This window comes from Stenotrophomonas sp. YJH_SMC_40, assembly GCF_059368615.1.
This window is the reverse complement of record NZ_JCAFRX010000005.1, coordinates 57672-169927: the sequence shown is the minus strand read 5'-3', so window position 1 is coordinate 169927 and position 112256 is coordinate 57672. Positions and strand designations below refer to the sequence as shown.

The 112256-nt window shown below is 63.8% G+C and carries 105 protein-coding genes and 1 pseudogene (2 of these 106 cut by a window edge); 60 read left to right on the top strand and 46 right to left on the bottom strand.

Translation table 11 applies throughout. The features are described 5' to 3' along the window. The 4 genes in view from AC5P6X_RS11365 to AC5P6X_RS11350 are tightly spaced (at most 36 nt apart) and all read right to left on the bottom strand, a layout consistent with a single transcriptional unit that may run on beyond the window. On the bottom strand, positions 1 to 1790 hold the 5' portion of the coding sequence (locus AC5P6X_RS11365; protein WP_108269839.1) for a hybrid sensor histidine kinase/response regulator. The gene continues 1540 nt to the left of window position 1, outside the view; 1790 of the gene's 3330 nt are visible here — the first part of the coding sequence; the start codon lies at positions 1788 to 1790; its stop codon lies off the left edge, out of view. A gap of 36 nt (positions 1791 to 1826) precedes the next feature. Then, on the bottom strand, positions 1827 to 2303 hold the full coding sequence (locus tag AC5P6X_RS11360; protein ID WP_049450730.1) for a MaoC family dehydratase: 477 nt from the start codon (positions 2301 to 2303) through the stop codon (positions 1827 to 1829). Continuing rightward, positions 2300 to 3178 (bottom strand): alpha/beta fold hydrolase, encoded by an 879-nt coding sequence (locus AC5P6X_RS11355; RefSeq protein WP_005409746.1) that lies wholly within the window; start codon positions 3176 to 3178, stop codon positions 2300 to 2302. The genes AC5P6X_RS11360 and AC5P6X_RS11355 overlap by 4 nt, the downstream gene beginning before the upstream one ends. Before the next feature lie 32 nt (positions 3179 to 3210). Continuing rightward, positions 3211 to 5409, bottom strand: coding sequence for a TonB-dependent receptor (locus AC5P6X_RS11350; RefSeq protein ID WP_239667432.1), 2199 nt, complete (start codon positions 5407 to 5409; stop codon positions 3211 to 3213). Positions 5410 to 5605: 196 nt separating this feature from the next. Here AC5P6X_RS11350 and AC5P6X_RS11345 point away from each other — a divergent pair, with 196 nt between their 5' ends. The 4 genes from AC5P6X_RS11345 (at position 5606) to AC5P6X_RS11330 (ending at position 9599) form a co-directional block, all read left to right on the top strand. Beyond that, positions 5606 to 6610, top strand: coding sequence for an extracellular catalytic domain type 1 short-chain-length polyhydroxyalkanoate depolymerase (locus AC5P6X_RS11345; RefSeq protein ID WP_049450726.1), 1005 nt, complete (start codon positions 5606 to 5608; stop codon positions 6608 to 6610). A 128-nt stretch (positions 6611 to 6738) separates the two neighbouring features. Next, positions 6739 to 7887: a serine hydrolase domain-containing protein gene (locus tag AC5P6X_RS11340; RefSeq protein ID WP_329755723.1), complete on the top strand. Its 1149-nt coding sequence runs from the start codon at positions 6739 to 6741 to the stop codon at positions 7885 to 7887. A 245-nt stretch (positions 7888 to 8132) separates the two neighbouring features. After that, on the top strand, positions 8133 to 8945 hold the full coding sequence (locus AC5P6X_RS11335) for a S1 family peptidase (protein ID WP_495215451.1): 813 nt from the start codon (positions 8133 to 8135) through the stop codon (positions 8943 to 8945). Positions 8946 to 9017: 72 nt separating this feature from the next. Then, a complete protein-coding gene (locus AC5P6X_RS11330) occupies positions 9018 to 9599 on the top strand; it encodes a hypothetical protein (RefSeq protein WP_329755721.1) in 582 nt (193 codons plus the stop codon). On the opposite strand, the gene AC5P6X_RS11325 is transcribed toward AC5P6X_RS11330, so the two are convergent. Genes AC5P6X_RS11325 through msuE form a run of 3 tightly spaced genes read right to left on the bottom strand, consistent with a single transcriptional unit; the run spans position 9556 to position 12251 of the window. Next, positions 9556 to 10590, bottom strand: a complete 1035-nt coding sequence (locus tag AC5P6X_RS11325; RefSeq protein WP_495215450.1) for a methionine synthase — start codon at positions 10588 to 10590, stop codon at positions 9556 to 9558. The two genes, AC5P6X_RS11330 and AC5P6X_RS11325, sit on opposite strands and share 44 nt — an antisense overlap. A 39-nt stretch (positions 10591 to 10629) precedes the next feature. Continuing rightward, positions 10630 to 11607 carry a DUF1852 domain-containing protein gene (locus AC5P6X_RS11320; RefSeq protein WP_012480322.1) on the bottom strand — a complete coding sequence of 326 codons (978 nt, stop codon included), beginning with the start codon at positions 11605 to 11607 and terminating at the stop codon, positions 10630 to 10632. Between the two features lie 56 nt (positions 11608 to 11663). Then, a complete protein-coding gene (gene msuE, locus AC5P6X_RS11315) occupies positions 11664 to 12251 on the bottom strand; it encodes an FMN reductase (RefSeq protein ID WP_012480321.1) in 588 nt (195 codons plus the stop codon). A gap of 75 nt (positions 12252 to 12326) precedes the next feature. Here msuE and AC5P6X_RS11310 point away from each other — a divergent pair, with 75 nt between their 5' ends. Then, complete coding sequence (locus tag AC5P6X_RS11310; RefSeq protein ID WP_024956807.1) at positions 12327 to 13241, top strand: LysR family transcriptional regulator; 915 nt, start codon at positions 12327 to 12329, stop codon at positions 13239 to 13241. After that, positions 13241 to 14110, top strand: a complete 870-nt coding sequence (locus AC5P6X_RS11305; protein WP_049450716.1) for a methylenetetrahydrofolate reductase — start codon at positions 13241 to 13243, stop codon at positions 14108 to 14110. Before AC5P6X_RS11310 ends, AC5P6X_RS11305 begins: the two co-directional genes overlap by 1 nt. A gap of 392 nt (positions 14111 to 14502) precedes the next feature. Here AC5P6X_RS11305 and AC5P6X_RS11300 read toward each other — a convergent pair whose 3' ends face one another. Further along, positions 14503 to 14748, bottom strand: coding sequence for a hypothetical protein (locus tag AC5P6X_RS11300; RefSeq protein WP_005409734.1), 246 nt, complete (start codon positions 14746 to 14748; stop codon positions 14503 to 14505). 170 nt (positions 14749 to 14918) lie between these two features. Here AC5P6X_RS11300 and AC5P6X_RS11295 point away from each other — a divergent pair, with 170 nt between their 5' ends. From AC5P6X_RS11295 to AC5P6X_RS11285, 3 genes are all read left to right on the top strand, one after another. Beyond that, positions 14919 to 15350, top strand: a complete 432-nt coding sequence (locus AC5P6X_RS11295) for a BLUF domain-containing protein (RefSeq protein WP_005413499.1) — start codon at positions 14919 to 14921, stop codon at positions 15348 to 15350. A 129-nt stretch (positions 15351 to 15479) separates the two neighbouring features. Continuing rightward, the gene (locus AC5P6X_RS11290; protein ID WP_138464213.1) at positions 15480 to 15758 is read left to right on the top strand and encodes a hypothetical protein; all 279 of its coding nucleotides are present in this window, start codon (positions 15480 to 15482) and stop codon (positions 15756 to 15758) included. A gap of 93 nt (positions 15759 to 15851) precedes the next feature. Beyond that, positions 15852 to 18500: an excinuclease ABC subunit UvrA gene (locus tag AC5P6X_RS11285; RefSeq protein WP_329755719.1), complete on the top strand. Its 2649-nt coding sequence runs from the start codon at positions 15852 to 15854 to the stop codon at positions 18498 to 18500. 65 nt (positions 18501 to 18565) lie between these two features. Here AC5P6X_RS11285 and AC5P6X_RS11280 read toward each other — a convergent pair whose 3' ends face one another. Further along, positions 18566 to 19468 carry a LysR family transcriptional regulator gene (locus AC5P6X_RS11280; protein ID WP_049403731.1) on the bottom strand — a complete coding sequence of 301 codons (903 nt, stop codon included), beginning with the start codon at positions 19466 to 19468 and terminating at the stop codon, positions 18566 to 18568. A 109-nt stretch (positions 19469 to 19577) separates the two neighbouring features. On the opposite strand from AC5P6X_RS11280, the gene AC5P6X_RS11275 reads away from it, so the two are divergent. From AC5P6X_RS11275 to AC5P6X_RS11255, 5 genes are all read left to right on the top strand, one after another. After that, positions 19578 to 20699 (top strand): 4-oxalomesaconate tautomerase, encoded by a 1122-nt coding sequence (locus AC5P6X_RS11275; RefSeq protein WP_005409729.1) that lies wholly within the window; start codon positions 19578 to 19580, stop codon positions 20697 to 20699. 75 nt (positions 20700 to 20774) lie between these two features. Beyond that, a complete protein-coding gene (locus AC5P6X_RS11270; protein WP_088436500.1) occupies positions 20775 to 21833 on the top strand; it encodes an ABC transporter substrate-binding protein in 1059 nt (352 codons plus the stop codon). Between the two features lie 14 nt (positions 21834 to 21847). Further along, positions 21848 to 22681: an ABC transporter ATP-binding protein gene (locus AC5P6X_RS11265; protein ID WP_108269844.1), complete on the top strand. Its 834-nt coding sequence runs from the start codon at positions 21848 to 21850 to the stop codon at positions 22679 to 22681. Continuing rightward, positions 22665 to 23441, top strand: coding sequence for an ABC transporter permease (locus AC5P6X_RS11260; RefSeq protein WP_005409726.1), 777 nt, complete (start codon positions 22665 to 22667; stop codon positions 23439 to 23441). Before AC5P6X_RS11265 ends, AC5P6X_RS11260 begins: the two co-directional genes overlap by 17 nt. A gap of 136 nt (positions 23442 to 23577) precedes the next feature. Next, complete coding sequence (locus tag AC5P6X_RS11255; RefSeq protein ID WP_123958587.1) at positions 23578 to 25011, top strand: OprO/OprP family phosphate-selective porin; 1434 nt, start codon at positions 23578 to 23580, stop codon at positions 25009 to 25011. A gap of 25 nt (positions 25012 to 25036) precedes the next feature. Here AC5P6X_RS11255 and AC5P6X_RS11250 read toward each other — a convergent pair whose 3' ends face one another. Together AC5P6X_RS11250 and AC5P6X_RS11245 are read right to left on the bottom strand one after the other, a co-directional pair. After that, on the bottom strand, positions 25037 to 26314 hold the full coding sequence (locus AC5P6X_RS11250; protein ID WP_088436499.1) for an arsenic transporter: 1278 nt from the start codon (positions 26312 to 26314) through the stop codon (positions 25037 to 25039). Between the two features lie 162 nt (positions 26315 to 26476). Further along, on the bottom strand, positions 26477 to 29053 hold the full coding sequence (locus AC5P6X_RS11245) for a glycoside hydrolase family 3 protein (RefSeq protein ID WP_088436498.1): 2577 nt from the start codon (positions 29051 to 29053) through the stop codon (positions 26477 to 26479). Between the two features lie 216 nt (positions 29054 to 29269). On the opposite strand from AC5P6X_RS11245, the gene AC5P6X_RS11240 reads away from it, so the two are divergent. Further along, the gene (locus AC5P6X_RS11240; RefSeq protein ID WP_049404472.1) at positions 29270 to 30316 is read left to right on the top strand and encodes a LacI family DNA-binding transcriptional regulator; all 1047 of its coding nucleotides are present in this window, start codon (positions 29270 to 29272) and stop codon (positions 30314 to 30316) included. Positions 30317 to 30382: 66 nt separating this feature from the next. Here AC5P6X_RS11240 and AC5P6X_RS11235 read toward each other — a convergent pair whose 3' ends face one another. The 3 genes from AC5P6X_RS11235 to AC5P6X_RS11225 all read right to left on the bottom strand — a co-directional run bounded on the left by AC5P6X_RS11235 (position 30383) and on the right by AC5P6X_RS11225 (position 34896). Continuing rightward, a complete protein-coding gene (locus AC5P6X_RS11235; RefSeq protein WP_261382380.1) occupies positions 30383 to 31891 on the bottom strand; it encodes an MFS transporter in 1509 nt (502 codons plus the stop codon). A 66-nt stretch (positions 31892 to 31957) separates the two neighbouring features. After that, entirely contained in the window at positions 31958 to 34624 is a 2667-nt protein-coding gene (locus tag AC5P6X_RS11230) for a TonB-dependent receptor (RefSeq protein ID WP_108269845.1), read from the bottom strand. 89 nt (positions 34625 to 34713) lie between these two features. Then, a complete protein-coding gene (locus AC5P6X_RS11225; RefSeq protein ID WP_123958586.1) occupies positions 34714 to 34896 on the bottom strand; it encodes a hypothetical protein in 183 nt (60 codons plus the stop codon). A gap of 145 nt (positions 34897 to 35041) precedes the next feature. Here AC5P6X_RS11225 and AC5P6X_RS11220 point away from each other — a divergent pair, with 145 nt between their 5' ends. Continuing rightward, the gene (locus tag AC5P6X_RS11220; protein WP_169448560.1) at positions 35042 to 36241 is read left to right on the top strand and encodes a serine hydrolase domain-containing protein; all 1200 of its coding nucleotides are present in this window, start codon (positions 35042 to 35044) and stop codon (positions 36239 to 36241) included. A gap of 84 nt (positions 36242 to 36325) precedes the next feature. On the opposite strand, the gene AC5P6X_RS11215 is transcribed toward AC5P6X_RS11220, so the two are convergent. Both AC5P6X_RS11215 and AC5P6X_RS11210 read right to left on the bottom strand, forming a co-directional pair. Beyond that, complete coding sequence (locus AC5P6X_RS11215; protein WP_012480305.1) at positions 36326 to 36925, bottom strand: fasciclin domain-containing protein; 600 nt, start codon at positions 36923 to 36925, stop codon at positions 36326 to 36328. Positions 36926 to 36974: 49 nt separating this feature from the next. Then, positions 36975 to 37388: a winged helix-turn-helix transcriptional regulator gene (locus AC5P6X_RS11210; RefSeq protein WP_024956822.1), complete on the bottom strand. Its 414-nt coding sequence runs from the start codon at positions 37386 to 37388 to the stop codon at positions 36975 to 36977. 95 nt (positions 37389 to 37483) lie between these two features. Here AC5P6X_RS11210 and AC5P6X_RS11205 point away from each other — a divergent pair, with 95 nt between their 5' ends. Next, positions 37484 to 38413 (top strand): aromatic alcohol reductase, encoded by a 930-nt coding sequence (locus AC5P6X_RS11205; RefSeq protein WP_123958585.1) that lies wholly within the window; start codon positions 37484 to 37486, stop codon positions 38411 to 38413. 42 nt (positions 38414 to 38455) lie between these two features. Here the strand turns inward: AC5P6X_RS11205 and AC5P6X_RS11200 are convergent, their stop codons facing one another. From AC5P6X_RS11200 to ptsP, 4 genes are all read right to left on the bottom strand, one after another. Continuing rightward, positions 38456 to 39709 carry a carbohydrate porin gene (locus AC5P6X_RS11200; protein ID WP_329755718.1) on the bottom strand — a complete coding sequence of 418 codons (1254 nt, stop codon included), beginning with the start codon at positions 39707 to 39709 and terminating at the stop codon, positions 38456 to 38458. An 83-nt stretch (positions 39710 to 39792) separates the two neighbouring features. Further along, entirely contained in the window at positions 39793 to 41496 is a 1704-nt protein-coding gene (locus AC5P6X_RS11195) for a PTS fructose transporter subunit IIC (protein WP_123958583.1), read from the bottom strand. A gap of 85 nt (positions 41497 to 41581) precedes the next feature. Further along, positions 41582 to 42538, bottom strand: coding sequence for a 1-phosphofructokinase family hexose kinase (locus AC5P6X_RS11190; protein WP_108269849.1), 957 nt, complete (start codon positions 42536 to 42538; stop codon positions 41582 to 41584). Next, on the bottom strand, positions 42535 to 45045 hold the full coding sequence (ptsP, locus tag AC5P6X_RS11185; RefSeq protein WP_171039745.1) for a phosphoenolpyruvate--protein phosphotransferase: 2511 nt from the start codon (positions 45043 to 45045) through the stop codon (positions 42535 to 42537). The genes AC5P6X_RS11190 and ptsP overlap by 4 nt, the downstream gene beginning before the upstream one ends. Positions 45046 to 45199: 154 nt before the next feature. Between ptsP and AC5P6X_RS11180 the strand changes: the two genes are divergently transcribed. From AC5P6X_RS11180 to AC5P6X_RS11170, 3 genes are all read left to right on the top strand, one after another. Further along, complete coding sequence (locus AC5P6X_RS11180) at positions 45200 to 46183, top strand: LacI family DNA-binding transcriptional regulator (RefSeq protein ID WP_005413481.1); 984 nt, start codon at positions 45200 to 45202, stop codon at positions 46181 to 46183. Between the two features lie 150 nt (positions 46184 to 46333). Then, complete coding sequence (locus tag AC5P6X_RS11175) at positions 46334 to 46780, top strand: Rap1a/Tai family immunity protein (protein ID WP_080353112.1); 447 nt, start codon at positions 46334 to 46336, stop codon at positions 46778 to 46780. Between the two features lie 122 nt (positions 46781 to 46902). Beyond that, the gene (locus AC5P6X_RS11170; RefSeq protein ID WP_080353111.1) at positions 46903 to 47136 is read left to right on the top strand and encodes a metallothionein; all 234 of its coding nucleotides are present in this window, start codon (positions 46903 to 46905) and stop codon (positions 47134 to 47136) included. Here the strand turns inward: AC5P6X_RS11170 and AC5P6X_RS11165 are convergent. The 3 genes from AC5P6X_RS11165 to AC5P6X_RS11155 form a co-directional block, all read right to left on the bottom strand. Then, positions 47119 to 47712, bottom strand: a complete 594-nt coding sequence (locus tag AC5P6X_RS11165) for a cysteine hydrolase family protein (RefSeq protein ID WP_049450701.1) — start codon at positions 47710 to 47712, stop codon at positions 47119 to 47121. The two genes, AC5P6X_RS11170 and AC5P6X_RS11165, sit on opposite strands and share 18 nt — an antisense overlap. 3 nt (positions 47713 to 47715) lie before the next feature. Beyond that, positions 47716 to 48354: a DUF6766 family protein gene (locus tag AC5P6X_RS11160; protein WP_005413480.1), complete on the bottom strand. Its 639-nt coding sequence runs from the start codon at positions 48352 to 48354 to the stop codon at positions 47716 to 47718. A gap of 100 nt (positions 48355 to 48454) precedes the next feature. Continuing rightward, positions 48455 to 48643, bottom strand: a complete 189-nt coding sequence (locus AC5P6X_RS11155) for a hypothetical protein (RefSeq protein ID WP_005409707.1) — start codon at positions 48641 to 48643, stop codon at positions 48455 to 48457. Between the two features lie 148 nt (positions 48644 to 48791). Here AC5P6X_RS11155 and AC5P6X_RS11150 point away from each other — a divergent pair, with 148 nt between their 5' ends. The 7 genes from AC5P6X_RS11150 to AC5P6X_RS11120 all read left to right on the top strand — a co-directional run bounded on the left by AC5P6X_RS11150 (position 48792) and on the right by AC5P6X_RS11120 (position 54087). Then, entirely contained in the window at positions 48792 to 49955 is a 1164-nt protein-coding gene (locus tag AC5P6X_RS11150; protein ID WP_108269850.1) for a zinc-dependent alcohol dehydrogenase, read from the top strand. A 10-nt stretch (positions 49956 to 49965) separates the two neighbouring features. Beyond that, positions 49966 to 50472, top strand: a complete 507-nt coding sequence (locus tag AC5P6X_RS11145; protein ID WP_049450699.1) for a hypothetical protein — start codon at positions 49966 to 49968, stop codon at positions 50470 to 50472. A 105-nt stretch (positions 50473 to 50577) separates the two neighbouring features. Further along, on the top strand, positions 50578 to 51519 hold the full coding sequence (locus tag AC5P6X_RS11140) for an acyl-CoA dehydrogenase (protein WP_495215448.1): 942 nt from the start codon (positions 50578 to 50580) through the stop codon (positions 51517 to 51519). Then, positions 51507 to 52265 carry a PIG-L deacetylase family protein gene (locus tag AC5P6X_RS11135; RefSeq protein WP_049450696.1) on the top strand — a complete coding sequence of 253 codons (759 nt, stop codon included), beginning with the start codon at positions 51507 to 51509 and terminating at the stop codon, positions 52263 to 52265. The genes AC5P6X_RS11140 and AC5P6X_RS11135 overlap by 13 nt, the downstream gene beginning before the upstream one ends. Beyond that, positions 52262 to 52849 carry a class I SAM-dependent DNA methyltransferase gene (locus AC5P6X_RS11130; RefSeq protein ID WP_262091353.1) on the top strand — a complete coding sequence of 196 codons (588 nt, stop codon included), beginning with the start codon at positions 52262 to 52264 and terminating at the stop codon, positions 52847 to 52849. Before AC5P6X_RS11135 ends, AC5P6X_RS11130 begins: the two co-directional genes overlap by 4 nt. Continuing rightward, the gene (locus AC5P6X_RS11125; protein WP_049450692.1) at positions 52846 to 53532 is read left to right on the top strand and encodes a glycosyltransferase family 2 protein; all 687 of its coding nucleotides are present in this window, start codon (positions 52846 to 52848) and stop codon (positions 53530 to 53532) included. Before AC5P6X_RS11130 ends, AC5P6X_RS11125 begins: the two co-directional genes overlap by 4 nt. 156 nt (positions 53533 to 53688) lie before the next feature. Then, the gene (locus AC5P6X_RS11120; RefSeq protein ID WP_032965872.1) at positions 53689 to 54087 is read left to right on the top strand and encodes a BLUF domain-containing protein; all 399 of its coding nucleotides are present in this window, start codon (positions 53689 to 53691) and stop codon (positions 54085 to 54087) included. A 14-nt stretch (positions 54088 to 54101) separates the two neighbouring features. Here the strand turns inward: AC5P6X_RS11120 and AC5P6X_RS11115 are convergent, their stop codons facing one another. Then, positions 54102 to 54494, bottom strand: a complete 393-nt coding sequence (locus AC5P6X_RS11115) for a response regulator (RefSeq protein ID WP_049450691.1) — start codon at positions 54492 to 54494, stop codon at positions 54102 to 54104. Between the two features lie 206 nt (positions 54495 to 54700). On the opposite strand from AC5P6X_RS11115, the gene AC5P6X_RS11110 reads away from it, so the two are divergent. From AC5P6X_RS11110 to AC5P6X_RS11100, 3 genes are all read left to right on the top strand, one after another. Next, entirely contained in the window at positions 54701 to 55045 is a 345-nt protein-coding gene (locus tag AC5P6X_RS11110; protein ID WP_225792064.1) for a hypothetical protein, read from the top strand. A 159-nt stretch (positions 55046 to 55204) separates the two neighbouring features. After that, positions 55205 to 55726 (top strand): ferritin-like domain-containing protein, encoded by a 522-nt coding sequence (locus tag AC5P6X_RS11105; protein ID WP_005409697.1) that lies wholly within the window; start codon positions 55205 to 55207, stop codon positions 55724 to 55726. Between the two features lie 37 nt (positions 55727 to 55763). Further along, positions 55764 to 56672: a manganese catalase family protein gene (locus tag AC5P6X_RS11100; protein ID WP_049450689.1), complete on the top strand. Its 909-nt coding sequence runs from the start codon at positions 55764 to 55766 to the stop codon at positions 56670 to 56672. Positions 56673 to 56793: 121 nt separating this feature from the next. Here the strand turns inward: AC5P6X_RS11100 and AC5P6X_RS11095 are convergent, their stop codons facing one another. After that, positions 56794 to 57111 (bottom strand): KGG domain-containing protein, encoded by a 318-nt coding sequence (locus tag AC5P6X_RS11095; RefSeq protein ID WP_049450688.1) that lies wholly within the window; start codon positions 57109 to 57111, stop codon positions 56794 to 56796. Between the two features lie 301 nt (positions 57112 to 57412). On the opposite strand from AC5P6X_RS11095, the gene AC5P6X_RS11090 reads away from it, so the two are divergent. From AC5P6X_RS11090 to AC5P6X_RS11080, 3 genes are read left to right on the top strand one after another with little or no spacing between them, the layout of a single operon-like run. Beyond that, entirely contained in the window at positions 57413 to 57880 is a 468-nt protein-coding gene (locus tag AC5P6X_RS11090; RefSeq protein WP_049450686.1) for a BLUF domain-containing protein, read from the top strand. Next, the gene (locus tag AC5P6X_RS11085; RefSeq protein WP_049450685.1) at positions 57877 to 58644 is read left to right on the top strand and encodes a DUF72 domain-containing protein; all 768 of its coding nucleotides are present in this window, start codon (positions 57877 to 57879) and stop codon (positions 58642 to 58644) included. Before AC5P6X_RS11090 ends, AC5P6X_RS11085 begins: the two co-directional genes overlap by 4 nt. After that, complete coding sequence (locus AC5P6X_RS11080; protein ID WP_012480284.1) at positions 58637 to 59371, top strand: DNA-formamidopyrimidine glycosylase family protein; 735 nt, start codon at positions 58637 to 58639, stop codon at positions 59369 to 59371. Before AC5P6X_RS11085 ends, AC5P6X_RS11080 begins: the two co-directional genes overlap by 8 nt. A 38-nt stretch (positions 59372 to 59409) precedes the next feature. On the opposite strand, the gene AC5P6X_RS11075 is transcribed toward AC5P6X_RS11080, so the two are convergent. After that, entirely contained in the window at positions 59410 to 59907 is a 498-nt protein-coding gene (locus AC5P6X_RS11075) for a YciE/YciF ferroxidase family protein (protein WP_005409691.1), read from the bottom strand. A gap of 251 nt (positions 59908 to 60158) precedes the next feature. Here AC5P6X_RS11075 and AC5P6X_RS11070 point away from each other — a divergent pair, with 251 nt between their 5' ends. Together AC5P6X_RS11070 and ligD are read left to right on the top strand one after the other, a co-directional pair. Continuing rightward, positions 60159 to 60335, top strand: a complete 177-nt coding sequence (locus AC5P6X_RS11070; RefSeq protein ID WP_005409690.1) for a DUF3606 domain-containing protein — start codon at positions 60159 to 60161, stop codon at positions 60333 to 60335. A 12-nt stretch (positions 60336 to 60347) separates the two neighbouring features. Continuing rightward, positions 60348 to 62897 (top strand): DNA ligase D, encoded by a 2550-nt coding sequence (gene ligD / locus AC5P6X_RS11065; protein WP_049450683.1) that lies wholly within the window; start codon positions 60348 to 60350, stop codon positions 62895 to 62897. Between the two features lie 7 nt (positions 62898 to 62904). Here the strand turns inward: ligD and AC5P6X_RS11060 are convergent, their stop codons facing one another. Then, entirely contained in the window at positions 62905 to 63165 is a 261-nt protein-coding gene (locus AC5P6X_RS11060) for a hypothetical protein (protein ID WP_234411793.1), read from the bottom strand. A 189-nt stretch (positions 63166 to 63354) separates the two neighbouring features. Between AC5P6X_RS11060 and AC5P6X_RS11055 the strand changes: the two genes are divergently transcribed. Next, the gene (locus tag AC5P6X_RS11055; protein WP_005409687.1) at positions 63355 to 63804 is read left to right on the top strand and encodes a BLUF domain-containing protein; all 450 of its coding nucleotides are present in this window, start codon (positions 63355 to 63357) and stop codon (positions 63802 to 63804) included. Positions 63805 to 63813: 9 nt separating this feature from the next. Here the strand turns inward: AC5P6X_RS11055 and AC5P6X_RS11050 are convergent, their stop codons facing one another. Beyond that, positions 63814 to 64044, bottom strand: coding sequence for a hypothetical protein (locus AC5P6X_RS11050; protein ID WP_049450679.1), 231 nt, complete (start codon positions 64042 to 64044; stop codon positions 63814 to 63816). Positions 64045 to 64268: 224 nt separating this feature from the next. Here AC5P6X_RS11050 and AC5P6X_RS11045 point away from each other — a divergent pair, with 224 nt between their 5' ends. After that, on the top strand, positions 64269 to 65786 hold the full coding sequence (locus AC5P6X_RS11045; protein WP_495215445.1) for an FAD-dependent oxidoreductase: 1518 nt from the start codon (positions 64269 to 64271) through the stop codon (positions 65784 to 65786). Between the two features lie 3 nt (positions 65787 to 65789). Here AC5P6X_RS11045 and AC5P6X_RS11040 read toward each other — a convergent pair whose 3' ends face one another. The 3 genes from AC5P6X_RS11040 to AC5P6X_RS11030 form a co-directional block, all read right to left on the bottom strand. Then, positions 65790 to 66212, bottom strand: coding sequence for a low affinity iron permease family protein (locus tag AC5P6X_RS11040; RefSeq protein WP_033834197.1), 423 nt, complete (start codon positions 66210 to 66212; stop codon positions 65790 to 65792). Further along, the gene (locus tag AC5P6X_RS11035) at positions 66209 to 66463 is read right to left on the bottom strand and encodes a hypothetical protein (protein ID WP_005409683.1); all 255 of its coding nucleotides are present in this window, start codon (positions 66461 to 66463) and stop codon (positions 66209 to 66211) included. The genes AC5P6X_RS11040 and AC5P6X_RS11035 overlap by 4 nt, the downstream gene beginning before the upstream one ends. A 213-nt stretch (positions 66464 to 66676) precedes the next feature. Beyond that, on the bottom strand, positions 66677 to 67708 hold the full coding sequence (locus AC5P6X_RS11030; RefSeq protein ID WP_234411792.1) for an SDR family NAD(P)-dependent oxidoreductase: 1032 nt from the start codon (positions 67706 to 67708) through the stop codon (positions 66677 to 66679). Here AC5P6X_RS11030 and AC5P6X_RS11025 point away from each other — a divergent pair, their 5' ends adjacent. Then, entirely contained in the window at positions 67709 to 68536 is an 828-nt protein-coding gene (locus tag AC5P6X_RS11025) for a GlxA family transcriptional regulator (RefSeq protein ID WP_234411791.1), read from the top strand. A 131-nt stretch (positions 68537 to 68667) separates the two neighbouring features. Here the strand turns inward: AC5P6X_RS11025 and AC5P6X_RS11020 are convergent, their stop codons facing one another. Beyond that, the gene (locus AC5P6X_RS11020; protein ID WP_108269855.1) at positions 68668 to 69621 is read right to left on the bottom strand and encodes an alpha/beta fold hydrolase; all 954 of its coding nucleotides are present in this window, start codon (positions 69619 to 69621) and stop codon (positions 68668 to 68670) included. A 168-nt stretch (positions 69622 to 69789) separates the two neighbouring features. Here AC5P6X_RS11020 and AC5P6X_RS11015 point away from each other — a divergent pair, with 168 nt between their 5' ends. From AC5P6X_RS11015 to AC5P6X_RS11005, 3 genes are all read left to right on the top strand, one after another. After that, positions 69790 to 70359 (top strand): TetR/AcrR family transcriptional regulator, encoded by a 570-nt coding sequence (locus AC5P6X_RS11015; protein WP_108269856.1) that lies wholly within the window; start codon positions 69790 to 69792, stop codon positions 70357 to 70359. Between the two features lie 62 nt (positions 70360 to 70421). Beyond that, positions 70422 to 70898, top strand: a complete 477-nt coding sequence (locus AC5P6X_RS11010) for a nuclear transport factor 2 family protein (RefSeq protein WP_049450670.1) — start codon at positions 70422 to 70424, stop codon at positions 70896 to 70898. Positions 70899 to 70977: 79 nt separating this feature from the next. Beyond that, positions 70978 to 71709, top strand: coding sequence for a hypothetical protein (locus tag AC5P6X_RS11005; protein WP_049450668.1), 732 nt, complete (start codon positions 70978 to 70980; stop codon positions 71707 to 71709). Positions 71710 to 71726: 17 nt separating this feature from the next. Here AC5P6X_RS11005 and AC5P6X_RS11000 read toward each other — a convergent pair whose 3' ends face one another. The 3 genes from AC5P6X_RS11000 to AC5P6X_RS10990 all read right to left on the bottom strand — a co-directional run bounded on the left by AC5P6X_RS11000 (position 71727) and on the right by AC5P6X_RS10990 (position 73769). Then, positions 71727 to 72197 (bottom strand): hypothetical protein, encoded by a 471-nt coding sequence (locus AC5P6X_RS11000; RefSeq protein WP_329755714.1) that lies wholly within the window; start codon positions 72195 to 72197, stop codon positions 71727 to 71729. Next, on the bottom strand, positions 72198 to 72554 hold the full coding sequence (locus AC5P6X_RS10995) for a hypothetical protein (protein ID WP_049450664.1): 357 nt from the start codon (positions 72552 to 72554) through the stop codon (positions 72198 to 72200). It abuts the gene before it with no gap. A 459-nt stretch (positions 72555 to 73013) separates the two neighbouring features. Continuing rightward, positions 73014 to 73769 (bottom strand): tetratricopeptide repeat protein, encoded by a 756-nt coding sequence (locus AC5P6X_RS10990; RefSeq protein ID WP_262091361.1) that lies wholly within the window; start codon positions 73767 to 73769, stop codon positions 73014 to 73016. A gap of 357 nt (positions 73770 to 74126) precedes the next feature. Between AC5P6X_RS10990 and AC5P6X_RS10985 the strand changes: the two genes are divergently transcribed. The 5 genes and pseudogenes from AC5P6X_RS10985 to AC5P6X_RS10965 all read left to right on the top strand — a co-directional run bounded on the left by AC5P6X_RS10985 (position 74127) and on the right by AC5P6X_RS10965 (position 78493). Continuing rightward, positions 74127 to 75137, top strand: a complete 1011-nt coding sequence (locus AC5P6X_RS10985) for an AraC family transcriptional regulator (protein WP_049450660.1) — start codon at positions 74127 to 74129, stop codon at positions 75135 to 75137. Positions 75138 to 75500: 363 nt separating this feature from the next. Continuing rightward, positions 75501 to 77102: an aldehyde dehydrogenase family protein gene (locus AC5P6X_RS10980; RefSeq protein WP_049450658.1), complete on the top strand. Its 1602-nt coding sequence runs from the start codon at positions 75501 to 75503 to the stop codon at positions 77100 to 77102. Between the two features lie 24 nt (positions 77103 to 77126). Further along, a complete protein-coding gene (locus AC5P6X_RS10975) occupies positions 77127 to 77945 on the top strand; it encodes an SDR family oxidoreductase (RefSeq protein ID WP_123958559.1) in 819 nt (272 codons plus the stop codon). Positions 77946 to 78048: 103 nt separating this feature from the next. Beyond that, positions 78049 to 78228: pseudogene (locus tag AC5P6X_RS10970) on the top strand (hypothetical protein); the annotation flags it as partial. 133 nt (positions 78229 to 78361) lie between these two features. After that, entirely contained in the window at positions 78362 to 78493 is a 132-nt protein-coding gene (locus AC5P6X_RS10965) for a hypothetical protein (protein WP_329755712.1), read from the top strand. 29 nt (positions 78494 to 78522) lie between these two features. Here AC5P6X_RS10965 and AC5P6X_RS10960 read toward each other — a convergent pair whose 3' ends face one another. Next, on the bottom strand, positions 78523 to 78918 hold the full coding sequence (locus tag AC5P6X_RS10960) for a hypothetical protein (protein ID WP_262091362.1): 396 nt from the start codon (positions 78916 to 78918) through the stop codon (positions 78523 to 78525). A gap of 1291 nt (positions 78919 to 80209) precedes the next feature. Beyond that, complete coding sequence (locus AC5P6X_RS10955; protein ID WP_262091363.1) at positions 80210 to 80659, bottom strand: hypothetical protein; 450 nt, start codon at positions 80657 to 80659, stop codon at positions 80210 to 80212. A gap of 939 nt (positions 80660 to 81598) precedes the next feature. Between AC5P6X_RS10955 and AC5P6X_RS10950 the strand changes: the two genes are divergently transcribed. The 6 genes from AC5P6X_RS10950 (at position 81599) to AC5P6X_RS10925 (ending at position 88986) form a co-directional block, all read left to right on the top strand. Beyond that, positions 81599 to 81895, top strand: coding sequence for a transporter suffix domain-containing protein (locus tag AC5P6X_RS10950; RefSeq protein WP_495215444.1), 297 nt, complete (start codon positions 81599 to 81601; stop codon positions 81893 to 81895). Positions 81896 to 81995: 100 nt separating this feature from the next. Further along, positions 81996 to 82592, top strand: a complete 597-nt coding sequence (locus tag AC5P6X_RS10945) for a TetR/AcrR family transcriptional regulator (protein WP_057501805.1) — start codon at positions 81996 to 81998, stop codon at positions 82590 to 82592. Positions 82593 to 82699: 107 nt separating this feature from the next. Beyond that, positions 82700 to 83827: an efflux RND transporter periplasmic adaptor subunit gene (locus tag AC5P6X_RS10940; protein WP_149501048.1), complete on the top strand. Its 1128-nt coding sequence runs from the start codon at positions 82700 to 82702 to the stop codon at positions 83825 to 83827. After that, positions 83824 to 86874 (top strand): efflux RND transporter permease subunit, encoded by a 3051-nt coding sequence (locus AC5P6X_RS10935; RefSeq protein ID WP_495215442.1) that lies wholly within the window; start codon positions 83824 to 83826, stop codon positions 86872 to 86874. Before AC5P6X_RS10940 ends, AC5P6X_RS10935 begins: the two co-directional genes overlap by 4 nt. Positions 86875 to 86879: 5 nt before the next feature. Beyond that, positions 86880 to 88253 carry a TolC family protein gene (locus tag AC5P6X_RS10930; RefSeq protein WP_329755797.1) on the top strand — a complete coding sequence of 458 codons (1374 nt, stop codon included), beginning with the start codon at positions 86880 to 86882 and terminating at the stop codon, positions 88251 to 88253. After that, positions 88216 to 88986: a TetR family transcriptional regulator gene (locus AC5P6X_RS10925; RefSeq protein WP_329755709.1), complete on the top strand. Its 771-nt coding sequence runs from the start codon at positions 88216 to 88218 to the stop codon at positions 88984 to 88986. The genes AC5P6X_RS10930 and AC5P6X_RS10925 overlap by 38 nt, the downstream gene beginning before the upstream one ends. A 114-nt stretch (positions 88987 to 89100) precedes the next feature. Here the strand turns inward: AC5P6X_RS10925 and AC5P6X_RS10920 are convergent, their stop codons facing one another. Beyond that, positions 89101 to 89376: a hypothetical protein gene (locus tag AC5P6X_RS10920; protein ID WP_329755708.1), complete on the bottom strand. Its 276-nt coding sequence runs from the start codon at positions 89374 to 89376 to the stop codon at positions 89101 to 89103. A 1174-nt stretch (positions 89377 to 90550) separates the two neighbouring features. Here AC5P6X_RS10920 and AC5P6X_RS10915 point away from each other — a divergent pair. From AC5P6X_RS10915 to AC5P6X_RS10900, 4 genes are all read left to right on the top strand, one after another. After that, positions 90551 to 91546 (top strand): RHS repeat domain-containing protein, encoded by a 996-nt coding sequence (locus tag AC5P6X_RS10915; RefSeq protein ID WP_197578895.1) that lies wholly within the window; start codon positions 90551 to 90553, stop codon positions 91544 to 91546. A 100-nt stretch (positions 91547 to 91646) separates the two neighbouring features. Continuing rightward, on the top strand, positions 91647 to 95846 hold the full coding sequence (locus tag AC5P6X_RS10910; RefSeq protein WP_329755707.1) for an RHS repeat-associated core domain-containing protein: 4200 nt from the start codon (positions 91647 to 91649) through the stop codon (positions 95844 to 95846). After that, positions 95833 to 96081 carry a hypothetical protein gene (locus tag AC5P6X_RS10905; protein ID WP_495215441.1) on the top strand — a complete coding sequence of 83 codons (249 nt, stop codon included), beginning with the start codon at positions 95833 to 95835 and terminating at the stop codon, positions 96079 to 96081. Before AC5P6X_RS10910 ends, AC5P6X_RS10905 begins: the two co-directional genes overlap by 14 nt. Before the next feature lie 463 nt (positions 96082 to 96544). After that, the gene (locus tag AC5P6X_RS10900; RefSeq protein ID WP_495215440.1) at positions 96545 to 97141 is read left to right on the top strand and encodes a hypothetical protein; all 597 of its coding nucleotides are present in this window, start codon (positions 96545 to 96547) and stop codon (positions 97139 to 97141) included. A gap of 208 nt (positions 97142 to 97349) precedes the next feature. On the opposite strand, the gene AC5P6X_RS10895 is transcribed toward AC5P6X_RS10900, so the two are convergent. The 6 genes from AC5P6X_RS10895 to AC5P6X_RS10870 form a co-directional block, all read right to left on the bottom strand. Then, the gene (locus AC5P6X_RS10895; protein WP_495215439.1) at positions 97350 to 101339 is read right to left on the bottom strand and encodes an nSTAND3 domain-containing NTPase; all 3990 of its coding nucleotides are present in this window, start codon (positions 101337 to 101339) and stop codon (positions 97350 to 97352) included. Positions 101340 to 101385: 46 nt separating this feature from the next. Beyond that, positions 101386 to 103704, bottom strand: a complete 2319-nt coding sequence (locus tag AC5P6X_RS10890) for an nSTAND3 domain-containing NTPase (RefSeq protein WP_329755704.1) — start codon at positions 103702 to 103704, stop codon at positions 101386 to 101388. After that, positions 103701 to 105749 carry an ATP-binding protein gene (locus tag AC5P6X_RS10885; RefSeq protein ID WP_495215438.1) on the bottom strand — a complete coding sequence of 683 codons (2049 nt, stop codon included), beginning with the start codon at positions 105747 to 105749 and terminating at the stop codon, positions 103701 to 103703. Before AC5P6X_RS10885 ends, AC5P6X_RS10890 begins: the two co-directional genes overlap by 4 nt. Further along, a complete protein-coding gene (locus tag AC5P6X_RS10880; RefSeq protein WP_329755702.1) occupies positions 105746 to 106276 on the bottom strand; it encodes a hypothetical protein in 531 nt (176 codons plus the stop codon). The genes AC5P6X_RS10885 and AC5P6X_RS10880 overlap by 4 nt, the downstream gene beginning before the upstream one ends. Further along, positions 106276 to 107595 carry an SIR2 family protein gene (locus tag AC5P6X_RS10875; RefSeq protein WP_329755701.1) on the bottom strand — a complete coding sequence of 440 codons (1320 nt, stop codon included), beginning with the start codon at positions 107593 to 107595 and terminating at the stop codon, positions 106276 to 106278. Before AC5P6X_RS10875 ends, AC5P6X_RS10880 begins: the two co-directional genes overlap by 1 nt. Before the next feature lie 151 nt (positions 107596 to 107746). Then, positions 107747 to 108826, bottom strand: a complete 1080-nt coding sequence (locus AC5P6X_RS10870) for a site-specific integrase (RefSeq protein ID WP_329755700.1) — start codon at positions 108824 to 108826, stop codon at positions 107747 to 107749. 103 nt (positions 108827 to 108929) lie between these two features. Here AC5P6X_RS10870 and AC5P6X_RS10865 point away from each other — a divergent pair, with 103 nt between their 5' ends. Then, a complete protein-coding gene (locus AC5P6X_RS10865) occupies positions 108930 to 109835 on the top strand; it encodes a DNA-binding protein (protein ID WP_329755699.1) in 906 nt (301 codons plus the stop codon). Between the two features lie 526 nt (positions 109836 to 110361). On the opposite strand, the gene AC5P6X_RS10860 is transcribed toward AC5P6X_RS10865, so the two are convergent. Together AC5P6X_RS10860 and AC5P6X_RS10855 are read right to left on the bottom strand one after the other, a co-directional pair. Continuing rightward, the gene (locus AC5P6X_RS10860; protein ID WP_495215437.1) at positions 110362 to 110736 is read right to left on the bottom strand and encodes a DUF3693 domain-containing protein; all 375 of its coding nucleotides are present in this window, start codon (positions 110734 to 110736) and stop codon (positions 110362 to 110364) included. Positions 110737 to 110894: 158 nt separating this feature from the next. Continuing rightward, entirely contained in the window at positions 110895 to 111641 is a 747-nt protein-coding gene (locus AC5P6X_RS10855; RefSeq protein ID WP_242899914.1) for a hypothetical protein, read from the bottom strand. 38 nt (positions 111642 to 111679) lie between these two features. Between AC5P6X_RS10855 and AC5P6X_RS10850 the strand changes: the two genes are divergently transcribed. The 3 genes in view from AC5P6X_RS10850 to AC5P6X_RS10840 are tightly spaced (each overlapping or abutting the next) and all read left to right on the top strand, a layout consistent with a single transcriptional unit that may run on beyond the window. Continuing rightward, entirely contained in the window at positions 111680 to 111907 is a 228-nt protein-coding gene (locus AC5P6X_RS10850; protein ID WP_242899915.1) for a hypothetical protein, read from the top strand. Further along, complete coding sequence (locus tag AC5P6X_RS10845; RefSeq protein WP_154213992.1) at positions 111904 to 112080, top strand: hypothetical protein; 177 nt, start codon at positions 111904 to 111906, stop codon at positions 112078 to 112080. The genes AC5P6X_RS10850 and AC5P6X_RS10845 overlap by 4 nt, the downstream gene beginning before the upstream one ends. Further along, on the top strand, positions 112070 to 112256 hold the start of the coding sequence (locus AC5P6X_RS10840; RefSeq protein ID WP_495215436.1) for a replication initiation factor domain-containing protein. Its footprint extends 920 nt past the window's final position; 187 of the gene's 1107 nt are visible here — the first part of the coding sequence; its start codon is at positions 112070 to 112072; its stop codon lies off the right edge, out of view. The genes AC5P6X_RS10845 and AC5P6X_RS10840 overlap by 11 nt, the downstream gene beginning before the upstream one ends.

The following is a 112256-nucleotide window of genomic DNA, read 5'->3' as shown; positions in this document are numbered from 1 at the left end:
CGCTGGTTGAAGCGCAGCACCTGGGTAGCTTCGCCGACGGCGCGGGTCACCGCATCCAGCGGCGCGGCGCCGCCCTCGCGTGCGGCTTCGACCAGCAGCCGTGCCATGCCTGCGCCCACCACGGCCGTCAGCTCACGCTCGACGGCGGTGACCCGGTCGTCATCCAGCATCTGCCCGGCGTGGCCCTCGAGCAGCTGGCGCGCACGCTCCTGGCCAAGGAAGCGTCCGGCGGTCCTGCGCAGGGACGCCGCAGCCACCGCATCCCGCCTCCGCGGCAATGACGGACGCACGGCCCGCGACACCAGGGCCACGGTCAGCAGGTTGACCGCCAGGCTGGCCCCCATGCTGATGGCGATATGCCCCGGCTGCACGCGCAGCGAGACCACCGCCAACCAGTGCAGCCCGTCGGCGCTGACCGACGGCGTCGCGGCCGGGATCACCATCGGCAGCAGTACCAGCCACAGCCAGGCCAATGAGCCCAGCACGATGCCGGCTATGATGGCCGCGGAGGGCGTACGTGGGCGATACACCGCCAGCAGCACAGCCGGTGCCAGCTGCGAGAGGGCGGTGAAGGACATCAGGCCGAAATCGCTGAGTGCCTCGGTGTCGCTCATCGCGCGGCTGTACAGCCACGACATCAGGAACACGGCGAGGATGCCGGCACGGCGGCACGCCAGCACGCGCGGGCGCAGATCGGCATTGGCCACGCCGCCCCCGATGCCACCGAGCAGGCGCGAACCGAATCCATGGTTGCCAAGCATGATCGACAGCGTCAGCCCGGACAGGATCATCATGCCGGTGGCCGCGCTCAGGCTGCCCAGATAGGCCAGCAGCGCCAGCAGATGATGGCCGCCGGCCTGCGGCAGCGCCAGCACGTACAGGTCAGGCGATACCGAGGCCGGCAGCTGCGCGGCGCCGGCCAATGCCATCGGCACCGACGGCAGGCCGATCAGCAGCAGGTAGACCGGGAACATCCAGCGTGCCGTCTTCAGGTCCGATGTCTGGCGAAGCTCGACCACGCCAACATGGAACTGGTGCGGCAGGGTGAACGCGGAGATCGCCCCCAGCGCGACCATGGTGAGATAGTCCGGCACGATGGCCGGTGGTGGCAGCTGCGCCATCTTCTCCAGCAGCGGTGTGCCGGCCTTGTGTACGGACAACGCCGCATACAGGCCAATGGCCAGCAGCGCCACCAGCTTCAATACGGACTCCAGGCCCAGCGCGACCACGATGCCGCGGTTGGGCTCGGTGGCCGAGGCCTTGCGTGCACCGAACAGCAGGGTGAACGCGGCCATCGTCAGCGCGAACCAGAACGACATGTCCAGCTGCGCACCGGCAGGCGCGAACCCATCACCCAGCAGGGTGCCCAGCCCCTGGCTGACGGCTTTCAGCTGCAGTGCGATGTACGGGATGATGCCGAACAGCGCCACCAGGGTGATGGTGAAGCCGAGGCCGCGATCGGCACGCAGTCGTGCAACGACCAGATCGGCGATGGTGGCACTGTTGTGCTGCTTGGCCAGCCGCCCGAGGCGGAGCAGGAACGGCAGGCCGAACGCGAAGATCAGCGCCATGCCGGCCAGGGTTGGTGGAATGGGGAAACCCCATTGCCGCCCCTGCGAGGCCGCACCGTAGTAGGTCCACGCGGTGCAGTGCACGGCCAGCGACAGTGCATAGATGAGCGGCCATGCCTTCGAAAGCCGGTGCCCCCGGCGCTCGCCCCACAGCGCCACGCCAAACAGCAGTGCGGTCCATGCAATGCAGGCGAAGAGGACGATGGAGGGCGTCAACATCGCTCCAGTGTAGGGAGAGAATCGGGCGGGGTGGTGCTAGGGCGTGATCACGATCAGTGACAGCTGCTCAGCGACCAGTGCCAGCTCGCCATCGGCGACCCGCTCGACGGCCTTGCGCTGGATCAGCAGCCACTGGCCGGGCTGGCGCGCATCCAGTGATACCAACTGCGAGCGTACCCGCACCTCGGACCCGCTCGGCACCGGCGCCAGGAAGCGGACCTTGTTCAAGCCGTAGTTGAGCACATGGGCGATGCCGGGGAAGCCGGCCAGGGCGGCCACATCGTCCTCCACCGTCAGCGAGAGCAGCAGGAAGCCGTGTGCGATGGTACGGCCGCCCGGCATCTGCGCCTGCGCCCGCGCTGGATCGACATGGATCCAGTTGTGGTCGCCGGTGGCGTCGGCAAAGGCATCGATGCGCGCCTGGTCCAGGCAGGTCACGCCACTCAGCCGCTCACTGGCGGCCCACTGCTGCACCGCCTGCAGGGCGGGAGGCAGCTCGCTGTCCGCACTCACACCACACGCTCCAGCAAGGCAAGGATCGCGTCACGCGCCTCTGGTTCGGACAGCATCGGAGCGTGGCCGACATCGGGCACCTCCACCAGACGGGCACTTTCCGAGGTGGCCGCCATCTGCCGAGCGACATCGGCCGGCAGGATGTCGGACAGCGCACCGCGTACCACCAGCACCGGCACCCGGGCGGTCAGCCCGCGAACCGCACGCCACAGCAGGGGACGCAACAGCCACAGCAGCCATGGCCGGGTGGTGCGGATCACTGCCGGGTCGTAGTCCAGTTCCAGCAGGCCATCGCTGCGCGGGCGGAAGGTGCGCACCGCCATCTGCCGCCAGTCGTCGGCGCTGAAGCGCGGGAACGCAGCCTTGCCGATGGATTCCACGTAGGCCGTGGCCTGCACCAGGTCCATCGGCGGTATCGGCTTGCCGGCGTACTTGCCGATCCGTGCCAGCGCCTCACGCGGCACCCTGGGGCCGGCATCGTTGAGCACCGCGCCCGCGATCCGCTCCGGCGCGCGCGAAGCGAGGGTGATGGTCACCAGCACGCCCAGTGAGGTGCCGACGAACACCGCCTTGTCGATGTTCTGCGCGCGCAGCAGCGCGACCATGTCATCTGCGTAGGTGCGCGGGTTGTAGCTGGACGGATCATGCGCACGTTCTGAACCGGCGCGGCCACGCAGGTCGACGGCGATCACGCGCCATCCCTCGGCGGTGAGTGTTTCGGCCAGTGCATCGAAATCGGCACCATTGCGGGTCAGGCCGGGAATGCAGACCACGGTGCCGCGGGGCGCCTGCCGGGCGTCCGCTGCATGGTCGCGCGCGTGCAGGCGCAGGCCATCGTCGCTGTTCCAGTACAGGTCGTCGTAAGACTGCGTCATGCAGAAGCTTCCTGAAGATCGTAACGGATGCGCTAGAAATCGTAACGGACGCTGAGGCTATATTGGCGGGGCGGACCATAGAAGCCAATCAGCGTGCCGACTGCAGGAATGTTGTAGCCAGTAGTGCGGTATTCCTTGTCGGCCAGGTTGGTGCCCTGCAGCGAGAAGGTCCACGCATCATCCAGGCGCCAGATGACGCCGGCATTGACCAGCCCGTAACCCTGCTGGCGGATCACCGGGCTGAGGTCGGTGGTCGGCCACACTTCGCTCTGGTAGCTGTAGCTCACCCGTGCCGACAGGTTGCTGCCGTTGGCCAGGTCGGTGCGGTATTCCACGTTGAACGCACCGGAGAACTCCGGGGCATTGGTGAACTTCATCTGCCTGGCCACGTTGATGCCGCGGTCGATGTACTCGTCGTATCTGGTATCCAGCCACGCCAGGTTGCCGGAAATCAGCCAGTGCTGGCTGGGCAGGTACTGATACTCGACCTCCAGGCCTTTGACGGTACCGGCCCCGGCATTGGTGAAATCGCCGAAGAAGGAATCATCGATGCCATCGCCATTGGTATCCAGGCCGGTGAACACCGACAGCTGGATGTCCTTGTACTTGTTGTAGAACGCTGACAGGTTCAGGAACAGGCGCTGGTCGAGAAAGGCCATCTTGCTGCCGACCTCATAGCTGTCCACGGTCTCGTCATCGAACGGCTCCGCCGAGCGCGGTACCGCCACCGCATTGGCGCGGATGTTGTAACCGCCGGACTTGAAGCCACGCGTCGCCAGGCCATAGACCATGATGTCCGGAGTGATCTGGTAGTCCAGCGAGACCTTGGGCGAGACGTTCCTGAAATTGGTCTTCTTGTCGAAATCGGCGGTCACCGCCACCGGCCGGCTGAAGCCCGGGTCGGCGTAGAGGCGGTTGAGCACGATCGCGCGCTTGTCCTCGTCGGTGTAGCGGGCGCCGACATCGAGCTTCAGTCTGCTGGTCAGGTCGAAGGTCCAGTCCGCGTACAGCGCGATGCTGTCGGTCAGCACCTTGCCCTGGTTGTCGGCGAACTGGGCACTGAAGTAGTTGTTCTGGATCTGCCCGCCAGCCTCGCCACTGAACTGGTACAGGCCGACCACACCGCGCACCCGGCCGCCGGCATCGTAGTTCAACTGCACTTCGTTGCTGACCTGGTCGTCGTGGTAGGTGCCACCCACGTCGGCGAGCTTGACCGGGGCGGTATCGAAGTCGATGTTGGCCTCGCTGTCCGACTCACGCTTGGCGACCACGTATTTCAGCGCGATGTCTTCGTTCGGCCGCCAGTTCACCGTGGCCGAGGCGCCCTTGCTCTCCACGTTGTTGAGGTTGCGCATGCCCGAGCGGATGTCATAGCGGCTGTCCATCGGTGGGTAGGCGCGCAGGAACGGATTGGGTGCCAGCATCTTCGAGCCGCGCATGCCGGACTGATCGTCGATCCAGTCCAGTGCGAACTGCACGTCGAAGTCGTCGCCCGCATACGCGCCCAGGTTCAGGCGTGCCGCGTTGATCTGCTTGTCACTGACCGGCTGGCCGTTGAAAGTGCTCTCGCCAAACCCGTCGTGGTTCATGCTGGCCACCGCCACGCGGGCGCGCAGGCCGCTGTCAGCACCGCCGATCGGACCGCCGATGGCTGCCTTGGCATCCAACTGGCTGTAGTTGCCCACGGTGACCTGGGCGAAGCCCTCGGTCTGGGTCGGCAGGCCGCGCGAGATGTACTTGATCGCGCCGCCGATGGTGTTCTTGCCGTAGAGCGTGCCCTGCGGGCCGCGCAGCACCTCGATGCGCGAGACATCGAACACATCCAGCAGCGCACCCTGCGGGCGCGCGATGTAGACGTCATCCAGGTAGATGCCCACGCCCGGATCGGCGCCCCAGGTGGGGTCGGACTGGCCGATGCCACGGATGTAGGCGGTGACCGTGCTGCTGGCACCGCGGGCGGCGTAGATGGTCAGGTTGGGCACCTGCGCATCCAGGTCGCTGATGTCCTGGACATTCATCTTGTCCAGCGCTTCGGAGGTAAATGCGGTAACCGCTACCGGGACCTCCTGCAGGGTTTCCTCGCGCTTGCGCGCGGTGACCTTGATGCTGTCCAGGTTGGTGGGTGATGCAGTCCTGGCCGCCGTCGGCGTGGCCTGGGGCGTTTCCTGTGCCAGTACCGGCCCGGAGGCCAGCAATGCGCCGATCATGAGACTCAGGCAATTCCGTTTCATTCGGTCCTCCCCCAGGCAGCTGCTTGCAGATGGCCCATTGCCATCCTGCAGCCAAGGCTAGCGGTGTCATCACGCAGCGGCGAGTGGACCTAGGTCCAGTCGGCAGCGGCCGCTGGATGCGGATACTGGGCGCGCCCCCAGCCGGAAGCGCGTCCCGGTACCACTTCATCCACGACTCACGCATGAGGATCTGGCCATGAAATCCGGAATCGATTCGATCAAGGTTGTACTGCTGGTGCTGTGCAGTTGGCTGGCGATGGCGGGCAGTGCCCTTGCCGCAGGCCCGGCCGGGCATTGGGACATTGGCCTGTACGGCAATCTGTTCGGCGCCCGCGAGTACCAGGTGTGGGTGCCGGCGGGCTACGACGACCAGCAGCCGCTACCGTTGCTGCTGGTGCTGCACGGCTGCGTCAACGGGCCCAACCTGATGGGGGAGGCGTCAGGCTTCAATGATGTGGCCGACACCGAAGGGTTCATCGTGGTCTACCCCCGGCAGAACGTCACCTCCAATCCGGCCCGCTGCTGGAACTGGCAGCTGCCGACCAACCAGGCCCGCGACAGCGGCGAAGCGTCGATCCTGGCCGGCATCGTGGACAAGGTGAAAGCGGACTACAGCGTGGATCCGCGCCGGGTCTATGTCACCGGCATTTCGGCAGGTGGTGCGATGACCTCGATCATGCTGGCCTGCTATTCGGATGTGTTCGCTGCCGGTGCCATCCACTCCGGTGGCATGTTCAAGGGCGCGACCACGATTTCCGGCAGCGCCTACGCACTGCTGGCCGGCAGCATCTATTCGCCGGACAGCAATGGCCGCCTGGCGTGGCAGTGCTCGGGTTCGCCGTCGCCGCGACCGCTGCCGGTGCTGGTGTTCCATGGCAGCGCCGATCTCACCGTCAATCCGGTGAACGGCCAGCAGGCCGTGCGCCAGTTCCTGCAGACCAATGACCTGGCCGACGACGGCCTGGACAACGACTCGGTGAAGTACGTGCCGACCAGCACCTATCACGGACAGGTGCCGGGCGGCCGCGGGTATACCGTCGACACCTACGCCTACGGTGGCAGGACGCTGGTCCAGCACTACGTGGTGCAGGGCATGGGGCATGCCTGGAGCGGCAGCCAGTCGGGCCTGCCATTCACCGACCCGAAGGGGCCGGACGCCACGCTGATCACCTGGTTGTTCCTGAAGGACTACCAGCGCTGACGGGGGGCAGGGGGCCTTCCAGGGAGGGGCGCGACTGGAGGTGCCGGATGGCACCTTCAGCCGCTCATGGCAATCGATTATCGTGAGCGCCCGTTCCCACGACCTTCAAGCGCCGGCGCATGGAATCCATGTCAACGACTGCCCGAAACCGGCAATGGCTCAATGCCGTCGTGCTATCCGCAGTGCTCCTTGCCGTCGGCTGCGAGGGCAGGAAGGCACCGCCGAACGATGTGGGGGCGGCGGTCGACGAGGCGGCCCATGCCCTGATTGAACAGCCTTTGCTGCACTCGGCCTCCATCGGCGTGGTGTTCCGGGGCAAGACCTTCATCCGTCACCGCGGCGAGATGGTAGCCGGCAAGCCCGATGTTCCGACCGACGCAACGCTGTATGAGATCGGCTCGCTGAGCAAGACCCTGGCGGGCACGTTGATGGCCCGTGCGGTGCTTGAGGGCAGGGTGGGCCTGGAGGATGACGTTCGCAGCTACCTGCAGGGCGACTATCCGAACCTGCAGTACCAGGGCCAGCCCATACGGGTCCGTCACCTGCTGTCACACACCAGTGGCCTGCCGAACATGCTGCCGGAGCGGGCGAACACCGTGTTGGAGGACTTCACCGATCACCGCGTGCCCGGTGAACTCAGTGCCCTCTATGCGCATTACGGCAAGCCGGATTTCCTGCGGGATCCGCACGCCGTGCGGATCCCACGGATGCCCGGGAAAGAGTACGCCTACTCCAGTGCTGGGACGGAGCTGACGGCCCACATTCTGGAAGGCGTCTACAAGACCGACTACACGTCATTGCTGCGTGGCTTCTTCAGCGACGCCGCAGCAATGACCAGCATCGGGATCAAGCTGGGGAATGCGGAAAAAGACCGTCTTGCCATCGGCTACCACAGCGACAATCCGGTGCCGACCTCGCCGATGCCACAGTTGCCATGGGGCGCTTCCGGCAACGTCAAGGCAACAGTGCCCGACATGGTGAAATACCTTCAGTTCCAGCTGGCCAACGGCCCGGTGGTGCAGGAATCGCATCGCACTCTGGCCAGATTCGACGACGAGTTCAGCATCGGCTATTTCTGGAACATCGTCGCTGGCGATCGCCAGAAGGGTGTCTATTACGCCCACCACGGTGGCGTTCCACGCTCGCAGTGCTACATCTACATCATGCCTGAGCACGATCTGGGCATCTTCGTGATCACCAACCAGAGCGGCGACCGGACCGCGCGTGCCATGGAGGCGGCGATCGATACCCTGGTCGGGAGAATCGCGGCGCGTTGAACCGCCCGCTGAGGCTCGGGCCCACGCGGCCCGGTCCGTGCACCAATGTGGCTTCGCAGGACGACGTGTCGGACAAGCCTGGAACCGATCTGGACAGACTGCTCGGCCCCGGCGGCTGTCGGCCGCAGGGCTTTGCGCTCGCATTCCTGGCGTTCGTCGCTGGATATCATCGTTGGTCGCATGGTCTGCGCCGCGGCAATGCCCTCGGCTAGGCTATAGCGATCGACCGCAGGGATGACGACCCCATGAACCGCTGGCTTTTCCTGGCGCTTGCTGCGCTCCCGTTCACTGCCGGTGCCGTGGTCATCCGTGATGACGTTGACGACGCCCGGTATCAGATCGATGCCTCTGTCTTCCCGGCGCTGGCTGACATGCCGGGTGAAGGACATGGCGTTCTCATCGCCCCGCGCTGGGTACTGACCGCAGCGCATGCGGCACCCATGGAAGGGATGGAAGAATCCATCTCCATCAATGGACGCGCCTATGCGGTCGAGCGCGTCTTCGTGCATCCCGGTTTCAGAAGAATGCCGGAGGCCCTGGGCAAGGAGGCGCTGGCGACAGGAAATCCCTCCAGGATCCACGCGTTCCTGGCAGCATCGGATGACATCGCACTGATCAGGCTTGCGACTGCTGTAAAGGATGTAAAGCCCGTAGCGCTCTATCGCGGTGCTGCCGAAGTCGCGCAGATCGCGGCCCTGATAGGGAAGGGGGCTACCGGCAATGGCGTCGCAGGGCTGGTGCCAGGCGGCCCGCATCGCACGACCCTGCGGCGTGCATACAACGCGCTTACCGGCGGCAACGACCGGTATCTCTGGTACCGGTTCGATCCGCCACCGCAGGCCCTGCCGCTGGAGGGGGTTCTCGGCAACGGTGACAGCGGCGGTCCGCTGGTGATTGATGATCACGGAACGCCGCAGCTGGTGGGGCTTGGTTCGTGGATCACTGCGGTTCCAGAGCATGCGCTCGAGGCGGGGTTCTATGGCCAGGTGGTCTACAACGTTCGCGTATCGCGCTACATCGACTGGGTCGAAAGCATCAGCCGTGACGCGTCACATTGATTGCTTTTCGTGGAGGCGTAGCAGTGCAGGGGGGGCGTTGCCCTGATCTCAGCCGGTGCGACGGGCGTTCGTATGCTTCCCATCATGGGTTCATCATTTCACCGTCCAGATTTCATGATCGTCAGCCGGCCGTCCGGCTGGGTGCAGAGCGGTGAGCGCTGGGATCTGTGGTGGAACGGCCGTTCGGTGGCCAGTATCGTGCCGCATGCCGTGCTCGGGTTCCGCCTGAAACTGGACGCACGCAGGATGTCACAGAGCAAGGTCGTGTCCGTCGCCAGCGCCCGCCAGGCGAAGCGCTACGCCGAGCGCTGGTGCGCGGCGCGGCTCTGCCCACAACTGCCACTGCGTGACGCCGTCGCCCGACTGGTGCAGAGGGCGCCCGAATCGGGCGCCGTGTCCGCGCCGCCACTGACGCGGAAGCAGCGGCAGCAGGCCCGGCGCCTGGCCGAGGCCGGCGCAAGCGAGATGGGGCGGATCAAGGAAGCGCTGGCGCCACGGCCGCGCGTGATGGCCGCCAGGCCCGAGGTGCAGGGACGAGGTGGAACCTGGTCTGTACCCGGCCAGAATCCATCCTGGCCGCACCGAAACGGGAACACCTCCCCAGCCAGGATTACGCCGAAAGCTCCTCACGCACGATCCTGGCCCCTTCGCTGAGCGCGCGCAGCTTGCCGCGTGCCACTTCCCGCGCAAGCGGCGCCATGCCGCAGTTGGTGCTCGGGTAGAGCTTGTCGGCATCCACGAACTGCAGCGCCCTGCGCAGGGTGTTGGCCACATCCGCCGGCGTTTCCACCGTATTGGAGGCCACGTCGATGGCGCCCACCATCACCTTCTTGCCGCGCACCAGTTCGATCAGGTCGATCGGCACGTGCGAGTTCTGGCATTCCAGCGAGATGATATCGATGCTGGAGGTCTGCAGCTTGGGGAACGATTCTTCATACTGCCGCCATTCCGAGCCCAGTGTCTGCTTCCAGTCGGTGTTGGCCTTGATGCCATAGCCGTAGCAGATGTGCACCGCCGTCTGGCACTTCAGGCCCTCAACCGCACGCTCCAGCGCGGCCACGCCCCAGTCGTTCACTTCGTCGAAGAACACGTTGAAGGCCGGCTCATCGAACTGGATGATGTCGACGCCAGCGGCTTCCAGCTCCTTCGCTTCCTCGTTGAGGATCTTCGCGAACTCCCAGGCCAGCTTTTCGCGGCTCTTGTAGTGCGCGTCGTACAGCGTATCGATCATGGTCATCGGGCCGGGCAGGGCCCACTTGATCGGCTGCGTGGTCTGGCGGCGCAGGAACTTCGCATCCTCGACGAACACCGGCTTCGGACGGCTCACGGCGCCGACCACGGTCGGCACGCTGGCATCGTAGCGGTTGCGGATGCGGACCGTTTCGCGCTTCTCGAAATCGACACCGCTGAGGTGCTCGATGAAAGTGGTGACGAAGTGCTGCCGGGTCTGTTCGCCGTCGCTGACGATGTCGATGCCGGCGTGCTGCTGCTCCTGCAGGGACAGGCGCAGTGCATCCTGCTTGCCTTCAGTCAGGCCGTCGTCCTGCAGCTTCCAGGGTGACCAGAGCTTCTCGGGCTCGGCCAGCCAGGAGGGCTTGGGCAGGCTGCCTGCGGTGGAGGTGGGAAGCAGTTTCTTCGTCGACATTGCGTCTGGTTTCCTGGGGGCGAATGGGGAATCAATGGATCAGCGGGCAGCCCACTGCTCAAGCACGGCGCGGTACGGCTTGATGAAGTGTTCTTCGGTGAACCGGCCCTGCTTGACCGCCAGCTGGCTGCGCTCTTCGCGGTCGTAGACGATGCGCGTGGAGGAGTAATCCTGGTGCTTCAGGCTGGGCTGATAGACCTTGCCCGCCACGGAGTTGGCGTTGTAGATCTCCGGGCGGTAGATCTTCTGGAAGGCCTCCATTGTGCTGATGGTGCCGATCAGCTCCAGGTTCGAGTAGTCGCCCAGCAGGTCGCCCTGGAAGTAGAACGCCAGCGGTGCGACGCTGCCCGGCGGCATGAAGTAGCGCACCTGCAGGCCCATCTTGTCGAAGTACTGGTCAGTGGGAGAGAACTCGCCCTGGCGGTATTCCACGCCCAGGATCGGGTGGTGGTTCTCGGTGCGGTGATAGGTCTTGCTGCTGGATACGCTGATGCAGATTACCGGCCCCTTGCTGAAGTTGGCGCGGTAGGCCTCGGACTCCAGGAAATGCTTGAACAACTTGCCATGCAGGTCGCCAAAGCCCTCCGGGATGCCAAAGGTGGCCTTCCCTTCGTTGCTGGCCGGCAGCACCACGCTGAAATCGTAGTCGCGCACGTAGGACGAGAAATTGTTGCCGACGATGCCTTCGATGCGCGCGCCGGTGCGGGTGTCGACGATGGTCGGGCGCAGCACCTCGATCAGCGGGAACGGATCACCGCCACCGCTGCTGCCGATGTGCATCTCCACCGAGATGATGTCCAGCTCGACCGCGTAGCGATCCGCGCTGGGGTTGTCCCAGTGCGCCAGATCGTTGAAGCGGTTGTTGATCATGCTGATCGTGTTGCGCAGGTTTTCCTGGCGGGACGCGCCGCGGGCCAGGTTGGCGAAATTGGTGGTGATGCGCGTCCCGTCGGCAGGCTGGTAATCCTCGTTGAAGGGGATCTGCGTGATGCTGAAGGTGAAGGTGTCGGTCGTCATGGGTGGCGTTCCGTAGTGCGGGGTGACATCCGGATGCGGGCGAGGGCATCCGGCATTCAAAGTGCTGCGGCCGCTTCCAGGTCGGCAAGGCGCTGGCGAGGCAGGTCCAGCAGCGGCATGGCCCGCCGCACCGCCAGCCGTGCGCGCTCGACCAGGGCGTCGTTGTGCACGCGACCGTCGGCGAAATCGCGGTCGGTGGCGTAGACGCCCAGCGGCAGGGTGCGCGCCTGGAAGAAGCTGAAGAGCGGGCGCAGCTGATGGTCGATCACCAGCGAGTGGCGCTCGCTGCCGCCGGTCGCGGCCAGCAGGATGGGGGTGTCGACCAGTGCGTCCTGGTGGACGAAGTCGAAGAAATGCTTGAACAGCCCTGTGTACGAGCCGCGATAGACCGGCGTGCTCACCACCAGCACATCGGCCTGCTCGACGGTGGTCAACTGGCGTTCCACGGTGTCGGGCAACTGCGAACGCCAGAGCGCACCGGCCAGCTGCGGGGCCAGTTCGCCCAGTTCGACCAGGTGCTGCTCGCTGTGGATGTCCTCGCCGATCAGGCCCATCAGATGCTCGGCCAGGGTGGCGGCCTTGGAGGGGCGCTGCAATCCGCCTGACACGGCGACGATTCGAAGGGGGCGGGCAGGTGAAAGCATGACCCGATGCTAGCCATGCCCTTCCATGACGTAAAATGGTATTACTTCACCTATCCATGAGCAGGATTCATCGTCATGCTGGAGCGGATCCACCTCAGCATCGTGCAGCAGGTCGAGCAGCAGGGCTCGCTTACCGCGGCCGCCGGCGTACTCAACCTGACCCAGTCGGCCCTGAGCCACAGCATGAAGAAGCTGGAGCAGCAGCTGGGCACTGATGTATGGCTGCGCGAAGGCCGCAGCCTGCGCCTGACCCAGGCCGGGCAATACCTGCTGGCCGTCGCCAACCGCGTGCTGCCGCAGCTGGATCTGGCCGAGGAGCGGTTGGGCCAGTTCGCACAGGGCGAGCGCGGCGCGCTGCGCATCGGCATGGAATGCCATCCCTGCTACCAGTGGCTGCTGAAGATCGTCTCGCCGTACCTGGCCGCGTGGCCGGATGTGGATGTGGACGTCAAGCAGAAATTCCAGTTCGGCGGCATCGGCGCGCTGTTCGGCTACGAGATCGACCTGCTGGTTACCCCCGATCCACTGCTGAAGCCAGGCCTCAAGTTCATTCCCGTGTTCGACTACGAGCAGGTGCTGGTGGTGGCCAGGAACCACGCCCTTGCCAAGGTGGATTACGTGAAGCCGCGCCAGCTCGGCCAGGAAGTGCTGATCAGCTATCCGGTGCCGTTCGAGCGCCTGGACATCTACAACCAGTTCCTGCTGCCGGCCGGCATCACGCCGCGACGGCACAAGGCCATTGAAACCACCGACATCATGATGCAGATGGTGGCCAGCGGTCGTGGCGTGGCCGCCATGCCGCGCTGGCTGGTGGAAGAGTACGCCACCCGCATGGACGTGGTGCCGGTGCGCCTCGGTGCGAAGGGCATTCCCAAGCAGATCTATCTGGGTGCGCGCGAAGCCGATACCAGCATCGACTACCTGCAGGCCTTCATCGAACTGGCGCGGAACAGTTCGCCCCTGGCCAGCAATGCAGGCGTGGGCGCGTGATGTCCGCGCCTACGTCGCTGCGGGTGCAGGCCTTCCTTGATGCTTTTTCGCTGGAGGTGAGCGCCAGGGCCATGCCGGCGCTGGGTGCCGAAGCCACCCGCATTCCGCGTGGCACCACGATCTCCATTCCCTGGCTGGCCAGCGAGGACGACGACGCACGCCTGGCAGCGGCGCGCAGGGTGCGTGAACTGGGCTTCGAGCCGATGCCGCATCTCTCGGCGCGGCGCATCGGGTCGCGTGCGGTGCTTGAGCGCTTCCTGCAGCATGCCGCCAACGAGGCAGGTGTCGCCCAGTGCTTGGTGATCGCCGGCGACCTGGCCACGCCCGCCGGACCGTTTGCTGACAGCGCTTCGATCATCGAGAGCGGCCTTCTGGAGAGGGCCGGTATCAAGGTCGTCGCCATCGGCGGTCACCCCGATGGCCATCCGGTCCTGGGCAGTGACGCGTGCTGGCAGGTACTGGAACACAAGTGCCAGTCCATCGAAGCGCGCGGCATGGCGCCAATGATCATCACGCAGTTCGCCTTCGATGCCGACATCGTCCTGGCCTGGTTGCACGCGCTGCGCGCCCGTGGCGTCCACGTTCCGGTGCTGGTCGGCGTGCCGGGCCCGGCAAGCATCGCGCGGCTGGTACGTTACGCCGCAATGTGTGGGGTGGGGGCCAGTGCATTGATGCTGTCCCGGTATGGCATCTCGATCGGCCGGTTGCTGGGCAGCGCGGGCCCGGAGGTGTTCGTGGACCGTCTGGCGGGCGGTTTGACTGATGCCCACGGGTTGGTCAGCCCGCACTTCTTTCCGTTCGGTGGAATTGCCCAGTCGTTGGACTGGATCAAACAGCATCGGGCGCTGCCATCGGTTGCCCGCCGCTGACAGGCCATCAATCGTGCCTGCCGGGCAGCGCATGGCCCGGTGCCGCCCCGCTCAGCCCCGGCGGTGGCGTATCCCTGACGGGGTACTGATCAGGCCCGCATTGCTGATGGCCTGGCGCGTACCGCACGTCCGGCACGCAAGCACGGTTCCTCCTCGCACATGCTCCATTTCCTGCTCGCCCCAGACGCTGGTTGCGCCGCAGGCCGTGCAGGTGGCTTCGATCTGCAGGGCACGGGCCAGGTCGCCCTCCGCGCCTGGCGTGTAGGTGAGGTCCCTGATCTTGAATAGGCCGGTATGACTCATTGGAACGCCGTTGTGGGTGCACTACGGGAAGATGCGAGGCGAAGGTGTCGACAGGGTTGGCACAGTGTCGAGAAACGGCGCGCTTCAGCTCATGGATCACTACGCAGCACGAACTCCTCCAGCCGCGCCCGGCTGACGGACTGGTGGTTGCCACAGCCTGGGCAACTGAGCGAAGCAGCGCCGTTGAGGTCGACGAGGCCATGATCAGGAATGGCGCGGAACTGCCTTGAACACTTCAGGCAGGAACAATCGATCCGGGTGACCTGCAGCAGGGTGCCATCCTCACGCGCCACTCCTTCGACGCTGTTTACATAGAACTGTCCGATGTCGCGCATGAAGATGAATAAAGCCCTGAACGTATGGGGGCGTTCATCATGCCGCCTGCCGCGCCGCAAGGCGCGAACCGTATTCTGAAGAATTAAGAATACGCATCACGGCCCGGACTTGCGCCGGGTGCTAGAGTGTGAATAGGTGCCGACGTGGCCCTGCATTCAAGGCGAAGTCCATGCCCATCCGGGCCGTTGTATACGCAAGCCAGGCCGTTGAAGGCCTTTCGATTGACCGCCTGGAAGCACTCGTCACCGATGCTGCGAGGTTCAACAAGCTTGCAGGGGTAACAGGCGTGCTGCTGCATGACGGCACGCGATTCGTGCAGTACTTCGAAGGGCCGGAAGATGGGGTGGCCAGCGTCTACGAGCGGGTGCTGCAATCGACCAGCCACACGGATGTGGTGGAGCTGGCCCGGGGGCGTGTCTCTACCCGGCAGTTCCCCTATTGGTCGATGCACCAGCTTCCTGCCGACCAGCTTCTGGTCGGCCGACTTGCCAGGGCCGACTGGTCACGCTTCAAGAGAAGCCAGCCCGAGGAGATTGCGGGTTCCGCGTGGGGTATTGATGTGCTGGCCGCTGCGGTTGAGCCCCACGTGCACGCCGCTTAGTTTGCGGTTCGGCGGCCGCTCCTTTTAGATGTGCAGCGACATGAAGGCTTTCATTACGCTCATCGCCGCATTTGCTGCGGGCCCGGCGCTTGCCGATTCCTCGCTGCCGCCGCCAGAAAGGTTCACGGCATGCTCCTCCACGCGAAATCTCTGTACCGATTCGGATCCAGCCGTCAGTTCAACGCGGGTAGCGCCACAGGCATCGGGTCAGGATGCCTGGCTGATATGCGGATGGCATCGCGGGTTGTTCCCGTCGGACGATGGGGCTCGGTCGTGGTCGGCTGCGAAGGCATGAACCTGGTTCCGGCTGACGTGACGTTGAGCGAGCCGGTGCTGCATTTCTACAATCGCGGCCGCCTGGTTCGCACCGTTACGCTCGATCAGTTGTATCGGCGCACCATGGCGTGACCACGCCATCACCCGCATTCACTCCACAACAGCGAAAATGCACTATCGGGCGCGCCCCTACGCGCGCCGCTCACTGCCTGCAGGATCGCGAAGATGTCCAAGCCCCCCTTTGGTGAATCGTCATGTGCCGCCGCTGCCAGCGGTTGCGTCGAGGTGCGCGGCGCGCGCGAGCACAACCTCAGGAACGTCGACGTCTCCATCCCGCGCAATGCATTGGTGGTGTTTTCCGGTGTTTCGGGCTCCGGCAAGTCATCGCTGGCGTTCGGCACGATCTTCGCGGAGGCGCAGCGGCGCTACTTTGAGTCGGTTGCGCCGTATGCACGGCGTCTGATCGACCAGGCCGGCGTGCCCGATGTGGACGCCATCGACGGGTTGCCGCCCGCAGTGGCCCTGCAGCAGCAGCGCGGCGCCAGCAACGCGCGCTCATCGGTGGGCAGCGTCACTACGCTGTCCAGCCTGGTGCGCATGATGTATTCGCGTGCAGGTGCATACCCGGCCAACCAGCCGATGCTTTACGCCGAGGACTTTTCGCCCAATACCCCGCAGGGCGCCTGCAGCACCTGTCACGGGCTGGGGCACGTCTACGAGGTGACGGAAGCCTTGATGGTGCCGGATCCGTCGCTGAGCATCCGCGACCGCGCCATCGCCTCCTGGCCGCCGGCCTGGCATGGCCAGAACCTGCGCGACATCCTGGTGACGCTCGGCTACGACATCGACGTACCGTGGAAGAAGCTGCCGAAGAAGGATCGGGAGTGGATCCTGTTCACGGAAGAAACGCCCACCGTGCCGGTCTATGCAGGCTTCACGCCTGCCGAGACCCGGGCTGCGCTCAAGCGAAAGCTCGAGCCGAGCTACATGGGTACATACACCGGCGCGCGTCGCTATGTGCTGCATACCTTCACCAACACCCAGAGCGCGCTGATGCGCAAACGGGTTTCCCGCTACATGGAAGGCAAGCTGTGCCCGGCCTGCCACGGAAAGCGCCTGAAGCCGGAAGCGCTCTCGGTCACCTTCGCGGGCGTGGATATCGGTGAGTTCATGCGGTTGCCCCTGGATCAACTGGCGGATCTGCTGGAGCCCATCGCGGAAGGTGATTTGGGCGCACACAGCAAGGGTGCACCTATCAGCAGGCATGCGACACCCCGCGATCGTGCCCGGCGCGCCGCGAGTGGCCGCGCGACGCACGAGGGCGCCCCCGACGTGCGCCTGACCTCGGCCCTGTCCGAAGAGAAGCGGCTGGCCGCACAGCGGCTGGCGGGCGGAGTCATGGGGCGGGTACGGCAACTGCGCGAGCTTGGCCTGGGCTATCTCTCGCTGGACCGCGCCACGCCCACGCTATCCGCCGGCGAACTGCAGCGCCTGCGGCTGGCCACGCAGCTCAGCTCGTTGCTGTTTGGTGTGCTGTACGTGCTCGACGAGCCTTCGGCCGGACTGCATCCCGCCGACAGCCAGGCGCTGTACGACGCATTGGACCGGCTGCGTGATGGCGGAAATTCGGTGTTCGTGGTCGAGCACGATCTGGAGCTGATGCGCCGCGCGCAGTGGCTGGTGGACGTGGGCCCGGAGGCCGGCGAGCGGGGAGGGCGCGTGCTCTACAGCGGCGAGCCCGATGGCCTGCGCCAGGTGCAGGATTCGCGCACGGCCCGGTATCTGTTCGACCAGGTGCCTGCGCCTGCCAGCCGCCAGCGAAGCGCCGCGAACTGGCTGGAACTGAAGGGCATCCATCGCCACAACCTGCACGGTGTGGACGCGCAGGTGCCACTGGGATTGCTGACGGCGGTGACCGGCATTTCGGGGTCGGGCAAGTCCAGCCTGATGGCACAGGCCTTGCCCGAGCTGATGCTGCTGCACCTGGGGCATGAACCCGCGGACGATGGCGCCGAGGCGTCGCCGGACGACGGGCCGACGGTGATGGAAACCACCCGTGGCCAGTTGGCCGGTGATGTGGACGCCATCCAGCGGGTCGTGCAGGTCGACCAGAAGCCGATCGGCCGCACGCCACGCTCCAACCTGGCCACCTATACCGGGCTGTTCGATCACGTGCGCAAACTGTTCGCGGCGACGCCCGCCGCACGTCGTCGTCGCTTCGATGCGGGTCGTTTCTCGTTCAACGTAGCCAAGGGCCGATGCGAAACCTGCGAAGGCGAGGGTTTCGTGAGTGTCGAACTGCTGTTCATGCCCAGCGTCTATGCCCCATGCCCCACCTGCCACGGCGCCCGCTACAACGAGGCCACGCTGAAGGTGCTATGGAATGACCGCAACATCGCCGAGGTCCTGCAGATGACCGTGGACCAGGCGCATGCATTCTTCATGGCGGAAGAGGTCATTGCCCGGCCGTTGCAGCTGCTGCAGGACATCGGCCTGGGTTACCTGAGGCTGGGCCAGCCGGCCACGGAGCTTTCAGGCGGCGAGGCCCAGCGCATCAAGCTGGCCACTGAGCTGCAGCGCAGCCAGCGCGGGCGCACGCTTTACGTGCTGGACGAACCCACCACCGGCCTGCACGCGTCGGATGCGGACAGGCTGCTGGTTCAGCTGCAGCGGCTGGTCGACGCAGGAAATACGGTGGTGATGATCGAGCATGACATGCGGGCGGTCGCCCAGGCGGACTGGGTGATTGACGTCGGGCCGGGCGCAGGCAGCGCGGGTGGCACCATCGTGGCGAAGGGAACGCCGCAACAGGTGGCCCGCGCACGGGGAAGCAGGACAGCGCCTTTCCTTGCGCGCGAGCTGGCTCCTCTGTAGGGCCGAGCCATGCCCGGCCATCACCCTCGGCCAGATCCGGGGGCGGCCTGTCCAGCAAACGATGCTCAGGTCTCCCCGCGCCACTGGCTCATCAACATCTGCAGAAAGCGTTCCGCAGTAGGCGAGAGCAGGGCGCCCCGGCGACGGACGATCCCGATCGTGCGCGACACCACGGGGTTGCCAATCGTGCGCGTCACCAAGGTCGGATGATCTCCGTCCGGCGTGGCCATCTTCGGCAGGACCGACACGCCGATGCCGGCCTCGACCATGCCCAGTGACGTCGACAGGTGGGTCACTTCGTAGTGCCAGCTCAACTTGAGGTTCTCGCGCGCCAGGGCACCATCCAGCAGCGTGCGGTTGCCGCTGGTGCGATGCACGGTGATCAGCTGGTGCTCGGCCAGATCGGCCCATTCCACCTTGCGCTTGCGGGCCAGCGGATGACCGCGTCGGCAGGCCAGCACGAAGGGATCTTCGGCCAGCACGTCGAAATCGAGATTCGGATCGTTGGCGCCCATGAAGTTGATGCCGAACTCGACTTCGCCACGCTCTACCGCCTGCAGGCCTTCGGTGGCCGGGATATCCAGGATCCGGAAGCGCACGTTGGGATGCGCTTCGTGGAAACGCGCCATCACGCTGGGCAGGAAGTAGAACGCCGCCGTGGGCAGGCAGGCGATGGTGACGGTAGCGCCCCGCGTATCGTCCCGGCCCCGCAGTGAGAACAGTGACCCATCGAATTCCTCCAGCATGCGACGCACCAACGGCAGCAGGTTCTCGCCGACGGCGGTGGTGCTGACGCTGCGCGTGGTGCGCTCCAGCAGTGGCGAACCCACAGCCTGCTCAAGCTTCTGTATCCGTCGGCTGAGTGCCGGCTGGGAGACGTGCAGGATCTCCGCGGCGCGGTGGAAGCTGCGCGTCTCCGACACCAGCAGGAATGCGCGTAGATCCAGGATTTCGCAATTGATGCTCATTGGGTATCAATCATCAAAAAAACAGCAATTCACAGATCAATTGGAGCCATGCCAGTATCGAATCACAGAGGGGTCATTCATCCCCTATACGCATCAATCTAGCACACGTATGTCCAACGATCTGCTCAGCATTCCCTGCGTACTCATGCGCGGTGGTACATCCAAGGGCCCGTTCTTCCTGGCCAGCGATCTTCCGGCGGACATTGCTGAACGCGATCGCCTGCTGGTGGAAGTAATGGGGTCGGGCCATCCGCTGCAGATCGATGGCATCGGTGGCGGCAACGCGCTGACCAGCAAGGTGGCCATCATCGACCGATCCAGCCGGGCAGACGCCGACGTGGACTATCTGTTCGCCCAGGTACGGGTGGAGCAGCAGGTGGTGGACACGTCCCCCAACTGCGGCAACATGCTGGCGGCGGTGGGCCCGTATGCCATCGAGCGGGGGCTGGTGCAGGCTCAGGATCCGCAGACCGAGGTGCGCATCCACAACGTCAACACCGGCAAGCTGATCATCGCCACGGTGGAAACGCCGGGTGGCCATGTGGTCTACCGCGGTGATACGCGCATTGCCGGCGCACCGGGCTCGGCCGCGCCGGTCAGGCTTTCCTTCCTTGATGCCGCAGGCGCCCGCACCGGCAAGCTGCTGCCCAGCGGCCACGCGCGGGAAACCATCGATGGCGTGCCGGTCAGCCTGGTGGACTGCGCCATGCCGATGATGCTGGTGCGTGCCGAAGACCTGGGCGTGCACGGTGATGCCTCGCCCGCCGAACTGAACGCGGATGCCGCGTTCATGCGCCGGCTGGAAGCGCTGCGCATCGAGGCGGGCGCCCGCATGGGCATCGCCGACGCCGGCAACAAGGTCATTCCCAAGCCGGTGCTGCTGTCGGCGCCGCAACACGGCGGCGATCTGCAGGTGCGTTACTTCATGCCGCACCAATGCCACACCGCACTGGCGATCACCGGTGCGGTCGGCCTGGCTACCGCCGCCGTCACGCCGGGCACGCTGGCCCACACTTTGGTCGGGTGCCTGTCCGTTCCCGGCAGCATTACCCTCGAACATCCGAGCGGGGACCTGCAGGTGGGCCTCAGTCGCAGCTCGGATGACGCACCGGTGATTGCCAGCGTGGTCCGCACCGCACGCCGACTGTTCGAAGGTCGCGTGTTTGCGACAACGCCAGCGCCTGCCATGGCCAGTTCCACCCAAGCCCGCCAATGGACGTCAGCGGCATGATCTGAACCCGGCAGGGCCGGCGCAGACGCGCATGCCTGCCATTACAACGTAGATGCTTCACTCCTGGGAGGGATGATGTACAAGCAGTTCTTCATGGCCGCGCTGTGCGCGGCCGGCCTGGCCGCGGCCGGTTGCAGCAACAGCGGGCGCGCGGAAGGCGCGTCCACCGGCACCGGTGACGATGCACCCGTGCGCATCAGCGTCGGCTCCTACAACCTCAACAACCTTCCGTTCTTCATTGCCGATGCCAAGGGCTACTTCAAGGACGTCGGCCTGGACGTAAAAACCGAGAACTTCGCCCAGGGTGGCTCGAAGGTGCTGCAGGCCCTGGTGGCGAATTCCACCGACGTGGCGGTCGGTTTCTACGACCACACCATCCAGATGCAGGCCAAGGGCAAGGATGTGGTGGCCTTTGTTCTGCTCTCGCGCAATTCCGGCCTGGTGATGGCGGGGCGCGAAGATGCCACGTTTGATCCTGCGCGACCGGAGTCCATCAAGGGCCAGAAGGTCGGCATCACCGCACCGGGCTCCTCGTCCGACTTCTTCGTCCGCCACTTCCTCGCCCAGCACGATATTCCGGCTGACAGCATCTCGCTGATCGGCGTCGGCTCGGGCGCCGCAGCGGTCGCCGCGCTGGAGCAGGGCAAGATCGACCTGCTGGTCAACTATGATCCCGCCGCCACCCTGATTTCCGAACGCAAGGTCGGCAAGATCATCCTCGACGCGCGCAGCGACGAAGGCGCCCGCCAGGTCTATGGCGGGCTGTACCCGACCTCGGTGATGTATGCCAACCAGAGCTTCCTGGACAAGCGCCCCGAAGCAGCCGAGAAGATCGCCCGTGCCGAACAGATGGCGCTGAAGTTCATCGCCGACAACAGTGCCGAGGAGATCGTTGCCGCGCTGCCGGACAGCTATGTCTCCGGCGACCGCGCCACCTATGCCCGCGCGGTGGAGAACGCGCGCGCGATCTTCACCCGCGATGGACGCTTCACGCCGGCCGACCTGGAGACGCCGTTGAAGGTGCTGCGTGAGTTCAATACCGATGTGGCCAAGGCCAACATCGATCTGTCCAGGACCTACACCAATGCCTTCGTCGAGCGTGCCAACGCTGCGGCGCCGGCTGCCCAACCGTAAGCGGAGGTAACCCCATGGCCCTCAATGCCACCGTGCGCCAACTCAACGGCGCGCCGCAGCTGGAGCCTGCACAGACCATGGTCGCCATCAACAAGGTGACCATGTACTTCGGCGAGTTCACCGCCGTTCGCGATGTCGACATCCAGGTGGGTGACGGCGAGTTCCTCGCCATCGTCGGGCCCACCGGCTGCGGCAAGAGCACCATCCTCAATTCCGTGGCGGGCCTGCTGAAGCCATCCTCGGGCGACGTGGCCATCGATGGCCGCACGGTCAGCGGCGTGCAGGAGTCGGTCGGCTACCTGTTCCAGCAGGACGCCCTGCTGCCGTGGAAGACAGCTTTCCAGAACGTCGAGCTGGGCCTGCGCTTCCGCGGCGTGCCCGAAGCCGAACGCAAGGCCAAGGCCAACGCGTGGCTGGCCAAGGTCGGCCTGGCCGGTTTCGAGCATCGCTATCCGCACCAGTTGTCCGGTGGCCAGCGCAAGCGTGTGCAGATGGCGCAGGCGCTGATCGTCGAGCCGAAGGTGATCCTGATGGACGAGCCGTTCTCGGCGCTGGACATCCACACCCGCCACCTGATGCAGAACGAGCTGCTGCGTCTTTGGCAGGAGGACCGGCGCTCGGTGATCCTGATCACCCATGACCTGGAAGAAGCGATCGCGCTGGGAGATCGCGTGGTGGTGCTGTCCTCCGGCCCGGCCAGCCGCGTGGTGCGTAGCTTCGACGTGGATCTGGAACGTCCGCGCAACGTGGCCGAGATCAAGCTGGATGACCGTTTCACCGACCTGTACCGCGACATCTGGGCCTGCCTGCGCGGCGAAGTGGAGAAGAGCTATGCACGCCAAGACTGACAAATTCATCCAGCTCGCCTTGGTAGTCGCCGTTTTCGGCGGCTGGGAAGGCGGTATCGCGCTGGGCGTGATCGATCCGTTCTTCTTCCCTTCGCCAACGGCCATCGTGCAGCAGGCCTGGACCTGGTTGTCCGATACCTCGTTCTACCAGCATGTCTACATCACCCTTACTGAAACCGCGCTGGGCTACATCATCGGCACCGGCCTGGGCGTGGCCGGCGGTGTCTGGCTGGGCCTGAGCCGCCGTTCGGCGCGCATCCTCGATCCCTTCATCAAAGGCTTCAACGCGATTCCGCGCGTAGTGCTGGCGCCGATTTTCGTGTTGTGGCTGGGGCTGGGCCTGTGGTCGAAGGTGGCGCTGGCGGTCACGCTGGTGTTCTTCACCACGTTCTTCAACGCCATGCAGGGCGTGCGCGAGGTGAATCCGGTGGTGCTGGCCAATGCCCGCATCCTGGGCGCAAGCCGCAGCGATCTGCTGCGCCATGTCTACTTCCCGGCAGCGGCCAGCTGGATCCTGTCCTCGCTGCGCACCTCGGTCGGCTTCGCCGTGGTCGGCGCGATCATCGGTGAGTACCTCGGCGCTTCGGCGGGCCTGGGTTACCTGATCGCGCAGGCCGAGGGCAACTTCAATGCCGTGGGTGTGTTCGCCGGCATCATCATCCTGGCCGCCTTCGTGCTGGTCATCGACGCCCTGCTGGACGTGGTCGAGAACAAGCTGATCACCTGGCGTCCCAACGCCCAGGCACAGGCCACCAGCTGACCGGGCCGGGCTGAGCCCGCCTGCCGCGCCGCCGGTCCGATCCGGCGGCGCGAGCTTCCTCCCCCGATCTTCCCCCGCACCACCGCAACAGGCCAGCGCCGGGCCAGGGGGCCGGCTGGCCGGAGAGAGAGAGTCCATGAACCCTTCCACCGTGCTGCCGCTGGCAGCGCTGCCGGTCGCGCTCGGCCTGCTGTTGGCCACTGGCCACGCCGACGCCCAGTCTGTTTCATCCCCGCCCGCGCCATTGAGCCAGGCCGAGCTGTCACGCCTGGTGCAGCAGCAGGCGCTGCAGATCCAGCAGTTGGAAGCGCGCCTACGCGCCGTCGAGGGTGGGCAGGGCACCGCGGCCGCACCATCCGCGCCGCCCGCGCCCGCGCTGGAAACGCGGGTGGCCGCACTGGAATCCGGCCAGTCCAGGCAGCCCAAGGTCTCCTGGGCCAAGGGCGCACCGGAGTTCAGCAGCGCCGACGGCACGACGGTGTTCCGTCCCCGCGGCCGCCTGTTCGTCGATGCCTCCAGTACGGACGGTTCGGCGGTCGGTGATCGCAACGTTTCGGGCACCGAGGTCCGTTCGGTGCGCCTGGGGGCCGAGGGACGCTACGGCACACTGGGCTGGGTGGTGGAGGGTGACTTCGCCGACAACGCGGTGGCCTGGAAGTCGGTCTACGCCACGCTGGACCACACCCTGTTCGGCCTGCCGGCCGATCTCACGATGGGCAACCGCTTGAACGATCGCGGTATCGATGGCTCCAGCAGCACCTCCAACACGCCGTTCCAGGAACGCAACGTGGTCGGCACGTTGATGCTGCCGCAGCGCGGCCTGTTCGGTGTCGGGCTGACCGAGCGGGTGTACGGAAAGGGCTGGCACGCCAGCCTGTCGGTGGCCGGCAACGATCTCAACAACGCCGGCACCGACAACGACAGCCAGACCTGGGCCACGCGCGTGCACTGGAATCCGCTGGACACCGCTGGCGCCACGTTGCATCTGGGCGCATGGGCGTTCCACGAGAAGATTCCCGCCGGGGCCAGCGGCGTGGTGCGCAGTTCGGCCATCGCGGGGCATTTCAACGATCTGGTCAGGATCACACCGGGCACACTGCTGAGCGCCGAGCGCAGCACCGCCTACGGTGCCGAACTGGCCGGCTTCTTCGGCCCGGCGTGGGCAACGGGCGAGTGGGGTACGCGAAGCCTGCGCGGGGCCGATGCCGGCGGTCGCTACGATCGCGACCACGCGGCGTGGGCGATTTCTGCCGGCTGGTTCCTGGCGGGGGCGCTGCCGTCGTACTCGGGCAAGGCCGGTACCTGGGGGAAGGTGAAGGTCGCCGATCCGGTGACGCGCGGCGGCGGCGGTGCCTGGGAGCTGAAGGGCCGCTATGAAGACGTGGACTATGCCGAGCTGCCCAGTGGCGGTACCGGTAACGCGTGGACCCTGGGCGCGAACTGGTACCTCAACGATTTCAGTCGCGTGATGTTCGAAGCCGTCCGTTGGCAGACCCCTCACCGCAACGGCAGCGCAATGGGCAGGGATGAAGGCACCACCTTCAATACCCGCCTGCAGCTGGTCTTCTAGGGCAGGGGCGCCGCCCGCACTCTGGTCACAGCAGCAACAACGCTGCGATGAGTGCAGGTGGCATCACCAGCGCGCCGACGCGCAGGAAGTCGAGCGCGCTGACATGCTCGCCTTCGCGACGCAACGCCATCAGCCACAGCATCGTGGCCAACGAGCCGGTCACCGACAGGTTCGGGCCCAGATCCACGCCGACCAGCAATGCGGCACGGGTCTGCGCCGGCAGGTCCGCCATCTGCCCCAACGAACCAGCCGCCAGGCCGACCGGCAGATTGTTGGCCACGTTGCCCAGCAGTGCAGCGGCGCCGCCGGCCAGCCAGCTGGCCTGGTGCGGCGACGTTTTCGCCAGTGCCTGCAGCGCGCTGGCCGAACTCTGGATGACACCGGTCTGCGCTACCGCTTCCACCAGCACGAACAGCCCCGCCACCAGCGGCAGCACCCCCCAGGATACGTGGCGCAGCAGCGGCAGCGGGCTGCGTCGCTGGCGGATCGCCACTGCCACCACGCTTAGCGTGCCCGCGCAGAACGTGGTCAGGCCCAACGGCCCGTTCATGGCGGACGTAACCAGCAGCACCGTGCCGGTGAACAGCACGCCCAGTGCGCTCAGTCGGCCACCGTCGGTCAACGGGCGATGCGCCGGCGCGGCCACCAGCGGCTGTGCGATTTCGCGACGGTGCACCCAGCGCAGCACAAGATAGGTCGCACCGATCGCCGCCAGCGAGGGCAGTGCGAACTGCGCCAGCCACTGCAGCAGCGGCGGCATGTGCTGGCCGTAGACCACCAGGTTGGCCGGGTTGGAGATGGGCAACACGAAGCTGGCCGCGTTGGCGATGAAGGCACAGACAAACAGGTACGGCAGGGGATTGGCCCGGGCCGCCTTGCAGGCCGCGTAGACCGCCGGCGTCAGCACCACGGCTGTCGCATCATTGGAAAGAAACACCGTTACCAGCGTGCCGACCAGGAACACCAGGTCGAACAGGCGTCGCCCGGATCCGCCCGCGTGCCGCACCGCGTACAACGCCAGCCAGTCGAACAGCCCTTCGCGGCGTGCGAGCTCGGCCAGCACCATCATGCCGACCAGGAACAGGTAGACATCGCGGCCCTCGGCGACGGCGTGCCAGGTAGTGCCGAACGACACAGTGCCGCTGAGCGGAAGCAGCGCGGCCGCACCGAGCGCCCATACATACTCCGGGATACGGAACGGACGGAACAGCAGGCCGACAGTGGCAACGGCCACCGCCATCCAGATGATGAGGGAAGAATGGGAAGCGAGCATGGGGTAGGGGGCGTGCGCGGTGCCGTCCATCGACCGCGTCGCCGGTTCTCCGGCGCATGTGATCGGCGTGCAGGCGCCCGCTGCGATCAGTGCAAGTGCCGGGGTTGCGGCATCATACCGTGCCGGCTGCCCAGCAAAGGCCCTGGCGCGGCACGTTACGTGACGGCCGCACCAGGGCATTCAACACCGCGCCTACTGCGACGCACACTCCACCTTGCGATCGAACTCGGTGCCCAGTACGACCGAGGTGATCGCAAGCGTTGTGCCCTTTCCGGCGCGCAGCGCAAACGGCACGTTCAAGCGGCTCATGTCCGCCCCGGCGTTGGCCAGGCACTTGAGGGGAACGCCCAGCCTGACCCACTCATTGCGCGGCGCCGCCGACAGCGCGGGGCCCAGCGCAACCTCGGCAGCACACGCCGCCCCGCAGGCGGTACCGAGTGTCACTGCGGATTCCGCCGGGAGCTGTTCGACACGCATGGTCGCTACCAAGGACAGCTCGCCGTTGGTCTCGCGCGACCAGTCCAGCGGAGTATTGGCCTGCAACGCCACCGTGGCCGGCGCCCGGAAACTGAACCGGCGTGCGCCCTCCTGCACATCGGTGTTGATTGCGACCATCGCCAGTGACTGGTCGGCAGTCGTTGCATTGGGATGCACGACATCGGTCGATTCGCCATTGGCGGCAGTCAGGCGAAGCATCAGGCCGGTGCCGGCCACACCACGATCGAACAGGGTACCGCTACCGGCGGCGTCCGGATCAATGCCCGGGTCCTCGGAAAGCGCAGGCAGATTTCCCTTGTCGGCATAGGTCAGGCCGTATCCGAAAGCGAACTGCGGATCGTAGTCCTTCTGCCCCACGTTGTTCTGGTACTGGTTGGCGCGGCGTGGCCAGGAGTAGCTCAGCTTTCCGCGGAAGTCGTGTTGCACGCGCCCATCGGCCCCACGCAGCAGCACATCGGCCACGCCCCCACCTTCCGATCCCGGCAGCCACGCGGCCACGAAGGCATCGGCGGCGTTGATTTCGCGGTTCAGCCACAACGGGCGCCCGCTCAGGAACACCCCCACGACCGGAATGCCGTCTGCCTTCAGGCGTCGCATCAGCTCCAGGTCTCCGGACTTGCCGTTCTTGAACATCAGGTTGGGCAAGTCGCCCTGGAATTCGGCATACGGATCTTCGCCGAACACCACGATGGCCACATCGGGCCGGTTGCGATAACGGCCATCGACCGCCAGTTCGGCCTGGCCGCCGCCCGACCTGACCTGTGCCTCCAGGCCTTCCCAGATCGTTTCAGCATTCGGGAAGTCCTCCCGACGCGTGCCATCGCCCTGCCAGCTGAGCGTCCAGCCGCCCGCCTGACGGCTCATGTCGTTCGCGCCATCGCCCGCAACCAGCACCCGTTGTTTCGGCCGGAGTGGCAGCAGCTGGTTCTGGTTCTTGAGCAGCACCAGCGATTCACGCACGGCCTGCCGCGCCACCTGGCGATGCGCCGGCGCCCCGAGCAGCTCGAATCTGCCGCCCAATGCGCGCTCGGACGGCTTGGGTTTGTCGAACAGGCCCATGCGCATCTTCGCCCGCAGAATGCGGCGAACGGCATCGTCCAGCCGCGCCTCCGGCAGGCTGCCGTCCTTCACGTGGGCCAGCGTGCTTTCGTACATCCCCTTCCAGCTGTCCGGTGCCATCGCCATGTCCAGGCCCGCCACGTAGGTCCTGGCGCAGTCGGTGTTGCTGCAGCCCTTGATCTGGCCATGGCCGTTCCAGTCACCGACCACGAAGCCGCCGAAACCCATCCGGCCCTTCAGCACATCGGTCAACAACGGCTTGTGCCCATGCATCTTCTCGCCATGGAAGCTGTTGAAGGACGCCATCACCGACTGCGCGCCCGCATTGATCGCCGGCAGGTATCCGGCGGCATGGATGTCGCGCAGTTCTGCCTCGCTGACCGTGGTGTTGCCCTGGTCCTTGCCGTTGCCCGTGCCGCCATCGCCGAGAAAATGCTTGACCGTGGTCATCACGTGGTGGTCGTCGAGGAAGTCGGCCGCGCCGGCCTTGCCCTGCAGGCCTTCGACGAAGGCCCCTGCATAGCTGGCCACCAATGCCGGATCTTCCGAGTAGCCTTCGTACGTGCGCCCCCAGCGGTCGTCCTGCGGAACGGCCACGGTCGGCGCGAAGGTCCATTCCATGCCGGTCACACGGGTTTCGGCCGCGGTGATCCTTGCGATCTCGCGCAGCAGTTCCGGGTTGCGCGCTGCGCCCAGGCCGATGTTGTGCGGGAACAGAGTGGCACCCACCACGTTGCTCTGGCCATGCATCGCATCAATGCCCCAGACGATGGGAATGGCCTTGCCACCGTTGCGCGTGTCCATCGAGGCTTCCCAGAACGCGTCGGCCAGCGCAAGCCATTCGGCGGGTTTTGCGTTGTAGCGGCCACCTGGGTCGGATGCGCCGCCCGCCAGTATTGAACCCAATCGATATCTGCGCACGTCGTCGGGCGTGATGCTGGCGATATCGCCCTGCACGATCTGGCCGACCTTTTCTTCCAGCGTCATTGATGCGATCAGCGCGTCGATGCGTCGTTCCATGGCCGGATCGTTGGCCAGTGGCCAGGTTGCCTTGGGCCAGTGCGCGGGAGTGATGGTACCTGCGTCGTTCACCGGGGCAGGGGCCGCACCGGTCGCAGGCACCAGCGCCATGGCAAGCGATGCAGCCAGCAGCAGGCGGTGAGGACGTAGAACGGGGTTGCGCTTCGCACGATCGGAATGACGGACGTTCATCGGAACAATCATCTCGGAAGGGTGGCTTGGGTGGGCTCGGCGACCAGAAAGCAACCTGACAGCGTTGTCAGTCGGAACCGAGCATACCCAGCCGGTGGAACGAATGCTTGCTGCACAGCGGCATGGGTTTTGAGGATAAAGTTGCATCTGCATCCACATTCCGTGGTGCAGGATTTCGGTAGAGATGGTGAGGCTATGACGGGCAGAGGGCGGGGGATGCCGGGACCTGAGCAGGTGCTCGCAGGCAGGCCGGGACGCGTGCGGATCGAGGATGTCGCGGCAACGGCCGGGGTCTCGATGAAGACCGTCTCGCGGGTGCTCAACAACGAGCCGAACGTCTCCAAGAGCACCCGCGCCCGGGTGGACGCGGCAGTGGAAAAGCTGCGCTACCGCCCCTTGCCCTCGGCACGGGTCCTCGCCGGCCGGCGTTCCTACCTCATCGCGATGCTCTTCGATAATCCGTCCTCGAACTATCTGATGGAGATCGAGATGGGGGTGCTGGACGCATGCATGGAACGGCACTACAACCTGATGCTCGCTCCGCTGATCTACGACGCGGCCGATATCGTGGAAAAGGTCGAGTCATTGATCATGCAGTCGCAGCTCGACGGCGTGGTGCTGACGCCGCCCCTGACCGACGACACGGCCCTGCTGGAACGCCTGGTCGACCTGGGCATTCCTTACTCCAGCATTTCGGCGAAGGAACAGAACCGGAACGTGGGCGTCGTCGTGGATGAAATCGGCGCGGTGGTGGCGCTGATCGCACACCTGGCCTCGCTGGGCCATACCCGCATCGCCCATATCAAGGGACACGCCGCGCATGGCGCAAGCATGTGGCGCCTGGCAGGCTATCGCGAAGGCCTGCGCAGGGCAGGCCTGCGCTACGACCCCAGCCTGGTGCTGGAAGGTGAGTTCTCATACGAATCCGGCTACATCGGCGCCAACGCACTGCTTGATCGGCCTGATCGGCCGACTGCCATCTTCGCTGCCAACGACGATATGGCGGCCGGGGTCATCTGCGCGGTGTTCGAGCACGGCCTTTCGGTGCCGGGCGACATCTCGGTCTGTGGTTTCGATGACACGCCGATCGCCCGCCAGATCTATCCGGCGTTGACCACGGTCTGCCAGCCCACCCGAGAGATGGGCCGGCGGGCGGCCATGGAGCTGATCAAGGAAGTGCGCGAGCTCGGCAGCGGTGGCGTGGTCGATATTGACTACGCCCTGCAGGTCCGGCGATCCACGGGGCCGGTCCGTCACGATTGAACGCGGTCCAACGGCCTGCCGGCGCGATCGGGACGCCGCGCTGGCAGGGCAGGGGCGCGGTTCAGCTCAGTGGCCCGCTTCGGTTGCCAATCGCTCCAGATCAACACCCTGGCAACGAAGTGTACGGCCGGCCGCCCAGGCGTAGAACGCCAGATAACAGAAACACAGCACGCCAATGATGAAGCTGTAGTGCACGCCGACCTTGTCGGTAAGCGCACCCTGCGCCCAACTGACGATGCCGCCGCCCATGATCATCATGATCAGCAGGCTGCTTGCCTGGTTGGTATGGCGGCCCAGTCCGCTGATGGCCAGGGTAAAGATGCAGGGCCACATCGTGCTGCAGAACAGCCCGACACTGATGAAGGCGATCACACTGGTCATGCCGGTGGTGAACATGCCGACCAGCTGCGCCGCAATGCCACACACGGCAAAATACAGCAGCATGCGCGACGGATTGCCCCTGCTGGCCAGGGTGGCAATGATCATCAGGACGATCACCGGCGCGTAGTGCAGGAACTGTGCGGAGTTGTGGCCAGAGATCGCGTTGACGGCAAGGTAGATGGCGAACGCGACGAACGGCAACACCAGCATCAACAGCTTCCGGGTGCCTGCGCGCACATCGAACGCGCCTGCGGCACCACCCCAGCGGCCGATCATCAGGCTGGCCCAGTACAACGACACGAACGGGGCGATCACCGAGGTTTCCAGCCCCAGCCCACCCTTGCTCAAGGGCTGCTCAAGATAGGCTGGAAGATTGTCGATGGTCGATACCTCCACGCCGACGTAAAGGAAGATCGCGATCATGCCCATGACCAGCTGCGGGTAAGCGAGCGCAGATCTGCGATCTGTCTGGTGATCTGTCCCGGTTGCACCTGCGGGGACCGTCGCGGACAGCTCGACATGATTGGGCACGCTCGAGAGCCGCAGCAGCACGGCTACCAGTACGAAGGCGGCGCCCAGCACCAGGTATGGGATCTTTACGCTCTCGATGCTCGCCTCTGTGTTGCCCGCTGACACGCTGCCAAAGATGGCAATGCTCACCAGCAGTGGGCCTACCGTCGCGCCCAGGTTGTTGACACCGCCGGCCATGGTCAGGCGCTGCGATCCAGTGGCCGGATCACCCATGATCACCGCCAGCGTATTGGCTGCGATCTGCTGGAGCGAGAAGCCCAGGCCAACGATGAACAGGCCGGACAGCATCAGTGCAAACGAGCCGGTGTTGGCCGCGGGATAGAAGAGCAGGGCACCCAGTGCCGAGACCAGCAGGCCAAGGCAGATGCCGTTGCGGTAGCCCATCCTGTGCAGCAGGTCGCTGCCGATGGCGCGGGAGACGGCGATGTAGATCAGCGAACCGGCGGTGTAGGCAACGTAGAAAGCCATCGCCACGTACATGCTCTGCGCCTGGCTGAGATGGAACGCCTTCTTGAACACCGGAATGAGGATGCCGTTGCTTGCGGCAACGAAGCCCCAGAAGAAGAAGACGGTGATGAGTACACCGAACTGCGACCAGCGGGTTGTGTGTTTCATGATTCTCGTGTCATCGCGGGCAGGGCGACGCCCCGTGCGTTGTCGCACAGGGCGGGACGTGGTGATTGCGCACGGAGGGCCGGCGAAACCGGCCCTCCTTCAAGGCTGCGTTGCTCAGAACTGGTAACGCAGGCGCAGGCCGTAGCTGCGCGGATCGTTCAGGAAGCGGACGTTGATGCCGGAACCCACCAGCGCCTTCTGCGAGACGTCGTTGCCCAGCAGATTGTTGCCCCAGGCTTCCACCCGCCAGTTGCCGCTCAGTGAGGTGAAGCCAATGCCCGCGTTCAAGGTGGTCTCGCCCTTCTGGCGGTCAGGGAAGCCGGCCGCAGCGGCACTTTCGGTACGGTCATGGACCAGCTCACCAGTGGCCGGATCCTGTCGGATGAACTCTACGTCCCGGTTGTTGTACTGGGTGAGATAGAAGGCCGAGCGGTACGAGGCCAGCAACTGCCAGTCGAAGGTGCCAAAGCGCAGCTCGGTCGTATGCTGCAGCCGTACGTTGAAGGTCAGCTTCGACGCCAGCGGCAGCTCGTTGCCGGACAGGTCGATCAGCGAAGTGGCACCACCGGCGTCGTAGTTCTGGCTGCGGACATCGGCGACGGTGCCGCGCTTGATCTCGCTGTCCATCCAGAGTGCATTGATGTTGACCATGAAGTTGTGCGGGAATCGCAAGGTGCTTTCCGCCTCCAGGCCGTACACAGCGGACTTGCCGACGTTGCGGTTGACCAGCGCATAGCCGGTGGCTTCACCGGTAGTCGGGTTGGTGGCGATCACCGCCAGGTCCTGGAACACCTGGTCGCTGTAGTCGTAATAGAACCCGCTGACGTTGAAGGTCGAGGTGCGACCCAGCATCTGGAAGGAGTTCTTGCTGCCGATTTCGTAGGCAATGATCGATTCGGGCTTGAAGGTCTCGGGAATCTCCTTCGGATCAAACGTGTCGTTGAAGCCGCCCGCCTTGTGGCCGGTCGACACCAGGCCGTACAGCAGGCTGTCGTCGCTCACGTCGTACTCGAAACCCGCGCGCCAGTCGGTAAAGCTGAACTTGCTCTTGCCGAACTGCTGGGCCGGAATCGCGCTGACCTGGGCCCAGCTCTGGTACGGGCAATCGACGGTATCGCCACCGATGTCGGGGCGGTCCACGCAACCAAATGGGCCGCCATCGGGCACCGCGCCGATCTGCTGCAGCAAGGTGTCGTTGCGACCGTGTCGCAGCACGCCCTGCAGCAGGAAGCGGGCCATCTCCGCCTGCGAGGTGATGTTGCTGACATCAAAGTTCGGACGGCTCATGAACGCGGGCTCGAAGCCGGGCGTGCCGAGGCGCGTGGCAAAGTCCCCGCCCTGGCCAGGCAGGCCCAGCGACCAGTTGCCGCCGATGCCATAACGCGACTTCTTCTCCTCGGAGTAGCGCAGGCCGCCCTTCAGGCGCAGGCGATCGTTGACGTCGAACGTGCCATCGGCGAAAACGGCGGAAGACTTGCCATTGACCTTGGGCATGGTGAATTCAGTGCCCGAATACCAGCGCCCTTTGTCCACCAGCGAAAGGTAGCCCACCCGCTGGTCCTCGTTGAAGTGGAACAGGCCGGTGGTCCAGCGCAGCCGCTCGTCCTGGTCGGAGGTGAACCGCAGCTCATGTACCTGCGACTCCGACTCGGTCAGCCAGTACTGGGTGGAGTAGTTGTCGTAATCGATGCCACCGGGGTTGCTGGGCGATACCGGATCGATGTTGCGGCCCGGCCAGAGGATGCCTTCGCTCTGCGCATTGGTCTGGCGGTAGTCCACGTTGCGGTAGCTGCCGTTGTACTCCACCGCCACCTTGCCGAAGTCGTAGGAAATGCTGGTCTGCGCCCCCCAGTTGGTGCTGTCGAGCTTGCCCTGCGCGCCACGGTAGATGATCTTCCGCAGGTCGACATCGTCCGGCAGGTAGCCGGCCCTGGCGGCGGTGTAGACGTTGGCGCCGGGATAGCCCGTGCCGCCTTCCTTGCCGATGTCGGCCATGGCGAAGATCGACAGCTTGTCATCCGGCTGGTAGAGGAACGACAGTCGAGCGCCCCGGTCGTCCTGCACGCCAGCCGGTTCCAGGTCCTGCGCGCGCCCCGCATTCTTGAACGGAGAGTCCTTCTCCACCTTGTAGCCAGCCACGCGGAAGGCCGCGCCACCACCGATCGGGAGATTCAGGGCGAACTCGCCACCGCGATGGTCACGATTGCCGGCCTCGGCCTGAACATACCCACCGAACGCTTCCAGGTCGGGGCGCTTGGTGATGATGTTCAGCGTGCCGGCCAGCGCATTGCGGCCGCGCAGCGTGCCCTGCGGGCCCTTGTTGATTTCCACCCGCTCGACATCGTAGAACATGCCGCCCAGACCGCGCGGTCGTGCAATGTAGGCCCCGTTGATGTGGGGCGCGGCGCCCGGATCACCCAGTTCGGTGTTGTTCGAAGAGCCCACGCCGCGGATGAAGATCTCCAGGTTGCCTTCCTGGTTGGCCATGCTCATGCCCGGCACCAGGGCCTGGATGTTGCGCAGCTCATTGTTGATGCCCAGCGCACGCGTATCGTCCGCGGAAATTGCCTGGGCAGTACCTGCATATTTCTGCAGGTCCTGTTCCCGGCGTTCGACAGTGACGATGACGGCGTCCAGGGTTGAGGCCTCCCGTGCCTCGCTGGTGGCGGTCGAGCTGCTTTCCTTGGCTGATTGCGCTGCGACGGGCAGCGCTGCAGTGGCGGTGACGATGGTGGCAAGTACTGCCTGTGCGAGTGTGCTCTTCCTGAAATGGCCGGTCATAGGGTCCCTCTCTCCCCATAAGTGATGTCTGGACGTTCCCGCGCCACGCGCCGGACGTGGGCTCTTGTAAGCGCGACCTGACAACGCTGTCAATCAGAATGAATGATGGATGACCAGAAGCCCGGGAAATCAGACAGTTGAGCGATCAGCAGTGCTGCTTGGCACGCCGCATTTGCTGCAATGCGAAACAAAATCGAGCGGCCTTGCCCCTTTCCTGCGACTGCAACGGCCGGATCGGAACCATCAGAAAGCGGGTCCGCGGGAAGGGCCATCGGCTTCGCGTATCCGCTGGCGGACTACGGGGCCATGCAGGGGGCGTGGTGCTGATGCTGTCATGTGGCCGGGCATGACTTCAGGCACTCGGTCGTGACTACAGCTGTAGGCAATGTGGACAGGCATTCACCGGAAGAGATGCCCATGAAAACTGCAAGATGGTTGTCCGGCTTCGCGGCCTTGATGCTGGCCCTCCCTGCACTGGCCAGCACGACCACCACGGCCGACGCCGTCGCGACGATCGAACGCAACGCCCGTGCCGCGCATTCCGACGCGGTGCTTGTCTGGAAGGATGGAAAAGCACTGCTGGAGCCACAGCCAGAGACTGGCGAGGAGCCGGTTCACCTCATGTCTGCCACCAAGTCGGTGGTGGCGCTGGCCGTCATGCTCCTGCTGGACGACGGAAAGCTGGCCTCGGTCGACGAGCCGGTAAGCAACATCTTCGCGGAGTGGAAGCAGGGGCGGAAAAGGGACATCACGGTACGCATGCTGCTGGACCATACCTCTGGTCTGCAGAACGTGGCCAACGCGGGGGAAGAGCTGGAAGCGGCGCCGGACCTGGTCAAGCTCGCACTGGCGGCAGAGCTGAGCAGCGATCCGGGTACCACGTTCTCCTACAACAACAAGGCTACCAATCTGCTGCCCGGCATCGTCGAGCGTCTGGCAGGGGAACCGATGGATGCCTACCTTGAGAAGCGCCTGTTCAAACCGCTGGGCATTGCCCGATATACCTGGTTGAAGGACGGTGCGGGCACCCCCTTGGGCATGGCCGGATTGTCGCTGAGTGCCCGCGATCTGGCGAAGATCGGGCAGCTGCTGCTTGATGGCGGCGTGACCCCGGCGGGTACGCGCGTGCTGAGCGAGCGGTCGGTGGCGCTGCTGACTGGAGCAAGTGCCCGCTCCCCGGATGTTGGTCTTCTGTGGTGGCGCATTCCAGCATGGGAGCGTTATGAGCTGAAAGGCCAGATGGCCGGCTTCCTGGCGCAGCATGGGGTCAGCGCTCCGGTCCAGCAGGCATTGCTGGCCACCGGGGGCAGGGTATTCGACAGCAAGAGTGCATTGATTGCGTACGTGGCCGAGCGACTTGGGGCGGACTGGCCGCAGCACTATGGCAGCGAGATCACCGGTCGTGGACTCAAGCTGTCCGACATGTTCGACATCCAACGCGGCCCCACCGTTGCCTACGCCGCCAACGGTTACCTGGGCCAGCACCTGGTCATCGTTCCGCAGCAGCGCGTGGTTGCCGTGCGCCTCATCCACCGACGCGACAGCCATCGCGCGCCACTGGATGACTACGCGACATTCCCGGCGGATGTACTCACGCTGGCCCAGGCGCTTCAGTGAACGGAGGAGCCGGGCCTGCGCCCGGATCCTCGTCCACTGCTTCATGCTGCTGGCCGGAGTGGCAGGGTCTGGCAGGGCGCGCCACTACTTCGGCATCAGCACGGTATCGACAACGTGGATGACGCCGTTGGATTGGTTGACGTCGGCGATGCTGATGCCTGCTTTGCCACCCTTGGCGTCGATCACCCACAGCTTGCCGTCGTGGAGCGCCACGGTAAGCGGCTCGCCTTGCACTGTCTTCAGCGTGGCTTTTCCACCGTGCTTCCTGGCATCGGCCAGGAGCTGGGCGGAACTGAACCGTCCTGGGACCACGTGGTAGGTGAGGATCCGGGTGAGCTGCGCCTTGTTTTCAGGCTTCACCAGTGTATCGACCGTGCCTGCTGGAAGCTTGTTGAAGGCGGCATTGGTGGGCGCAAAGACGGTAAAGGGACCGGCGCCATTGAGGGTCTCGACCAGGCCTGCGGCCTTGACCGCTGCCACCAGCGTGGTGTGATCCCTGGAGTTCACGGCGTTTTCAACGATGGTCCTGGTCGGGTACATCTCGGCCCCGCCAACCATTACCGGATCTGCGGCGAAGCTGGCGGAAGCGGCTGAGACGAGTACGGCGAAGCTGACTGCGGCGGCGATGCGCTGAAGAGCGTTCACGGTGCGTTCCTCGATAGGATGCCCGCACAGCGCGGGCATCCTACATACGGCTGGCGGGAGCGCCTGGATGCACCGGATGCAGGCCGGGTCAGTCAGGGGGAGGGCCGTGATGCGTGTCGAAATTCTCCCTGCAGCGGCGGAATTCCTCGGCGTGTCCCACTACCCACGTCCACATCGGGATCATAAGAACCAGCAGCTCCCTGCCCAGCGGAGTGATGGTGTACTCCACGCGCGGCGGAACCTCACGGAAATCCTGCCTATGGATCAGTCCGTCCCTTTCAAGCTGACGCAGGGTACGCGTCAGCATACGCTGCGTGACTCCTTTCATCCGCCGCGCCACATCGGCGTGACGCAGTGTTCCGTAGACCCCCAGGGCGTGAATGATGCCCAGCGACCAGCGGCTGCCGGCATGCGCGAGCACCTCGCGGCGCAGACCGTCGTCGTCCGCGCTCATGCCGTCGCATATCGATTGTGAATGTCGCAGAAGCTCATCGGTGCTCATGAACGGTGCGGTCGGTATCATCGGTGTGCCTTCTTACGTGGCAACTAGGGAGGGGCGCAGAATCGCCGCCATCGTACACACAGATGGTGGTTTCAATGTCTCCCCCGATTGTTTCCCGCTCAATCCTGGTCCTGGGTGCCGGCGAACTCGGAATGCCCGTCATCCGCAACCTGGCCCAGCTCGCGGTTGTGCATGACGCAACCATCAGCGTGATGCTGAGGCCTGCGTCGATGGAATCCACACTACCGGACAAGCGTACGGTCATTGACCAGATCCGCTCGCTGGGAGTGGCCCTCGTTCCTGGCGACCTGGTCACTGCCACGGTCGATGAGCTGGCTGATCTATTTTCCGGTTATGACACGGTCATCGGCTGCACCGGCTACGCCGCTGGCCGCGACACTCCCATGAAGGTAGCGCGCGCCGCCGTGAAGTCGGGCATTACCAGGTACTTCCCTTGGCAATTCGGGGTCGACTTTGACGCCATCGGACGCGGCGGGCCACAGGATCTTTTCGACGCCCAGCTGGATGTACGCGACTATCTCCGCTCACAGGCCGAAATGGACTGGGTGGTCATTTCCACCGGCATGTTCACCAGCTACCTCTTCGAGCCGGAGTTTGGCGTCATCGATCTTCCCGGCAGAAAGGTCAATGCACTTGGCACAGCCTCCAATGCGGTTACGCTGACCACGCCGGAGGACATCGGTGCAATGACTGCACAGATCGTCTTCCACTCGCCCCCCCTTCGAAACGAGATCGTCTATCTTGCGGGAGACACGCTCCGTTATGAGGAGCTGCCCGCAATCCTTGAGGAACACTTCGGTGTTCCGTTCAAGCTGAACGTGTGGAGCGTTCCCCAGCTGATGGAGGAGCTTGCCGGTGACCCATCAAACATGATCAGGAAGTACCGTGCCGCCTTCGCCCAGGGCAGGGGCGTTTCCTGGAGCCTGGATGGGACGTTCAATGCAAGCATTGGCGCGAAACTGGAGGGTGTCGACGACTGGCTGAAAGCCAACGCCGGGACCTGATGAGCCGTTGATCGATAATCACGCGGCCGAAAACGGACTCTCCTACAGACTCCAATCGACCCGCAGGCCGGCGATCAGCGCATTCGGCAGATCATGCTGGCGTGCGGGTTCGTTGAACTGGTCCGGATGCACGATGTAGTGCAGGTTCGGCGCGACCCGAAGCTGCGGGGTGACCTGGATGCCATAGCTCAGCTCCATCATCACCTGGCTCCCGTGCGGGGTACCGCTGCCACCCGCTGCGGCACGGGCAAGGCGCAGGTTTTCCAGTGCGATGCTGCTGTACTTCTGCTGGGTCACGACAAAGGCGATGCTGTCCTGCGGTCGGCTGGCGAACGTACCTTTCTGCACCAGCCCGGCCTGAAGGAAGTGATCCTCGATCACCTGGCCGGAGGTGCCCTTGAGCGCGGCGCCGAAAAGGGTCAGGCCACGGCCGCTGCCATCGCTGCTGAGCTGCTGCTCGAAGCGGGCGAACGCACCGGAGCGACCATGACGTGTCGCGTACTCCTGGCCACTGAGCAGCGCCGGCATGCCATTGGCATCGCGCAGCGGGTCGCGGTAGGTCGAGTTGTCCTGCCAGCCACCCAGTTCGTAGCGGGCCTTCAAGCGCGCCGACGCGGGGCTGCGCCAGCCGATCGTGTAGGGCACGATCCAGCCAGTGGCCTGGTTCGTGCTCCATTTCAGGCCGTGCTGGCCATCTTCGGCCTGGCTCGGGTCGACCTGGTACGCGCCCACGCGTACGTAGACATCCGGCGTCACCCATGCCGTGGCATCAGCCATCCAGCTCGATACCGGCCACCAGGTGAAGTTGCTGGTACGGAATACGTAGGTCGGGTTGCCGCAGGCCGAGTTGCCCTGGAAGTACTGGCACAACTCCGAACCTAGATGATGGATGTTGGCGACGCTGCGTCCCGCCTCAAGCACCAGCCGGTCGTCCAGCAGTTTCTGCTCCAGCGTCAGGTTGGCCAGGCGCGTGCCCTGGCCACCGAAGATTTCCTGCACCGAGGTGCTGTTGCCCGTGCTGCTGTTGGCGAGATTGGTGCCGTGGCGGTTGATGCCGTACGCCTTGATCGTCGCACCTCTCCAGCCAAACGCGGCGCCCAGGTCCACGTCGGCACCGAGCATCAGCTGGCCGGAATACGCCGTGCCGCTGCGCTTGCCCCCATCGAGCGTGGCGGCGGCTTCGCCGGTGTAGGCGAGCTTGGGAGTGAAGACGTCGCTCGCGTCTGCGGTGGCAGCCAGGGATGGCAGGGCAAGCGCGATCACCATCGGCAACACGTGTCGGGAAGAGCGGGTCATGGGCGAGGGTCCTTGTGCAGGGCGTAGGTCGCTGCGCCCCTGCGTGCGCAGGGGAGGTGGCAGGGTCTTGGCGATGGGGTGGATCAGGCCGGCGTGGTGACCGGCTTCTTGAGGATGCGCAGCGCGACCGCAGTGACAGCCACGCCGGCCAGCAGTGCCAACAGGTAGATGCCGAGGTGAGTGACTGCGTTCGGGATCGGCAGCACGAACACGCCGCCGTGCGGCACCTTCAGCTCGACGCCAGCGGCCATCGAGATTGCACCTGCCACGGCAGAACCAAGGATCAGCGCCGGAATGGTGCGCAGCGGATCACGTGCGGCGTAGGGGATCGCGCCTTCGGTCACGAAACTGAGGCCAAGCACGCCGGCGGCACCGGCCGTGCCGCGCTCCTCGGCGGTGAAGCGGTTGCTGAACAGCCATGTCGCCAGTGCAATACCCAGCGGCGGCGTCATGCCGCCGATCATCGTCGCCGCCATCGGCGTGTAGACCTGGCTGGAAATCAATGCAGTAGAGAACGCGTAGGACGCCTTGTTGACCGGCCCGCCCATGTCCACCGCCATCATTCCGCCCAGCAGCAGGCCAAGCAGGATCGCGCTGCTGCCCTGCATGCTGCGCAGCCAGTCGGTCAGCCACGCCAGCAGCCCGGCGACCGGCGTACCGATCACGTACATCATCAACAGGCCGACCAGCAGTGTGCCCAGCACTGGCAGGATCAGCACCGGCTTGAGCCCTTCCAGGCTGCGCGGCAGGCGCAGCGCACGGTTGATCCAGTGCACGCCATAACCGGCGATGAAGCCAGCCAGGATGCCGCCGATGAAGCCAGCGTCCATGTTCACTGCTACCAGTCCGCCGATCATGCCGGGCGCAATGCCGGGCCGGTCGGCGATGGAGTAGGCGATGTAGCCGGCGAGCGCCGGCACCATCAACATGAAGCCGGACTTGGCGCCGATCTGGAACAGCGACCACGCCAGCGTGCCCTTGTGCGCGTCATCGAAGGCATAGATGCCGCCGAGTGCGAACGCCAGTGCGATCAGCAGGCCACCGGCAGTGACGAACGGCAGCATGAACGACACGCCGGTCATCAGGTGCTTGTAGGGGCCGGTGGCCCTGGTTTTTTCGGCCGTGCGGCCCGGAGTCGCGCTACCTGCCTGCACGCCGGCCTCGGCCAGCGCCTTGCGGATCAGGTTCTGGCCATCGTTGATCGCCGGCTTGGTGCCACTCTTGAACAGGCGCTTGCCGGCGAAGCGCGACAGATCGACTTCGCGGTCTGCGGCGATCAGGACGAGGTCGGAGGCAGCGATTTCCTCGTCACTCAACGCGTCCTGCGCGCCCACCGAGCCCTGGGTTTCGACCCGGATTGCATGGCCCAGTGCCTTGGCGGCCTGTTGCAGGCCCTCCGCCGCCATGAAGGTGTGGGCGATGCCGGTGGGGCAGGAGGTGACGGCGACGATGCGCTTGCCCGCATGCGTGCCGGCGTTGCCCGACACCGCGGCCACGAGCGGTGCGAGCGCCGCAACCGGGTCGTCCAGTACCTCGCCCAGGCTGGCATGCACGACCCCGGCATTGGCGAAGCGCGCGATGTCCGCCTCACCCTCACCCACCAGCAGCAGGTGCGTCGCGGCGGCGGCGTCCGAGGCAGACAGTGCGCCGGTCACGCCCTGGTCGCTGCGGATCTCGATCATCAGCTCGAGCCCGCGCTGGCGGGCGGCGCGGCGCAGCGCTTCGGCGGCAAGAACCGCCTCGATGCTGCGTTCGCCGGCGGCGATGACTACGGTGAAAGCGTGCATGGAAACTCCTGGAATTCTTCGGGCTCGTGCTTGCCGAAGGCGCTGCGGTCGGCCCGAAGCCGCCGCCGTGCTCCCGGCAGGGGGGTCAATCCAACCGCTCGATCAGTACATCGCCGGTCCACCCGCGTACCTGCGCCGGGTCCAGCCGTCGTGCGTCACCGCTTTGCAGCCGGCTCATCGAGAACGCGGTCGCCAGCCGCGCGCAGCCGTCCAGATCGATGGACGGCTCCAGCAGGGCGGCAGCGATGCCGGCCACCATCGCGTCGCCCGCACCGACCGTGCTGCCCTGGGCCAGTCGCGGCGGTCGTGCGACCAGCGCGCCGCTGCGATCAATGAACAGCGCGCCGTCGGTGCCCATCGAGATCGCTACGAGCGCAACGCCACGTTCGACCAAGGCCTGGCCAGCGACGCGCAGGGCGCTGCGGTCCGGCAGCGGGGTGCCGGTCCAGGCCTCCAGCTCCTGGCGGTTGGGCTTGACCGCGTAGGGCAGCGCACCGGCGGTGTCACTCAATGCAGCCACGAGTGCGTCGCCGCTGGTGTCCAGCAGCACGCGCGCACCGGCGGCGGCGGCCTGCGCCTGCAGTCGCGCCCATGCATCGGACGGCAGTCCAGACGGCAGGCTGCCGGACAGCACCACCGGAAGGCCCGGCAGCAGCAAGGCGCCAAGCCTGCGCGACACTGCGTCCAGAGCGGTATCGTCGAGGGCCAGGCCGGGCAGGTTGATGTCGGTGGTTTCGCCGTTGTCCTCGTCAACCAGCTTGATGTTGGTGCGGGTGCTGCCGGGGATACGCAGGCAACCATCCACGATGCCGCGCGTGGAGAAGAGCGCGCCGAACACACCGTCGTTGCCGCCACCGAGCACGCCCAGCGCGGCGGTCGGCACGCCCCAGTCGGCCAGGCAGGCGGCCACGTTGATGCCCTTGCCACCCGCATCGTCGCGGCTGCTGCGGGCGCGGTGCACATGGCCCGGCCGCAGGCTGGTCAGCCGCACGGTCTGGTCGATCGCCGGGTTCAAGGTAACGGTGACGGCGCGGGCGTTCATGCGCGGGCTCCGTCGAGGGCGCGCACCTGCTCGGCGGTTTCGCAGTCCAGCGCCGTCGCAGCCAGCGTTTGCAGATCGGCCAGCGCGCTGCCGCGCAGGCGTGCCTTCACGGACGGGATGTCGTTCGGGGTCATCGACAGTTCGTCCACGCCCAGCCCTGCCAGCAGCATCGCGCCGAACGGATCGCCGGCCAGGCCGCCGCAGACACCCACCCAGCGCCCCTGCGTGCGTGCGCCGTCCACCGTGGTGCGGATCGCGCGCAGCACGGCCGGATGCAGGCTGTCGGCCTCTGCGGCCAGCTCCGGGTTCTGGCGATCGATCGCCAGCACGTACTGGGTCAGGTCGTTGGTGCCGATCGAGAAGAAGTCGGCGTGGCGCGCCAGCACATCGCTCTGGGCGGCCGCGGCCGGTACTTCGATCATGATGCCGATCGGCACGTCGGGGGCCTCGAGTTCGGCGCGCAGGCGCTCGCAGATGGCACGCAGAGCGACCAGTTCAGGCACCGAGGTGATCATCGGGAACATGATGGACAGGCGTGCACCGTCCTTGGCTGCGCGGTACAGCGCACGCAGCTGCGGTTCAAGCAGATCCGGGCGGCGCAGCAGCAGGCGCGCGCCGCGCACGCCGAGGAACGGGTTCTCCTCGTGCGGCAGCTCCAGGTGGGCGACCTGCTTGTCGCCACCGATATCGAGCGCGCGCACGATCAACGGACGGCCTTCCAGCGCTTTGGCCATCGCCATGTAGGTTGCGTACTGCTCCTCCTCGCTGGGCGTGCTGCCGCGTTCGAGGAACAGGAATTCGGTGCGCATCAGGCCGACACCTTCCGCGCCCTGTTCCAGCGCCAATGGCACCTGCTCAGGCAGGTTCACGTTGGCGCCGATGTCGATGCGATGGCCATCGGTGGTCTGCGCCGGCTGCGCGCGTTGTGCGGCTTCGCGCGCGCGAATCTGCTGCTGCTCGGCGATCCAGGCGCGTGCCGAAGCAAGATCGGCCTCGGAAGGGGACAGGTAGAGCCGCCCGCTGCTGCCGTCGATGATCGCTTCGCGGCCGGCCTGGATCGCCAGCAGTTTGGCGCCACCGGCAACCAGCGCCGGCAGGCCGAGCGTGCGCGAGAGGATCGCAGTGTGCGACGTGGGGCCGCCCTGTGCGGTGGCGAGGCCGAGCACGCGGGTGGTGTCAAGGTTGGCGGTATCCGAGGGCGACAGGTCGGCGGCAAGCAGGATGCACGGTTGCGCCGGTAGATCTGCCAGACCGCCACCGGCCGCAGAGGGGTCAAGCTGCGCCAGTACGCGCCGACCCACATCGCGCAGGTCGGCAGCGCGCCCGGCCAGCACCGGATTGCCCAGCGCCGCCAGCCCGGAGGCGATCTGCTCGATGGCCTGGTGCCAGGACCACGCGACGCCATGACCTTCAACCATCAGCTGGCAGGTGCGGGTAATCAGGTCGGTGTCGTCAAGCAGCGCAGCCTGTGCCCTGAAGATCGCCGCATCCGAGGCGCCAAGGCGGCGCTGGGTGTCGTCCTGCAGCGCGGCGAGCTGCTGGCGGGTACGGCTGAGTGCATCCTGCAGGCGCGCGCCGCCCTCGCCAAGCGGGGCAGGGCGATCGGCAACATCGGCCTGCGCGCTGGCCAGTACATGCACCGGACCGATGGCCAGCCCGGGGCTGGCGCCGATGCCGACGATCGCTGCCTGCGCTTCGGGCGGATTCCAGCCCGCGACCGGCGCCGTCTTTCGCTGCGCTGCACGCTCCGCATCGGCCTTTTCCTGCGCGACCAGCCCGTCCATGGTCTTGCGTAGTGCAGCCAGCAGTGCGGGGGCATCGGCGCCTTCGGCAGAAACACGTACGGCATCGCCCTCGCGAAGCCCGAGCTGCAGCAGCGCCACCAGACTCTTGGCATCGGCCGCCTGATCGCCCGCGCGCACCTGGGCCCGGGCCATGAAACCCCGCGCCGTCTCGGCCCAGCGCGTGGCCGGGCGCGCGTGCAGTCCGCTGGGGTAAGCAATGGTCCAGTCGAAACGCTCGGCCAGGTCCGTCACCGGTACGTGGGCGACGCTGACAGTCGCATCACTGGCCAGCGCATTGACGATTTCACTTGCATCGGGAGTAGTGAACAACCGCTGCAGCGCGGCCTCGTCCTGGATCAGGCGGGTCAGCCTGCGCAGCAGGGTGATGTGGGTATCGGACTGGGCGGCAATGCCAACCACCAGGCGGGTGACCTGGCCGGGGTTCCATTCCACGCCTTCCGGCAACTGCAGCACCGCAATGCCGTCGCGGCGCACCAGGTGGCGGTCCTCGCCGAGCCCGTGCGGGATCGCCACGCCATGGCCGAGGAAGGTGTTCGCCAGCGCTTCGCGGCGTCCCATGCTGGCCTCGTAGCCCGGCGCCACGCAGCCGGCAGCGACCAGCATCTGGGCCACCTGGGCGATGGCATTGGTCTTGTCCTGTGCCCGCGCATCCAGGCGGATCAGTTCCCGGCTGACGGGGGAAGGGGAGGTCAGGGGCGACAAAGCGGGCTCCGGGGGGATGGCTGAGGCATATTGGGAACGTTCCCATTGCACATTTCAATGTGCACTGCACAAAAAGCCAATAGTCCTTTGGCGTTAGCATTGTCCTGAACAGCCATCCGGCCATGAACAGCCCACGTTTCCGGGAACGTTACCAATGAGCATCAGCATCAACGACGTCGCACGCGTGGCGGGGGTGTCCAAATCCACGGTGTCACGGGTGCTCGGGGGCGGTCCGGTCAGCGAGGACGTGCGCGGCAGGGTCGAGCTGGCGATCCGCCAGACCGGCTATCGACCCAACCTGCAGGCAAGACGGCTGCGCTCCCGGCACACCGGCATCATCGGCTTGATCGTGGCGGATATCCGCAACCCGTTCTTCACGGCGCTGATCCGCGCGGTGGAAGAGGTGGCCTATCGCGAAGGTCTTCGGGTCACCCTCTGCAACACCGACGAGGACCCCGAGCGGGAGGCGCTGTATCTGCAATTGATGCACGAAGAGCGCATCAGCGGCCTGATCTTCGCGCCGACCCGGACCACGGTGGGCCGGCTCGAGCGGCTCACGCTGGACTATCCGACGGTGCTGGTGGACCGTGCCGCGCCCGGCGGTCCGATCGACAGCGTGGTACTCGACAATCCGGCAGCGATGGCAGGCCTGGTCGAGCATCTGGTGGAGCGCGGCTATCGGCGTATCGGCGGACTGTTCGGCAGCACCAGTACCACCGCGGCCGAGCGACGTGACGGTTATCTCGCGGCGATGCGCACGCATGGGTTGCAGCCGGACTACCGTGAGGTTGAACCCACGGCCGAAGCCGCCATCGCGACGGTCGATCAGTGGCTCGCCACGCCATCCCGCCCCGAAGCACTGGTCACCAGCAACAGCCTGCTGTTGATGGGAGCATTGAAAGCCGCCCGCGGCGCCGGGCTGGCGATTCCAGAGGCGTTGGCACTGGCCGGCTTCGACAACGAACGCTGGACCGAGCTGGTCGAGCCGGGCATCACCGTGATCGAGCAACCGGTTGAGGAGATGGGGCGGGCCGCGATGTCGCTGCTGCTTGAGCGCCTGCGCACGCCGGAGCTGCCGGTACGCCGACTCGTAATGACGGGCCGGTGCGTGGTCAGAGGGTCGACGGCAGCGCGATAGCTCGGCGCCCGATCGTGGCGAAGCCTGGGAATGCCGCCCGGGTGTTGGCGGGCCAACCGCTGTCTGTTAAAAGCCATCTGTCCACAACCAGCTTGATCGACTTTGACCCACGCTGTGTGCATCCCACAGGAACGCGCCAAGGACCCCGACATGAATGGACATCACGAACCCGAGGCGCGCCGCCTCACGCGTCGGCTCCTCGCACTTGGCCTCTGCGCCCTGGCAGGATCCGCCCTCGCCGGAACAACGCAACCGGCACGCACCTGGCTTGTCAGTGGAGCCGAACTCATCACCCTGCTGCAGGGCAAAGGCGCTGATGGCTTCTGCGACGGCGAGCAGTGCCGGAACCTGTCCAGCGCTCGCGCCAGCGCCTACATCCAGGGCGTTGCCGATGCCAGCCACGGCCAGTGGTGTGGCCAAGGCAGGATTCTTCCGCATGAGCTGGTCGACCGTGTGTCTTCCCATCTCCGGCAGTTGCCCCGCGAGCGATTGCAGCAGGGCGCGTCTTCACTGGTTGCCGAAGCGCTGCGGACCGCATTTCCCTGTGGTGGCGGCGCGTCACGGGGTGGCAGTGCCGAGCCCGGCAAAGACGAATAGGACAGGCCGCGCCCAACGCGTGAGGACGCGAACGTCCTACACCCTCGCGACACGGTGCATTCACGGCCACCGACACCCGCGCTGTCCACACTGCATGTTCCTTCCACAGCACGAGGTGCCCCATGGCCACCTGTGATGTCTGCGGCAACAACTACGACAAGAGCTTCACCCTCCAGCAGGGCGGACGCAGCGGCACGTTCGATTCGTTCGAATGCGCGATCCACTCATTCGCACCGCGCTGCGCACACTGCGATTGCGCTGTTATCGGGCATGGTGTTGAAGGGAACGGCCAGATCTTCTGCTGCGCACACTGCGCTGGTCATTCAGGTGTACAGGGTTTAGCCGACCGGGCCTGAGTCGCCGTCAGCGCCATCCCGCTCCTGCCCAGAGACAAGCGAAGAAACCCGCGCGACCCGCGCTGCGCCCGAACCAGCAAGCAGCGCCAGTGCCCGCCGCTTCTGCGCTGGCATTCCCGCCACGGCCTCCGACGCCAACACCACGTGGAATTCCCTGGCGTTGGCGTCCAACGCTGTAGCCAGGACACACGAATCGGCCGTCATGCCACACAGCCAAAGGCGGCGCACTCCCAGTTTGGCCAGCAGAATCGGCAAAGGGCTGGCCAGAAAGGCCGAGTGCTTGGGCTTGAGCACGAAGTAGTGACCTGGCAGAGGCGAGAGAAGGCCGGCGATTCGCCCCGCCGGGCCACCGTCGCGCCGGCACTGTTCCACCTGCTGGCGGAAATCGCGCTTCCATTCCGAGAAATTGTCGTTGGCGTAGATGACCGGCCAACCGCGTTCGTCGAAGTGATCCCTCAGGCGCCGGATCTGCCGGGCCGCCCGCTCTGCCGCCGGCGCCAGCTTTTGAGCGCCAGGGAAGTCGAATCGGCTGAACATGTCGATGATCAGCAGGGCCGTCGATGGATCATCTCGCATGGCTCAATCACCTGTCTGCGCGTGTGGGGCTTCAACCGGCTTGGATTGCGGCGAGTCTTTCTGGCGCAGGAAAATCGTCAGCACCACCAGGGATAGTACGGCCAGGAATTCGCTCTGCCAGTTCTGCATGGATTCGAACCAGAATGTGCTGCTGGCGAGGTGCTCTACAAAGCCTGGCGGCGGCAATCCCTTCAACTGCTGTTCGGCTTCCTCGGCGCGCCAGCTTCCCACTGCATGCAGCGTAAAGCTGAACAGGAACAACAGCCCGAACGCGATCGCAAGCGAATGACCGTAGAGCGTCTTCCATGGACCACCGCGCCTTACCGGCCACGGCGTGGGCCCCGGCTCGACGCGATTCTGTTCCTGCGCAGGGTCCAGCGGCCGCGATTCGGCCGAGCCGCGCTGGCGCAGGCTGACCGTCAGGAGCACATACATCCCCATCTGCAGGAACTCGCTCTCCCAGTTCTCGAACGTGGCGCTGACGAAGTGCCCCGTCGCGAGGTAGTGCCAGAGATCGATCGGCGCGCGTCCGTGCTCGACCAGTTCCTGGTTGTGCACGTGATGCCCGGCAACCGCCTGCCCAACGATGAACACAAGCGTGAGCACAAGCAGCACCAGCGAGAGACCGTTGCGTTTCCACATGCAACACCTCGTTCAGTCTGTTCCAGAGGCCGTGCGCGAAGCTTGCGCGGGTAGCAGGCCATGACCCGTGAATCCGGCGCATCCAGAATGTGAGGCGGACTCAACGCTTTCCTGTCGGGTCAGGATCAGGACGTTCGTAGTCTTCCGGTACGGCCTTGGGGCCATCGCCGTCGTCGGGCATGTCGTGCTCCTTCCACTTGGCTCGATCGTTGCGCCGCTTGTCCGGCGTGTGCGCCTTCGACTGATCGTCCACATCTGTCGTCGGATTGAAGGGCAGCTTGTCGTTCATGGGCAGCTCCTGCGTCGAAAGACCGAAGACTGCGCCGGGCCGGGTTAACACCATGACCCCGTAGAATGAACGCCGTGCACACCGGGATGTCACCGAAGCGGGATGGCGGCCTTGCGATGCTGGCGTCCCGAGCTCCTGGAGAAGCACGATGCAGGCATTGACCTATCACGGCCGCAAGGATGTGCGAGTCGAGACCGTACCGGACCCGGTACTGGCGGCCGAGGATGATCTGATCCTGAGGGTAACCGCCACCGCCATCTGTGGATCGGACCTGCACCTGTATCGCGGCAAGATTCCGGATCTGCACGATGGCGATGTGCTCGGCCACGAGTTCATGGGCGTGGTGGAAGAGGTCGGCAGCGGCGTGACCCAGGTGCAGCCGGGCAATCGTGTGGTGATCCCTTTCGTGATCGCCTGTGGAGAGTGCTTCCATTGCCGCCTGGCCGAGTATGCCGCTTGCGAAACCACCAATACCGGCAAGGGCGCCGCACTGAATCAGAAGGGCATGCTGCCTCCGGCCGCATTGTTCGGCTACAGCCATCTGTATGGCGGCGTGGCCGGGGGCCAGGCCGAATTCGTGCGTGTACCGAAGGCGAATGTAGGCCCGCTGCGCATTCCGGAGGGCATTGCGGATGAGCAGGTGCTGTTCCTGTCCGACATTCTCCCCACCGGCTACCAGGCTGCGCTGAACGCAGGGGTGAAGGCGGGCTCGACAGTGGCCATCTTCGGTGCGGGCCCGGTGGGACTGATGAGCGCGGCCTGCTGCCGCCTGCTGGGCGCAGAGACCATCTTCATGGTCGACCATCTTCGTTACCGTCTGGATTACGCGCGCCGTACCTACGGTGTGACGCCCATCGACTTCAAGGAGATCGAAGACCCGGCGGACTACATCCTTGCCCAGACCAGTGGGCGGGGCGTGGACGCCTGCATCGAGGCGGTAGGCTTCGAGGCCGAGGGCAGCGCGCTGGAGTCAGCATTGACTGCCGTGAAGCTGGAGGGCAGCAGCGGCGTGGCGATCAGGCAGTGCATCGCGGCAGTACGCCGCGGCGGCGTGGTCAGCATCCCGGGTGTCTACGCTGGCTTCATCCATGGTTTTCTGCTGGGTGATGCGTTCGACAAGGAGCTGACGTTCAAGATGGGGCAGACCCACGTGCAGGGACTGATGCCGGAACTGCTCGACGCAATCATGGAAGGAAAGCTGCACCCGGGTGACATCATCTCGCACCGGATGCGCCTGGCCGATGCAGCTCAAGGCTATGCAATGTTTGATGCCAAGGACGATGACTGCCGCAAGATCGTATTGACACCCTGAGCGTGCCGCCATGAGCGCGATTGTCATCGCCTGTGTCTACGCCCTGTGGCTGGCTGCCGGATCGCTGGATTTCCATTTTCACCGGCGCACCGATCTTCCGCACACTTCCGCGATGCGCGAAAGCCTGCTGCATGGGGTGCAGCTGCTGCTGATCGGCAGCGGCGTGCTTGCCTGGCTCCTGCTGGAGAACACGTTGTTGCTGGTCGCGCTTCTGGCAGGCCTGGTCATCGCACACGCGGTCGCCGGCTATCTCGATACCGTCAGCGCGGACGGCCGTCGACGCATCAGCCCGGCGGAACAACATGTGCACAGCGTGCTGGATGCCGCGCCGTGGGTCCTGCTGGCCTGGGTGGGCTGGCAGGCCCACCCGCGGTGGTCGCTCGAAGTGAAGCCTGCAGCACCGGACGTCTGGTGGCTCACCCTGCTGCCGGCGCTGGGCCTGGTGGTGCTGCCATGGCTCTGGGAACTGCGGCAGTGCGTGCGTGCAAGAGAGCAACGCCCGCAGACGGGTCCGTGAGGATCACGGTGCCGGGCATTCATGTGCCCGCCACGCCATCAAGACAGGCATGTGACCGCCCGCCGCCTACGTTCATGGCGTATCTCCATTGCAGGTCTGCCACCCATGCAGGATGTGACGTCATCCTCTTCGCTGTTCAATCGCGCACGCCAGGTGCTGGTGCAGCAACCGGCATTGCCTTTGCCCGGTGGCGGCCAGACGCTGCAGCGTTGGCAGGCGCTGGCAGCCTGGGGGGCAGAGGATCTTTGCCTGGCCAAGGTACTGGAGGCCCACTATGACGCCCAGGCGATTGCTGCCGAGTTGAGGGCGCCCATCCCTGCTGAAGACACGTTGCTGGCGGTGTGGGCTGCAGAGGGTCCGGCCAACACCGTTCGCATCGATGCCGGCGGTGGGTTGTACGGTGACAAACCTTGGTGTTCCGGCAGCGCATGGGTGGATGCGGCACTGGTAACGGTTCGCAACCCGCAGGGCGTGTGGCTATGCCAGGCAGCGGCAGAACACTGGCACACACTTGCGGGCGAGCCGTGGCCTGCCGTGGGCATGGCCGCAATCCCTTCCACCACGGTGCGCTTTGACGGCGCACCGATGGTGATCCTGGGGACGCGCGATGACTACCTGCAGCGCCCGGGCTTCTGGCACGGCGGGGCAGGCATCGCGGCGGTCTGGTTTGGTGCAGCGGCCGCTTTGGCCGAGCGCATGCGACCGGCCTGCACCGAGGGAAATCGCGCGCGGCTGCTGGGTGAAGTGGACCTCGCCCTGGGCCCGGCAGCCGCGCTGCTTCGCGAACTGGCGGCGCACATCGACGCCGCGCCCGAACTGGCCCATCGCGAAGATGTAGTGCGCGTGCGCTGTGTCGTCGAGCGCGCGTCAACGCGTGTGCTGGATCTGGCGGGTCGGGCGCTGGGCCCGGGCCCGATGTGCCTGGAGGACGCCCATGCCCGGCGCTGCGCGGACCTGACCGTGTTCCTTCGCCAGAGCCACGCCGACCGCGATTGGGAGTGGCTGGGCGAGCAGCGTGCAGCACAGGAGGCAACATGGGCGCTGTAGCCAGGACACCCCTGCAAGGGGAAGGAACCCAGGAGCAGGCCTGGCTGCACTGCGATTGGCTCTGGCAGCAACCGACCACATCGGCAACCGCACTCTGCAGCGGGCATGACCGCATGGTGGTGGTCGCGCCGCATCCGGACGACGAAATCCTCGGCTGTGGCGGGCTGCTGCATCACGCTGTGGGGCAGGGTATCGACGTCAGTGTCATTGCCGTGACCGACGGCGAAGCATGCTATCCGGGCGAGCCGTGGTGGACGCCCGAACGCCTGCGATCAGCGCGCCGAGCGGAGCTTGCCGCGGCATTGGGCGAACTCGGCATTCCGGTCGGCTCCATCTTCCACCTGGGTATCGTCGACGGCGCGGTCAGCGCGCATGAGCAGGGGCTGGAAGGTTGGCTGCAGCAGTATCTGCAACCGCGCGACCTGGTCTTGGCGCCATGGCGGTTTGATGGTCACCCCGATCACGAAGCGGCAGGACGCGCTGCCTGCCGCGCCGCGCGGGCGGTTGGTTGCCACCGGCTGGAGTACCCAGTGTGGGGCTGGCACTGGCTTGACCCTGCCTGCGCACATATGGCGTGGGAGGTTCCGAAGCTGGTCGACATTTCAGCCGTGGCGTCCGCAAAGCGAAACGCGATCGCGCATTTCCGTACGCAGACCGGCGACGTGGTGGGCCTGAACAGCCCGCCGGTGCTGCCCGCACATGTACTCGCCCGATTCTTCCGAAACTACGAGGTATTCCTTGCATGAGCGCGCAACCGTACTTCGATGACCTGCATGAGCAGGACGACCCGTTCGGCTACCGCAGCCGGTGGTATGAAGAGCGCAAGCGTGCGCTGCTGCTGGCGAGCCTCAGCCAGCGCCAGTTCGCTCGCGGCTGGGAACTGGGGTGTTCCAACGGCGTACTGACCGAGGCGCTGGCCGCACGTTGCGAACGCCTGCTGGCAACCGACATCAGCCCACGTGCGGCGTTCCAGGCGCGCCGCAACCTGGCCCATCTGCCGCACGTGCAGGTTCATTGCGCCAGCCATCCCGAGCAATGGCCGCCAGGACGCTTCGACCTGATCGTCTGCGGCGAAATGGGCTACTACCTGGGGGCAGGCGCACTGCGCGAGCTGCGCGGTGGCATTGATGACGCACTTCGCGATGACGGCCTGCTAGTCGCCTGCCATTGGTTGCCCTCGTTCCACGGACGCGCGAGCCGGACCGAGGTGGTGCATCGATGCCTGGGGGAAGGCCTGCAGGAGGCCTTCCACTACCGCGATGCGGACTTCGTGCTTCAGGGATGGACACGGGGCCCCTTGTCATTGGCCCGGAACGAGGGCCTGCGGTGATAGGCGTCCTGATACCCGCCCACAACGAGGCGGACAGTATCGCGCGGTGCCTGCAATCCATCCGGGTGGCGGCCCTTCACCCGGGCCTCGGCGGCGAAGCAGTGGAGGTGATGGTCGCGCTGGATGCGTGTACGGATGCAACGGGCACCATCTGCCGCCAACACCAGGTCGGCAGCGTACAGCTGGATGCACGCTGCGTCGGTGTCGCCCGGGCCGCAGCCGCTGCTGAACTGCTGGGGCGGGGCGCCAGGTGGCTGGCAAGCACGGACGCTGACAGCGAGGTGCCTCCCGAGTGGCTGGCCGCACAGGTTCAGGGCAGTTGTGACGCTTTCTGCGGACTGGTGGACATAGCGACGACCTGTCAGGGTGAACGGCGCCTGCGCAGGGCATTCCAGGCAAGACAGCAGTGGGGCGACCATCATGGGCGCATCCACGGTGCCAACCTCGGCGTCTCTGCCTGTTCCTATCGGGCCGTTGGCGGCTTTGCTCCCCTGCACTGCAGTGAAGACGTGGCGCTTGTCAGAGCGCTGCAACGCTGCGGTGCGGTGGTGCGATGGGCCGGCGCTCCCGTGGTGATGACAAGTGCGCGTCTGCAGGGGCGCGCTACAGGCGGATTCTCCGCTTATCTGGCGGCGCTGGGTGGCGAGCGCTCTGGCGCGGAAGCGTCGGCCCTGGTCACCTGAGGGTCAGCCACACCGTCACGCAAGCGCCCGTGTTATCGGAGCGTGCGGTTGAGGAGAGCGTTGGGACAGCGCAGGCCACGAAGGCCCTCATCCCTGCCTACCTCCGCGAAGCGATGATGGACGAGCAGGAAATCTCCTGCGTCAGAAGGAACGAATGTGCCCCTCCGTGCAGTCGCCTACGCAAGTGAGGCGACATCGGGGCTTTCCATGGACCATGTGGATGACCTCGCCAGGGCCGCCGCCCGCTTCAACTTCGAAGCCGGCGTTACGGGTGTGCTTCTTTACGACGGGCTCCGTTTCCTCCAGTACATCGAGGGACCGGAAGACAGCATCAACGTGGTGTACAGCCGCATCCTCAGTGCCCGCAGCCATTGCGAGCTGATCGAGCTGGGCCGGGGCAGGGTTTCCGGCCGATTCTTTCCCTACTGGTCAATGCGGCTGCTGTGGGTCGATGCCTCCGAGATCCGCAGCGTGGCGCGCAGCAACTGGGATGGGCTCTCCCGTGGCGGCGCGCTGCGCCAGCTGAGCCTGGTGGTGGCCCCGCACCTGGGGTGACCACCCCATGGCAATCAATGCGCCGGCGGTTGCACGCAGACATCCCCCATGACGCGCCGAACCGTCTCCTGCAACTCGCCGACGTGGAACGGTTTGGCCACGAAAGCGGCGCGACGGTGACGCTGCGGCACCAACTGGTCATAGACCGCAGATACGAACAGGAACGGAATGCCGAGTTCCGTCAGGCGATCAGCCACCGGGAAGACCACGCCGTCGCGAAGCTCGACATCGAGCACGGCGCCGTCGAATCTCTTGTTGTCCAGCAGCCCCAGCGCATCGAACACGCTGTAGGCATGTGTCACCTGGTCGCCTGCGTCCTCCAGCGCCTGTTCCATCAGCGCAGCCAGGTCGAGCTGGTCTTCCACCAGCAGCAGGTTGCATCTGCGCTGGCTCATTCCGGATTGCATACGTGCACGCCTGTGTTGTCTTGGGAACTGCAGTCTGTGCTGTGCTGCATCAACGCCATGCGTGTGCATTGTCAGCCCGGCGCGAAGCCCCCGAGCGCGCCGCCAACCGGGTGGAGGAGGTGTGGAAGGTGCCCTGGATTTCGTTGACGGCGTCTTGGCACGCGCTGTGGATACTGCCGCCGTCCCCCCCCATCGGAGATTCTGTCATGCCGCTGTCCGGAACCGATTCTGTCGCTCCAGGCGTACTGCGTGTCGAGTGCATGCCACTCGACTGCGGCGGTGCCGCCATCGTCGTGGAGCTGGACCGGGCGCCTGAACGGGCCTGGATGAAGTCGCTGAAGCGAGCACTGCTGGCCGACGACGCCATGGAAGGCGCACAGGCCAAGTTCGATGGGCGCTTCGTCTATGTCGTGGGCGTGGATGGTGGCGGGCATCGTGCTCAACATCGGGTAATGCAGGCCGTGATGGCAGCGGGCGGCGCGTGCGCCTCGAACGCCAGGCGCGAGCGACCTGCAGTCGGCGTGGGCGTATCCAGCGCACTGGCGACCTGAGAGCACCTCCTGGGTGAAACACAGGGCTGCGGATGTTATCGCCGCATCACCACTGCGTGCAGCGCCCACCTTCGGCGGCTCACACCGGCCGACAGGGCGGTGATTGCCGGCGCTCCACCATGGTCTCCGGAGGCATGTCGCCCCGCACCGGAGATCGAAATGGCAGACCAGAACAACGCCCGAAGCGAGCGCCTGTTGAAGTGGCTGCAGGACGCCTACGCCATGGAGCAGGAGGCGGAGACCATGATGAAGGCCATGGCTTCGCGGATCCAGAACTATCCCCACCTCGCTGCACGGATCGCCCAGCACGTCCAGGAGACGCAGGGGCAGGCCGCCTCGCTGCGCCAGTGCATTGAAGCGCTTGGAGGAAGCGTGCCGACCGCCAAGGGACTGTTCGCCAGCATGACTGCGGCTCTCCATGCGGCCGGCACAAGCCTGATGGAAGATGAGGTGGTCAAGAGCGTAGGGCTCTCGTTCGGCTTCGAAAACACCGAGATCGCCACCTACCGGGCGCTGGTGATTGCTGCCGAGCGCGCCGCAGCGCCGGACATCGCCGCGGTCTGTGGCCAGATCCTGCAGGAAGAGATCGCCATGGCGCGCTGGCTGGAAGACCACCAGGACGGCCTGGTCGGTGCGTTCCTCAATCGCGACGAAACGCCGGGCGCGCAAGCCAAGCGCTGAGCCCGAAGCCAGCACAGCCAGCCATTGGAGAAACCCCATGTTCTTTCATCACAAGAAGCTGATGTACACCGTGCGCGTGCGCGAATCCAACCCGCAGCTCGCCAGCCTCATGCTTGAACAGTTCGGCGGCCCGCAGGGCGAGCTTGCTGCCGCCATGCGTTACTTCACCCAGGGACTTGGCGAATGCGATCCAGGCCGCAAGGACCTGCTGATGGATATCGCCACCGAAGAGATCAGCCATCTGGAGATCATCGGCACCATCATCGCCATGCTCAACCGCGGGCCGAAGGCCATTCAGTCCGAAGGGCTTGCCGAGGCCGAGGATATGCGGCTGCTGGGGCAGAACAGCACCAGCCATACCGAGCAGATCCTGTACGGTGGCGGGCCGGCACTGGTCAATTCCAGCGGGATGCCGTGGACAGCAGCCTACATCGACTCGATCGGGCAACCTACCGCCGATCTGCGCTCGAACATCGCTGCGGAAGCGCGCGCCAAGCTGGTGTATGAGCGCCTGATCAACGTCACCGACGACCCCGGCATCAAGGATGCGCTGCGTTTCCTGATGACGCGCGAGATCGCGCACATGAAGTCATTCGAGAAGGCGCTGCACAGCATCCAGCCCAACTTCCCGCCGGGCAAGCTGCCGGGGGACCCTGCGTTCACCGATCTGTACATGGACATGTCGCAGGGCGACGGCGCCGACGACCTGCAGGGCAGCTGGAACAGCGGCGAGCTATGGGAGCGGGTCAGCGACCGCGAGGCACAGACCGCTGTGGATGGTGGCGACGGCGGCGGCACGGTGGACCTGGACGCGCGCGAACAAGCGGCGGTGCAGGCCATGGCCCTGCGTACACTCTCCGACCCGGAAGCGCGGCCGACCACCGGGGCCGAGCTGGGGGCCGGCCCGGGCGCGGGAGCACTGGACCTGCCACCACGCGAGCCGTGAAAGAGCTGGGGCGCCCATCTGCGGCGCCCCAGTGGCGAAGCCCTTGATCAGCGTCGAGGCGTACGAAAGTGGGCGGACATCACGTCCGCCCACGAAGCGGTGCATCTGGCTTCAGCCGCGATCAGCGCTGCTGGCCACCGCGGTTGTTGCCGCCGCCGCGTGCCTGCTGTTGCTGCCCGCCGCCCTGGTTACCGCCCTGGTTTCCACCCCCGCGGCTGTTCTGGCCGCCTTCGCGGCCGATGTCCGCCATGTGCTGGCGATCCTGGCTCACCGCTTCGCCGCCCTTGCGGCCGGCTTCGCGTGCTTCTTCCGAGCTGAATTCATGGGCGTTGCCTGATTCGTGCGCGGCACGTCCACCCTTGGCGGCGATCTCGCGTTGCTTGTCCTCGTCCATCGAAGCGAAACCGCGGTTGCTGTTGCCCTGGTTCTGGTTGGCCATGGAAAGTCTCCCTGGGTTGAGCCGCCCGACTGGCGGCAGGGACCATCTTCCAGATCCAGCGCTAGACGGCGGTGGCATGACCGCCAACGTGGCGTCATCCGGAAGCCCACGATTCCTCATCCGGTCTCCACGAAACGTCGTGCACGCGCGTGTGCGCCGCAGGCGCGCCCGCCGCGCTTGATCACGTGTCAAAGCAATGCGGCGGGCCCGCGCCTCAACTCGACGCAGCCTCTACGCCGGCCTCACTGCACATACGACGCGCGTCGCTAAGGTAGAGCTGTCTGCAACAACCGGTGGTGCCATGCCTTTTCGTGCGATTGCCTATGTGAGTGAAGCGTCCCCGAGCCTGACCGAAGAGCGGCTGCAACGGCTTGTGGCCGAAGCGGTGCAGTTCAACGAATCCGTCGATGTCACCGGCACGTTGCTGTTCGACGGCTCGCGCTTCCTGCAGTATCTGGAGGGCCCGGAGGCCGGGATCAATGCGGCGTACACGCGCATTCTCGCGGCCGGCAGCCACAGTGGGATCGTCGAACTGAACCGGGGCAGGGTGGGGCGGCGGCAGTTTCCGCACTGGCGGATGCGCAGCGTGCGGGTGGATGAGCTCGCGCTGGGAAAGATCGCCATCTCTGACTGGACCGGCTTCGTGCGCAGCGCCTCGGCGCTCGACTCCGGAAACAGCGCACTGGATCGTCTGCTGTCGGTCTCGCAGTTGCAGACGGATGCAGGTGCGGGAGAGACCCTGGAACCGTACGGGCAGCTGGTACGATGACGGTGGCGGCCGCCCCGCGTGCAACCGCCCCACTGCGTGTCGGCTGTGCGGGCTGGTCGCTGCCGCGCGCGGATCAGGAAGCGTTCGGCGCGGGCGACACCGCGCTGCAGCGCTACGCCACACGCCTGCCGATGGTGGAGATCAACTCATCCTTCTATCGACCGCACCAGGCCAGGACATATGCGCGATGGGCGGCGAGCGTGCCGGAGGGCTTCCGGTTCGCGGTGAAACTGCCGCGAGAGATCAGCCATGAGCGTCGGCTGCGCGACGCAATGCAACCGCTCGAGCGGTTTCTTGAAGGCGTGCTGGAGCTGGGTGAAAAGCTCGGGCCGTTACTGCTGCAGTTGCCGCCGAGCCTGGTGTACGACACGGCCACGGCCATAGCATTCCTGCGGGGCCTGCGCGCGCGTACCCAGGCCGATGTGGCGTGCGAGCCGCGCCACCCCAGTTGGTTCACGCCGGAAGTGGATGCGCTTCTGAGCGCGCATGGCGTGGCACGGGTTGCCGCGGATCCGGCATGTGTGCCGGCGGCAGCGACGCCCGGCGGTGACCGCGCGTGGAGCTACTGGCGCTGGCACGGCCAGCCACAGATCTATCGCAGTGCCTACGGCGAACCTACCCTTGCCCACCTTGCGCGGCAACTGCAGGCCGAGGCCGAGGCGAAACGACCCGCCTGGTTCGTACTGGACAACACCGCACTGGGTCACGCCACCGGCAACGCCCTGCGCCTGCAGGCGCTGCTGCAGGAGAAGGAACATGCCTGAAGGCCCTTCGATCGTCCTGCTGCGCGAAGCAGCGAGCCACTTCAAGGGGCACGTGGTCCGCGCCGTCTCCGGGAACAGCCGGGTCGACCTGTCGCCGCTGCAGGGCCGAAGGGTCAAGGCGGTCCGCAGTTGGGGCAAGCACTTCCTGCTGGAATTCAGCCGCCACACACTGCGCATCCATCTGATGATGTTCGGCAGCTGGCGCATCGACGAACGGAAGCCAACCCCGCCGCGTGTATCCCTGCGGTTCGACAATGGCGAGCTGAACTTCTATGCGTGTTCAGTGCGGCTGATCGACGAGCCGTTGGACGAAGTCTACGATTGGCGCGCGGACGTGATGAACGATGCCTGGGATCCGAAGCTGGCCCGGCGCAAGCTGAAGGCAATGCCGGACGTCATGGTCTGTGATGCGCTTCTGGACCAGACGGTCTTTGCCGGCGTGGGCAACATCATCAAGAACGAGGTGCTGTTCCGTATAGGCGTGCACCCCGCCACGCGGCTGGGCGACCTGCCACCGCGCAGGCTCACCGCGCTGATCACGCAGGCCCGCGCCTACAGCTTTGATTTCCTGCAGTGGAAGCGCCGTTTCGAATTGAAAAAGCACTGGCAGGTACACACGCGCAGGATCTGCCCGGCATGCGGCGGCCCGATCAGCAAGCTTTACATGGGCACCACCCGGCGGCGCACGTTCTTCTGCCCGAACGACCAGGTGCTGTACGAACCCTGAGGCCGCCGTCCATGGCGGCCGGCTTCCGGGCGCGTCAATCAGGCGGCTTGTGCTGCCTTGGCATTGCCGCCACCCTTGGCCAGCAGGGTGAGCTTCTCGTCGGTGGCCTTCTCTTCCTCAAGCGTCTCCAGCAGCAGCGGCAGGGCGTCCTTGTAGCCCAGCTGCTTGGCCAGCGCGGCGATGGTGCCGTAGGACGCGATCTCGTAATGCTCGACCTTCTGTGCGCCACCGATCAGGGCGGCATCGCGCACAGGGCCCTTGTCGATGCTGTCGATCACTTCCTTGCCTTCCTCTACCAGACCTTCCATCGCCGCGCACTTGATGCGCTTCAGCCGGATGCCGAGAACCTCCACCACCTGGTCGATGCGCTCGATCTGGCCCTGGGTTTCTTCCAGGTGCGTTTCAAATGCTGTGGCCAGGTCAGGGTTCTCGGCCGCACGGGCCAGGCGCGGGAGGGCCTTGGTCAGCTGCTTTTCGGCGCTGTAGATATCCGAGAGTTCGTGGATGAACAGGTCTTCCGCTGTCTTGATAGCCATGCTGGGCTCCGCTGTGAGTGGAGCGCTCAGCGTAGGTCCCGCCCGGTTGCGATCAGGCGGGGGCCAGGTGAAGGCGGCATGTGAACGCCAACGCGAGCCCTGCGCGTTGTCTTCACGAGGTGGCGTCTGTCGCCCGCCTGCCGCAGTGCCGATAACGGCAGGCCTTCGCCATCGCTTCACGGTGGCATCGCCTGGTGCCCATGGGCCGGCCGGTACGGTCACTTCACGCCCGATCACGCGTGGAGACTCCCATGAGCGATGACAAGAAGAACACCGGCAGCCCGGACCGGGATCGCATCAACGTCAACGAAGACTATGAACTGCAGTACTGGACCACGACGCTGGGTGTGTCAGCCGAGGAACTTCGGGCCGCGGTCGCCGAGGTCGGGCCCACCGCCGCTGCTGTACGCAAGCACCTGGGAAAGTAGCGCGGAGCTGCCATGTCACTGGTCGAGTACCGCCGCAAGCGTCGTTTTGACCAGACCAGGGAGCCCGAACCGGGCAAGGCGCTGCCAAAAGGCCAACGCGCCATTTTCGTGGTGCAGTTGCATCATGCCAGCCGCAGGCACTACGACTTCCGTCTGCAGGTGGGTGACGCGCTGAAGAGCTGGGCCGTTCCCAAGGGCCCCAGCTACGACCCGAAGGTCAAGCGCATGGCGGTGGAGGTGGAGGATCATCCCGTCGACTACGCAGCATTTGAAGGCGAGATTCCCAAAGGCCAGTATGGCGGCGGACATGTCGCCCAGTTCGACCACGGTGTGTGGGCCACGCAGGGTGACCCGGAAGCCCAGCTCGCCAAGGGCCATCTACGCTTCGAGCTGTTCGGCGCCAAGCTCAAGGGTGGATGGCATCTGGTCCGTTCCGGCAAGCCTGCGCGCCAGCCACAGTGGCTGCTGTTCAAGGACGACGATGAATTTGCCAGCGATATCGAGGCAGACGATCTGCTGGCGGATGTCGCTGTAGCGCCCCCGGAGGACCTGAAGCGTGCCGGGGCAGGAAAGACCGCGAAGAAGAAACTCACGGTCGTACCGCCCACACGCACCCGACGAAAGAACTGGGCGAAGAAGGCCCTGGCGCTCAGCAAGGCGAAAAAGGCGGCAGCGCCGTCCGGACCGTTTGAGCCGCAGTTGGCCAAGCTGGGCGACGCGCCGCCCCAGGGCGGGCAGTGGGTGCATGAGATCAAATGGGATGGGTACCGCATCCTTGCTACGGTGGCTAAGGGCAACGTGCAGCTGTGGTCGCGGAACGCACTGGAATGGACCGGTAGGCTGCCTGAAATACGTGAAGCGATCGCGGCACTGGGGCTCACCTCGGCGGCACTGGACGGTGAGCTCATCGCCGGCGCCGGCACCAAGGAAGACTTCAACCTGCTGCAGGCCACGCTCTCCGGCGAGCGGCAGGGCGTCCTGACGTATGCATTGTTCGATCTGCTGCATCTTGATGGCGTGGACATCGCCGATGCGCCCTTGCTGGAACGCAAGGCCCTGCTGCACTCCGTGCTGGAGGGGCAGGGCAGGCCATTGGCGTTCAGTTCGCATGTGCAGGGGGATGGCGACGAGGCCTATCGCCTGGCCGGTGAGCAGCACTTCGAAGGCATCATTTCCAAGCGCGCCGATCGCAGCTACCACAGCGGCCGCAGTGAGGATTGGCGAAAGACCAAACAGCTGGTCAGCGACGAGTTCGCGGTGATCGGATACACCGCGCCGAAAGGCAGCCGCACCGGGTTCGGCTCGCTGCTGCTGGCGCGGCCAGACCCGAAACATGGCTGGCTCTACGTCGGCCGCGTCGGGTCCGGGTTCTCGGACGAACTGATCGGCGAAATCAGCAGGCGCATCGAAGGCGGCGGCGGCCGCAAGCCGACGGCGCACGTGCCCACCCAGGACACCGACCTTCGCGCCGCGACCTGGTTCGCACCGCGTTTCGTTGTGGAGGTCTTCTATCGCGGGATTGGCGGGCAGAAGCTGTTGCGCCAGGCATCGCTGAAGGCGGTACGGGCGGACAAGGACATCGCCGATCTCGAAGATTCCGATCGCTCCGGGCCGGCCATGCCCTCTGGTGGACAGCCCGCATCCAGGCGTCCTGCGCGCGATACGAAAAAGTCACCCGCTACCGGCCGCACACCGCCCGCGCTTTCGTCCCCCGGCAAGATCCTGTTTCCTGGCGATGGCTACACCAAGCAGGAGGTATGGGACTACTACGCAGCAGTGATGGAGCACCTCCTGCCCGAGGTGGTTGATCGCCCGCTGTCGATCATCCGATGCCCCAGTGGCACCGCAAAACCCTGCTTCTTCCAGAAACACCACACAGCCGGGCTGGAACTGGTCGATCCGGTAAGGCTGAAGGAGGAAAGCGGCATCAACGCTCATTACCTGGTGGTGCGTGACGCGGCCAGCCTGCTTGAACTGGTGCAGTTCAACGCGCTGGAGTTCCACCCCTGGGGCAGCCACGCCGAAGCGCCCGACAAGGCCGACCGGGTGGTGTTCGATCTGGATCCAGGACCGGACGTACCCTTTGCAGAGGTCAAGAAGGCGGCAACCGACATCCGCAAACTGCTGGCGCAGCTGGAGCTGGAATCGTTCCTGCGGGTATCCGGCGGCAAGGGCCTGCACGTGGTGGTGCCGCTCAACCCGGGATGCGACTGGGACCTGACCAAGCGCTTTGCGAAGGGCTTCGCCGATGCGCTGGCGCAATCCGAGCCGCAGCGATTCCTGGCAACGGCCACCAAAAGCCGCCGCAACAAGCGGATCTTCGTCGACTACCTGCGCAACGGGCGCGGTGCCACGGCAGTCGCGTCCTACTCGCTGCGGGCGCGGCCGGGCGCACCGGTCGCGTTGCCGATCGCCTGGGGCGATCTGGCGAAACTCAAGCGCGCAGACGCGTTCACGATCAAGGACGTGCCAGCAAAGCTCAAGCGGCGGCGCAAAGACCCCTGGGCCGGCATTGGGAAAGTGAAGCAGAATCTGGCGCGCTGGGCGCAGGCAGACCCGTAGCCCGCGCCTACACGTCGGATCCCTGCGCGCTGCCGGGCAGGACATGATCGCATTCGACCAGCCGCGCGTTGCTGACCGTCTGGCGCGAAGGACAAGCGCCGCACACCAGCGTCGTTCCACCGGGCACCGCCCCCAACGCGTCCCCCGACAACTGTGTAATCCCGCCGCAGGAGTTGCAGCGCACGCGAATGGACCTGACGCGCTCAATACCCTGCACGCCGGAAACAGCGTCCAGCTCCAGAACATGGAAAAGGCCGGTATTGGGCATGGGGCGCTCCCGAGTCATCTGGCCCAAGCGTAAACGATCCACGGCATGGGCGGTGTAGGCGTCCTGCATGCCGTTTGTCAGCTGGAACCCAACTGATTCACAAAATGCACATGATGGGAACAACTGCGGGGCGCAGGTGGCCTATCCTACGGCCACGGAATCTGGGGGGATTCGCTACAGGAGCAGTTAATGCCGATCAGGGCAGTCGCATACGTCAGCGAAGCGGGCCCAGCCGTTGCTGGTGATCCGTTCGGCCTGGGCAGCGGGAAGCTCGACGATCTGGTCGATGATGCCGCCCGCTTCAACCGCAGTGCCGGCGTCACCGGGGTCCTGCTGTTCGACGGCAGCCGCTTCCTGCAGTACATGGAGGGGCCCGAAGACGGCTTGAGGGTGGCGTATTCGCGGGTGGTGGGCGCCTCCAGCCATACCGGGCTCATCGAGTTGCAGCGCGGCAGGGTGGGCAACCGGCGGCTCCCGTTCTGGCCGATGCGCTGGCTGCCCACCCAACCCGAGCAGTTGAAGCTTCTTGCCCGCGCGGACTGGTCAGGGTTCGCCCAGCACAGCGGTGACGATGCGCCAACCGAGACGGCGATGGATATCCTGGCCAGGTTGGTGGAACCCTACGCGGTCGCGGCGTGATCCACCGGCCTAGCGGCCTCCATAGCGCGCCACCCATGGAATCTGTCCGCTGCACGCGTTGAGGTGCCCGGTGCGCATCACGCAATACAGCCGGGCCTCCGGGTCTGCACTGGCAGCAATGTAGTCCAGTGCCTCGGCAAGCATGCGGACGAACTGCTGCTCGGGGTAGAACGCTGCCCAGGTTGGCAGCAGTTCGTCCAGTTGCGCGATCATCAGATCGATTTCCAGGTGCGTGCTCACTGCCTGATCCTCCTTCCAGGCACGTTAGCGACCACGCTGCAAGCAGAGAGTTGCGGTTCGCAGAGGCGACACAGGCGTGTTGCCCACGCAGTGCTCACCTTGTCTTGACCATGGCGTTGATCGTCGCAGCGCGTTAGCACCATCTGCACGGCCGCGCCACCATCGTTTCACCCGGCAAGGCGTATCAGAGAAGCCTCCCAGCTGAAGCTGCAAGGATCCCTTTCATGTCCGAACCGTTCCCGCGCGCCAGCTTATGGTCAGCTGACACCGAGTTGCATTGCTTCCGCCCCCTTGCCGGCACGACGCGCGCGGACGTGCTGGTGGTGGGCGCCGGCATGACCGGCCTGCTGACAGCGGCCCGCCTGGCGGATAGCGGCCTGGATGTGCTGGTGGTCGATGCAGGGCCCATCGGCGGGCGCAATACGGTGATGTCCACGGGCAATCTTTACGCGCCCGTCTCCCGGCTGGCAGAACTGGTCTCGCGCTGGGGCGGCGACACGGCCAGTCGTATCGTGCAGTGGCGGCAGCAGGCGCTGCGCGCCATGGAAACGCTGGTTCATCGCTACGATCTGCGCTGCGGCTTCGAACGCGTGGCTATGCAGTACGGCATGCAGGAGCGCACGCGTGAGGTCACGACGCGATTCGAGCGTGAGCTGCAGGCCTATCAGCGCGTAGGCCTGCAGTGCGAACACCAGCAGTCCGGGCTGCCATTCGCATTGGGCCACGCGTTCCGTGTTCCCGATCAGGCGCAGTTGGATCCGGCGGCCTTCTGCAGGGAGCTGGCGCGACACCTGGTGGGCCGGGTGCGCATCCACGACTGGACCCAGATCAACAGCATCGAGGCATCAGCAGGCGTTGCCACCGCCCTTGGCGGCCGCATCCATGCCAGGCACTTCGTGCTCGCCACCCACTCGCCAGCAGGGTTCAACCTGGTGCAGGCCGAGATGGAGGTGTACCGCGAGTACGGCGTGGCGGTACCGGTTGCCAATCCTCCAGCGGCAGGTATTCATTGGATCGCCGATCGGCACCGCTCGCTGCGCGGGGTGCGCGGTACTGATGGCCGCGACTGGCTGGTGCTGGTCGGCGAGACACATCGCACCGGCGAAACCCCGGTGATGGATCCGGCACAGCACCTGGTCGCCGACGCGCGTCGCAACTTCACCGTGCAGGGCGAACCGCTGTGCTGGTCGGCGCAGCAGTTCCGTGCAGCCGACCAGTTGCCCTACATCGGCAGCAGCGCGCACGACAATGTGTGGGTCGCCACCGGCTATGGTCCCGATGGCTTGACCTGGGCGGGCGTGGCCGCTCGTGCGATCACCGAGGGAATCATGGGCACGACCAGCGAGATCGAGAAGCTGCTAAGCCCCATGCGCTTCACGCCAGTGCGCTCGGCGGCCGGCTGGGCCCGTACCAATGGCACGGTTGCACGGCACATGGTGGGAGATCGCCTTGGTGCTGCGCCGTCGCACTCACCCAGCGAGTTAAGCCGTGGCTGTGGCGCACTGCTGGACGTGGATGGAAAGCGGACCGCCGTCTACCGCGATGAGCACGGCCAGCTGCACGCGATGTCGGCGCTGTGCCCGCACCTCAAGTGCGTTGTCCAATGGAATGGCCATGAACGCACATGGGATTGCCCATGCCACGGCAGCCGCTTTTCCGCCACCGGGGCGCTGCTGGAAGGCCCCGCCCGGCAGGGCCTCACGCCAGAACCGCTGCAGGCGGAGCAGCCGCTGCAGCGGTGACCCTCAGGCTTCGGCGGCCGCATCCGCCTCGCAGGGCATGCAGCGTTCCTTCTTGGACTTGATGTCTGCAGCGGTCTTCGCCAGTGCCTCGTAACGCTGGCGAATCTCTTCAAGGTGCGCCGGCTCCATCGACTCCAGGTTCAACAGCTCCTGGTTGGCGTCCTTGCTGACCCGGATCAGTTCATCCAGCTTGATGTGCAGCGCGGCCGTATCGGCATTCTGCGTATGCTGGATCAGGAACACCATCAGGAAGGTCACGATGGTCGTTCCCGTGTTCACCACCAGCTGCCACGTATCATTGAAGTGGAAGGCCGGCCCGCTGGCGGCCCAGATGATGATCACCCCCAGCGCCGCGACGAATGCGCCCAGGCTGCCGGACAATCGTGCCGTCGCGGCCGCGACCCGGGCGAAGCCGCGCCGGATCACTCGTCACCTCCCGCGGCCTCCTCATCCGTTCGACGATCTGGCAGCCTGACCCGCTCACCCAGGCGCTTGGCCTGCTCTTCCGGCGTTGGCGCGGCGACGAAGGGGGAGATCGGATCACTGGCAGGGAAGGTTTCCTGCAGCGCTTCGTCATGATTGCGGTGGTTGTGCAGCTTTGCCTGCAGCGGGCTGACAGGATCGGGGCGCTGCGCTTCCGCGTCGGGATGGGGGAGGTCTTTCTGATCGCGTTGCATGGTGAATCTCCAGGTTGATCACCACCCCTCAGGTGGCGGGCCCAGCATAGGAGTGCGCTGTGAGCGGCCCCATCAAGGGCGGGGCAACGTGGCGTCAAACCTTCAGGCAACACGCGTTAACAATCAGCAGGGCGGGGCAGCGTAGCGCTCAACGCGACGCCGCCCGGCCATCGCTCCATCCCCTGCACCGGGCGTCTGTAGCCCGTTCGCCGGTCAGACCCTGCTCATATAGCGCTGTGCCGGCTGCGCCCGCGAAAGCCCCGGCGCCATCGCCTTGCGTGCGTGCTCGAAGGCGTCCCACTCAGCGATGTCCGGAAGCGCCGGAATGGTCACACGTTCGCCCTGCGCCAGCCCGGCCAGGGATGCATCCACCATGTCTTCGGCGCTCATCACGATGTCCTGCGGCAAGTGCTCCACCGGCAGGCCGGAGAGGTGCCAGAAGTCCGTTGCGGTGGCCCCCGGCAGCACAACCTGGACGCGCACACCCTTGTCGGCCAGCTCATGGTGGAGCGACTGCGAAAACGCCAGAACGAAAGCCTTGCTTCCTGCGTAGACGCCGTTGAGCAGCTCGGGCGCCAATGCGACGATGGAGGCGACGTTGATGATAGTGCCCTGGCCATGGGCCACGAACACCGGGGCGGCGGCGTAGGCCAGGCGCATCGCGGCGTTCACGTTGAGCGTGATCATGCGCTCCATCTCGCCGATGTCCGACTGCAGCAGGGGAGCCGTGGCGCCGATGCCGGCATTGTTGACCAGCAGTCGGATATCCGCTCGGTCTCGAATGACGCTCTCAACTTCGGCAAGCCCGGCGGAGGTAGTCAGGTCCGCCGCGACAATGTCCACTGCGCGGCCGGTGCTGCGGGCCAGTGCTTCGGCCAGTTGGCGCAGGCGGTCGCCGCGTCGTGCAACCAGGATCAGGTCGTATCCGGCGCGGGCCAGGCGATCGGCATAGACCGCGCCGATGCCTGACGATGCGCCGGTGATGAGAGCGGTGCCTTGAGGGGTAGGGTTGTTCACGGTGGTCAGTCCGAAGCGGCGGGCGTCGCCGGGGTCAGGGCCAAATCTAGGCCGGCTTGTGAATGGCGTAAATGTCGTATATACCTCGTTTACGGCCACCCCTGAAAAACCGTCATGCTCAGTGTTGGATTTGTCCTGCCATCCGGATTCCAGACCATGGCGATCGCGGCTGCGTCCGCCTTCGAACTGGCAAATGCCGCCGAAGGCGCGCGCCTTTACGATCTGCACATGCTCTCCGAACAGGGCGGGCTGGTGCCCAGCTCGCTTGGCATGGCCATGCAGACGGCGCCGCTGGCTCAGCAGCCGCTGGATACTTTGATCGTGGCCGGCCTGCTGGAGCCAGCCCCGTCCACCGGCACGCTGATCGAACTGATCCGCCAGGCGGCCACGCGCACGCGCCGGACCGCGTCGGTGTGCACAGGCGCCTTCATTCTTGGCGAAGCGGGGCTGCTGGACGGGCGGCGCGCCACCACGCACTGGTTCCACGCCCGTGCGCTCAAGCAGCGCTTTCCCGCCGCGCAGGTGGAGGAAGATCGCATCTTCATCACCGATGGCCCGATCTGGACTTCCGCCGGCATGAGCGCGGGGCTGGACCTGGCGCTTGGCATGATCGAGAACGACTTCGGTGCGGACTTGTCCAGGGCGGTGGCCCGGAAGCTGGTGGTCTACCACCGCCGTGGAGGCGGGCAGTCCCAGCATTCGGTGCTGCTCGAGCTGGATGCCCGGTCCGATCGCATCCAGAATGCGCTGACCTTCGCGCGTGGCAACCTGCGCGCCACCTTGTCGGTTGAAGAACTGGCCCAGGCCGCACATCTCAGCACCCGTCAGTTCAGTCGCGCGTTCCGCGAAGAAACCGGGCAATCCCCTGCGAAGGCGGTGGAGAGCCTGCGCGTGGAGGCCGCTCGCGTGCTGATCGAGCAGAGCCGCTACACGATGGATGAAGTCGCGGCCGAAACGGGCTTCGTTGACACCGAACGCATGCGAAGAGCGTTCCTGCGCGCCTTCGGCCAGCCCCCGCAGTCCCTGCGGCGCAACGCGCGGGGCGGGGCGGACTGAGTTCGTCTTTGCGGGGACCTGTGCGGAGCCGAGCCATGCCCGGCTGCCAATGTCCGACACGAAAGGGCCCGCATGGAGGCCGCACCCTGCAGGATGAAACGGGCTCCGGCGCAGTGCCGGAGCCCTGTTACTCACTTTTCCTGCAGGAACGTCAGCAGGTCCTGGTTGACCTTGTCCTTGTGGGTATCGGTCAGGCCGTGCGGCGCGCCCGGGTAGACAATCAGCCTGGCGCCCTTGATCAGCTTTGCCGATTGGCGGCCGGAGATATCGATCGGCACGATCTGGTCGTCGTCACCGTGGATCACCAGCGTTGGCACATCGAACTTCTTCAGGTCCGCGCGGAAGTCGGTGGCCGAGAACGCAGCGATCGAATCGTAGGTGTTCTTGTGGCCGCCCTGCATGCCCTGCGCCCACCACGCATCGATCAGCCCCTGCGACACCTTCGCGCCCGGGCGGTTGAAGCCATAGAACGGGCCCGACGGAATGTCCTTGTACAACTGGGCGCGGTTATCCATCTGTGCCTTGCGGATGCCGTCGAACACTTCGATCGGCAGGCCGTTGGGGTTGTCGGCGGTCTTCAGCATGAACGGCGGCACCGAGCTGATCAGCACGGCCTTCTTCACCCGCCCGGTGCCATGCCGGCCGATGTAGCGTGCCACTTCGCCGCCACCGGTGGAGAAGCCCACCAGGGTGACATCGTGCAGGTCCAGCGTATTGATCACCGCGGCCAGGTCATCGGCGTAGTGATCCATGTCGTTGCCGTCCCACGGCTGGCTGGAACGACCGTGGCCACGACGGTCATGCGCGATCACGCGGTAGCCATGATTGGCCAGGAAAAGCATCTGCGATTCCCAGCTGTCCGAATTCAACGGCCAGCCGTGGCTGAAGGTCACGACCGGGCCGTCCTTCGGACCCCAGTCCTTGTAGTACAGCTGCACGCCATCGGCGGTGGTGATGTAGCTGGCGGTGCGCGCGATGGCGGTGACCGCCGCCGGCTTGGCCGGCTCGGCGGCCTGTGCGGACAGGCCGGCCTGGACCGAGAGGGCGAGGGCGGCAACGGCTAGTGAGCGGGCGAGGGTATTCATGCGTGAACTCTCATGGGTGGGCGGTGAGACGTACTTTGCGCCTGCAATCAGGCGTCCGGGTGATGCACTGTCCGGATTTCTTGATAGATCGTCTTGGACCGATGTGCTCGCACGAATCGCCCGCCACCGCCTGTTGACGAGGGAGAATGATCGTTCTACCTTGTGGCCATGAGCAAGGCCACCACCGACACCCAACAGAAGATCCTGGCCACGGCCGAGGCACTGATCTACCAGAACGGGATCCAAGCCACCGGCATGGACCTGCTGGTGAAGACCTCGGGCGTGGCGCGGAAGAGCATCTACCGCCATTTCCAGAACAAGGACGAGGTGGCCGCTGCTGCACTCAGGGCGCGCGATGTGCGTTGGCTGGCCTGGTTCCGGCATGAGTGCGACAAGGCGGACACTCCGGAAGCGCGCATCCTCGGCATGTTCACCGTGCTCAGGAACTGGTTCCAGTCCGAGGGCTATCGCGGTTGTGCGTTCATCAATACCGCGGGCGAGGTCGGCGACCCGGCCGATCCGATCCGGCAGATCGCGCGTGATCACAAGCAGAAGTTGCTCGATTACACATTGGAACTCACCGGACAACTGGATGTGGAGCAGCCGGCGGCATTGGCTCGCCAGCTGCTGGTCCTGATGGAAGGCGCCATCACCCTGTCGCGCGTGATGGGTGATTACGGCGCCGCAGACACCGCGAAGGATGTCGCGAAGCTGTTGTTGGAACAGGCCAGGCGCTAGCGCCCGGGTACGCAAGATCCCTTGACGCACTTCATTTATCCATCTCGATTGGAGGTCTTCCCGTGTCCGCAGAACACCCCCGTCCGCCGCTTCCTCCGTTCACCCTCGAATCGGCCACGCAGAAGGTGCGCCTTGCCGAGGATGGCTGGAATTCCCGCGATGCCGACAAGGTGTCGCTTGCCTATTCGCTCGACACCCAGTGGCGTAACCGCGCCGAGTTCACCAACGGCCGGGAGGAAGCCCGGCAGTTCCTGGCACGCAAATGGAACAAGGAGCTCGAGTACCGCCTGATCAAGGAGCTCTGGGCCTTTACCGAAAACCGCATTGCTGTCAGGTATGCCTACGAATGGCACGACGACTCCGGCAACTGGTTCCGTTCCTATGGCAACGAGAACTGGGAATTCGGAGAGGATGGCCTGATGCAGCGCCGCTTCTCGTGCATCAACGACCTGCCGATCAAGGAAAGCGACCGCAAGTTCCATTGGCCGCTGGGGCGTCGCCCGGATGATCATCCGGGGTTGTCTGAGCTGGGTATGTGATTCCCGCTGAGGCGCTCTCCGAAGCGCGCTCGGGTACGATGAGTCCGCCGGCATTCGCGCCGGCGGGCAAGGGGGCGCAATGGACATGCAGGCAGGAGGCGGATTCGATCCTCCGGCAAAGATCGATTCGCAGGAACTGACATTCCACTGGCTCTACCAGCGGGTGCAGGGGCTGGTTGAGCACAGTATCTATCCGAAGGCCGGCAGGATAGAGACGTGGTCGTTCCGCGCCGGAATAGTGGCCGCCGTCGTCGGCGTGCTCAGTAGTCAGCTGCCGGATCGATGGGTTCCGCTCACTGTTACTTCTCTGTTCGTCACGGCATGCCTCGTGGTGGAGCTCAGTAGCTTCGTTGTGGCCGGCATTCTTGCGGCCCGCAGGGGTATCCGCCAGTTCAGCCAACCGCGGCTCTCGCACGCCCAGGAAATGGACACTGAGTTCGCTCATTGGCAAGTCGTGATTACTGACCTCCGCTGCTTCCCCAGGGTCGAGCGCGAGCGGCGACTCAAGTTCGTCAGCACCTTGCGCACCAACATGATCGAACGCATGGGCATGATGTATGGCGGTCTGCAGAGGCTTGGTCCATTCCCGCTGCTGATCGCGTTCTACCTGCAGTTCCGTGGATGGAAATGGGGCGACTGGGCAAGTGCATTTGACATCAGCCTACTTAGTGCACTGCTGATCTTCGGTATGGTGCTGTTGTACGCCGTGGGCTGGATGCTGATCGGCCTGCGCACCCGCCTGGACACTTATGTCGCCCTGCTTGAGGGCTCCATACAAGAACCCGAACCGGACGTGGTTGCGCCCTTGTAGAGCCGAGCCATGCTCGGCTATTCCGTCACACATCGCGCCCCATCAGGTACTCCACCAGCGAGAACCCCTAGCATCCGATCCATCAAAACGGGCTCCGGCACACCAGCAAGCACTTGTTCCAGGTAGTCCAATGGCTGCAGCTGCCGTTGCAGCAGCGCCCGTAGCTGCAGAACGTCGGGCGCTCGCTGTTCCACATCCCGTGTTGCCTGCATCAGCAAATGCTGAGAGCGCCTCTCCAGCCACAGCACCGGAGCGCCTCTGCAGAGAATCTGGAAAGCGCCGTCTTCATGCCGTTCGACGAACTGGAAGCCCTGCCTCGGCCGTGCCTCGACGAACTGGATCGCCTGGCGACGCAGCTGCGAATAGCGCTCACCGGAGGTGCTCTTGAACGCGAGAGGCGAGGGCATGAGGCGCGCCGACAACTGACGCTGTGCCGCAACCAATGAGGCGATGCACAGCGCCACGGCCGCCCAGCGGTGCCACGCCACTCAGCCCTCCGGATGCAGCCGCGTACTTGCGTGTGCGGTGAGGCCGAGTCCGGCCATGATCAGACCCTCCATCACCCGCGGGCCAACGTATTGCTCCAGCTCGCCATTCTCGCGGGCGCGCTCCGCGGCTAGCAGAATCTCCAGCACCACGCGAAGGCCAGCCAGCGAGCAGTCGGTATCCGCCAGGGCGATGCGTCGACCGGGCATCTGATGGCGTTCCGGCCACGGCTGACCATCGGAAGCGGCGCCGGAGCCGATGCTGTGCAGCAGGGCGATGAGGGTGTTCGGATCCAGGTCGGGGCCGTTTGCGGGCGCGTCATTGATCGGGTGCGGGGCAGGGGAGTGGGGCTTGGTCATGGCTGGGCTCCTTGCGTGCATGCAGAAGCCGCCACCGATAAAGGTGGCGGACGGTGCGGGGCTCGAAATCCGGTGTGCAATCTTCCCGGCGGGCACAAGGCCCCCACGCACCGCCCGCCATAGCCGGCCGACGGATTGCCAGCCGGCACCACGGAGCGTGGTGCCGGCTGGCAAGCGCATACTTCTCTTGCACAACCGAGGATTTCGAGGCCTCGGCCACCCGTTTTCGGTGGCATGAACAGGAATACGCCTGGCTGTGCGCGATGCCAACGCAGTAGGGCTGATGCCGACACCACTTTCAACGTTTTCAGAATCGTTGCATGCGGCGCAATGAAGCTGGAGCCTTGCGCCGCAAGGCTATCGGCGATGTCGATGGTGCAGTCCTGCGCGCTGTCGGCATCCGCCCGGCGAGGCCGTGAGCGAGGCGGATGCGACAGGATTGCCAAAGGCTGCCAGGCGTCAGTAGCCCTTCAACGCGACCTTGGTCCGCTCCAACCATGCGGCATTGTGGCTGCGCGCGTGGCGCGACCAGTGCTGGGCATCGTCGATGATGCTGGCGAACAGGCTGCGGGCTTGCTCGCGATCGTCGGGTTGCGGCTGCGCCATCAGCCATTCGGCGTAGAGGCAGCGAGCGGCCGCATCGTTCCCGCATTCCACGGCGCGCTCGAATGCGGCGCGGGCGCCGGGCGCTTGGGCAGCCGCCAGTGCCTGCGCGTAAAGCAGCGTCTGTTCGGGCTTGCGGCGCACGTCGGGGTGGCGAGCGAACAGGCCGTCCAGCGTCTCCACCGCAAGCGCAGCGTGCCCGGACTCGAGGCGGGCACGGGCAAGGCCGGTCAGGATGTAGGGATCGTCGCCCAACGGCGAGCTGGCTGCCTGCTCAAGCAGGGTTCTGGCTTCTTCGGCCTGGCCGCCATCCAGCAGCGTCATGCCCAGGCGAACCCGGTTCTGCACGGTGGGCGTACGCGCCAGTTCAGCACGGGCGTTGCGCAGGTCCTGACCCGGGTCCATGAACTGCTTGGCGGAACGGACGACCTGCCGGGCGCCGCGCGAATGGCGCGCTTCGGGAAAGTAGATCGCCAGGAAGTAAACGACGCTGCCGAGCAATGGGAACGAGAAGAGCAGGATGAGCCAGTAGAGGCTCTGGCCCGAGCGGATGGCGTGCACCGCGAAGTAGATGGCCGCCAGTACGTGGAGTCCGATTCCGATATAGGGCATGTGCGCCGCCTCGTCCTTGTGAGGGATGGAACTATAGTGGGGGAGGGGTGGGGCGCCAATGGGTGGGCGATTGGGCGTGACGCGTCACGTTAATTGAATCAAATTCTGCTGAGCGCGCGCGCCGCGCGACTCGCGATAAGTGATGTGTATCAGGGGCAGGGCAGGTCCGCCTCTTCCCGACAGCGGACACTGCCAGTGGTGGGCCAGCCGGGACCCGCCCCAACGCCCACTTTCGAACAAAGGCTGACCTTCGGCACGGTCTCAGTTGGCGCAATTGGCGCATATTTGGCGCAAACTGCTAGTCACTAGGCGCCTTTCTGGATCCAGACTGGTGCCATCTCTAAGACGAGGCCACCAATGGCCAGCAAAACGACCTTTCCCATCGAGCAAGGCTTGCGCCCGCTCCTGAAGGACATGGGTATCCGCATCGACCACGTGCTGCGTCGGGCGGGCTTGCCCGAGGATCTGCTGTCGCGACCCACCGGCGTACTGACGACCACGGAGCACTTCCGCCTCTGGCAAGGCCTCGAAGCGGAAGCCGCCGATCCGCAATTACCGCTCCGCATCGCAGGGATGATCCAAGCGGACTCCTTCGTGCCGCCGCTGTTTGCGGCGCTGTGCAGCGCCAACATGACGCAGGCCGTGCAACGGCTGGCGACCTACAAGCGATTGATGGCGCCGATGCGCATGGAGACGTCGACCGGCGCCCAGGGCGAACTGCTGGTGATGCCACACTGGATCGGTGCGGAAAGCGGAGTGCCCTTCATCCTCGTCGCAACCGAGGTTGCGTTCCTGATGCGCCTGATTCGCTTGGGGACTCGTGAGCACATCCAGGCGATGAAGGTGACGCTGCCCACGTTGCCCGACCCGGCGCATGCGAACGCCTATGCGGAGTATTTCGGCGTCGCCATACGACGTGATGCAACGGCGTGCATCACACTGTCGCCGAGCGACGCAGATCGCCCCTTCCTCACTGCGAACGATACCATCTGGGAAATGTTCGAACCGGATCTTCGCAGGCGCCTGGGCGAGCTCGACGCGACCGCGACGACCGCACAGCGCGTGCGATCCGTTCTTCTCGAGTTGCTGCCTGGTGGTCAGTCGAGCGTCGAGGCGGTGGCCAGTCGCTTGGCGATGAGCACGCGCACGTTGCAGCGCCGGCTGGATGACGAAGGAGATAGCTTCCGCAGCATTGTCAATCGAACGCGCGAAGATCTGGCGAAGCACTATCTGACGCAAACGAAGCTATCGATCAGCGAGATCAGCTTCCTGCTGGGCTTTGACGATCCCAATTCCTTTTATCGTGCGTTCCACGGCTGGACCGGGCGGACGCCGGACAGCATGCGCAGCAAGGCCCTCCCGAACTGACGAGGCCACGCACCCAGCCACGAAGGGTCCTGCTTGCCGGCGCCACTTGGCTGGGCGGAGGACAGATCGCACCATCGACCTGGACGCGGACCTTTCCGTTGGCGGAACAGCAGTGCGTCTGGCGCGGGGCGCGCGGGCGCACTCCCCGCGACGGCAGTAAGAGCTGGATGCGACGGTGGTTGTTGGCACACCCCGCGGCAGAAGGCCGGAGTTGCGAGCACGCGCCGGTGCGGCGACGGCGGAACCCAAATGGCGCCGATTGCCTTGGAAATGGCGCCAATTGCTAGAGCGCTGTCATGGCGCGCTTCCTACAGTGTCACCACGGTCCTCCCGGACCGGCAAGTCCGACAACGGAGAAAGCCAATGAACGCAACCGAAGCCATCGATCAACTCGACCCAAGGAAGTGGGGCGAGACAGCTCCAGCCGAGCGTTTGCGCCTGCTGGAGGAGGTCCGAGCCAACCTGAAGAAATACGGCGACGACCTTGCGGTCGCCGACAGTAAGATGAAGAACGGCATCCTCGGCGCGCCGCTCTATTCCGACCCTGTATCCAAGGTAGGAACCGTCGTACCGATGGCGAGTACCATCTCGGCTGCCATCGACCTTTATGAGTCGATCGTGGACGGCAGCATGCTCGCGCCGCTCAGCGTCGAAAAGGTCGGCGACAGCCTGTACGACATCTATGTCTTCCCGCAGCAGCGCAAGGACAAATTGATGTACGCGGACCGGAAGGATCGCATTCGCGTGAGAGGCGAACCGAAGCAGGTCAATCCGATGGACAAGCCCGCCGGCATCATCGCCGTGCTTGGGGCCGGAAACTACAGCTCTTCGCTCGAGATGCTCAAGGCGATCTTCCTCGAGAACTGCGCGGTCGTGCACAAGCCGCACAGCCTGAACGCAGAAACCGACAAGGTCTGGGAAAAGATCATGCAGCCGCTGATCGTCCATCGCGTGCTGAGCTTCTGCGATTCCGACCAGGGGCGCGCCCTGACTGTCGATCCGCGCCTGACCAAGATCTACTTCACTGGCGGGACCGGTACGGCCGAAGCCATCATGTCCGCCACCGATACGCCGCTGGTTGCCGAATGCGGTGGTAACAATCCTGCGATCATCGTGCCGGGCGATCGTCCGTGGACGAGGAAGGAGATCGAGCACCAGGCGGTGCAGATCGCCACCATGTCGAAGCTAAACGGCGGTGCGGTGTGTGGTCGCATCCAAACCCTGGTGACCAGCAAGCATTGGCCGCAACGCGTGGAATTCCTCGATGCGCTGCGGATCGCGCTGCGTGACACCACCCCCGCAACCGGCATCTATTACCCGGGTTCCGACAAGGCGCTCGAAGGCTTCCGCCAGGCCTACCCGGATGCGGAAGTGCTCAAGCCCGAGGGAGGCCGGTATCCGCATACCGACATCATGCTGATCACAGGGGTTGAACCCGGTGGATACGCCTGCGCGAACGAAGCGTTCAGCCTCGTCATCAATGAGGTACCGCTTGACCTGCCGCCCAACGCGGTGCAATTCCTTCCCGGCGCAGTCGAGTTCTGCAACACGCAGCTGCTCGGCACTCTCGGCGCGGCCATCCTGATCGACGAAGACACCAAGAAGACCCATCAGGCGCTGCTCGAACAGGCAGTAACCGATATGGAGTACGGCGGCATCGCCATCAACACCATGCCGCCCTTCATCTTTCTCAGTCCGTATCTCACCTGGGGTGGCAATGAGGCCGGCAAGACGTTCGTTTCCGGTCAAGGCAACTTCGGCAACCTCCTCAACTTCGAAAACGTAGAGAAGTCGATCATCGAAGCGAAGTTCATGTCGCCAGGCCACATGATGAACACCAACAAGCAGGCCTTCGACAACATGGCCGGGAACATGTCGACGTTTGCCGTCGAGCCGACTTGGATGAACCTCACCTGCCTGATGGGCGACGCCATTCGGGACAGCTTCCGAAAGAAGGATTTCTGAGCCAAGTGCTCGAGGACGAAAACAATGACAACCCAGACCATTCTCATCACCGGCTGCAGCAGCGGCATCGGCCGCACAACTGCCAAATACTTTCAGGAGCGCGGGTGGAACGTCATTGCGACGGTCCGCTCGAAACCCGATAAGGACGAAGAACTCAACGCGCTCGAAAATGTCCTGGTAGCGGAGCTCGACGTCACGGTGAAGCGCACCATCGAGGACGCGATCGCGGCCGGGATCGAGCGTTTCGGCAAGATCGATGTCGTTCTCAATAATGCCGGATACGGTTCTTACGGCCTGCTTGAGGCGACGCCTGAGCACAAGATGCGCAAGCAGTACGACGTCAATGTCATCGGCCCGATGCTGGTCATGCAGTCGATCTTGCCGCATTTCCGCAAGCGTGGCGGAGGCACGATCATCAACATCTCGTCGATGGGCGGAAAGATCACCTTCCCGCTGGGCACGCTGTACCACGGCTCGAAATTTGCAGTGGAAGGCATGAGCGAGGCGCTGTCCCATGAGCTCGGTCCGATCGGCGTCAAGATCAAGCTGATCGAGCCCGGGGTGATCAACACCAACTTCGCCGGCAGCTCATTTGACATGAACGTCGATCCGAGCCTCACCGAGTACAACCCGCTTGTCGAGGCCGTGACGAAGGCGTTCGCTGCAGCCACTGGTGGTTCCGATCCGATTGTCGTGGCGCAGGCTGTCTGGGAAGCGGCCACCGACGGCAGCGACCAGCTGCGCTATATCGCCGGAGAAGACGCCACGCAGATCATCGCTGCGCGCAAGCAGATGGAAGACCCGGAATACCTCGCGCTGGTGCGTAGCCAGATGGGACTCTGACAGGTGTAGGTGCACCAGGAGTGACGGGCGGCAGCACTCGCTCCGGCTAGGGGAGGGGCGGTGGTAATCCCGGTGCTGAGGGGCTGAGCTCGCCCCGGCGTGCGCCGGTCAGCTGCAGTCCCCGATCAACCTGATTCCTGGGCGCGCCGGCCACGGCAGCCCACATGCGCTGCACGTCGACTACCCCCCGCAGCACTTCAACGTGGTCAACAATGGCCACACCCTGCAAGCGACCACAATCGGCGGCACGCAGGGCGGGGTGACCATCGATGGCGTGCACTAAACACTGCTGCAGTTCCATGTGCATACCCCCAGCGAGCACTACGTTGATGGCAAGCGCCACGCGATGGAACTTCACTTGGCGCATGCCAGCACGACAGGCAAGACCGCAGTCGACGCCTCCGTGCACAGAAGGCGTGCTTTGGAACATCGGGCTGACGCCGCTCCATTTCAGTGCCGCAACCGCGCGCATTGCGCAGCGTCCGAACAACGCGCGCTCGCTGCAGGCCTTCAACCATCGCGAAGCGAGTGACGAGACAATTGACTGATAGGTTGCGTGGAGTAGGGCTGGCGCGGCCTATCCCTCGCAGCGGGTTCCATCGACGATGGCGACGATCAGTGGGTATTCTTTCTTGAACTTATCCAACTCGGCCAACGTCTTCTTCCGAGCTTCAAGGGCCTCGCGTTGCGGGGCGCCAAGGCGGCCGGCCTCTTCTTTGCCCATTTTCTCGACACGCTGCTCGTACGTGAGCCCGTCTTCAGTTAGCTTCTTGCCGGTCTCGGTGAGCACTTTGAATGCAGCGGAATCGTCGAACTTCAGCTTCCCGTACTGCTCGACCAAACCCTTGACGGTGCTCTCCCCGTAGATATGCGACAGCCTCGCAACAGCGGATAGGTGGCTCAGCGAACGGTCTACTGAGGTCAGTAGCGCCAGGAGCTTCTCGAAGTTGACTGTCGTTTGTTCGTTAGTCATCTTGGTCCTCATGTCAGTGAATGGGTCAATACCTAAGACGATGTCTCGGCTGTTCTAATGCGGCCGATTGCCAGGCGGGAAAGTTCTCTAGCATAGGGGCTCTTTCAACTAGAGCACCTACGCCAGCAACCTTAGAGTAAGGCCAACGGTGGTTCCTACGTCAGATCTTCAACAGGTGTGGCAGGTCCATTCGGGGGGCAGATGGCGTCGCCGGGCGAACCGCTCCAGGCCGCGACCCCTAGCATGGCCCAGGCGGATCTGCTGGCCCATGCGCGTCTCCAGGTCCGCCACCTCAATGGGCAAGTGGGCCGGAAAGTAGCAGGAGGTCGACTGCTGGTTGGGTTTCTGCAGAAGGGGCAAGCCATGGTCAAGGATCTAGGAGAGATCTATGTCGCGGGAGTCAAATACGTTAGGGGCTGAAATCGAAGTTTAGGTCTGGCCCTAAGGCAGAAGGCCAAAGCAGACCAAGGTCGTCCGTGGATTTGGGATGTTAATCGAGGGCAGGGTGGATGTCCGCTTCTGGCCGGAAGCGGACATTGGGCGGCTTGGCGACTGGCCCGGTGATGGCATCCGCCTTCAACCCAAAGCGGGCATCGTTCTCGACACACCTGAGTTGATCCGTACTCCAAAGCCTGTTTCCGCTACCCCTTGTAGTGCTCGACGTAGAGCCCCAAAGCTGCCAACGACGCATACACGGCGGACCCAGCGTTGGTCGCGTACAAGGCAAAGGGAACCGGAGGATCGCAGGGAACCGTTGCGATGAACCACGGAGCTGAGCTCGTCAAGCTCGTCCTAGGTGATGTGAGGAATCCTAGCTCCCTACGCATACCTAGCGCCTCGCGGACGTACGCCTTGTTCCAGCCGCCAGTCTTGCACGAGACCCCAAGAAGTAGCTCCGTAAATGCGGGATAGCGACGGGTCGTAACCGGACGATATACACCGACGTCAATCTCGTGACGGTCAGCCGCTTTGACCACCGTCGTGCCTTTCCAGCTATGGCTTAGTGTGGTGACCTGCACTGAAATCCTAATCTCGAGCTTCTCAGTAGACGTAGATCCACTGATGTAATCGTGTTCCGGATGGTTTGCTTTGCATGGAGAGCCTCCAAACGTCAGGACGCCTGCCGTCTTGGGGGTACAAGTGAGCTTGTAGCCCGCACTATCGATGATTCGCAGAAGCTTAAGCAGCACCCGAAGTTCGTAAGCCTTTCCTTGCCCGTAGGGAGACCCGCTCGCCTTCGCACGCGCAATGGCTGCTTTCACAGCGTTTAGGATTGCTAACTTACTGGTCGTCACAGTCGTGGTCCTCCTGGCGCGTGCTCCTCGCGAGGGTCGTCCGGCGGCAGATATCGAGCGATATAGGCCTCAAGATCTGCCTGCTCGGCATCCGTCAAACCCTGGGGTGATACAGTTGGTAGATGTGACCGGATTGAGTGAACTTGGCGACCTTCTGGCGTCTCAAAAGTGTAATGGACGTCCTCCAGTCCGGTGAGACCTTCGACCAGCTTCCCGATCTCACCCAAGGTTTGCGAGAGTGCGTCTTGGGTCGTCACAGGTCTAAAATCGAGAACCGCCGCAAGCGCGGCTGCAGCCTGTGCATTCGTGTCGTCCTCGTAATCCGACATCGCTTGGACAATCGCGGAGCGAAGCGATCTAACAATTTGTGGATCAAGCTCAGACGCAAGGGCTAACGCCTTGCCTATCTCCCTAATTACATCCTCGCCGCCTTGATCTTCTGCCATTCACAACTCCACAGCTGTAGACATTAACGGACCGCGCGGGATGAACCGCCCGGATACTCTAAATTCAATTGCCGAAGGTTGCCGTTGGCAATGTTCCTTAAGAGTAAGGCACAGTGCGGCTTGGTTCCATCGCGCTGGCTGTGTTGGGAACTCAAGGGCGAGTTGGATGTGGAACCAGAAATCGAGGGCGTCTTATGTGCGGATCCAGGAATTAAGGGCATCCTAGGGGGGGGGTCTGGAAATCGCGGGCGTCCTTGTGCGGAAATACGGGTGGACAGATGTGGGATCTGGGGCATTTCCGTTGTGGCAGTCACTTGTCGGGGGAGCCAGCAGGGAGGCAAGAGCCAAGCCAGAGCCTCAGCCATTGCCACGCGGAGCCAACAAAGGCCCCGACCCGGCGGATACGCGATTTCGCAATCTTGGTAGTTGTTACCCTCGTTGCGCCCCAGAATGATCTTTATTTAGGCTCGAATCTGTAGGTAAAAGTAAAATTGGTGTTGCGCAAACATGACCTATCAAAGCGTTGCGCAGGACTCCGGTGTGTCCCGCAACAGACCAGAATGATTACGCAACAGAGACCGCCTGCTGTTGCGCGAAGTCAGATTTCTCTTCTCGCCCCTCTGCTTCCACCTTCCCAACCATTCCCGCTCGGCGCGCCCAACATGCCATGGAGCGCTTTGTACCCTGACACTAGGCAAGGAAGGTGATTAGGGTGCGTTGTCAGGGGTAGCGCGAGCATCTGCGGTTGACCACAACCCAGCGGTGCTAGAGGGAACGGTAAAGGCTCGCCAGCCTGGCGCCTGCTCCGGCCGTGAGTACCACCGCCCCTGCCGCAAGTCGAAGCAGAACGGATCCTGACTGAACCGGTCGGGAGGATTGACCCGGCTGGCATTCCGCGTATTATGCGACGAACTACTCCGTTAATTAATGGGAGCCACGATGCGCATCGCCACTGCTGAAGCCGGCTGTACCCGACAGACCCGCCAATCCGGCTCTTCCCTCAAGAAGAAGGTCGGCCTGGTGCTTCTGGCGCTGGTAGCCGCCTATTGGATCTCCTTTCCCTTCGTCGCATTGCTCGACATCCCCTACAAGGCCCTGATCATCAGCAGCCTCGTGGTGCTCGGTGAAGCGCTGTTCCTGATCGCGGTCGCCTTGCTCGGAAAAGAGTACTGGGGGCGAATCAAGAGTGGAACCCGCGCTCTGCTGGCTCGTGTAGGGATAGGACAGGGCCGCTAATAGCGAAACAGGTGCGTTGCGGCCATAGTGGACTGGCAACGACACTCCAGCTGCTATGGCAGTGCCCCTCGTCTCAATTCTGTTCCGAAAGAAGCAAACAATGGCTCGAATCCGTAACGACAAACTCCACGAAGAGCGCCGCGCTCAGATCCTGGAGGCCGCCGCCAGCGTCTTCCGCGAAAAGGGCTTTCATGCGGCGCGTACGGAAGATATCTGCACCCAGGCCGAGATGAGTGCTGGTGCAGTGTTCCGTTACTTCAAGGACAAGCGCGAGATGATCGATGCCATCGTCTCTCGGGAAATCTCCAGCTACGCAAACGATGCCAAGGCGCTCGTGAGCCGGGAAGGGCTCGAGTGGCTGGCCCGGGCGAGCTCCGAGGAACTGAAGGAGCGCTGGAAGGAGTCTGACAACGGTCTCGGCCTGGATGCATGGATGGAGCTGGTTCGCGATCCTGACCGTCACCGGGAGATCCTGGACCTGGATGTAGAGACGCGAAAGGACCTGGCCCTTACTCTGGAATCGGGCATTAGAGAGGGATGGGTCCGACCCGGGATCGACCCCGAAGGCACGGCGTCACTGATTGTCACGGTGACAAACGGGTTGTGGCTTGAGCAGTCGTTGAAAAAGACCGCGGATGTGGAGCAGTCAGCCAAAGCCGTCCGCGACTTCCTCAGGAGCCACGTGCTGAAAACATGATTGAGCCAACAGGTTCTTCCTGACAGGGAGGGCGCCAGATCGCGCCCTCATTTTTTGCACAAATGTGCGACGAACTACTCCATCCAATTACATCAGAGCAACCACCCATGCGCTTTACGACCCGCCCCCCTCAATGGCCGCGCCAACTGGCGACGGGCCTGCTCGTCATCGGCCTTGCTGCCTGCTCGCCTGACGCACCCCAGAAAACGCAGAAGCCCACTGCGCTCACCGCGAGCGTCAGCTTCGTCCATCGTCATGAGCTGACGCCGGAAGTCCGCATCGTCGGACAACTGGTGCCGCGGGAGATGGTGCGTGTCCAGCCGCAGGTTGATGGATTGATCGTGCAGAAGGTTCTGGTCGAGGCCGGGCAGCATGTGCGTGCGGGCCAGCCCCTGCTGGCGCTTGACGTGACCACCACCAAGCTGCAGCAACAGCAAGCCGCCGCAGAACGCCAGCGGGCGTGGGCGGATGTGGAGCGCATGCGCCGCGAGCTGGAAAAGATGCGAGCGGTTGCCGACATTGGAGGCATCTCGCGCAACACCATTGAAAGCAACACGCTTCAGCTGAAGGCGGCCGAGGCGACCGCCCATGCCGCCGACGCTGCGGAAGCGTTGGCGAGCACCCGACTGCAGCAGGCGGCCTTCCGCGCTCCCTTTGATGCGCTGGTGCTTCAGCGAAATGTAGAGGTGGGCGACCGGACCGGCGCCAGCGAAACACCGTACTTCGTTCTTGCCAAGGACGGTGGCGTGGAGTTCGAAGCGTTCGCCAGCCTCCGCCAGCTGGACCAGATCAAGCCCGGCATGGCCGCACGTATCCTGGTTGACGGCCAGGTGCCGGCCGCAGGTCAGGTCAAGAGTGCTGCAGTCGCCGTTGATGGCCAGACCCGCAGTGGCCGCGTACGTGTCACTGCCGACGCCTCTGCGCTCGGCGCAAGTGGCGCGCCCGCATCGATCCTGATCACCTTGCCCAGCCGCCAGGCGGTAGCCGTGCCGGTGGATGCGCTGCGCTTTGACCCGACTCCCTGGGTGTGGAAGGTCGATGAGCGCAACGTCGTGCGCCGCCAGGACGTGGAGCTTGGCGTTGCCAACGGCGACCACTACGAGGTTATCCGTGGGCTGAAGGAAGGGGATCGTGTCGTCGGCGATTCCGGTGCGCTGCTTGTCGAAGGTGACCAGATCACCGCTGTCGATCCGCGCAGCCCGGTTGCCGCTCCGTCCGCGAGGAAGCCCAAGTGAAGATCGGCATTTCCGAATGGGCAGTCAAGCATCCCACGCCCGTCATCCTGCTCTTCGTGCTGCTGACCCTGATGGGCATCGGTGGCTATGCCGGCCTTCCGTTGGCCGGATCGCCGAAGGTCGAACTTCCCATCGTCGAAGTGCGCGTCGATCAACCTGGCGCCACCCCGGCCGAGCTTGAGGGAAACGTCGCCCGCCGTATCGAAGATGGACTCAGCGATATTGCCTCGCTCAGTCATCTCAACACGGTCATCAGCGAAAGCTCCGTCGTCATTACGGCAGAGTTTGCCTTTGATGCGAACCTGGATCGCGCAACGCAGGACGTGCGCGAGTCGGTCTCGCGCGTCCGTCCTCAGTTGCCGGGCAATGTCTCCGAGCCTGTGATCAAGCGCGTCGATGTCTCCGGCGGCGTGCAGCTGAGCTACGCCGTGCGTTCGGACACCCTGTCCCAGGTGGCGCTGAGCCGCTACATCGACGAGGAGGTGCGCCCGGCACTGCTCGCCGTGCCGGGCGTCCAGGAAGTCACCCGCCGCGGCGGTGCCCGTCGCGAGTTCCGTGTCGAGCTGGAGCCCGAAAGGCTGGCGGCCAGCGGCCTCAGCCTGGCCGAGGTCCATCGGCAGCTCATTGCCAGTGAAGCCAACCTGCCGGGCGGCAGTGTCCGCAACGAGGTCGGCGACCGGTCGATCCGCATCACCAGCGCAAGTGCCTCGGCCATTGCGCTGGGCGAAAAGCTGATCAGCCTTCCGGCTGGTGGAAGCGTCCGCCTGGACGAGGTCGCCCACATTCTGGACGCCGGCAACGCAAGCGAGGGCTACGCAATGCTGGACGGCCGTCCGGTCACCGTCATCGAACTGCGCAAGAAGCGCGGCGCCAGCGAAACCAGCATGGCCGATGCCGTGGCCAAGACACTGGCCGACATGCAGCGTTCCCCGCACCTGGCCACCTTCGAGCTGTTCAATGACGGTGTGCAGACGACGCGCGAGAGCTTCCATAGCGCACGCAGCACCCTGCTGGAAGGTGCCGCACTGACCGTTCTCGTCGTGCTGCTGTTCCTGCGCAGCTGGCGCGCCACCCTAGTCGCGGCGCTCGCCATCCCGTTCTCGCTGCTGCCTACATTTGCCGCGATGTACGCGCTGGGCTTCTCGCTCAACGTCATCACCCTACTGGCCCTGATCCTGGTCATCGGCATCCTGGTCGATGACGCGATCGTCGAGGTCGAGAACATCGAGCGGCGCATCGAGCAAGGGGATAGCCCGCGCCAGGCCGCACTGCTTGGCGCCGACGCGATAGGACTGGCAGTGATCGCGATCACCGCCACCATCGTGGCCGTGTTCCTTCCGGTCAGCTTGATTCCAGGCATGATCGGCCAGTTCTTCAGGGAGTTTGGCCTGACCGCCAGCATCGCGGTGATCGCCTCGTTGATCGTGGCGCGACTGCTGACCCCGCTGCTCTGCGCCGTGCTGCTGAAGCCGCGTCCGCATGCGCAGGCCGGCACCACGGAATCCGCGCTTACCCGTCATTACGATCGATTACTGACCTGGACGCTACGCCATCGCAAGACCAGCGTGCTGGCAGCCGTGCTGGTGATGGTCGCCACTGTCGGGTTGCTGTCGATGATTCCGTCCGGCTTCATCCCCACGCCGCAGCCCAACGCCTACCAGGTGCGTTACCAGCTCTCGCCGGGCATCACCTACGAGCGCGCGGTGCATCGCGCCGAAGCCATCCGCCGGGTGGTGGATGACATCCCGGAGGTCAAGCACGTGCTCCTGTCCGATGGCGGAAGCGCCTTCACCGGCACGGCCCTGCTTGTACTGAAGCCACGCGGCGAACGATCGCGGCCGAACGCGGCGATCGAGCAGTCCATCCGCGAGCGGTTGGAGGGGCTGAAGGACATTCGCCCGGAGCTGCTGCTGGGGGAGGGCAACAAGGAAATGTCGCTGTCGTTCCGCAGCCGGGATACCGCTGCCCTCGATGCATTCGTGACCCAGCTGGGGCGTGAGGCCAAATCGATCCTTGGCCTGCGCGATGTCAGCACCACCATTCCGTTGCCGCGCCCGGGCTACGACCTGAAGATCAATCAGCAGGATGCCGCCCGACTGGGCGTCCTTCCGCAGGATCTTGCGTCCATGCTCAATACCGCCAGCTACGGTGGCCTGGATACGTTGCTGCCACGCGTGCCGGTTGGCAATGAACAGGTTCCCGTCCGCATCCGGGTGGCCGGTGGTACGCGCATCAGTGCAGAACAGATCCTGGATCTTCCGGTGCAGACCAAGTCCGGGAAGACCATCCCGCTGCGTGCGTTGGCCACTCTTGTCCCCACCGAAACGCCGGCGAGCGTGCGCCGCCTTGACCGCGAGCGGGTCGTTGAGCTCACCGCCAACCTGAACGGGCTGACGCTCAGCCAGGCGGTCGAGCAGGTCCGCCAGCTGAAGACGTACGCGCAGATGCCCGCCGGAGTGCGCTACACCGAGTACGGCGACACCAAGTACATGACCGAAATGTTCACGCAGTTCGGTGTGGCCATCCTGCTGGGGCTGGTAGCCGTCTACGCCGTGCTGGTGTTGCTCTTCAGTGACTGGCTGCAGCCGATCACCATCATGACAGCACTTCCGCTCTCCCTTGGCGGTGCGGCGCTCGCGCTGCTACTCACCGGCCATTCGCTGACCATTTCCACGGTGATTGGCCTGCTGATGCTGTTCGCAATCGTCGGCAAAAACTCGATCCTGCTGGTGGACTACATCGTTGAAGACCGCGAGAAGGGACAGGACCGCGAGCAGGCCGTGCGTAGTGCGGGCCGTGAACGTATCCGCCCCATCCTGATGACGACCGTCGCCATGGTTGGCGGCATGTTGCCGGCAGCCTTTGGCTTCGGCGGCGACGACGGCTTCCGTGCACCCATGGCGATCGCGGTGGTCGGCGGTCTGCTGGCCTCCACGCTGCTCAGCCTGCTGTTCGTCCCGGTGGCCTACACCCTGATGGATGACCTGGAGAACCGATGGCTGCGCCGTCGCAAGAACCACCCCGTGAACGGAGAGACTGCCCCGTGAAGTACATGACCCTCCGCCATCGATTCATGGCCATCACCATCACCGCCGTGTTGGGGGCCATCGGGTCTCCTGCAGCGCTCGCACAGGCCAGCCAGCCCGCGTGGGTGCACTGGGAGGATCCGGAGCTGGAGCGGCTGCTGTCACTCGCATCCAGAAGCTCTCCGACGCTGGCGCAGGCGGCTGCACGCTTGGAAGAAGCGCGTGCCGCCACAGCCGGTGCGCAGGCCAATCGCTGGCCCGAGCTGACGGCCAACGGCGGCGTGCAGCGCACGCAGCGGCCGGAGTCGAGTGCCCTGGTGAGCAGCACGGGATCTCCGCGCTACTTCACCCAGATCAATCTGGATGCAACGCTGCGGTGGCAGATCGATCTGTTTGGCCGAAAGCGCGCCGCCCTGGCAGGTAGCGCTGCCCGCCAGGAAGCGGAACGCCTGGAGTTCATTCGCACGCGAGCCCGGTTGGCGGCCGAAATCGCGCGGCAGTACATGATGCTGCGCGCGGGTGACCAGCAGCAGCGGGTCGAAGAAGAACTGGCGATCGTCCTGAACGAGATTGCCGGCATCGACGAGGCGCTTGAGCAGGCAGGACTGCAGTCGGTTGCTGAAACAGCGCCCCTGAAGGTGGAGATTGCCAATCGCCAGGCCAGCCTGGAGGAGGGCCTCCACAACCGCGCATTGGCCATGGCCAGGCTAGCTACCCTCACCGGGATCAGTCCTCCGCTGCTCGACGACATCGCCTCCCGCTACCGTCCGGCGCCGCAGTGCGCCAGCCCCGAGCCGATTGGCATTCCGATCAGCGTTGTCGCCAGCCGCCCGGAAGTCATGGCTGCGGAGTCACTGCTGCGAGCCAGCCAGGCAGATCGTTTCATTGCCGAACGCGCAAACTGGCCCACGCTGACCCTGTCCGGAACGGGGGGCTGGGCGAGAGAGGGCAGTGGTGGCGGCCTGATCGCGGGGAGCAACCTGGCCAGCCAGCTGCTCGGCTCCCTGGGCCTGCAACTGCTCGACTTCGGCCGGGCCCGTGCAGAGAAGGATGCCGCACAGGCACGTCTTGACCGTGCCGGCGCCACCTATGCAGAGGCGATTCTTCTAGCAGCAGAGGACGTCGACGCTGCTATTGCAGATGTCTCGCGTGCCTCGAAGTCCCGCGAGCAGCAGAGGGTAGCAGCGAGCATCGCCGATCACGCCATGCGGATCGCTGACGCGAGGCTCGAATCCGGCCTGATAAATCGGCGCGAAGATCTGGCGATCAGGCGGAGCACGCTGGAGGAGCGCCTGAGGCTGATCGCTACCGTTCAGCAGAAATGCGAGGCGGACATCCGCCTCTCGCTGGCAACCACATCAGGTGGACCGCCTGCCACAAACCGGATCAGCAGTCGCTGACCAGCAGGCCAAGGGCGGAGCTGCAACGCAGCTCCGGTATATCGATACAGGAAGGGCTGATCCCAACATGGCACGACAACGGAAAGAGGATGCAGAGGCGACGCGGAAACGGATTCTCGACGCCGCACGCAGTTGCTTTCTGCAGTTTGGTTTCTCCAGCACATCGATGGAGATGATTGCGTCGCATGCAGGCAACACGCGGGGCGCCATCTATTGGCACTTCAAGTCGAAGGAGCACATCCTGAGCGTGTTGACGGAGCTGGAGCTGGCCCCGTGGCACGGCAGGCTGCGCTGGGACGCGGTGAGGAAATCGGATGAGCCTCTGAAGCTACTTCGCTATGAGCTCTTGAAGTCCCTTCGAGAGTTCTCGCAGAACGTCCGACTTCGGGATATGTTCGAGGTGCTGCTTCATGCAGGCCCGTCGGCCAGTCTCGATGGTGTGCGTCTGCTTGCGCAGCGAGGAGCGTTGGTCGAACTTCATACGTTGGAGCGGGTATTGCAACGAGCGGATGAGCTGGGGCAGCTGCTTCAGCGTACCAACGTCACCGTTGCGGCACGCAGTCTCTACACCGGCATCTCTGGTGTTCTATACGGCGCCATCCTGGATCCGGAGGAGTTCAGTATTGAACGCGACGGAGAACTTGTGCTGGACGCGTTTCTACTGCTCCACGCGCCGATGCATGCGCTGTACCGCCCGGAGGAGATGGGCACGGAGCCGCGCTGCGAGAGGTAGAGCCGCCAGAAGAGGTCGCTTGACCAGTTTGACCCGACCACCGATCGACCGTTCAGAATAGAGCCTCAGCGAGTGCAGTAAAGAGCGGTTCGTTGAGCCATATGCACTGGCTGCTTAAAGTTGATTGGATTCTGGGCAAATCTGCTCAGTGAGAACAGTCAGGGATTGCTGGAAGGCTGCGGCGAAGAGATCGCTGCTGTCGCCCTTGTGTTTGGCCGCAATTTGAGGGAGCAGCTGCCGCCACGTTTCGGAGAGGTCGCTGGGGGCAGGGTGGGTGAGTACGCAACTCCGCAACGCGTACTGCATCGCCTTGAGATAGCCGCGATGCATCTCAAGTCCTACCTCGCAGCCTTGGAGGCGATCAAGGATTTCCTTGATTTCGGTCGTCATGGCGCTCTCGACAGGCGGGGACGGGGAGGCGATAGTTTGCGGACCTCTGGGCGAGTCCGCTATGAGCATCCTCAATGTTTCCTCACTCGTGACCACCTGGTCGTCACGGTAGATACCCTAGCAGAGGATGCCCGAACAGGGGCGCATTCCGCAGGGGCGAAGCTGCTGCTAATTCCGCAGCACAACCTAGTGCTGGCCACTCGCGGTTCCACCCAGTTCTTTCTTCGCATCTACGAGCTGACACTGCAGGCCAGCTTCCGTGCAGATTTCACGATGGAGCAGCTGTCCGCTGAGCTGGGGTTGGTTGTGGATCAGCTATGGCCGAACTACGAGGATGCGGTAGCCGAGGCCGGCTTACCGATCAAACAGCTCGGGACCGAGTTGGTGTTTGGTGGATGGTCGCCGAAGAACGACCGGATGATGGCCATGGCGTATGCCAAGAGTGACAGTCGGCGCCCGTGCGTGGTCCAGCCGATCGGGGGGGCAGCTGGCGTCGCCGGGCGACCCGCTCCAAGCTGTGACACCCAGTATGGCCCAGACAGACCTCGTTGCTCATGCGCGCCTACAAGCCAGCTACCTAAACGAGCAGTTGGGCCGGAAGGTGGCAGGAGGCCGGCTGCTGGCTGCATTCCTGCAGAAAGGCCAGGCAGTGCTCAAGGATCTAGGAGAGATCTAGGTCGCAGGTGTCCGTTGCGCTAGGGGGTGAATTCCAACTTCGGCCCTGGCGCTAAGGGCAATAGCCAGCAGTTGGCCAATGTCAGCCTTGGATTAGGGATGTTTATCGGCGGTCGGGTAGGTGACCTAAGGGCGAGAACGGAAACTACTTCGGGCCTATACACCGCTTGCTTTGAGCTGGGCGGTCCACGGCCAACCGTAGGCGTTCCGGAAGGAGAGCTCGCTGAGGTGTTGCGTGACGGTATGCGGCGGACCATTCTTTGGGGCATTCAGGCCCGTCAAGTCGTGCCGCGCACTTGGGTCCGCTCGTCACTGACGCGCCTGATAGCAGAGCGCTTGCGACCTGACCGACGCTACACCAAAGGCTCCAACTCGCGACCAGCTGATCGAGCGTCATTACGCTGTCAACTAGACATTATTCAATTGGACATGGCCTCACGAGCCAACGCTCGTCAGAACGGCGCCGACTAGACGGACACTCGGTCAAAGGGGAACGGGCATGGATGAGAAGACGCTCAAGGCGACTGTGGCTCGCATCGCAATTGTTTTGGGCGCGCTGGCGGGCTCTACTGAATCCGCTCAAGCGCAGGTAATGGAAGAGTTTTTCTATGACGCCCTTGGAAGGCTCGTCAGTGTCGTCCCTGCAGATGGACGCCAATACAAATTTGAGTACGACAGAGCTGGAAACTGGACAGCTACAGGCCCCGCGACAGGGACTTCACCAAAGCCCGATACGCCGACACCAGTAGACCCAACTCCAAAGCTGTTTGAACGAACCATTACGGTCCCTGCATCTAGCGGTCAACTAAACACGCTTCGACGCCTTGCAGAGTATGCGGGCTACAGCGGAAGGCAGCCGGCGCGAATCGTCTTCGAGGTCGTTCCTGGTGTGAGTATCCTTGGGATTCGTGGCAATGCTGCGATTGATTCCGGAACATGGCCCACTGACAAGTATGCAACCTCGATAACACTGAAGGTCGCCGGCGTCGTGCAAGGGCACGGTGGTACTGGGGGGGCAAGCGGCACCGACGGGCAGCCAGGCGGCGACGCGGTGATTGCTCGCCTACCGATGCGCGTGGAGGTGCTTGCGGGCGGCGCGCTGATGGGCGGCGGCGGCGGCGGCGGCGGCGGGGCACCATCCCCGCGCCTGAGCGTCATCATCGGCCCCCGTCCGGGTGGAGGTGGAGGTGGAGGGTATCCAGATGGCCTTGGGGGAGCAGGATCAACGGTGCAGCCAGGGCCACAGCCCGGCCTTCCTGGAAGTATGGGTGGTGAAGGCGGTCTAGGCTTGCCCAATCTGACGGGGCAGGGCGGGAAAGGCGGCGCCGCAGGCAGGCGAGGTGAGCCTGGACGCCCGAGCTACCACGGGGACGTTCCGGCCAGCGAGGCCCCAAAGCCAGGAGAAGGCGGTGAGGCTGGACGGGCTATTCGCACCAACGGCCATTATGTCGAGCTCGTCGATCTAGGCGGGGCAATCGTCGGACTCAAGGAATGAAACAATGAAACCCAGGATGCATGCGGGAGTCTTCCGATTCACGGCGGACCAGTTGCCTAAGCTGCGCTTAACCAGTCGGGCTCGATTGTTGGCACGATTAATGACTGCAGCTCTGGCTCCGTTTCTCGCAGGTACAGCGCAAGCTCAGGAGATCGGGATCGGTCATTCGCACTCACCACCGCTGGATCAAACTCGAAATGCCAATGGCGTGGATCCGTACAGCGGACTCTTCACTCTTCAAAGCATTGACCTTTCTATTGGCTCCGGCGAATTCCCTTCGCGAATTGACCTGACACGGATTCAGTCCGGTGATAAGGCTGGCGTCGCCTTCAACATTGATGGGCGAGTCATATGCAACTGCGGCCAGTACACCGCACATCACGGACGCCCACCTTTCAATTTTCATCCAAGCAACTGGCCCGTCATCGACGTCGTGCTGATGGGTAGCACGTACCAGTTCGAAAGATCATACGGCAAGATCGTCAACAAAAGACTGGATGGTGCGACGCTTGAGCAGGATGCAGACGACAGACGCTTTACATTTAGAAGCCGCGAAGGAGTCATTGCATACTTTGATTTCGTTACGAACATGACCTGCGGGTACATCAGCGCAGGAGGGGTTACATCTGCCTCGATGGCGTCCTGTGTGCAGCTGCGCTATCTGGAAATGCCCAACGGCGAGTCTTTGTCTTATCGCTACACCACTCGCCCAAGCGCGAACTACCAGGAATTCCCGGTGGCGCTTGTGTCTGAAGTTGTCAATAGCAGGGGCTATGGCATTCGCTTCTCCTATGAAGATCTTCACGACCCTCAAGTTGTAACGTCGGCGTCTGCCTTCAGGTCAAGCTGTGTTGAGCACGACACGGTCCTTTGCGCAACGGGTGACCTTGCAACCGTAAGCTACATCTATGATCGTTGGAGTCTAAATGGATTGCCCCCCTATAGCGGGCGACTTCGAAAAGTCGTTGATGCCAATGGTTCTGTAATCAGTTATGGGTATGGCATCAACAGCAGGAACGTCGCTACCGAGCGGCGCGCCGGCGCCAGCACCGACGCATTCACCAACGTATTTGACAACTTCGGCAAGGTTCTTTCCCAAGCGGACGGGGCAGGAAAGGTTACCCGATTCGAGTACAGCGAGAGGATAAATAAGAACGCGTTCGATACAAAGGTTACAGATCCCGTCGGCAACGTCACGCGCTACTTCTTCATGCGCGAGAATCCGTACCCGGTAGCCATCGAAGATGGCAATGGGGCGCGCACCGAGTACACCTATGACTACAGGGGCTATCGACTCACCTCGATCAAGAACCCTGAGGGTGACAGCATCGAGAACAAGCTTGATGATCGTGGCAACATCCTCGAGCGTCGGCGTAAGGCAAAGCCATCCTCGGGCCTCCCAGACATTGTCGAAACAGCACTTTACCCTGCATGCAGCTCAAGCAATTTCCGATTCTGCAATAGGCCTGTATCTGCCAAGAACTCGCGCGGAGGAGTGCAGGTGACGCGTCACGACGCGGAACACGGCGGCGCGGCAATTCGATTTGACGCCATCCGGGTAGATGGAAGGCGCGCAGCGACCAGGACAAGGTATGCGTCATTCTCGCCGGCGGAAGGCTCGTCCGCGCCATCATTGGCGGGTGCTGCAGACATTCCGCAGCGAGATGTGATTCTTCCCGTCGGCCAAGACGCATGCCTAGCGAGGAGCCCCCCGGGACAGTTCGAATTCATCTGTGCCGACGATAAGCTGATTCGGGTGGACTACAACTACATGCCTTCGACGGCGGGCTCCCGAAGCAGCCACGAGTTGAAGGAGGTAGTACGCGATCCGAGTGGTGCCGCGGAGACGACGCGGTACTACTATGATCGTGTGGGAAACATCACTGCCGTGGAAGGGGCACGCGCCGGGGGCCTGACGGTACAGGTGCCTGATCGCATGCGCCGTATTGTGTCGTCAACGGGTCCCTCAGTCGGAGAAGTCTCGCAGCGCACTCAGTCGACTTACGATTCAGAAGGGCGCAAGACTGCGAGCTCGTACAGCTTCCAAGGCGGCTGGTTGAGTGAGACGACAGAATACGACGCGCGGGGGCTGCAGGTACAAAGCACTGGAATTGATGCGGCATCCACGCGATTTGACTACGACGATGCGGGTCGAAACATCGGAACACGAAAGCGAGTAGATGGCATCGAACGAAGGTCCAGGATGACGTTGGATGGCGTCGGCCGAGTGCTTTCCGTCAACAATGGCGTGGGCACACCACTGGAGCAGAAGACCCTGGAGCTCCAGTACTCGCCCAATGGCCAGCCGATCCTTCATGTCGATGCGGAAGGAAACTACACGGCACTATGCTATGACGGGTTTGACCGACTGAAGGAGCGTCGATACCTTGGAAAGCACTACGCCTCTGCACGATCCTGTACCGTCGAGGTGGAGGGCTTCCCTCGGGAGACCTACGCGTACAACGAAAAGGGCGACCTCTCCAGCATCACTCTGCGCGATGGCAAGAAGATCGGCTACACATTCGATGCTGATGGTAGGTTGCTGAGAAAGGATGTTCCGGAATCTGATCGAAGTGTTACGTACACCTACGACCTGCAGGGGAGGCGGCTTTCCGCTGAATTGCCCGGTGCAAACAGCGCGCTCTCGATCTACTGGACATATGACAAGCTCGGGCGCCTGAGCAGCAGCACAGGGCCATTTGGTCGCTCTGTCGGCTACAGCTACGGCCCGGGCCAGAGCTGGTCCGAACTGCGCTGGCCCGATGGCTCGGGGGTGCGCTACAACTTCGATCAGCTTGGCCGGGTCAGCGGCATCGATGAAGCTACTGGTGCCAGTTTGGCCAGTTTCACCTACGACGAGATCTCACGCCGTACCGGCTCCACATTTAAGGGGAACGGAACGCGGACGGAGTACGAATACAGGGCCGACCAGCGAATCTCCCTCCTCATGCATGATCTCATGGGTGAAGATCAGGATATCGGCTTTGGCTATGCGTTCAATGAGGATGGACAGCTCAGAAGCCGGGCCGTGACACAGCCACGGTTCGCGATGGCGCCGATCGAAAGGGGTAAGGTTGAGTGGTATGCCGGTTGGCTGAATCAGTACGGTTCATGGAAGGACGAGAGCGCCAGCTGGCACAACATGGAGCACGATGCTGCCGGAAATCTACAAGCAGATGGTAGCGCAGATCCCAGCCGTTCATTTACCTACGATGCGGAGGGAAGGCTTGTGGCAGCCGGTGACTCGCGCCTCGACTACGACGCAATTGGTCGTCTCGCGCGTGTTACGAGGGGAGGGGTGTCGCGGCAATTCCTGTACAGCGACTGGGAGTTGATTGGGGAGTTCGACGAGTCCAATGGCACAATGTTGCAGAAGATCGTGTTTGGGCCAAAGGGTGACGAGCCCATCGTGCTTTATGAAGGCGGACGGCGCTCATGGCTATATGCCGACGAGCGCGGTTCCATCGTCGCCCGCGCGGGTGAAGATGGTCGACTTCAAGCGACTGCAAGATACGATCCTTGGGGACAGCAGGTCGGAGAGGGGATAGGGCGACTGGGGTACACGGGGCAGCTGTGGCTCCCTGAGATCGGCCTACTTCATCTTCGCTCACGAATGTACGCGCCGGCACTGGGACGGTTCATTCAACCCGACCAGGTCGGCACCGCTGGCGGGATGAATCTCTACGCCTATGCCAACAACGATCCCATCAATCTGTTCGATCCACTTGGGTTCAGCGGACAGCCCTCGCTTACAACGTTCCCTGGCATGGTGGTCAAGCCACCGCCAACCTTGCCGGCACAGAACGGGGGACTCGATTTCGGAGGAATCAACAACAGCCTCATTGACAAAGTCCAGTTCGCGCTGGACATCGGCGGACTGGTTCCCGTGTATGGGGAGCCTCTGGATCTGGTCAATGCGGGCATCTACCTGGGCCGTGGCCAGTACACGAATGCAGTCTTGTCTGCGATCGCAGTGGTGCCGGTCATTGGAAGTGGCGCGACGGTCGTAAAGTTTGGCAAAAAGTCACTGGGCAACCCCTTCAAGGGAAAGACACCCGCGCAGATCGACGCGATGTTCAGGGCTAAGGGGTTCAGTGCACGTGGCCCAGACCCCGTGGGAGGGAAAGGCGGGTATGTCAACCCATCTACTGGGCGCTCATATCACATCGACCCCGAAGTGCAGGTTTTCAGGGCAGGAACGGAAATGCCACATGTGGATGTCAACCGAGCGAAGGGCTATGACGGTATGCTTGAGAAGAAGAAATACCCGCTAGGAGACGAACTTCATGTCAAACCCTGAACATCTGTTGACCTTCGAGATGAACAAGGAACGCGATGAACTGACCGTGCACATGAATCAGCAGGGCCTGGCTCTCCTGCAGTTGGTGCTTGCGCGACTCCAGAACGGTTCGTCGCCGATGCCTCGGCATACCCACCTAATGACGGACGACTGGGGAGGGGATGAGTTGTCCAGTCAACCGCAATCCACGGATAGCACGCTTTTTAACAAAGTAGACTTGCGGCTTTGGAGTTAGCGATGCGAAGTCCCCACACTGAGCGCGATTCAACACGCATAAACCGGACGGATAGTGGTCCGACCAGCAAGTAGGCCAGTTTTTCGCGCCAGCCCAGTGGATGAATCGCAGGTGCCATTGGTACTCAGCTAGGCGAGTAGACACCTAGGTTCTGGCGTCCTGCTGGACCTGCTACGTAACCGGCGTGCCACGGCTCAATGGCCGGTAGACCGGTTCCGGCCAAGTAGGGGCGAGCTTTGCCCCTACTACACGGGTGGTCGAGCTACGCCTGCAGAACGTTGCGGCCCTGTAGGTGCGCAATGGCGTCGGCAAGGTCGGCACCCCGCGATTAGGAAGATTTATCAGCGGTATGGAAGACATCCTTTCTCTGTTTCAAGCCGACTGCGCTGGCACGGGGGATGAGCAGGAGTCAAGGCTCAAGATCGCATTTGACTGACGACCCAGCTGATGGCATTGCCCGTTGATGAATTCTGCAATGGGTGACAATCTACGTTGCAGCCACCTCGGGTCTCAAACAGATGATCGAGTCAACTTATGGCGGCAAGAGCTGCGCGCAGAAGTACTGTGGCTCAAGCGGCATCGCAAGTATCGAAGATGGTCCGAAAAGCAACTGGTTCTGTATGAGCGCCGTCTAATGCTAGTAGCCTTCCAAGTCCGCTCCCTGCTTGAGCGCCCCAAGGTCAATGATCGTGCTCGAAGTGTTCGACTACCGGCAATTCGCTACAAGAAGATCGGCGCCAAGCCATTTACATTTGTAGGCGCAGAATTTCCAGAAGATCGATTTGACATTGCAAATCCTGAGGCTGTTGATCTGAGCATTCTTGATGTTTGCAATCAGCTTATTCACTACTATTGGATGCAGACATGGTCATACGGCACTGCGTTCAAGAGCATGCTCGTCTTCTCCGACTACATGCGGAATAAATGGGCCTACGAATTCTTGATCGAAGACCTCATATATATCTTCAGCGTATTTGCGGATGAATCGTCTGCGGTCACCAGTATCAGCTTTGAGTGGAACGATAAAAAGCAGGACTACGTGACTCACTGCGCGCGGTGATGGCGAATGGCGCGCGCACCTAGCCATTGCTCGGAATAATCCCTTCATTCCGCTCCTTTAAGACGAGAGGCTCTTGCCGGGCGGGGCAGCCTCGGCAGGGAAGGGGATTAGGAAGATCTATCGGGGGTAAGGGCGGCATTCGCCCTGAAGCTAACAGCGGATCTTCACATCCGGCGCATCCGCCTTGCCAAGTTGGCGTCGGCGCTTATCAAGAGACTTCAATACGATCATATAGTCGCTTTCGCACGGCTTCTCGCATCCGAACATCGCCAAGATCGTCCAGGATGGAGGCAGGAAGAGGTTCGGTCCCCTTCAATAATTGACGTCCAGGGTGACCCGGCTCCAGCAAATCAAGGATCCGATCAGCAGTGATGCGGTCACGCCTGGCCATTGCGTTGGCTCCGACGAGCAGCAGAGCGCGTCGCCTGTTCGAGCTGGCGACGCTCTCAAAGAGTTTCAGGGCATTTCTCGCCGGAGCATGAGCGCCGACAGTATGCGCCGCCGATGCCGCAACGATGGCTGGCGAACATAGCAAGAACGCGGGAGTCAGGCACGCGACAATGTTCGGGTCTATGAAATCCGCGCCTGCTAGGGCATCAAGGGCGTCGAGCCGAATCCAGCGCGCTTCCGGTATCTTAACGAGATTCCAGATTCTTTGCTGAACTCCGGCACTGCAGCAATTCGCTGCGACGATCAGGGCGTACTGGCTAAGCGTTCGGTCGTCCGTGGTATTGGCAAGATCGACAAGCGAATCACCGATTGCATCGGATAAGAGATCGCTATCGGCCAGGGCAATGACGGCAGCCCTTGCGATATCAAAGCTTGCGGGCTCGTCGCAATATGCTTCAGCGCTCGACCAAGTGTCATGTACTAGAGTCAACAGCGCCTTTAGGTGATCCGGGTGCGGCCGTTCTGCGAGTAGATCGGCTAAAGCTCGGCGAACTCGGCTACTGGGATCAGATGCCATTGAGAGGATTGTCGGTGGCAACGGATCAGGGTATGTCGGTGCTACATGAAGTAGCGCCGTGCGGCGGGCATCGGCGCGCTGATGCCGTAGTGCTGCTTGAACGAGGGTGGAATTACCAACTGCGATCGCCGCCTTCGTCGCACTCACGGCATGCTCCTGGCGGCTGGCGATTGTCAGCCACTGGGCGATCGCCGGTGAGGCGTCGCCTCTGCTTTCGACGATGACCGGCACCACCAGATCAAGTGCCTCCGCATCGAGTTGCGATGCACAGCTTGCTAGGAGCGCGAGCGCTGAACCATTGACTGCCCGAGCTTTCCGCCTCTTTCTGGAGAAGGCGTTGAAAATTTCCTTGAGTTCATCTGGAAGCGTGTCAACGACGGGCCTTAGCTTAGCGTGACTGTTCTTCCCAAGCCGCTGGCGAGATCTCTGCATGGAGGCGAGCAGTGCGACTTGCCGACCAACCTGCTCGCAGTTTGCCTGGAATGCTGTAATCAGCGCATTTGGCGCGGCTTTCAATGCCGTAAGCGCAAGCTCGTCACGCAGATCCACCGCAGAGGGAACAGATGTGATGCGCGCGAAAAGCGCAGGCTCCAGTGCTGCACACCAATGCTCCCGCACTGCCGCCCAAACATCTTGCTCATCATCGACATCTCTGCTTGCTGCGACGATAGCCCGGAGCTCGTCTTCATCCACTGGGCTGGGGGACTTCAATAGCGCTTGCGACCAGGCCCGGACCAACTCAGCGACGCGCGGATGATTGGCAAGGACCAGCCAGCGACCCTCTGCGCGAAGTTGGCGGACATAAGCATCGATGAAGACGCCGGATGTGTATCCGTCGCCTTCATGGCTCGATTGCACGGCCTCTTCAACTGCATGATCCCGTTCGCCATCCTCGATCGCGCGCCACTCCTCCTGGCCGCTCTGAACATGCTGACGGTGGATGCCCGCGAGGTCATCCAGCGCAGCCTGAACGACACTCTCAAATCCTTCTAGGTCGCGCACGGCGCCGGCCGCGACGGCGTCGGCATTGAGCTCGAAGCCGTTGCCGACCATCTGGCGTGCGGCTTCGTGGTAGGCCGGAGTGAGGTTGGGCGCGAAGCGATCGAGCCGCTTGGCGAATCCTGATCCGTAGTTCCCTCGGTCAAAGCCAAGCTGCTCACGGATAAATCGCTCTGCGACTTTGCCCGCGAACGGGCTCGCTGACACGGTGTCGTACCAGGCATCGTCGAAGACCGGCGGTTGCCAGTTACGGACGAAGAAGGAACCTCCCCGTTGCGTGCCTTTCAACAACCATCGAGCCACTCGGCTCGGTATGGACGCATCGCTGCCTACTTCCGACGCCAGTTCCAACAAGGGCGCGAACTTGGAAGCGGGATCCATGAGGCTTTCGTCCAGCCAGGCATCGATCGCCTCCCGGCTGCTGGGGGCAATCTCGAAGGGCTGATCAACGTCGCCTCGGCGAGCGAACGAGTGCGTCACTTCAAATACTCGAGCGGCGGTTTCCAAGCCCCAACCGAGGTGCGGCGGCGGCAGCTGAACAAGCGCAGCGATCAGAGTCTCGATTGCAGACTCGCTTCGGCCCCAGTTGTCCTTGACGAAGGCTTCAAAACCCTGTCGGACGCTGGGGTGAGCAAAGGCAATGGTGCGGGCCGGCTGACGCAGATGGCGAGATGCGACCATACGGTCTATAAGACGATCTAGACCGTCCCCGAGTGCGTGATCAAGCTCGCGTAGTGCGCGTCGAAGAGGGGGGATTCGACTTCGGTCGAGCTGGCCGCGTGCCGTCAGCAGCGCCCAAACGATGGCTGAATTGCCGCATGTGTCGATCGACGATAGCGCTCTGAATACAACACCTTCCACGGCGTCGCGCTGCGCCAACTCGAGTAGCCGGCGAAAGAAGGCATGGCCTTCTTCTCCGACATCGGGGCCGGCTTGCATATGCGCAAAGTACAGTTCGATCTCAAGTGGAGTGCCAAGCCTGTCGAGCACCTCATTGCGAAAGGCATATGCCTTGGCCTGCAGCGCGGCCGGCAGCTGGTCCATGCGGTTGTCATGAATGTCGCGAAGTTGACCTTCCCGGTACTGGCCCGCATCCAGCTCGACCGACCATGCGTTCAGGCTGTCGCCGACCTTGGCGCTATGCATCATGTCGCTGCGGGACGTGATGACGAACTGATGATCCGGCGTAGCCTTGGCAAGAAGACGTGGCAACTGCTCGGTCCAAGCTTCGCTGCCACCACGGAGGCTGAATTGGCCCCATGGATCATCCACATAGAAAAGTGTAGGTCCGTTGTTGACGATCTTACGCACGCTGGTCGGTGCATCGTCCGCGCCAACAGTGACGATCTCCAGCGCACCATCACCCCGTCGCGCGATATCGCAGAGCTTGAGCGCCGCCTGCGTCTTCCCTGTGCCCGAGGGCCCTCGGATGACAACTGCGTTCTTCTCGCTCAGGACTTTGCGCATCTCGTCAAAGTTCGCCGGGGGCACGAAATGTTCCAGGCTGGCAGAGCTCGCGAGGAACCCGCCATGTGCTCGCACCGTTGCGAGAAGGTCGTCGCCCGTCCATAGACCGGGCGCAGTACCTCGGGTACGCCGCCTAGCTTCGAGACGCAATTTTTCGAGGAGCTTCTGCTGCTCAACCTTCGGGACATGCAACAGGTCCGACATTAGCGATCGGATGTCGGACGCGAGCTGCCTCTCGGTGAGCTTGCCCCAGATAGCGACTCGACCTTCGGGCGACGCCTTCAATGTGGCATGCAGGCGCGAGGGGAAGCTTGCCTTGTCCGAGACGTCTTCGAAGCCTTCGACCAGCAGTCCGCGGGCGACGCCTTTCACGTCGGCATTGGTGACGAGCAGATAGCGTGTGTTCGGCTCGTCGAGATGATGAAGGGCTTTTCGGCGCCCACCTTTTTCCTCAGAGCCATGCTTGAGCAGGGCTTCGATATCCTCGACCGACCAGGGCTCACCGTTGTCCATTTTGACTTGGACGACAAGCTTGTACCCGCCCGCGAAGGTTGCACTGGGTTGCAGGCGTCCTGGCACGTGGGTCTCGAGATCCGCCTCAAGATCCTCCTCGCTCGCTGGCTCGAGTACCAGGCGCGTAGCCGCCTTAGAAATGAGGAGAAGTTGCAGTGCCGCGAGTATTGAGACATCGAGCTGATAGTCGAAACCCGCTTGAGCGGCGGCGGCGCCTCGTAGCGCACGCTTTTCGTCCGCGTCATTGGTCAAGGGTAGGCCCGACCGGCTGGAGCTCAGTCGCTGAGCGTCTTCGTGACTATTTGTCGACATCGTCGAACACCGAGCGCTTCGTGGTGACCGGAGTGGGAGCTGGAGCTTCCTCCTCCTTCTGCGTCACGATGTGCGTCCAATCCGCTTCTTCTTCTGAGCCTTCCTCCCACTCGCGCTTGCGCCCCTCCAGTTCCTTGACCGACCGCTTCACCTGATCGCGCGCGTCGTCGATCAGAACCATGGCGTCCGCGTCGACACCGATCGCCTCAATGCGATCGAGTACACCAAGAAGCTTCTTGAAGTGGCTGTCAGGCTCCTCGTCCAACTCAGCCTCGGCGACGATCTCGTCGATCCGCTCTTCCAGCGAAGGCAACAGAGTGGTTCGCAGTGCCAACCCTATGCCGACCAGTTTCAGCGGCGGTATGAGCGCCAGCATCTCTGGTTCGTCAAAGACGGAAGCATCTAGCTTCGTAAGTATAGCGGATTCAAGAGTGTCGGCTGCCTCCGAGCGCAGATCGTCCGGCAAGACGCCGAGGTGATGGGCTCGGGCGTGGGCCGCGATCTGGGGATCGTTGCCGACGATGTCGGTTCGCCAGCAGGATCGTCGAAGTAGATTTGGAAATTGCTGGATAACCTTGGCGAACACGGGTCCGCTTGCTCGATAGGACAGGAAGTGGAAAAGCATCCAATTGCGGTGCCATTCATCGGGGGTGCGGCCAAGCCGGACGACCAGAGCGTCATCCAGCGTAGTCGGGATGACAAGCGCGTCTCGAATGAGGGGCGAGCCTTCACACGTGAAGCTGCTGAGAATGGTGTCGATCGTCGCGCCACGTATGAGCGCCGCCATCATATGCGGCTTCTGACGCAGGATCTCCGTCAGTGCGTCGGATATCGTCGGATGAGCGAAGGTCCATTTTGATCCGGAGACCTTCAGGAACGAGCCTTTCAGCTCAGCGAAACAATCTTGGATCTTTGTGAGGCTGTACGCCGTCAGCTCCGCGACCGCCTGGGCAGCGGACACATCGTGGTCGCTGGGGTCGAAGCCAGCTTGATGGACATAAACCAATATGAGCGCTGCTTGAAGCTGATCATCTAGAGCGTTGACCGTGTCAATTAAATGCTCCGTCGGTTCTTCCATGAAGCGAACGAGAGAGCTTTCGCGAGGTGAGAGTCCCTTCGTGAAGTTCGGGTCACCAAGGCGTTCGGCAATCCCAGGAAGAAAGTCGCGAACGGCGGCGACTGCTGTTAGGTGTGGCTTGACGCTCGAACGCCAGCTCTGGCTCTGCTGGCCGAAATTTACATGATTATAGAGAATCTGCGCCTTCTCCTGAAAGGTCAGCTCGCCCACATCGACTACGGCGCTGCCATCAGCAAACTGGGCAAGGTTGCGCTGTCCGAGCCGACGTCGCGCCGCTTCATAGATATGTTTGCGGGAGGTCAGGAGGAAGCGGTTACCGTGTTTGATCGCGGCCCTCAGCTTCGAAAAGGCCGACGCCCAGTCCTGCACAAAGTCGTCGCGCAGCACATTCGAGCCGAATGCGTCATCGATCCAGAAGAAGCGCCCCGGATCGTTCGGATTCCATCCCGCCTCGAAATCGCGTGGACTGGTCAAGGCGAGAACGGTGCAGTCCGGATTTTCCGAAGCAATCGTCGACACGATCGCACCGATGGCTGATTTGCCGCTTGATGGATTGCCCAGCAACAGCACGACGCCGTGGCTGGAAATGGCGTTGACGGCGTCCCGATGCGCTTTTGTGGGCACATAGGTGCGGAGCTTTGGGATCCAACTGTCAAGGAGCGCCCGACTCTGCTCGCTCAGGCGCTCATCAACGATCGATGTGAGGTCTCCCAAACCGTAGACCTGTGGGACGAGGGCCCGCAGCCGGGCACTGGTTCTGATGACCCGGACAATATACTGGCGACCAAGAATGTGCGGCCTGCGCACGCCGAGCGACCGAAGCCTGGCGCGCATCGCCGCCGCGATAGGCGCATCTACGCTCATGTTCGTCATGAAGGCGTAGGTGTCCGCCTGACCGGCTTTAACCAGTTCCTGGATATTCTCAAGCTCGGCGGTGAGATCGCTGAGCTTCAGGGCCCTCATGGCATCGGACGTATGTTTGCACTGAACCGTGCCGATGGGGGGGGCGTCCATTCCCGAGGGGATGAGGAAGACCGCGTCCTGGCCGCCGTCCTGTGCTTCACGGAAGATCTCTACGGGTCGGCCGAGTACGACCTCGCACACTTGCGAACAAAGATCCTGAAACGCGCGCCAGCCGATGGTGTGGAGCGCCAGATCGCTCCAGGGTCCATGCGCTCGGCGTGCGCGTGGCACCGGAAGCTCGATTTGCGCGCTCTCAGCCGTCATGCGGTAGCAATACCACGTAAAACACTGGCCGGCATCGGATTGATTTCCTGGTCGGCGACCACACTTGTGGCGCCGAGCGGTCCAAGGTCGATGTCTAGACGCCGGCCTCCCTCCGTCGAAGTGCTCACTAAGCGCCGGCACAGCAGATCGGCAAGCGCGGGGTCTTCGACGGCGCAGATTATCTGGCGCCCATCCAAGCGCAGAGCGGCGAGCACTTCGACCAGGTGAAGGGCCCTGAAATCATCGATGTGCTGAACAGGATCATCGAGTAGAAGGGACCTGAGCGGCGTCCACGCCCGCGCAAGATGGACCGAAAGAAGGAAGGCGAGACCGGCCGCGCGACGCTGACCGCTGCTAAAGACGAATTGCGGATTCAGCCCGTCGCCTACCTTGAGGCTTAGGAAACGTCGGACGTCACCGCGGATGCTGTAGTCGATTGTGCGCCAGTCGGCGTGCGGTCGCAGACGCTGATAGAGCTCGTTGAGCAGAGGACTGATCTGAGCAAGGCGCTCGTCGATGATTTCCGCACTCACGCGTCTGATAGAGCGTTCGATCTCACGGGCCGCTGTGAGGGCATCTTGCGACTGGCTGACTGCCTGCGCCAGCTTCTCGATTTCAGCTCGCAGCGCCAAGATGTTGCTTTCGATCGACGACATTCGCGAGACCGCTTGCGAGGCCTCTAACACGAGTAGGGCACGCTCGAGGTCGATCAGCCAGTCCCGTTCCTGAGAAATGGCCTGCTCCAGCCCGTCAGGATCTTGGATGAAGCGGTAATCGAGCCCCCACTGATTGTAGAACTCCACGTGCGCATCTTCCTGGTCCCGTAGACGCCGCAGCTCGCCCTCATGAGCTTGAACGGCGGCGGTGGCTATCTGTAACGTGAGGCTGAGTTGCCGCTCCTTCTCCTTCGCGGAAGCAAGAGCATCGCGAGCGACCTGAACGCCCGACGCCAGTGACGTAATCCGTCGTCGCGCCGCAGCCAGGCCGGCAGCGAACTCGTCTGATGTCCGATGGGCTCCGCATAGCGGGCAATGATCGTAATGCAGCCCAACGCGCTCGCCGTGTTCGACGAGGAGGCTCAGCGACGCCGCCATCGCGTCCATCTCTTCTTCCCGCAGGAGACGCTGTTCAGCTTCCGAGACGACTTGCTGTGCATCGTCATGCTCGCGCTGCGCCACTTCATGCGCTACCGATGCGGCCTCGCGGTTCGCCACCGCCTCCGGAGCGTTGTAGATCGCCTGCACCGCCGCGACTTCTCTACCAAGTTGAAGCGCTTCGCCCATCCGACCGAGTCTGGCTCGTCCGGTTGCCAATGCGTTTCGACCAGTAGCCAGTCGCGCCGTCAGTTCGGTGGGTGCATCCGGTACCGCGGCAGCGATCACCTGAAGCGCGCTGGACATGTCGCCTGATCGGCTGAGCGCGGCGTGGGTTTCAGACTGCTGCGTCAGCCTGTCAGCCAGTCGCGAACGAGCGGCCTCATAAGCAGCCTCCTCTTTAGAGCGCGCAGCTTCAGCGGCAGTGACGACCTCCTTGGCTCTGCTACCGGCTTCCGAGCCTTCCAGTGCACCGAGTGCCGAGCGCACGAGATCGAACCGCTCCGTCTCCGTGAGATCCAGGCTGAGCGCAGCGATCCATTCGTCGCGGATGATCGACGTCCGTGTGAGTTGCCGAAGTGCGTCGTCTGGCGCAGGTCCGCGGCAAAGCGCGGCTTGGATTTCCTGCGGTGAGCGATCGGATCCGCGCTCCCGCGTCCGTGTGATGGCGAATGGCTTTCCGCTGTCATCGACGAAAGAGGCTGTCACGTAGTGGGCGTTGGGAACGCCTTCACCGCGCCACCAAAGGTAGTCGCTGAGGCTCTCCTTCGCCGCCTTCTCGAAGGTGTACTTGTCGATGGAGCCTGTGATCGCAAACTCGACCGCATCGCACAGCGTGCTCTTGCCCACGCCGTTGCGACCGGTGATGACGGTGAAGCCCCGTCCGAAATTGATCCGGACGAGATCCCTGAAGCCACGAAAGCCGCATACTTCGATGAAATCGAGCCTCATGATGTCGCTCCCAAGATGCGAGCGATCTCAGCCGGCGCGGTCTCGCTTAGAAAAGCGGTAACGGCGTCCGGAGAGATGTCCTTCAGCCTGGTGCGCAGTCTCGTTTCGAAGTTTGACGCGCCGAGCAGTGGCTTGGAGCGTATCGACAACAGCGGTAGCAGTGCCTTCTCAACGTCTTCAGGCGTGGTGATGGAGGCCCTCGCGATTTTCCGGGTCAAAGAGAAATCCTCTTCGATGCGTTCGATCTCGCGCCCTCGGCGCGCATCTTGATCCGGGGTCAAAAAGATCGAATACACGTTCCATGCTTTCGCTCCCGCACCGCGTAACGAAGTGGCATGCCGCGCAAGCGCGACCTGCTGGTTCTCCTTCCAGGCGCCGAGAAGAGCATCTGCACTATCGAAGACGTGGACGAATCCCATCAACGCCACGTTCTCGAAACAGATCACCGGGCCGGCCGAGCCCGTCCACGTCCAGGTTTCATACTGTGCATCGCGAAGGAGGATTTCGGCTTGGGTGAAGATGTCCATCAGATGCCCAACGCAGCTATTGCCCCAGGAAGGTCGTACCATTCGCCCGCGGGGTCCGGACGAATGACGTCACCGGTGCGTCCGCTGCGCACGACATTGTCCGGCACGCCCAAGTTGGTCGCGCCTACCGCGACGACAATGTCGGACTGCATCGCGGCAGGCGGTTCGACGAACTTCCCTCGTAGCGTCCCGAGGATAGATTGCGCCCCGTTCAGGACTCGGATGCTCCGGCCGTTTAGATCATAACCATTGGCGCTTTGAACCGCGCCAGCCTGACGGAGCAGCAAGTGGAAGAAGCCGAGGGCTTCTGGATTTGCTGGACGCAGGAGCTTGGGAGGCTCCGCCGCCGAGACGCCTTCTGCATCCCGCCTCAGACTATAAAGGGCCTCGCTGTCGAAATTTCCGACGTCTAGCCAAGCAGGGTCACAGTCAGCTCCGGTAGCTTGCTCGAAGGTGGCTCGTCCGGCGTCGAGCACCTGACGAAGGTAGTTCGATGAGAAGGCTCGACGAAGCTCGTCAAGTGCCGAAGCTCCTGACTCTTGCACATGTTCGAATGTCACGTTTTGTGCGTGCGCGATCTCCCAGAGTTGCGGGGCCTTCTGCTCTAGGGCGTTAGTGGGCGAGAGGTCGATGACGGTCACGGACAGCGGCTGCACGTCGATCAGCGCTTCGCCGATCACGACATTGAGGTATTCCCAGTCCGACCAGAAGCCGACGACGAGCAAGTCCTTCTGCCGAAGGTTGGCAGCCATCCAAACCTTGCTTCGCGCAATGCGAGCCGAGATGGTTGGATCGTCGAGCTGCGAAGGCGCCCAGACCGTTGCTTGCCGATCACGGTGGGAGCAGCCATGGAACTTCAGCAAGGGGGCCTGACGGACTGAATCGACGGTGGCTTCGTCTCCGTCGAGCGAGCCGCGGAAGTCCGCGCCGTAGTCCCAAGCGCGTCGCTCGATCAATGTATCGTAGTTGCTCGATATGCCAGCAACGGCGGCGCGAGTGATTAGAAAATCCGCGATCGCGGCATGCCCTGTATTCGAAGGCCGCACAAAAGCGGGCCAGGGCACGAGATGTTCGATGAAGACCGATTGAAGGGAGTTGAGTCCTGCAAAGTGCTCGGCGAGTGCCTCCAGATTTTCCCGAAGACCGAGGTCACAGTTCGGATCAGATTCGAGACGGTACTTGTCGAAGCATCGCTCGGCGACTGCACGGGCCGATGGCAGGCTGCTAGGTGGCGCCATCGACAACCCAGCGCCGCAGACCATAACAAGACGGCCCGCATTCATCGAGGCTAAAAGTCGCGCAATTGTTTCAGGCGTCACACACACCCCCGGCCGCAAAAAGGAATACCATCCTGGCAGTACCTTCAAACTAACGTAACAATCTCACGCTGATCCGCCCTGTCAACCGTCTGTGCTGATCCATCATCTAGGCCATCCACCTGTAGCCCATGGCAGCCGACTTTCTGATCCTTCACTTTAGAAGTCGTGCAGCCGGGTTATCTTCTGCCGAACCAGCTTGGAAATACCCAATGACGCTGGCCACCGAGCGATGTTCGGTCATTGCCATGACTGCAGGCAAGGGGACACCTTGTTTGCCCGCCTCGGTAACGAAACCCGACCGAAGACTGTGAGCCCCAAAGTCGCCTGCCAGACCCGCCAACCGAGCCCGACGCTTCACAATTGCGGCCACCGAGCCCGGAAGCAGGGCAGGGCCGACCCGCCCCTTCCAGATCCGCCGAAAGATCGCCCCTCCCTGGATTTCTGCCGCATCGAGCCAGGCCGCGAGCGCTTCAGCACTGCGCCCCAGAATCGGTTTGTCAGGCGTCGAATCCGCCTTGACCCCTGCCTGCTGGGTCTTGGAGTACTCCAGCCGGTAGATGTAGCTGTCCTCACCGACCCTGCGCAGGTCTCGCATGTCTGCGGCAGCGATCTCACTCCGCCGGCGCCCGCCGCTGGCAAACCCAAAGCAGAGCAGGGCACGGTCACGCAGGCCTTCTAGGGAGTCCTCGCAGGTGGCCAGCATGGCCTCCAACTCTGGCCGCGTGATGGCGGTCTTCTTGGTTGGCCGCTCACCGCGCTTGACGGAGGCGCGGCGGGCGCGGCTGAGCAGGGTCCGCACGCTCGATAACTCGCAGGGATTGGCCAGACGCTTGAGCTTGTGCGCGGTGGACAACACGGCCACGCGCTGAACAACCGTCGACAGCTTCAGCGGCCCGATCTTCGCCTTCAGCCCAGCGGCGACCAAGGCCTGATCCAGCGCCGGTGGCAGTTCGCTGATTAGGCCGGTTTTGCTCCTGCGCTGGATATGGTCGACCAGAAACTGGATCAAAACGGCCTCGCTGACCGGCAGCGCCAGCTCGATGCCATAGCGCCCCTGATGCCAGCCCGCCCAGTAGCGCAGCGCAGTCGCATAGCTGCGGGTGGTGTTCGTCGCGGCTGCCTCGGCGAGCAATTCGCGCACAGCATCGGCGGCCTGCTGAGCCAGTTGCTGCGGCAGGACCAGATGAGTGGCGGTCTCCGGCAAGGTCGAAGTAGTGGAATTTTGCTTCATAGTATGTAATGTACGCTATGAAATACGGCTCCTACTAGTGATAATCATCACTTATCGCGAGTACGTTATCAGCAGAGTAGGGTGCCAGTACAGGAGACTTCGCATGGCCCGCGGCATCACCGAAACTGACGTCCATACCGCCGCTGACGAGTTGGTCGCCAAGGGCGAACGCCCAACCGTAGAGCGGATCCGGGCTCACCTGGGGACAGGCTCGCCGAACACGGTGACCCGCTGGCTGGAAACATGGTGGAACCGACTTGGCACGCGCCTGCAGCCAGCGCGTCCGAACCTGGAAGATGCGCCAGCGGTGTTGGCAGAACTCGCCGGGCAATGGTGGGAGTTGGCGCTGAAGCATGCCCAGGAGGCCGCCCGTCGAGAGCTTGCATCGTCCGAGCGGGCCCTAGCTTCCGAGCGTGATGCGCTGGAGGCCAGTTCCCGACTTCTGGCTGAAGAGCTGGCGCAAATGCGTGCAGAGCGTGACGTTGCATTCACCGGGGAGAGAATTGCAACGACCCAAGCTTCAGAGCTACAGCACCTGGTCGACCAGCTTCAGCTACAGATCTCTGAACTTGCAGAGCAGCGCGACCTCGAGCGTCGAAGAGCCGACCGAATCGAAACAGCGAGGCAGCAACTCGACGTCCGGCTTCACGAGGCCCTAGAGACGGCGAAATCTGAGCGGGAGGACTGGACCGAGTACGTCAGATCTGTCGAGAATCGAGCGCTCAGCGACGTGGATCGAGCCCGCCAGGAGGTGAAGGAACTCCAGGTGCAGCAAAGCAAGGCATCGGAACAACACAGGGCACTTGAGAAGCAGCTGCGTCAGGACATCCAGGCCGCCCAATCAGCGGCCGCCACGGCCAGTCAGTCTGCCGATATCCTGCGCGGCAAATGTGACGCGCTTGAGGGTCAACTTTCAGGGCTTCGAAATTTGCCAGCTCAGCTGGAAGTGGCGCTCAAGCGATCCAAAGAAGTTCGTCCGCCTGCGGCTCGCAGACGCCAAAAACAATAGCGCTGTGCCGCCTTCCAGGGCACACGAAAGAACGGTCCGGCTTCATTTGCGCCGGAGGCCCGTCCGCTGACTCCGCGCAAGTCGCGTTCTGCGAGCTAGCCAGGCAGCCCAACAGACAAATGAGACCGCAAATCCGACGATTACCATGGCAACCAGCATGATCTCTCGATCAGTGTCGTTCATTGAGGGAGTCTCGGAAGTTGAGCCTTAGCGTCTATGCCATGGTACCTGACGCTTCGGAGTGCAAGTGCGGGCGCGATGGCTGCATTTGAAGTTCTTTCGAAAGAATCCTTAGCTTGAGCCCGCCCAAGCGCGGGCAGCATGGCTGCATCTTGGCTTGGAGCACTCGGCATGCCAGGCCGGAATAGGATCGTAGGATGAAGGGCAAAGACTCATGTTCCAAAGGCGCTGTGTTCGAACGCGTAACACTTTTACTTGGCGCTTGGTAACAGATTTACCTGCTTCGTCAGGAGGCAAGAGCCAAGCCAGAGCCGGAGCCATTGCCAAGCGGAGCCCACGAACCGGATCAGGCCGGATGTGACATTTCGCATAATGTATAGACGGTGGCCTTATCAAAGCCGTTGACGGCGGCTTGAGCCTTGTGGGGTAGGCCAAAGCCGACGGCCAGACAGAGCGCCATGGCAGTTGCTGCCAGTTTCCGCCAGACAGCCTTTTCTTCTCGGCTGATGGCGCGCGCCTCGCCGATCACGCCCAGCACTCGGGCGAGCGGCACCCCTGTCAATCCAGCCAATGTTGCGCAAACCACCGCGTCAGGGTGGGAAACACCCTTTCGATAGTTGCTAATCGCAGACGGCCGCACGCCCAGTCGCGGCGCTAAGTCCTTGTCGTAGCTGACGCCGCACGCCTCTTTCGCCTGGTCAAGCAGGGAATTGACGTCCATCTGATCCAAGGCCCTTGATTTTTTGAATTCAAGGGTATTGAATCACATCCGTAATCCAAGGGCCTTGGATTTCACCCGCCACCGGCACCCCAAGGCTGCTGGCGGGTCTTCTTTGGGGCTTGGGCAGGGGGCGGGAATTGTCCACGCTAGTTGATTGCTCAGACTTCGGCAGGCACGACTTCACCGAGTTCCCCAGTCATGGCCAGCTCGAGTACTCGCGCTTCTGCCAACAACTTCTCGCGCCTTTGGACTTCGTACACCTCAATCGCGTTGCACAGGCGCAGCATTCCAACCACGCTGATGATTACGTGGGAAACCTGAAGGCTGCGAGGAAGGGGATTCGGGAGAGAATCCTCGTGAGCCGCTATCACAGCTGCGCACTCCTTCAAGAGATCTCGTGCGCGGAGTCGCAGCACGGACAGCATGTCGAGGCCACCCGGGTCCCTCGCCATGAGAGCTACGGCCTCCCAGTCTTGGGCGCCGATGTAAATGGTGCAGGCCTCGCAGGACGCAAGAAACTCCACTGCGTCGATGGGTACACCCTCATCTTCAAGGTGCTCGCCAAACTGATGCATGGTGTCCCGCGTGCAATGGACGATGTGTCTAAGTCTATTGAGAACAGAGAATTTCTCTCCGAGCAGTCCGGCCTGCTGGGCTCGAACCTCATCTTGACGCAGAGAGTGCGCCTCTCGCGCGTACTTCCAAGCGCCGTATCCAATTACCCAGGTGCCCACCGCTGCGGCAATTGCACCCACTGCTGCCACAACGTCGGCCGCGTTCCCACCAGTGCTGAATACACCAAACAGCACGCCCCCCGCCAGAGCGCCAGTGGAGAAGAACAGCGTTCCTGCAGCCCATATCTCCACGGTGGAGATCTCATGCATTTCGTTCTTCAACTTCTTCATGCCGCCCCCCGGCCCCAGTCTGAAAGGGAGATTCTGGCATGACAGCCCCCCTCTCTGCCTTTGTTCTGCTAGCCGCCATCTTGTCCGTGTCCATCGGCTGCGCAAAGCTCGTTTCGTGGCTGTTCGACCGGCGTGACTACACCGCCTCGCAGCAGTCCCGTGAAGCCCAGGTCATCGCACTCGCACAGGCTGAGATTGCCGCCACCAAGCGCGGCGATCTGCTGGCCACTGCTCGCTACGCAGAAGAGCAGGAGCGAGCCGCATGAGTAGGTATCCCTCCTTCGCCGAGCTAACCCAGCTCGATATGGGTCTCACGGTGTGCGCTGTGTTTGTCGCGCTCGTGCTCGGTGTGGCTGTCGTCTCCATCGTCATCGAACAGGCATGGCTGGGGCTTCGTCGCCTGTGGAATCTCCGAAAGGATCGCTCCAATGCTCGGTGATCGCGCGGTGCTGGCCGGGTCGGGACTCCCCTCGTCTAACAGGGGAGTCAGTGAATTCAGGAACCCAGAGGGAACCCTGACGGTCGGCATTGACTGGTTTTCCGCTTCGGTGGACATGCTCGCGGTGTTGAACGAGCTGGCATTCCGTGAGGGCGACTCCTACGAAGAGATCCGGC

What these genes read in the sequence shown, in the direction of transcription:
- AC5P6X_RS11355 (WP_005409746.1), bottom strand. Translation starts at nt 3,178, where the DNA reads ATGACGCAGTCTTACGACGACCTGTACTGGAACAGCGACGATGGCCTG.
- AC5P6X_RS11350 (WP_239667432.1), bottom strand. Translation starts at nt 5,409, where the DNA reads ATGAAACGGAATTGCCTGAGTCTCATGATCGGCGCATTGCTGGCCTCC.
- AC5P6X_RS11345 (WP_049450726.1), top strand. Translation starts at nt 5,606, where the DNA reads ATGAAATCCGGAATCGATTCGATCAAGGTTGTACTGCTGGTGCTGTGC.
- AC5P6X_RS11340 (WP_329755723.1), top strand. Translation starts at nt 6,739, where the DNA reads ATGTCAACGACTGCCCGAAACCGGCAATGGCTCAATGCCGTCGTGCTA.
- AC5P6X_RS11335 (WP_495215451.1), top strand. Translation starts at nt 8,133, where the DNA reads ATGAACCGCTGGCTTTTCCTGGCGCTTGCTGCGCTCCCGTTCACTGCC.
- AC5P6X_RS11330 (WP_329755721.1), top strand. Translation starts at nt 9,018, where the DNA reads ATGCTTCCCATCATGGGTTCATCATTTCACCGTCCAGATTTCATGATC.
- AC5P6X_RS11325 (WP_495215450.1), bottom strand. Translation starts at nt 10,590, where the DNA reads ATGTCGACGAAGAAACTGCTTCCCACCTCCACCGCAGGCAGCCTGCCC.
- AC5P6X_RS11320 (WP_012480322.1), bottom strand. Translation starts at nt 11,607, where the DNA reads ATGACGACCGACACCTTCACCTTCAGCATCACGCAGATCCCCTTCAAC.
- msuE (WP_012480321.1), bottom strand. Translation starts at nt 12,251, where the DNA reads ATGCTTTCACCTGCCCGCCCCCTTCGAATCGTCGCCGTGTCAGGCGGA.
- AC5P6X_RS11310 (WP_024956807.1), top strand. Translation starts at nt 12,327, where the DNA reads ATGCTGGAGCGGATCCACCTCAGCATCGTGCAGCAGGTCGAGCAGCAG.
- AC5P6X_RS11305 (WP_049450716.1), top strand. Translation starts at nt 13,241, where the DNA reads ATGTCCGCGCCTACGTCGCTGCGGGTGCAGGCCTTCCTTGATGCTTTT.
- AC5P6X_RS11300 (WP_005409734.1), bottom strand. Translation starts at nt 14,748, where the DNA reads ATGCGCGACATCGGACAGTTCTATGTAAACAGCGTCGAAGGAGTGGCG.
- AC5P6X_RS11295 (WP_005413499.1), top strand. Translation starts at nt 14,919, where the DNA reads ATGCCCATCCGGGCCGTTGTATACGCAAGCCAGGCCGTTGAAGGCCTT.
- AC5P6X_RS11290 (WP_138464213.1), top strand. Translation starts at nt 15,480, where the DNA reads ATGCTCCTCCACGCGAAATCTCTGTACCGATTCGGATCCAGCCGTCAG.
- AC5P6X_RS11285 (WP_329755719.1), top strand. Translation starts at nt 15,852, where the DNA reads ATGTCCAAGCCCCCCTTTGGTGAATCGTCATGTGCCGCCGCTGCCAGC.
- AC5P6X_RS11280 (WP_049403731.1), bottom strand. Translation starts at nt 19,468, where the DNA reads ATGAGCATCAATTGCGAAATCCTGGATCTACGCGCATTCCTGCTGGTG.
- AC5P6X_RS11275 (WP_005409729.1), top strand. Translation starts at nt 19,578, where the DNA reads ATGTCCAACGATCTGCTCAGCATTCCCTGCGTACTCATGCGCGGTGGT.
- AC5P6X_RS11270 (WP_088436500.1), top strand. Translation starts at nt 20,775, where the DNA reads ATGTACAAGCAGTTCTTCATGGCCGCGCTGTGCGCGGCCGGCCTGGCC.
- AC5P6X_RS11265 (WP_108269844.1), top strand. Translation starts at nt 21,848, where the DNA reads ATGGCCCTCAATGCCACCGTGCGCCAACTCAACGGCGCGCCGCAGCTG.
- AC5P6X_RS11260 (WP_005409726.1), top strand. Translation starts at nt 22,665, where the DNA reads ATGCACGCCAAGACTGACAAATTCATCCAGCTCGCCTTGGTAGTCGCC.
- AC5P6X_RS11255 (WP_123958587.1), top strand. Translation starts at nt 23,578, where the DNA reads ATGAACCCTTCCACCGTGCTGCCGCTGGCAGCGCTGCCGGTCGCGCTC.
- AC5P6X_RS11250 (WP_088436499.1), bottom strand. Translation starts at nt 26,314, where the DNA reads ATGGACGGCACCGCGCACGCCCCCTACCCCATGCTCGCTTCCCATTCT.
- AC5P6X_RS11245 (WP_088436498.1), bottom strand. Translation starts at nt 29,053, where the DNA reads ATGAACGTCCGTCATTCCGATCGTGCGAAGCGCAACCCCGTTCTACGT.
- AC5P6X_RS11240 (WP_049404472.1), top strand. Translation starts at nt 29,270, where the DNA reads ATGCCGGGACCTGAGCAGGTGCTCGCAGGCAGGCCGGGACGCGTGCGG.
- AC5P6X_RS11230 (WP_108269845.1), bottom strand. Translation starts at nt 34,624, where the DNA reads ATGACCGGCCATTTCAGGAAGAGCACACTCGCACAGGCAGTACTTGCC.
- AC5P6X_RS11225 (WP_123958586.1), bottom strand. Translation starts at nt 34,896, where the DNA reads ATGGCCCTTCCCGCGGACCCGCTTTCTGATGGTTCCGATCCGGCCGTT.
- AC5P6X_RS11220 (WP_169448560.1), top strand. Translation starts at nt 35,042, where the DNA reads ATGAAAACTGCAAGATGGTTGTCCGGCTTCGCGGCCTTGATGCTGGCC.
- AC5P6X_RS11215 (WP_012480305.1), bottom strand. Translation starts at nt 36,925, where the DNA reads ATGCCCGCGCTGTGCGGGCATCCTATCGAGGAACGCACCGTGAACGCT.
- AC5P6X_RS11210 (WP_024956822.1), bottom strand. Translation starts at nt 37,388, where the DNA reads ATGAGCACCGATGAGCTTCTGCGACATTCACAATCGATATGCGACGGC.
- AC5P6X_RS11205 (WP_123958585.1), top strand. Translation starts at nt 37,484, where the DNA reads ATGTCTCCCCCGATTGTTTCCCGCTCAATCCTGGTCCTGGGTGCCGGC.
- AC5P6X_RS11200 (WP_329755718.1), bottom strand. Translation starts at nt 39,709, where the DNA reads ATGACCCGCTCTTCCCGACACGTGTTGCCGATGGTGATCGCGCTTGCC.
- AC5P6X_RS11195 (WP_123958583.1), bottom strand. Translation starts at nt 41,496, where the DNA reads ATGCACGCTTTCACCGTAGTCATCGCCGCCGGCGAACGCAGCATCGAG.
- AC5P6X_RS11190 (WP_108269849.1), bottom strand. Translation starts at nt 42,538, where the DNA reads ATGAACGCCCGCGCCGTCACCGTTACCTTGAACCCGGCGATCGACCAG.
- AC5P6X_RS11180 (WP_005413481.1), top strand. Translation starts at nt 45,200, where the DNA reads ATGAGCATCAGCATCAACGACGTCGCACGCGTGGCGGGGGTGTCCAAA.
- AC5P6X_RS11175 (WP_080353112.1), top strand. Translation starts at nt 46,334, where the DNA reads ATGAATGGACATCACGAACCCGAGGCGCGCCGCCTCACGCGTCGGCTC.
- AC5P6X_RS11170 (WP_080353111.1), top strand. Translation starts at nt 46,903, where the DNA reads ATGGCCACCTGTGATGTCTGCGGCAACAACTACGACAAGAGCTTCACC.
- AC5P6X_RS11165 (WP_049450701.1), bottom strand. Translation starts at nt 47,712, where the DNA reads ATGCGAGATGATCCATCGACGGCCCTGCTGATCATCGACATGTTCAGC.
- AC5P6X_RS11160 (WP_005413480.1), bottom strand. Translation starts at nt 48,354, where the DNA reads ATGTGGAAACGCAACGGTCTCTCGCTGGTGCTGCTTGTGCTCACGCTT.
- AC5P6X_RS11155 (WP_005409707.1), bottom strand. Translation starts at nt 48,643, where the DNA reads ATGAACGACAAGCTGCCCTTCAATCCGACGACAGATGTGGACGATCAG.
- AC5P6X_RS11150 (WP_108269850.1), top strand. Translation starts at nt 48,792, where the DNA reads ATGCAGGCATTGACCTATCACGGCCGCAAGGATGTGCGAGTCGAGACC.
- AC5P6X_RS11145 (WP_049450699.1), top strand. Translation starts at nt 49,966, where the DNA reads ATGAGCGCGATTGTCATCGCCTGTGTCTACGCCCTGTGGCTGGCTGCC.
- AC5P6X_RS11140 (WP_495215448.1), top strand. Translation starts at nt 50,578, where the DNA reads ATGCAGGATGTGACGTCATCCTCTTCGCTGTTCAATCGCGCACGCCAG.
- AC5P6X_RS11135 (WP_049450696.1), top strand. Translation starts at nt 51,507, where the DNA reads ATGGGCGCTGTAGCCAGGACACCCCTGCAAGGGGAAGGAACCCAGGAG.
- AC5P6X_RS11130 (WP_262091353.1), top strand. Translation starts at nt 52,262, where the DNA reads ATGAGCGCGCAACCGTACTTCGATGACCTGCATGAGCAGGACGACCCG.
- AC5P6X_RS11115 (WP_049450691.1), bottom strand. Translation starts at nt 54,494, where the DNA reads ATGCAATCCGGAATGAGCCAGCGCAGATGCAACCTGCTGCTGGTGGAA.
- AC5P6X_RS11110 (WP_225792064.1), top strand. Translation starts at nt 54,701, where the DNA reads ATGCCGCTGTCCGGAACCGATTCTGTCGCTCCAGGCGTACTGCGTGTC.
- AC5P6X_RS11105 (WP_005409697.1), top strand. Translation starts at nt 55,205, where the DNA reads ATGGCAGACCAGAACAACGCCCGAAGCGAGCGCCTGTTGAAGTGGCTG.
- AC5P6X_RS11100 (WP_049450689.1), top strand. Translation starts at nt 55,764, where the DNA reads ATGTTCTTTCATCACAAGAAGCTGATGTACACCGTGCGCGTGCGCGAA.
- AC5P6X_RS11095 (WP_049450688.1), bottom strand. Translation starts at nt 57,111, where the DNA reads ATGGCCAACCAGAACCAGGGCAACAGCAACCGCGGTTTCGCTTCGATG.
- AC5P6X_RS11090 (WP_049450686.1), top strand. Translation starts at nt 57,413, where the DNA reads ATGCCTTTTCGTGCGATTGCCTATGTGAGTGAAGCGTCCCCGAGCCTG.
- AC5P6X_RS11085 (WP_049450685.1), top strand. Translation starts at nt 57,877, where the DNA reads ATGACGGTGGCGGCCGCCCCGCGTGCAACCGCCCCACTGCGTGTCGGC.
- AC5P6X_RS11080 (WP_012480284.1), top strand. Translation starts at nt 58,637, where the DNA reads ATGCCTGAAGGCCCTTCGATCGTCCTGCTGCGCGAAGCAGCGAGCCAC.
- AC5P6X_RS11075 (WP_005409691.1), bottom strand. Translation starts at nt 59,907, where the DNA reads ATGGCTATCAAGACAGCGGAAGACCTGTTCATCCACGAACTCTCGGAT.
- AC5P6X_RS11070 (WP_005409690.1), top strand. Translation starts at nt 60,159, where the DNA reads ATGAGCGATGACAAGAAGAACACCGGCAGCCCGGACCGGGATCGCATC.
- ligD (WP_049450683.1), top strand. Translation starts at nt 60,348, where the DNA reads ATGTCACTGGTCGAGTACCGCCGCAAGCGTCGTTTTGACCAGACCAGG.
- AC5P6X_RS11060 (WP_234411793.1), bottom strand. Translation starts at nt 63,165, where the DNA reads ATGCCCAATACCGGCCTTTTCCATGTTCTGGAGCTGGACGCTGTTTCC.
- AC5P6X_RS11055 (WP_005409687.1), top strand. Translation starts at nt 63,355, where the DNA reads ATGCCGATCAGGGCAGTCGCATACGTCAGCGAAGCGGGCCCAGCCGTT.
- AC5P6X_RS11045 (WP_495215445.1), top strand. Translation starts at nt 64,269, where the DNA reads ATGTCCGAACCGTTCCCGCGCGCCAGCTTATGGTCAGCTGACACCGAG.
- AC5P6X_RS11035 (WP_005409683.1), bottom strand. Translation starts at nt 66,463, where the DNA reads ATGCAACGCGATCAGAAAGACCTCCCCCATCCCGACGCGGAAGCGCAG.
- AC5P6X_RS11025 (WP_234411791.1), top strand. Translation starts at nt 67,709, where the DNA reads ATGCTCTCCGAACAGGGCGGGCTGGTGCCCAGCTCGCTTGGCATGGCC.
- AC5P6X_RS11020 (WP_108269855.1), bottom strand. Translation starts at nt 69,621, where the DNA reads ATGAATACCCTCGCCCGCTCACTAGCCGTTGCCGCCCTCGCCCTCTCG.
- AC5P6X_RS11015 (WP_108269856.1), top strand. Translation starts at nt 69,790, where the DNA reads ATGAGCAAGGCCACCACCGACACCCAACAGAAGATCCTGGCCACGGCC.
- AC5P6X_RS11005 (WP_049450668.1), top strand. Translation starts at nt 70,978, where the DNA reads ATGGACATGCAGGCAGGAGGCGGATTCGATCCTCCGGCAAAGATCGAT.
- AC5P6X_RS10995 (WP_049450664.1), bottom strand. Translation starts at nt 72,554, where the DNA reads ATGACCAAGCCCCACTCCCCTGCCCCGCACCCGATCAATGACGCGCCC.
- AC5P6X_RS10990 (WP_262091361.1), bottom strand. Translation starts at nt 73,769, where the DNA reads ATGCCCTATATCGGAATCGGACTCCACGTACTGGCGGCCATCTACTTC.
- AC5P6X_RS10985 (WP_049450660.1), top strand. Translation starts at nt 74,127, where the DNA reads ATGGCCAGCAAAACGACCTTTCCCATCGAGCAAGGCTTGCGCCCGCTC.
- AC5P6X_RS10980 (WP_049450658.1), top strand. Translation starts at nt 75,501, where the DNA reads ATGAACGCAACCGAAGCCATCGATCAACTCGACCCAAGGAAGTGGGGC.
- AC5P6X_RS10975 (WP_123958559.1), top strand. Translation starts at nt 77,127, where the DNA reads ATGACAACCCAGACCATTCTCATCACCGGCTGCAGCAGCGGCATCGGC.
- AC5P6X_RS10960 (WP_262091362.1), bottom strand. Translation starts at nt 78,918, where the DNA reads ATGACTAACGAACAAACGACAGTCAACTTCGAGAAGCTCCTGGCGCTA.
- AC5P6X_RS10955 (WP_262091363.1), bottom strand. Translation starts at nt 80,659, where the DNA reads ATGGCAGAAGATCAAGGCGGCGAGGATGTAATTAGGGAGATAGGCAAG.
- AC5P6X_RS10950 (WP_495215444.1), top strand. Translation starts at nt 81,599, where the DNA reads ATGCGCATCGCCACTGCTGAAGCCGGCTGTACCCGACAGACCCGCCAA.
- AC5P6X_RS10945 (WP_057501805.1), top strand. Translation starts at nt 81,996, where the DNA reads ATGGCTCGAATCCGTAACGACAAACTCCACGAAGAGCGCCGCGCTCAG.
- AC5P6X_RS10940 (WP_149501048.1), top strand. Translation starts at nt 82,700, where the DNA reads ATGCGCTTTACGACCCGCCCCCCTCAATGGCCGCGCCAACTGGCGACG.
- AC5P6X_RS10930 (WP_329755797.1), top strand. Translation starts at nt 86,880, where the DNA reads ATGACCCTCCGCCATCGATTCATGGCCATCACCATCACCGCCGTGTTG.
- AC5P6X_RS10920 (WP_329755708.1), bottom strand. Translation starts at nt 89,376, where the DNA reads ATGACGACCGAAATCAAGGAAATCCTTGATCGCCTCCAAGGCTGCGAG.
- AC5P6X_RS10915 (WP_197578895.1), top strand. Translation starts at nt 90,551, where the DNA reads ATGGATGAGAAGACGCTCAAGGCGACTGTGGCTCGCATCGCAATTGTT.
- AC5P6X_RS10910 (WP_329755707.1), top strand. Translation starts at nt 91,647, where the DNA reads ATGACTGCAGCTCTGGCTCCGTTTCTCGCAGGTACAGCGCAAGCTCAG.
- AC5P6X_RS10905 (WP_495215441.1), top strand. Translation starts at nt 95,833, where the DNA reads ATGTCAAACCCTGAACATCTGTTGACCTTCGAGATGAACAAGGAACGC.
- AC5P6X_RS10900 (WP_495215440.1), top strand. Translation starts at nt 96,545, where the DNA reads ATGAATTCTGCAATGGGTGACAATCTACGTTGCAGCCACCTCGGGTCT.
- AC5P6X_RS10890 (WP_329755704.1), bottom strand. Translation starts at nt 103,704, where the DNA reads ATGACGGCTGAGAGCGCGCAAATCGAGCTTCCGGTGCCACGCGCACGC.
- AC5P6X_RS10885 (WP_495215438.1), bottom strand. Translation starts at nt 105,749, where the DNA reads ATGAGGCTCGATTTCATCGAAGTATGCGGCTTTCGTGGCTTCAGGGAT.
- AC5P6X_RS10880 (WP_329755702.1), bottom strand. Translation starts at nt 106,276, where the DNA reads ATGGACATCTTCACCCAAGCCGAAATCCTCCTTCGCGATGCACAGTAT.
- AC5P6X_RS10870 (WP_329755700.1), bottom strand. Translation starts at nt 108,826, where the DNA reads ATGAAGCAAAATTCCACTACTTCGACCTTGCCGGAGACCGCCACTCAT.
- AC5P6X_RS10865 (WP_329755699.1), top strand. Translation starts at nt 108,930, where the DNA reads ATGGCCCGCGGCATCACCGAAACTGACGTCCATACCGCCGCTGACGAG.
- AC5P6X_RS10860 (WP_495215437.1), bottom strand. Translation starts at nt 110,736, where the DNA reads ATGGACGTCAATTCCCTGCTTGACCAGGCGAAAGAGGCGTGCGGCGTC.
- AC5P6X_RS10855 (WP_242899914.1), bottom strand. Translation starts at nt 111,641, where the DNA reads ATGAAGAAGTTGAAGAACGAAATGCATGAGATCTCCACCGTGGAGATA.
- AC5P6X_RS10850 (WP_242899915.1), top strand. Translation starts at nt 111,680, where the DNA reads ATGACAGCCCCCCTCTCTGCCTTTGTTCTGCTAGCCGCCATCTTGTCC.
- AC5P6X_RS10845 (WP_154213992.1), top strand. Translation starts at nt 111,904, where the DNA reads ATGAGTAGGTATCCCTCCTTCGCCGAGCTAACCCAGCTCGATATGGGT.